This is a genomic window from Devosia nitrariae (assembly GCF_030160115.1).
Classification (GTDB): domain Bacteria; phylum Pseudomonadota; class Alphaproteobacteria; order Rhizobiales; family Devosiaceae; genus Devosia; species Devosia nitrariae.
This window is the reverse complement of sequence record NZ_BSNS01000009.1, coordinates 1-113387: the sequence shown is the minus strand read 5'-3', so window position 1 is coordinate 113387 and position 113387 is coordinate 1. Positions and strand designations below refer to the sequence as shown.

The window sequence follows — 113387 nt, the reverse complement described above, 5'->3', positions numbered from 1 at the left end:
GAAAGAAAATAGAGAATGGCCGGAATGATGGCGGCCTTGACCACCTCGATGTATTCGACGCCAAGCGTCTCGGCCATGATGAAGGCGACGGCGCCCATCACCGGCGGCATCAACTGCGCGCCCATCGACGACGTCGCCTCGACCCCGCCGGCAAAGGCGGGGCGATAGCCGAAGCGTTTCATCAAGGGAATCGTGAACTGACCGGTGGTGACGACATTGGCGACGCCCGAGCCGGAAATGGTACCCATCAGCCCTGAGGAGATCACTGCGACCTTGGCCGCCCCACCCTGGGAATGGCCGACGAGGCCGAGCGAGACATCGGTGAAGAGCTTGATCATCCCCGCGCGCTCGAGGAACGAGCCGAAGAGGATGAAGAGGAAGATGTAGGTCGAGGAAACAAGGGTCGGAATGCCGTAGATGCCTTCGGTCCCGAAGGCCATGTGGTCGATCACTTGCTCGAAGTCGTAACCGCGGTGGTTGATCGGCGAGGGCAGGTACTGTCCGAAGAGGCAGTAGAGGAGGAACACCCCGCAGATGATCGGCAGCGCCGGCCCCATGATGAGCCAGGCGGCGGCAAAGAGCGTCACCAGCGCGATGACCCCGACAACAAGATCGAGGCTCGTCGGGTCGCCGGCCCGCACGATCAGCGGCCCATATTCGACGAACTGATAGACGGCGACACCGAAACCGGCGACGGCGAAGGCCCAGGCGATGGCTTTCATCACCGGCCCGGCATCGCGGCTTGCCGCGATCAGTGGGAAGGCCAGCGCCAGCAGGAAGCCGACGTGGAAGGCCCGCACGACGATGCTGGGCAGGGCCACGAGATGCATCGCGGTGACGATCTGGAAGATCGAGAAGACCACGGCCAGCCAGAACAGCACCCTGCCCTCTCGGGTCGACGGGAAACCCCTGGCCAGGGGATCGTGAAAGGTTACGGCCTCCAGCGGCACAGCCGCTGAGCCGGTGTCGTCGCGCGTCATTCCAAGTCCTCCCAAAGCACGGCAGCGCGAAACAGCGTGGCGTCCGGGACAAGCCCGGACGCCGGACTTTCCGGCAGACTACATCAAGCCGGCTTCCTTGTAGTAGCGCTCGGCACCCGGATGCAGCGGAATGGTGAGGCCGGTCTGTGCCCCCTCGGGCGTGATTCCGGCGGCTGCACTATGGGCAGCGGTCATCGAGTCGAGGTTTTCGAAGAGGAGCTTGGTCATCTGATAAGCCGTCTCCTCGTCGACGCCGGCATGCGTCACCAGCACGTTGCCGATGGCGGCTGTGCTGACGTCCGCGTCCTGGCCGCTATAGGTGCCGGCGGGAATGACGCTCGGCACATAGGGCGCGCCGATGGATTCCACGACCGACGCGGGGATTTCGACGATGTTGATGTCGAGCGAAGCGGCCAGATCCTTGATGAAGGCCACGCCGAGGCCCGAGGACTGCAGCGTTGCGTCGAGCTGACGGTTCTTGATGAGCTCGGCGGACTCCGCATAGGGCAGATATTCGGTCTGAGCAAAGTCCTCATAGCTCATGCCGGCCGCCGCAAGGATGGCGCGCGCGTTGAGTTCGGTACCGGATTTGGGCGCGCCGACCGAGACACGCTTGCCGGCAAGGTCGGCCAGCGTCTCGATGCCCGACTCGGCCGAGGCGACGATCTGGATGTAGTTGGGATAGATGGCGGCAATGGCGCGCAGTTCCGACAGCGGCTCGCTGAACCCGGCTTCCGCGTCGCCGTCCCAGGCGAGCTTGACGGAATCGCCGAGCGCAAACGCGATCTCGCCCCGCTCATCCTGCAGCAGGTTGAGGTTCTCGACCGAGGCCTTGGTCGCTTGCACCTGCGTGCGTACGCCCTCGATGTTTTCGGCATAAATTTCCGAAAGAGCGACGCCGAGCGGATAGTAGACGCCGGATGTGCCGCCGGTCAGCACGTTGATGAACTGCTGCTGGGCCTGGGCACCGCCCGCCATCGCGCCGAGCGCCATGGTGGCGCCGACGAGCAGGCCGGCATAGGTTTTAGCGGATTTGAAGGTCATGCAATTTCCTCCCTTGCATGCAAGTTGACTGCCGGCCGCTTCCTCGGCGAGCCGGTCGCTTCTGTCCAGCAAGGCGCGTGCCAAGCGCCTGGCGGAAACAAAAGTCGCCTTTTCACAATAGGTTGCTGACGCACTCGACAAAATGTCCCGCTGTTTTCGGGCAAGAATCCGCCAAACCGGCAGCCTCCTGGCGGAATTCCGCCAGGATCACCGTCCGGTTTCGGCCATATCGCGCAGGCTATAGCGGGCGATCTTCTCGTTCAGCGTGCGGCGCGGCAGGCCGAGGATTTCGGCAGCTTCAGCGGTGGAACCGTTAGCGGTGCGCAGGGCCTCGGCGATCAGCTCGGCTTCAAAGTGCGCGACTTTCTCGGCGAGGGTCCCCTCACCACGCTCGATGCCGGAGGCGGTGCTTGCCACGTTCTCGGCAAGCCCCAGAACGGCGCGATCGGCTGCGGCCTTGAGTTCGCGCACATTGCCCGGCCAGGGTGCAGCTCGCAGGTCGGCGAGCAACGCGTGGCCGAACTCGGGCGCCTCGCGGGAGAACCGCCGGGCGGCTTCGGCGGCAAAGAGGGTAAAGAGCAGCGCAACGTCCTCCCGCCGCTCGCGCAGCGGCGGCAGATCGATCTCGACGGTGCCGAGGCGAAAGTAGAGGTCGGCGCGAAAGCGGCCGGCATCGCTTTCGGCCTTGAGGTCGAGCTTGCTCGCAGCGATGAAGCGCACGTCGAGCGGAATGGCGCGGTTGGAGCCCAGGCGCTCGATGCTGCGCTCCTGGATGGCGCGCAGCACCTTGGCCTGCAGGGCCAGTGGCATGGACTCGATCTCGTCGAGAAAGATCGTGCCGCCCAACGCGAACTCGAACTTGCCGATCCGCTCGGCACCCGCGCCGGTGAAAGCGCCGCGCTCGTGGCCGAATATCTCGCTTTCGAAGATCGTCTCGGGTATGGCGGCGCAGTTTATGGCGACGAAATTGCCCTTGGCCCGGCGACCGAGATCGTGCAGTGCACGCGCCACCACCTCCTTGCCGGTGCCGGTTTCGCCGCGGATCAACAGGTCGACATCGACGTCTGCGAGCTGGGCGATGCGGCGGCGGACATCGACGATGGCCGGCGAGATGCCGACCAACCGGTCCTCCAGCGCCGCCTCGCCGCCCAGGGCCGATTGCAGCCGGTGAACCTCGCCCCGCAAGCGTCGCCGCTCGACCGCCCGGTCGAGCACGGCCACCAGCCGCTCGGCGTCGTAGGGCTTTTCGATGAAATCGTAGGCGCCGGCCTGCATGGCCTCGACGGCCATCTGCACGTCGCCATGGCCGGTCAGGAGGATGACTGGCAGGTCGCGGTCCGCCTTCTGCATGCGTGCCAGCACATCGAGGCCACCAGCGCCCGGCATCCGCAGATCGGTCACGACGCAATCGCACTGGCGCGGATCAATGCGCCTCAGCGCCTCGCCGGAGTCGCTGAAGGTTTCGACGGCAAATCCCGAGACGCTCAGCCACTCGCTTGCGGCCTCGCAGAGTTCGGGCTCGTCATCGATGAAGGCGATCACCCCGCGGTCCGTCACGCGACCGGCTCCGCCTGCCGTTTCGACACGTGAACGGGCAGCTCGACGGTGGTCAGGGTACCGCCGCCTTCTTGCCTCGACGCAAAGGAAAGCGTTGCGCCATATTCCTCGATGATGGTGCGGGTGATCGAGAGGCCGAGGCCAAGACCTTCCCCCGTGGTCTTGGTGGTAAAGAACGGCTCGAAAATCCGCTCGCGCACGTCCTCGGGTATGCCGGCGCCGGTGTCGGCGATCTCGACCGCGACACACGTGCCCTTCGACGATGCCGCAATGCTCACGTGATCGTTTCCGGCAGCGCGTGTCGCGTCGATGGCGTTGAGCATGAGGTTGATGAACACCTGTTCGAGCCGGATCGGGTTGCCGGCGACCGCCGGAAGCCCTGCCATAGCCCCCACATCGAGCGCAATACCGGCTTCCCTCGCCTTGGGTTCGACGATATCGCAAACCGCCTCGACCACCTGGGCGATGTCGACCGGCTCGGGTCGCACCGGGTCCTGCCGCGAAGAGAATGTCTTGAGATGCGTGACGGTGCGCTTCATGCGCTTCAAGAGATCGCGGCCGGACTGCAGGTTCTTGCGCACCTCGGGCATGGCGTTGCGTTCTGCGTGAAGACCGGCGGCTGCAAGCCTGCTGTCGAGCGCGGCGAGCGGCTGGCTGACCTCGTGGACGATGGCTGTCGACATGCGTCCGAGCGCGGCAAGGCGCGCGGCGTGAATGAGGCTATCGTGGGTTTCGCGCAGCTCCGTCTCGGCGCGCTTGCGCACCTCGATCTCGTGGGCGAGTTCGCGGGTGCGCTCGGCGACCCGACGTTCGAGCACGGCGTTCTGCTCGAGCTTGATGCGCGTGAGTTGCCGGCGCTGCCAAAGGAAGAGGGCGACGGCCGAGACGAGCATGGCCGTGAGTGCCGCCAGCGTCGTGACCAGGCGTGCCTCCTCGTTGACGGGATGCAACGGCAGGGCCGAGAAGACCAGCCAGCCGTCCGGCTCGACAGCGACGGCATCGACCAACAGGTCGCCGTCCTCCATGGAAATCCCCGTGGCGCCGACGTCCGGCAAAGGCGCGGAGGCGAGCGGCGGGCGATTGACGACGTCGATGCCCTCGTAGGTGCGCTCCTCGGCGATGACGGCCCCGGCTTCAGCCGAGAGCGGATAGAGCGGCCGATAGCGCCAAGTGGGGTTGCCGGCGAGGAAAACGATACCCGAACCGTCGGCGATGCCCGTCATCTCGCCGGCCTTCGCCCAGGCCTGCTCGAGTGGGGACATATCGACCTTGACGACCACCACGCCGATCGGTTCCCCAGCGTCGTCGACCCTTTCCGAAAGGAAATAGCCGGGTATCCCCGTGGTCACGCCCACGGCGTAATAGCGCCCCTCCCCACTCGCGATGGCCTGGCTGAAATAGGGGCGGAAACTGTAGTTGTTGCCAACGAAGCTGCCTGGCTCCGACCAGTTGCTGGCGGCAAGCGTCAGCCCGTTCGTATCGAGAACATAAATCTCGTCGGCGCCCGACATTTCCCGAACGGCCTGAAGATAGCGGTTGGCCTCACCGGGAGGGTCGCTGCCACGCAAGTGCGCGCGGATACGCCCGTCCTGGCCAACGACCCCCGGCAGGTAACGGAAGCGTTCGATCTCGCTTTCCACAGCGCGCAGGCTGATCGTCAGGCGGTCCTGCAGCTCACGTTCGGCTCGGAGGGTTCCGTTGCGGATAGCAAGAAGCCAAACTGGGATGCAGAGCAAAGCGACCGCGAGCCCGATCAGGCCCACGAGCATCAGGCTGCGACTATTGCGTGCTGCCGAACCGAACAGCTGCGTACTCCTCCCTGAGCGGCCCAACGCTTTTTAGGACATGCAGACGCCGAAAGCACGGAGAGTCAATCTGCAATCGGCCTTGCGGCTGGCGGATGCTACCCGGCCAGTCCGGTGGCATGCGGGACTGAGCGCGCCGACCGGCTGCGGCGCGACAGGGCTAGAGCTCCGGCCCTGTCCAACGAACCTATCGATTAAGCGGCCAGGAGCAGGTGAGATGGATGCCGCGTCCGGCATGGGCGGCATGATGTGGGGAATGGCCTGTTCTGGTTGCTCATTCTCGCACTTGTCGCGCTCGGGATCGCCGCGTGGATAAGACACCTGCGTTGAACGCGACGCGTCCTGGAGCGCGATTATCAGCGGACGCAAAGCCAAAACGACCGAACCTCAGACAATGAACCGGTCCCAGCTCCCATAATGCTCTCGGCTGCGGGTTCCGCGCGGCAGTGACAGGCCGATCAGAATCAGGCCGGCCAGGACACCGACAACTGCCGCGATCATGCTCTCACCGGCGAGGATCCATGGGGCGACGAGTAGCCAAAGGCCGAAGGCCAGGTTGATGAAGCGTAGCGGCCGCGCGACTTCAGCCATGGCGATCACCGCGACGGTGATGACCAGCGCACCGGTCAAATGGTCGCTGTCGGCCATCGGCCCCGATGTTCCCAATGTCAGCGGGCTGAACATCAGCCAGACGCCGACCAGGCACGATGCAACCAGTGTCCAGGGCAGTGTCACACCGCGCATGGCAGAGATTGCCGCCGGACCGGCGCCATCGCCAAAACTCGCCTGGAATTCCTTGCCGCCATTGGGGTCGGCACCGCCCATCAGGAAGGTCCTGACGAACGGTTCACCGCGCCGATGGCTTTGCATCAGGAATTGTCCCATGGCGACGAGCTCGTCGAGGGCATAGGGGATCATGATCAGCATCGCGACGGCCGCCAACAGGCAGATGGTGCAATAGGTGCCGATGACGATCGGCTGGATGATGATGAAGTAGATCGAGACGACGCCGAGCGGGACGACGACGATGCCGAACAACAGCACCATCCAGGGCATGGTTCGCCAGCGCGAGCGGCCGCCCATGACGCCCATCAGGATCTCGATCATGTATGTGGTCGCCCCCAGTCCGCCATCGGCGATCGGCCAAGCCTTGGAGACGTCGGAGGTGATGATCTCTTCGGTGCCGTTGAGCCCGCCTTCCCCGCCGAAGAACGGCTCCCACACGCCATCGACATGGCCGAGCTGGTACGCCGCAAGCACCCGCGCCAGCACGAATCCGATGGCACCGAGGGCAATGATCGGCAGCCGCTGCAGATAGGTCGAGGGGGAATAGGTCCAACCCGGAGGCATGTCGCTATCGTCCATCATGCCTTCCATGGCCATGCCGGGCATCATCGGCACGAGGATGGAGAAGGCGATGACCAGCGCTCCGATCAGGGTGTCGTTGGCATAGGTCGCCGCGCTCGGCGTCCAGAAGATCAGCGGCGCGAACAGCAGCCATGTCCCGACGGCCGCCGTGCCCCACTGCGCCCATGCGAGTTTGCGCGAGAGGGAAAGTGTGGCGAAGCCGATGATCAGCAGGCCGCTGACGACATCGCTCCAGGCGTTCATGGAGCTTCGCAGCGCCGGATCCCACAGCCCGCGCTCCTCGGTCACCCGCATGACGGCATCCGAAAAGGCCGGCGGATCGAAGGTGTCGAACACGAACGGGCTGGTCGCGAGCCACAGCCCCAGGAGCATATTGAGAAAGTGCACCCAGAGCATGCCGAAGTGCATTCGCTCCATCTCGGCATCATGCTCATGCATCATGCGATGATGAGTGACCGGGTCTGCCTCCGCTTGCTCCTCTTGCCCATCATCCTGCGTCAGTGCCTGATCGGTGATGGGGGCGGAATTCAGGCCATTGGCCTTGTACCAGCCCACCGGATCGGCCTTGAGCGCCTCGATCATCACCGGCAGACGCTCGCCCACGAAATGTTTGGGCTTCCAGCCCAGCGTTTCCTTTGCGCGGGAGATGTCGAGTTCGTAGTGGTCGTCGGAGGTGTCGACCATCCACGGCTGGATGAACGTGTCTTCCTCCAGAACCTCGTTCTCGACCCAGACACCGGCGCGCGCGAGAGGCTTGGGAATCGAGAGGGTCTGCCAGCCCTCACCATAGATCAGCTGTCCGATCCGGTCCTGGAGTTGCTGGAACGTAAGGGCCCGGCTCTCCCCCAGAAGGATCGGCACTTCGGGAGGCAAGTCGGCGCGTCGCGCGATCGTGCGCAGCACCGCGTCCGTCAGGTCGTCGAGGTGGAGGAAAGGCTGCCCTGTGTCGAGATCGCCGGGGTAGACGTGGCTGATCAGCTCTTTCTCGTAAATGCGGGCAATCTGCTGCGACAGAAAGGCCGAATGGCACATGTCGTCGTAGACACCGGCCGGTCGCAACATCACCGCCGGGATGCCGCCCCGGTCTTCACCGATGGCCGCCTCGGTACGCGCCTTCGAGGCCCGATAGGGAAGCTTCGGATCAAGCGGCCAATCCTCGTTGATCGGATGGCCGGGTGTCCCGGGAGCATGGACCAGCATGGTGCTGACGAAGATGAACTGCTCGACGTCGAAACCCTGCAGCGCCTTCAGCAGCCGTCGGGTTCCCCCGACGGTCACCGCGTCATAGAGGGGGTGCTCCTTGCCGCTGAGGTCGAAATAGGCGGCAAGGTGGACGACCGAGGCGATGCGTTTCCCATAGGCGGTCCGCACTCGCGCAAAAGCGGCTTCGACGCTGTCGTCCAGCGTGAGATCGATGCACACGCATTCCGCGTTGGGTGGCGGATGCGGCGGTACATCGCGGTCGAACCCGACGACCCGGTACTTGCGCGCAAGCGCCAGAACCAGCTTGGAGCCGATATAGCCCGCGCTGCCAGTGACGATGACGGTGTCCTTGTCGCCTGCGGCCAAACTCTTCGCCTTAGTTTGCGTGTCAGCCAGACAGTGCTGTCGTTCCTGGTCCGAACGCCCGAGTCAAACAAATCGATCCCTTGGTGTAGAGGACGCCCACGCATCGCTGCGCCGATGTCGCCACCAGCGGCCATCGGACTCCGGGTTCAGCGTGGCTTGGTGTGGTTGAGGTCTCCCAGAGGCGCCCGGTCGGGATTCGGCACCTCGTCTTCGTCCAGGATCCGGCCCCGCGCGTCGCGCGCCTCATTATCGGCCGGCAGGCGATCGTCGACGCCAGCGTCCGGACGCTGGTCACCCGGTGCGAATTCCTCGCGCCAACGTCCGTCTTCGTCCTGGTAAAGGATCTGTTCGTCGCTCCCGCCCAATTGCTGGCGCTGCGCTGCGCTCTCGGCGGCCTCGTGCGCCGCCCGATGGGTGGCGAAGGTTTCAGAATAGACGTCGCCCACTCGGTAGGCGAAGCCGCCATTATGCTCGACGATCTCATAGGTGGCCTTGGCCATCTCCAGCCTCCAACACTTGCGTACACGGACGCTTTCCGTCATCGCGCCTCGCCTTGCCCGAACTCGATCGCAATCCCTGGGGTTGCTCGCGCTAATCTGAAGCAACGCGAAGTCCTGCCGGGTGCTCAATGGAGTACCGAGGGTGCTGCCCGCCTCCTCCGTGTCGGCATCCTTGACGCAGTTACGGACGTCGTCCGACATCACGTCACGGCCACGCAGGTTTGGGCAGCGGGCGGAACTGCCGACCGGAGGCGGTGTTTAAAGGCCATGCTTCGTTTTGCGTCCTACAACATCCGCCGCGGTGTCGGCACCGATCGACGCAAGGATCTCTCGCGCAACCTGGCGGTCATGCGCGAGATCGATGCGGCCGTCGTTGCCGTGCAGGAGACCGATCCTGACGTGCCCTCGCTCGCCGCGCATGAGCAAGCAATCGACGCCGCGCAGCTTTCCTATGACGCGGTTCTCTTGGGGCCGAGCCAGTACATGTGGCGCGGCAACATGGTCCTGGTGCGCGAGGACGTGACCGTCTACCAGGCAACGTGCATCTCGCTGCCTGCCCTCGAAGAGCCGCGGGGTGCGATCGTTGTGGAGCTCACCTGCGACGGCGTCGACTTTCGGGTGGTGGCCATGCATCTGGGCCTCGTCGGGCTGTGGCGGAATTGGCAGGCCGATACGGTCCTCGCGCACATCTCCGCGCTCGAGCGGCAGAAGTCCCTGGTGATGATGGGAGACCTCAACGAGTGGAACACGCGCTGGGGGTGCCTCGGTCGCTTCGAGGCCAAACACCACGTCGTTGCGCCTGGTCCGAGCTTTCATTCCAAGTGGCCGCTCCTTCCCCTCGACCGGATCATCACCAGCCCGGAGGTCACCATCATGGGAGCGGGCGTGCACAACACGGAGCTGGCGCGGCTCGCATCCGACCACCTGCCGGTATGGGCGGATGTCGAGATCCCGATCGCCTGATCTACATGCGTTTGGACACGGAAAAATCCAGTTCGAGCTGATCCGTCAGGGCATAGATGAAATCGGGCGAGGCCGTTGCGACGGCACCCTCCAAATTCATCCTGAAGCTGTCTAAGCCGAGATTGAAGCTGCCGACGGCAGCAAAGCCGGCGTCGATGATGACCAGCTTGGCGTGCATCATCGCCGGTAGATATCCGTGCACCTCGACGCCCCCCTGCGTCAGCTTTCGGGTGAAGATGCTGCTGATCCGATCGACCATCGGGTGATCGCTGTGGGCCGGAAGGAGAAGCCGGACCCGCACGCCTCTCGCAGCGGCGTCCAGGAGGCACTGCACGAAGATCTTGTCCGGCAGGAAATAGGGCGTCGTCAGCACGACGCTCGCCTGGGCCGCCCCGATCTGCTCGAGAAGCAGGCGGTAATACTCGTTGCCGGCAGGCGACTTGGGCCAACTGACCAGATAGGACCAGGCGCGGGGATCCAGTTCCCGAACCGGAATTTGCGGCAGACCCCTGCCCCCTTCGGCCGCGGACCAGGTCGCGTCGAAAGCCGCCAGCGCCTCGCGCGCCAGCAGCCCATCGACCCTCACCATCGTGTCTCGCCAGTCGACCATGCGCGGCGAGAAGCACGAGCCGCCGGTCAGCAGGCTGTCGTCGTCGCAGATCACGGCCTTGCGGTGCAGCCGGTGCATGAGCGTTCTGGGATCCCGCACGAAATCGCGCAGGCCGTGGAAGTGCACGACCTCGCCACCGGCTTTGCGCAAAGCCTTGGCCGGTGCGCTGTCGATAAGGTGCTGGCTGCCGAAGGCATCGGCAAGCACGCGAACCCGCAGGCCCTCGCGCGCCCTTGAAGCGAGCAGGTCAAGAAGGTCGTCACCCACGCCCTTGCGCGAGAAGATGTACTGCTCGATCGCGATGCTGTGCCTTGCGGACTCGCACAAGCCGAAAGCCGCCGTCCAGGCGGTCCGGTTGGAGTGAAAGAGCTCCCACGCCGGCTCTGCCCGCGGGATGGACGTAACGACTAGTCCCGCCTCGTTTTGCCTTTCCATCTCATCACCATCAGTGACCCCCGCTCAGGAACACTCCGGCGACCGAGGCAGGAAGGCCCGGGCCGAAGCCCGGGCTCGGCGCGATCAGTGCGTGCTCACCGTGCCAGAACGGGCCTGACGATCTTCCATCTGCCCAGACATCTCAACGCGCAGATTGTTCTGCACGTTCCTGACGCCGGAGACATCGTCGGCAAGATCTTCGGCTCGCCGCTTGTCCTCGCGACTGTGGACGGAGCCGTTGAGCGTCACCTCGCCGTCCCTGACATTGACCGAGATGGCGCTCGCATCCAGGCGCCAGTCGTCCGTCAGCCGGTCATTGACGCTTCGGCGATACGGTCGTCCGAGCGCCGGTAGCCGCTTGGCCCGCGACCGTAATGGCCCCCGCGGCGCCGGTCGATTTCGCGGCGACGGGCCGCCTCGTCATCGCCGAACCATGACGATACTTCGTCTCCAGCGCGGTCCATCCAGTCGCGTCCCCGCCAACCGTAGCCTTCACGCCCGTATCCTTGTCCATAGGGGCCACCCCGGTAGCGCTCTCCATAACCGAGGCCATAGGGGCCGTATCCCAGGCCGCCAGCCCAGTCCCGCCCGTACGGAGGGCCGTACCCGCCCATGCTCCCGTAGGGACGATCATCGCCGTAGCGGCGGTCGTAATCGGGGCCGTAGTCGATGTCGCCGAAGCGCCCATAGTCGCGACCTTCGTATCCGTACCCGCCTTCGCCAAAACCTCGCCCGTAGCGGCGTCGGTTGAAGTCGCTCGCCTCCCGATAGCGGTCAGAACCCTCGTCCCGGCGACGCCAGCCCTCGTCCCTCCATCGATCGTCTGCCATTTCAGTCCTCCTTCTCAGATTCACGTCACGCCGCGAGTGCGGCTGTTTTCGGAAGGTCGGAATGATCGGGAGTTCCCGGGACTTAAGAAGGTTTAGAAGCGCCGCGTCCGCTGCTCGTGTGGTTCATCCGAGTCCGCCTGGAGACGAGCCGGTCTCGGCGAGTTGCTGATGCCCTCAAGTCGCAACTGTGCCCGGATGTTGCGCGTTATCAACTGTTGCCGCGGGGTCGCCGACAACCTCAAAAAAGGAGGAGATCATGACACACCGCAACTTCATAACCTGGAGCGCCGCAGCCGGCCTTGCACTGGCGGCCGCGGTTCCCTTGGCGGCTCTCGCACAAGACGACGGCACCGCGACGATCGCCATCTCCGAAAAGGAGCCATTTGGTCAATACGTGGTCGATGGCGAGGGCATGAGCCTCTATATGCTCGAGGCTGACACCCAGGGCGGCGACGGTGCCGAGGCCGTCAGTACCTGCACCGGCGAATGCATCGAGGAGTGGCCGGTCATGACCGCTACGGGCGAGCCTATGGCCGGCGATGAGCTTGATGCCTCACTGCTGTCAACCATCGAGCGCGATGACGGCACCATGCAAGTGACCTACAACGGCTGGCCACTCCACTATTACCATGACGACCGGGCCCCTGGAGACACGGAGGGCCAAGGCGTCCACGACGAGTGGGGCGGCTGGTATCTTCTCACCCCCTCGGGCGAGCCGATCGAGGACGAGGAATAGTCGGCCCGGAGGCTGCGACTCGGCCCTAACGCGTGGTCGAGTTGAGCGCGGCATGTCGGGAATAAGTGGCGCGCCTATTGCGATATAGGTGGTCACTGTAATCATTGGGAAATTTCGCTCCCACTGTCTCGCAGCGCGCTCAGGGCTGTCGCCTTCGACCGTGCACCGTCTCCTCACGACGCTCGAAAAGCGGCAATTCGTGCAGTTCGACCAGAGACCGACGGGCTGTGGCACGTGGGCCGCAAGGCTTTTCAGGTCGGCTCGGCGTTCTCGCAGCAACGCAACTTCGTCGCCCCTTCGCTTCCGTACCTACGCCGTCTGCGCGACCAGACTCGCGAAGCGCCAATCTTGGAGTCGCAATCGACGGCCGAATGGTCTTCCTGGCGCAAGTGGAGAGCCGCGAGATCATGAGGGCGATCACGCGCGTAGGCGGCAGCACGCTCATGGTGAACTCCGGCATGGGCAAGGCTCTGCTGTCGACCTATTCACCGGCCGATATTACCGCGATCATCTCAACCTACGGAATGGGCGCGCGTGCGGAACCTCGGCACTGGGACCCCCGGCACCTCCACTCTGGTCCTGAAGACATCACCGCAATCCTCGGACGCGTCGTTGGGGTTGCGAAGGCTGGTGAAATAGAGCGTGCGCATGTCATTGCCGCCAAAGCACGGCATGGTCGGACGCTTCGGGGGAACTACCATGCTTGTGAGCAACGCTCCGTCCGGAGCAAAGCAGTTGATGCGGCGCGCCGAAACGCCCGCACTCCAATAGCGCCCTTCTATATCCGTCGCTCCTCCATCGGGACGCCCTTCGGCTTCTCCAGGAGACGCGATCCGGGTGCGGTTCGACAGGTCGCCAGTCCTCACATCGAAATCGTAGCGATCGATCCAGCACTGCTTGGAGTCCGAGTGGAACATCGTTGTGCCGTCGGCCGAAAATGCCAGGCCATTGGAAGTCCCGAGGCCGGAAACTTTGCGCTCCGACCGGCCATCCGCAGTTACCCGGTACAATGCGGCTGTGAACCCGTCGCTATGCATACTGCCCACCCAGAAGGCGCCGTCAGGACCGACCTTGCCATCGTTGAGCCGGTTCGTCGGTCGCAAGCCGGACTGTTCCGGTTCGGGATCGACAAGGAAAGTCAGCACGCCATTCGCCGGATCATACAGATGGACGCCAGACACCATAGCCACGATCAAGCGGCCGTCGTCCGCCAATCCGAACGATCCGATCCGCTCTGGAAGCTGCCACTCCTCAAGCGCGTGGGTACGGGTATCCAGTCGGTAGATGCGGCCTGCATGGATATCGCACCACAGCAGGCCCTCCGTTTCCCCATCCCAAACCAGGCTCTCCCCGACCCGGCAATGGGTGGCTGCGACCTTATCGAACGCGCGCATGGTCCCGCTTCCGGAGAGCTACCATTTCACTGACGTCCTACAATCAGGCCTGCTCACGATAGCGCAGCCGCTGCATCGTTCCGCGCTTGGTGGGATCGGCCACCGGAACAGCGGAGAGCAAGGATCGAGTGTAGTCGTGGCTCGGATTGGAGCAGACCTCTTCCGTGGGGCCGGTCTCGACGATCCGCCCCCGATACATCACTGCGATGCGGTCGCAGAAGTAGCGGATCACCGAGATATCGTGGCTGATCAGGATGAAGCTGAGATCGAGCTTCTCCTGAAGATCCAGCAACAGGTCCAAAACCTGCGTTCGCAAGCTTACGTCCAATGCCGACGTGGCTTCGTCGGCGATGATCACACGCGGGTTCGGTGCGATTGCCCTCGCAATCGAGATGCGCTGGCGCTGACCGCCGGAGAAAGCGTGCGGATATCGCGACGCGGCCGACGATGGCAGCCCGACCAGGTCGAGCAGTTCACGAACGCGCGCATCGATGTCCTTGCCGCTCATGCCGCCGGCGGTAACCAGCGGCTCGGCAATGATCTGGCCCACCGTCATGCGAGGATTGAGCGAGGCGAAGGGGTCCTGGAAGACCATGCGGATGTCGCGCCACGGCTGCTTGAGTTCGCGGTCCTTCAGGGGTGCGAGGTCGATCGATTGGCCGGTCTCGTCCTGATAAAGAATGCTGCCGGATGTGACGTTATAGATGCGCTGGAGGCAACGCCCCAAGGTGGTCTTCCCGGACCCGCTCTCGCCCACGATGCCAAAATTTTCTCCGGAGAGGAGTTCCAGGTCGGCATCGTTGACGGCAATCAGCACGTCCTTCTTGCGACCCAGGAACCCCGACGACAACGGAAACTCCTTGCGCACCTTCTGCGAGATCAGCCGCGCTTCCCCGAGCGGTTTACTTTGCCGCATCTCCAAGCGACGTGGAGACGGACGATCTAGGTCGCGCACCGACTGCAGCAGTCCTTGTGTGTAGGGGTGCTTTGGCTCGGCGAACACCTCGAAGACGTTGCCCTGCTCCACAACCTTGCCGAAGCGCATCACTGCGATCTCATCGGCAATTTCGGCGACGACACCCATATCATGAGTGATGAACAGCACCGCCATGTCGCTGGACGTCTGCAGCGACCGGATCAAGGCAAGGATCTCGGCCTGGATTGTAACGTCGAGCGCGGTCGTGGGTTCATCGGCGATGAGGATGCTGGGATTGCAGGCGAGCGCCATGGCGATCATCGCGCGCTGGCGCATGCCACCGGAAAACTCGAAAGGGTATCGGTCGACCGCTGACTCGGGGTTGGCGATTTCTACCTTCCGGAGCAATTCGACGGTTTTCTCCTTGGCCTGTTTCTTGGAGAGCCGCTCGTGAAGGCGGATGACCTCGCCCACCTGATCCCCAATCTTATGGACGGGGGATAGGGAGCTCATTGGCTCCTGGAAGATCATGGCAATGTCGCGCCCGCGTATCCCACGCATGATCTTCGATCTGGGGTCGAGCTTGGCCAGATCGATCACCCGGTCAGATCCGCGAACGGCATTGAACTCGATGGATCCTTCAACGATGCGTCCCGGCTGATCGACGATCTGCAGGATGGACCGCGCCATCACGCTCTTGCCCGACCCGCTTTCCCCAACGACGCAGAGGGTCTTGCCGCGATGGAGCGTCAGGCTGATACCATCGACGGCGCGGAAGGCGCCTCTTGACGTGGCGAACTCGGTGACGAGACCGTCGATCTCGAGGATCGGCAACGCGGCCGCTTCGGATTCGTTGGCCATGTCAGTGTCTTTCGTTCGTGTAGGGATCGGCCGCATCACGCAGGCCGTCGCCGAGAAAGTTGAAGGCCAGCACCGCAATGCAAACCGCGACGCCAGGCGCGAACAACCAGGGCGCCTGTGCAATCGAGCGGATGTTCTGAGCTTCCTTGAGGAGGACCCCCCAGGAAATGATGGGCGGCGTAAGTCCGAGGCCGATGAAGGAGAGGGCCGTCTCGGCAATGATCATGGCAGGAATCGCGAGCGTCACCGACGCAATGATGTGGCTGGCCATCGAAGGCAGCATATGTCGGAAGATCACCCGCCCCTGACTACCACCGTCAAGACGAGCGGCGATGACGAAATCCTCCATTCGCAGCGACAGGAATCGACCTCTGACGACCCTCGCCAGTTCGGTCCACCCAACCAGCGACAGGATCACAGTGATCGCGAAATAGCGCGTGAGAGGGGACCAGTCCTGCGGCAGGGCAGCGCTGAGGCCGAGCCAGATGGGGATGGTCGGCAGCGAAAGGATGAGTTCCACGACACGCTGGACGACCATGTCGATCGTTCCACCATAATAGCCTGAAACGCCGCCGAGAAAGACGCCGATCAACAGACTGAGCGTAACGCCCATCAGGCCGATGGACATGGAAATGCGGGCGCCGTGGATGGTACGGCTCAGCACGTCCCGGCCGAGGCGGTCGGTTCCAAGCAGAAAGAAAGCCTCATCAAGGTCGGCGGACGTGAGCAGATGCCGATCGGATTGGATCAGACCCCACATGGTGTAGGGCTGGCCCTGTCCGAAAAGCGAGAGGTAGATCTTCCGGTTCGGGTCGGGCTCATATGTGGCGCTCAACGAGATCGGATCGCGTTTGATCGTCATGCCCTGGACGTAGGGTCGTATTGCCCAGCTGCCATCCTCGCCCCAGTCGATGAGATGTATCCCCTGAGGCGGGTGATAGATATTGCGCGAGGACGTGGACTCCGGGTCGAACGGCGCCACGAACTCGGCGAATGCGCCGATCAGGTAGAAAAGCACCACGATGACGAGGCTTGCCAGTGCGAGCTTGTGCTTACGAAACGCTCTCCATGTCAGTTTCCATTGTGACGCCTGCGCGTCTGGATTCATTGCGATGGCGCGTGGGTCTACGAGGGTGTTCATTGGATCACCGGAACCGAATTCTTGGATCGACGAGCGCCAGCAGGATGTCGGAAATCAGCATGCCAACGATCGAGAAACAGCAGAGCAGCAGGATGAATGCGCCGGCCAGGTACATGTCCTGGGCCAGCAAGGCCTGCAGCATCAACGGACCGGCGGTTGGCAGGGAGAGCACGTAAGCTGTGATCACCGCGCCGGAAATCAATTGGGGGAACGCCCAGCCGATCGTCGAAACGAAGGGGTTGAGCGCCAGGCGCACGGGGTACTTCAGAATGAGCTTCCACTCCGAGAGTCCCTTGGCGCGCGCGGTGACCACGTAGGGTTTGCTCAGCTCGTCCAGCAGATTGGCCCGCATAATTCGGATGAGGCTGGCGGTTGTGCTGGTGCCCAGGATGATCACCGGGATCCAGAGGTGCGCGAGAAGGTTGGTGAACTTTGCCCACGACCAGGGTGCATCCCGATATTGCGGAGAAAACAGGCCAGTGACGTCAGTGCCGAAATGCACCACCGCGATGTACATGAGCACCAGCGCAATCAGGAAGTTCGGCAGGGCAAGGCCCAGGAAGCCGAGGACGGAAGCGACGTAGTCGCCCACGGAGTACTTCCGCACCGCCGAATAGACGCCAATGGGCAAGGCAACGCCCCAGGCGAAAATCAGCGTGGAGAATTCGAGGATGAAGGACAGGCCGAGCCTTTCCCAGATCAGGTCGGCAACGGGCTGGTTCCATTCGAAGGACATCCCGAAATCGCCCTGCAATACGCCGCCGATCCACATGAAGTACTGAACGATGAGGGGCTGATCGAGACCGTACCGGGCGCGAAGAGCAGCGAGGCGGGCCTGATCGACCTGATCGCCCGACTCCGCCAGGGTCTGCGCCATGGTCGTTACATAATCGCCCGGCGGCAGGGTGATCAGCGCAAAGGCGACCAAGGATGCCGCGAAAAGAAATGGTATCGCCCAGATCAAGCGGCGGATGACATAGGTTATCATTGCGTGGTCACCGGTTGTCTCGGCTTGCGCGGGCCCCGCCCGCGCAAGCCGAGATGTCAGTTCGTCTTGTAGAACCAGGTCTGCAGGAGAGTTGGGGCCGGTGTCGGCCATTCCCAACTGTTCGGCATCTCGTCGGGGACGTTGACGAGGTCCTTGTTCGCGATGCCGTAGGTGGTGATGGACTTGGCCACGCCGAGCACCTCGAAGGCATCGGCAGCGCGCTGGTTCAATTCGGCGTAGAGTGCCTCACGTTCGGCTGGTACGGCGGTCGCGCGAATCTGCTCCCACAGATCCAGGCGTTCGTTGATGTCCTCGGGAGGCTCTTCGCCCGACTCTCCCTGGGTGGTGTACCACTGCATCCATGCGATGCCCCACCGGCTGTCCTGATGCAGCGGGACGAGCTTGGTCGGGTAATTCACGAGGGCGCCGCCATTGTTCGGCCAGACCGCGGCATCGTGAGCGTTGGCGACCGTGATGCGATCGAAGAAGAAACTGCGCTCCAGGGGATTGACCTTCATTTCCACTCCGATCTCACGCCACTGCGCTTCGATCAGCCCGAGTATGTCGACATGGTCGGGCGTGTTTGTCGGGATCACGTCGATCTGGAAGCTGATCTTCCTGCCGCTCGGCAATGTGCGGATGCCGTCCGAACCACGTTCATAGCCCAGCGTGTCGAGCAATTCGTTCGCCCGATCAGGATCGTGCTCAAGGTACTGCGTGGAAAGCTGCTCGTTGTAGTAGGGTGATCCCGGAAAGTCGCCCAGCTGCCAAGGTTCGCTCTGGCCCAGCAGGACCGTGTCGATGATCTCCTGCCGGTCCATGCCCAGCGACAGTGCGATGCGGAAATCCTTCTGGTCGAAGAGCTCCCGCAGTTCGGGATCCTTGTGCGTCAGGTTGAGGTCGATGGTCATGTACTGGCCGCCACCGGGATTGGCGGCAAACATGCGGTAGTTGCCGCGCTCCTGGTTCTCGGCGAGGACGGGTCGATTGGAGATCGAGTCGATATGGCGCAGGCCGAGGTCGATATTGCCGCCGATCACAGCGAGGATCAGGCTCTCGACGTCCTGGGCCACATCGGCCGAAAGTTCATCAATATAGGGAAGCTGGTTGCCTTCAGTATCGACCTGCCAGAAATAAGGGTTGCGGACCAGCGTCACCTGGGTGGCGCCGCCGGTATAGGGGGAACTGATGATCCACGGATCCATCGTCGGCCGGTCCGGATTACCCCACCGCGCAGGAATCTCGATGTCACCGCACTGCTGCCGGAAGAGGCTCTGCCAATCGCCGACGCCCGACTGCGTCACGAGAGTCTCAACGTCGTCGTTGTATCCCGGGTGGAACTGCGAGCAATAGTGCTTCGCGTAGAGCACCGGGTGCTGGCCCAACGGCATGGCGAGGTCGTAGAGGAAACTTCCCGCCGGAGCCGGGAAGGTGAAGCGAACGGTCAGATCGTCGATCTTTTCCACCGACATCGGCTGGCCATCCGCAGTATAGCGCGGAGGCGTCGGTGCGAAATCCTGGTTGAGGAGAAGGTCGTTCACGTTGAACAGGACGTCCTCGACAGTGAAGGGTTCGCCGTCCGACCATTTCAGCCCCGAGCGCAGCCGGAAGGTGAATTCCGTCGCGTTGTCATTGACCTCGTAGCTTTCAGCCAGGTTCGGAACCACTCCGGAGAAGACCGGATCCCAGCGCACCAGCCCCTGCGGGCCGACGAGCCTGAGGATATGGTTGTGATCGGAGCTGCCGCGCAGCCCGAACCTCAGGGTGCCGCCATAGGTGCCGATCTCGCGCAGCGGAGTGACCACTTCCGGTTGATCGGGCAACCGCTCTTCTACGGGCGGCAGTTCGCCCGCGGCCACCTGCGTGTCAAATTCGGGCGCCTCGTTGAATTCCTGGGCATGCACGCCCACGACAAACATCGAGCACGCCAATGCTCCGCCCATAAGGGCAGTTGTGAATTTGTTCATTTCCTCCTCCATATTCGCTTACAGCTTTTTACTAATATTGGCGAATTGTCAACTCCATATCCTGGTCAGCGCCCTCGCCCCACCAAAAGTCGCCCAAAGATTGCCCGTTCGCGCCCGCCCGCCTTCAGCGAGTGGACAATTTTTTCCACGATACGGGACGGAAGCAGTGCCCACCGAAACGCCGGCGACGCCCGTAGTCAGCATTATTTCAGCAATCAACTTCGGGCACTTCGGCCGAACCATATCGCGCCACAAAGAACCAGCACCGTGGTTCCACCATTGCGACAGCAGACAAGGGATGGGTCACACCGAGGCGAAGCCCGCCTGCGTGGCGCAGCTCTAGCTCAGTCGCCTGTTACAGGTGACCAGGCGCTAAGCGCTGCGAACAGCGCTGAGTGGTCCTTTTCCCCCAGCCCTTGTGCAAGGGCTGCATTCATCAATTGGGCCGTCGCTGCGGTGTTCGGCAGAGCGATCTCAAGGGAGCGCGCGGCGTCGGTGGCGATATTCAGGTCCTTGCGGTGCAGCCTGAGGGTGAAAACCGGATCGAACACACCGTCGATCATCCGCTTGCCGTGGATTTCCAGAATGCGCGACGAAGCGAAGCCTCCCATGAGAGCATCTCGCACCTTGCCGAGATCGACTCCCGCCCGCCGCGCCAGGAGGAAGGCTTCCGAGACCGCCTCGATGGTGAGGCCAACAATAACTTGATTGGCCACTTTGCACACTTGACCGGCACCTACCTCACCGACGCGTGTGATGTTCTTGCCCATCTTCTGCAGTAGCGGCAGGGCGCGCTCGAACACAGCTTCTGGTCCTCCGACCATGATGGAGAGCGTGCCTTCGCGTGCTCCGATCTCGCCACCCGAGACTGGAGCATCCAGATAGGACGCGCCCACTGCCTCGACCCGCTCTGCGAACTGCCGGGTGGCGACCGGCGAGATCGAGCTCATGTCGATGACGACGCTGCCGGGCCTAAGTGCATCGATGACGCCATCCTCGCCGAAAAGCACACCCTCTACCTGCGGCGTGTCGGGGAGCATGAGCACCACGAACTCGGTATCTGGCACGGCATCGGCTGCCGTAGCGGCTTCATTGCCGCCAAGCTCGAGCAGGTATCTGGAGGCGTCCTTCACACGATGGCAGTTGACCTGCTCGCCCGAACGAAGGATGCGTTCCGCCATTGGGCGTCCCATGGTGCCCAGCCCGATGAATGCTACAGACATATATCTCTCCTACTTCGCCTCAGGCGTTGTTCCGTAATTCGCGATGCGGAACCCACTTTCCGAATCTGTGAAGCGGCCGGCTTAGCATACAGCATCAACATTACAAGTCTTGACAAATCCGGACAGCTGCGGTTCAAAGCGAAGTGTTTAGTGCTGCCTGCAGTCGATAGGGCGGTAAGGTCGGTCGAGCAAACTGCGGTAAGGAGCTTCTGATGCCACCCTATGATGAGGGCGTTCGCGCCAAGCTGATGTCGATCTCAACGGCGACGTTGACGACGGCATTGTTCAAGCGCGGCTTCCGCAACACATTCATTTGCGGCATCAGCATCATCAACGCCAATGCACCGCGGATGGTGGGTCCAGCATACACGCTTCGCTACATCCCGGCGCGCGAGGACCTTGACCACATTCGCGTCTTCGAGGATCGGGAGCATCCGCAACGCAAAGGCGTAGAGGAATGCCCACCCGGGCATGTTTTTGTCATCGACAGCCGCAAGGACCACTCGGCAGCTTCGGCCGGCGGCATTCTGGTGACCCGCCTCTTCAAGCGCGGAGCAGCAGGCATAGTCACAGATGGTGGCTTCCGCGATACGCCGGACATTGGAAAGTTGCCCTTCCCCGCGTACCACGCCGCACCGTCCGCGCCGACTAACCTCATCCGGCACCATGCGATCGACGTCAATGTCCCGATCGGATGCGGTGACGTGCCCGTGTTTCCGGGCGACATCGTCGTCGGCGATGGCGAGGGCGTGGTCGTGATACCGCTGTACCTGGCCCGTGAAATTGCCGAGGAGGCCTTCGAACAAACTGTTTTCGAGGACTTCGTTTATGATAAAGTTGTTGAAGGGTCGTCAATTTTTGGCATTTATCCTCCAGACCCGGAGGCGTTGCAGGAGTTCGACGCCTGGAGGCGAAAAGTAGGTCGTTGACGAGGAGCGAAGATGTCGACAGTTGGTGCCGAAACGACGACGCGAGATGCTATCTCAGGTCGCCTGAGCGGTGTCGTCTACGACCGCATCGTTGACATGATCGCCAGCGGCGCGTTTCCGTTGAACAGCCGCCTGCCAACGGAGATGGAGCTCTCAGAGCGCTTCGATGCCTCGCGCCCAGTGGTGCGGGAGGCCTTGCAGCGTCTGCGTGACGACGGTCTGATCGTCTCGCGGCAGGGCTCCGGGTCGTACGTGAAGCGGAGGCCTGAGGCCGATGTGCTGCAGTTGGTGCCGGTAGGATCGCTGGCCGATGTCCAGAGGTGCTTCGAGTTCCGGGCGGGCTTGGAACCGGCCACCGCGGCCTTGGCCGCTCAGCGGCGCGACGATCCCGATCTCGATCGCTTGGCCGCTGCGATGCAGGCCCTTGAGAACTGCCTTGCTGAGGGGCATCTGGGGGTGGAGGAAGACAGCAACCTTCACGACGAGATCGCACGAGCTACCCATAACCAGTACCATGTCTCGGTTCAGGCTTCTTTGCGCTCGCACGTCATCGCAGGCATGAACGTGACGCGCAGTCTGAGCCTGCGTCGCTCACAGGCTCAGTTGCGCGCTGTCCAGGACGAGCACGAAAAGATTGTCGAAGCGATCCGCTCGCAGGACGCCGACGCCGCGTATGCTGCCATGAAGGCGCATATTCTCAACGCCCGCAATCGCATGTTCGAAGGCATCTGACATTTCGGAGCATCAGGTGCCGGATCAATCGTTGAAGAAGGCGCCCGCACCCTCAGCGCCAAGAGCACGAAACCTCACCACCATACGGTGAGCATACATCTCGCCGGCGCGCACCAGCTTGGGGGCAAACGAGGGCGTGTTCGGGGTATTGGGATGCTGCTGGCTTTCAAGCGCCAGCCCGCTGTGGGCTTGATAGACTGCCCCGTCCTTGCCGGAGAGATTCGACCAGGAATTTGCGGTGAAAATCTGCAGGCCGGGCTGATCGGTCTCTAGAATTAGGGCCCGACCGCTAACGGGATCCAGCAACCAGGCAGCGGGCCGACAATGTCCTTCCTGGTGGTCTCGCAAACACAGGTTGTGCGCATAGCCTCGACCGGTGGCGGCCAGGTCGGTCCCCACGCGCTTTGGGGCTCGGAAGTCGAACGGACTGTCAGCCACATTATGCAGTTCTCCTGTCGGCAGCCCGTTGTCACCCTTGGGCGTGTAGCGATCGGCTGCCACTTTTAGCAGGTGTTCCGCCACCGAACCGCTCGCGTGACCGCCGAGGTTCCAGTACCCGTGAAACAGCATGTTGACGTAAGTGTCCTGGTCGCAAACGGCCGACATCTCGATGACCAGGTCCGCTTGATCCGTCAGAGTGTACACAACTCGCGCCCGCATCTCACCCGGCCACCCCTGGTCTCCATTCTCGCTCGTCAGTTCCAGCACCACCGAATCTGGACCGTGGACGGCGCCGCGCCACCATCGGGTGCCAAAGTGCCCAGCGCCACCATGCATTGTGTGATCGCCGTCATTCCTCGACAGCTGGTAAGTGGCGTCATGAATTCGGATCCGGCCATAGCCAATCCGGTTGCCGTAGCGTCCCAGCACCGCCCCCATCGTGCCTCCGCGTTCGACATAGTCGGAAGATCTTTCGACGCCCGGAACTACATCGGCGATGACACCGTGACGGTCCGGCACAAGACACCGTTGGAGACGCGCACCGTATTCGATCACGTCGATGGCGACCCCGGCTCGAGCAATCCTGAACACCTTCTCGTCGTGCATGGGCTTCGCTTTCAGCTCCGACGGCACGATGTCGATTCGAGCCGGATGACGCATCGATACTTTACAATTGTTGACATATTATGCGTGATGCCACACACAGGGTAGGACTGATGGTGGAGATTTTTTATGTCGGCAGAGCCCACTTACGGAATACTGAAACTGGCGATCGTGGGTGGTACAGGGCGGGTCGGCACGGCCCTCCGCAAGGAGTTGGCACCCCTTGTCCATTCAATTCTCGTCCTCGGCCGGACCCAGCCTGACGATCTTGCACCCAACGAGCGCTATCTCGAGGTGGATATGTCGGAAGTGGACAAGATGCGCGCCGCATTCGAAGGGATGGACGGCATCATCCACATGGCCGGAATCCCCAAGGAAGCGCCCCTCGAGGACATCATCCGCGTAAACGTGGTTGGGACCAGCAACGTTTACGAAGCGGCCAGACTCGCCGGCGTTCCTCGGGTCGTCCTGGGCTCGAGCAATCATGCGGTCGGCTACTATCCGCGCGACGTCGTCGTGTCGGGCACGTCTCAGATGCGACCCGACGGGCTCTATGGCTTGTCCAAATGCTGGACCGAGCTCGTTGCCGGCCTCTACTACGACAAATATGGGATCCGCAGCCTGATCATCCGCATCGGCAATGCCGGCAAACAGCCGAAGACGGTTCGTTCGCTGGAAATTTGGGTCAGCCCGAGGGATCTATGCCAGCTCACCTTGATCGGCTTGACCCATCCCGACGTCGACGCGACAACCGTGTTCGGCGTATCGGGCGGCGGGGGTACGTGGTGGGATAATTCGAGCGCCACCAAGCTCGGATACGAACCCAAGGATATCATCGCAGAACATGCCGCCCCGGAGCTGAGCACCGAAGACGAGAGCGAGGTGGCCCTCTTCTACCAGGGCGGGCGCTTCGCAGCCGTCAACCATGTCGGCAGAATTCGGAAGCGGTAGAAGCTGCGCGGCCAGGGCACTGTGCCGGGTGCCGATTAGGCCGTCGGTGAGGGAGTCTCGTGCAGTGCTGGAGACGACGCCAGAAGGGTGCGCGTGTATTCGTGCTGGGGGTTGCTGAAGATTTCTTCAGTGTCTCCAGCCTCGACGAAGACCCCCTTGTTCATCACCGCAACCTTGCTGGCAACCAGCCGAACCAGCGCCAGGTCGTGAGAGATGAAGATATAGGCGAGACCCAGACGTTCCTGCAGGGACATCAGCACGTTGATGACCTGGGCCTGCACAGATACGTCCAGTGCTGACACCGGCTCGTCCAGGATCAGGATACGTGGCTGAAGGGCAAGGGCGCGCGCAATGGCAACGCGCTGACGCTGGCCGCCGGAAAGCTGATTGGGGTAATAGTCGGCGAAATGCTGCGGCAGGTTGACCTGCTTGAGCAGTTCGAAGATCCGGGCGGGTCGCTCCGCCTTGTTGACGATTTCCGGGTGGACTTCCCAAGGCTCGCCGATGAGGGTGGCCACGGTCTTGCGAGGATGCAGCGAGGCATAGGGATCCTGAAACACCATGGCCAGATGCCGACGTTGCTGACGCATCTGGCCGCCGGTGAGCTGGAGGAGGTCCAGCCCCTCAAAAAACACCGACCCACTGTCAGGCTGAACCAGGCGCAGCAGAGTGCGAGCCAGCGTTGATTTGCCCGATCCGGATTCCCCCACGATTGCCAGGCACTCGCCCACATTGAGCGAAAAGCTTATACCGCCGACGGCCACTATCGGACCGTGCTTTCCTTTTCCCCGCGGGCCGAATGACTTAAAGAGGTCACGAACCTCAAGAAGTGCCGAAGGTGGCGCAGCAGTGTTCATATTGGTATCCAATCCATCAACCAATGGAGGCTGTCGGTGCCGGCGCGGAGACTGTCTGGTTGTCCGATGACGGCTCATCCGTGACGAATTCGTCGGGTATCGGTTCAAGATCGCGCCAGCTCTTGGCGCGGGCCGGATGCGCCAACAGCAAAGCGCGGGTGTAGGGATGCTGAGGGCGAGAGAAGATTTCTTCCGTTGCGCCTTCCTCGACGATCTGTCCGTTGTACATCACCGCCATACGCTCTGAGACCTCGCGGGCCACAGCAAGGTCGTGGGTGATGAAGATCAAACCCATGCCGGTCTCCCGTTGCAGCGTCTTGATGAGGCGCAGAATTCCGGCCTGCACCGTCACATCGAGAGCCGTGGTCGGCTCGTCTGCAATGAGCAGTTTGGGCCGCATGCCAACGGCCAGCGCGATACAGATGCGCTGCCGCATACCGCCGGAGAACTGGTGCGGGAAGTTGTTGAACCGACTCTCCGGCTCGCGAATGCCCACCTGACGCATGAGCTCGATGGCGCGCTCTTTTGCCTCGGCTCGCGAATGTCCCAGTCGGACGGTCAAGACTTCGCTGAGCTGGGACCCCACCGAATAGACGGGGTTGAGGCCATCCAGGGCATCCTGAAACACCATCGCTACGCCAACGCCGCGGATCTCCCGTAGCTCTTCTTCAGTCCGCCCCACGACCTGCCTGCCGTCGAAGAGGATGCTGCCGCGCACCACCCCAGGTTCGTCGACGAGACCCAGTACAGAACGCCCCAACACCGTCTTTCCCGAGCCGCTTGCCCCGACGAGCGCCACGGACTCCCCCTGCCCCACTGCAAGCGAGACGTTGCGAACTGCGGGCACTGTTCGGAACCGGGTCTCGAAGGTGACGTTCAGATCCGAAATCTCAAGGAGATAGCTCATGGGGCCTTGCCTCGGCTGGGCTTGGGCTTGCGTGCAAAGAGAATGTTCTGTGTGGGGTCCTCAACGGCGCGAAGCCAGTTCGAAAGTATGCTGGCCGACAGGGCAGTGAGCACGATGACCACGCCGGGGAATACGGCGACGAACCAGGCCGTCTTGAGGTAAGTCTTGCCGTCGGCAACCATCATACCCCAGTCAACGTCCGGCCGTTGCAGGCCGATGCCGAGGAACGTCAGGCTCGCCGCAGCCAGGATAACCATAGCGACCTCCAGCACGGCCAGCGTGCGGATCGTCGGAAAGACCAGCGGCGCAATTTCACGGGTCATGATGCGCCAGTGCGACGCGCCCATGGACCGGGCGACCTCCACGAAAGTACGCTCCCTGATCTCCACGGTCTGCGCACGCGCGGTGCGCAGGTAGACCGGTATACGGGTAATGCCCAATACGATGATCACATTGAAAATGCTCGGCTCGAGGATGAAGAGCACGACCAGTGCCAGCAGCATCGACGGGACAGTGTGCAGAATATCGGCGATGCGCAGCAGGGAATTGTCCACCCAACCGCCGAAATACCCGGCGACGAGACCGATGGCATAGCCGATCAGAGAGGATATCCCGACCGCAAAGAAGGCAATGATCATCGAGGTCTGGGCGCCCATGGCCAATTGCAGCAGGATGGGTCGTCCGAGGCTGTCGCCTCCCAGGATAAACTCGATCCCCTGCTCTATCTGGAAGGGCGGGAAGAAGCGCAGGCTCAGGTTCTGGAAATTGGCACGCTCGGCGACCAGGGCCGGGGCAAGAACGGCGACCAGGACAATGAAAGCGAGCCAGACAGCCGAGGCGACGACCATCGGTGAGGCGGTGAACATCTGCCAGCGCTCGCTGCGCTGGAACCAGGACAGCCGCTGCTGGCCCGAGGATTGCGGCATGACATCTTCGCCTTTCATGACAGGCGGACCCGCGGATCCACGACGACGTAGATCAGGTCGATGATGAGATTGAGCAGCACGACCGCAATGCCGACCACGACGATGCAGGCCTGCAGCACCGGAAAGTCACGCGCCAGAACCGCTCCGATAATCGCCTTGCCGATCCCTGGGAAAGCAAAGACCACGCTCACAATGATGGCGCCGTTGACCATGCCCGCGGCGATGTCGCCCGCAACGGCGATAATCGGCAATGCAGCATTGCGCAGCGCGTGCCGGTAGAGAATGCGGGTAGAGCCGAAGCCACGCGCCCGCGCATTGCGCACGAAGCCTGAACTCAAGACCTCGATCATTGCGCCACGGGTGACCTGGGTGAGTATGCCGATCGGCCCAAGGCTCACGGTCGCGACAGGCAGGATCCAGGATTGCCAGTTTCCGGCCCCCGAGGTGGGCACGAGACGAAGGATGATGGCAAAGACCAGGATACTGACCAGCGCAAACCAGAAGTGCGGGATGCTGCCGGTGGCCAGCGTCAGGATGGTGATGATGCGGTCCACAAGCCGGAAGCGGAAAGCGGCCGCAATAGTCCCCAGAACGACAGCGATGATCACCGAAACGGTCATAGCGAGGAATGTCAGCATCAGTGTTGCGGGCATTTCGCTGAGAGCAGCCTGCAGGGCAGGGCGCTGTTGCCAGATGGACATGCCAAAATCGCCCCGAGCTGCGTTGGACAAGAACACCCAGAACTGTTCGAGCAGCGGACGATCCAGGCCATGGGCTCGACTGAAGGACTCCAGTTGAGCCTGCGTGGCGCCTTCGGGAAAGAACAGGTCAATGGGGGATCCGGTGAGCCTGGCCAGGAAGAAAACGAGGACCACCACCCCGAAAATGGTCAGGAGGCCCGACAAGAGGCGACCACGAATGAAGGCAAGCACGGCTTCTACTCCTGGTTGGAAGGGTGCCCGGCATACCGGACACCCAAGAGCCGGAATCGGTCAGTCGCTGAACGTGATGTCGGCGATCCGGATCTCGATACCGGACAGCGGGTTCGGTTCGTATTCGATGCCTTCGCCCAGCATCATCAGCCGAACCTGTTCGGCGATGCCGATCATGGTGCTCTCTTCAACGTACATGATGCGCGCGGCTTCCTGATACAGGCGTGCCCGCTCTTCTCCCTGCGCGGCATCGGCCTCGAATACGAGCCGGTCGATTTCGGGGTTGCACGTCGCGGAGTTGCGGCCTTCACAGGTCGCGTAGTTGCCCGAGAAGCTGAAAGTGGCATCGCCCGAGGTGTTATCGTGCGAGATCATTATGATGCTGCCTTCCTGATCCTCGGGGAAAGGCTGACGGAGGTAAACGCGCCAGGCGGTGTTCTCCAGGCTCAAGATTCGCGGATTGAGGCCGACAGCCTGAAGGCCCTGGGCGATCGCCTGCACCACTTCGTCAGAACCCGGGAAAAGGTCGGGACGGGTTACAAGGACGAATTCCTGGTCCACGGGGGCGCCGTCTGCCTTGGCAGCGGCGATGAGTTCCTTGGCTTTCTCGGGATCATACCGAAGCGCCTCGGTTTCATCGAAGCCCGGGATGTATCCGTTCACCTGCGGACCAAGCATCTGATACCAGGGGTTTCCGCCGATCCCCATCAGTGCCGGCACGATGGTTTCGCGATCGATCGCATGTGAAACCGCCTGGCGCACGCGCGGATCCTTGAAGGGTTCCTTAAAGGAGTTGGGCCGGGCAATGACGATGCGATTGTCCTTGTAGGTCACCGTGCGTCCATCGTCGGTGGCATCCTGCGCACTGATGGCTGTCGCCAGCTGGGCTTCACCGGTCTGGATCATTCCGGCGCGCACGGAGGGCTCGGCACGATAGACGTAGGTGACATCCCTGACCTCAGGACTCTCTCCCCAGTATCCGTCAAAACGGGTCAGTTTCACGTGTTGGCCCTGGATACGCTCGACGAACTGGTAGGGACCAGTGCCGACGGGATTGGTGGTCTTCTCGGCAGTCTGCTGCGTGGCAAGATTGCCGATGTCGGCGTAGGACAGACGCAGCGGCAGAATGGGATCCACTTTGGGCGTGGTGACGCGCAGCGTCAGTTCGTCCACGGCTTCTGCTTTGACGGCCTCGGGAAATTGCGTGAGGTTCAGACAGGCAATCTCCTGACCTTCGATCATGGCACCCGGCTGGCTGCGGTTGATATTTGCCGCGGCCACTTCGGCCGTGAAGGACGACCCATCGTGGAACTTGACGTCGGGCCGCAGCTTGAACTCCCAGGTCAGATCATCGATCTGTTCCCAGGACAAGGCGAGCAAGGGTTCGACCTTGCCGTCGACGGGGCTCACATGAGTCAGGGACTCATAGATATTGCCGCGTGCGATATTGGCATTCTGGGCCGGCTGGGTATCGCATGCGTCGAGCGAATCCAACTCGACAGCAAGTGCAACCGTAATGGCCCTGTCGGTGGGCTCCGCCATCGCCGTTTGTGCAACGGCGGTACTCATCAGAGCGGCCAGTCCCAGAGCCTTGAGCCCTGCAGATATGTTCATGTCGATCTCCTCCTCAGTCGATCTCCTGCATCTGAGAAGACGGGCATGGTGCAGGAGAAACCCCGCCCGTCGATTCCACTATGGGCGCTGCGAGAATACGTCCTTGTCGGTGAGTGCGTTGAGCATGGGCTGCCCGGAGCGGTAGCGCGCGACATTCTCTATGATCATGTCGATCGACCGCTGCGTCCGGTCGGGAAGTGCGGGCGTCATATGCGGTGTGATGATGACGTTGGGTACATCCCATAAGGGCGAGTCAGCCGGCAGCGGCTCCTTGCTGAAGACGTCGAGGCCCGCGCCTGCGATCTCACCTGCATGGAGCGCGTTGATGAGCGCCGCTTCGTCAATGACCGGACCGCGCGCCATGTTGATGATGTAGGCGGAGCTGCGCATGCGGGCGAACTCACGCTGTGAGAACATGTGGTAGGTTTCATCCGTCAACTTCGTCGCCAGCATGATGACGTCCGCCTGGTCGATCAGCGTGCTGAGGGAGTCGCTCCGTTCAGAGCAAAGCAAGACATCTACGTCCGGATGCTCGGGCTGAATGCTGCGGGTGAAGGCGACCACTTTCATATGAAAGGCCTTCCCCACGCGCGCCATTTCCCGGCCGGTGTGCCCGAGACCGACAATGCCGAGAGTCTTGCCGGCCAAGCCGAGCCTGTCGCCATATCCGGGAATACCACGCCAGACGTGGGCGGCTTGGCTGGCGAACAGCGCGCGGCTGTCAAACGTCAGCGCCAGGGCGAAATAGAAACCATGCTGCGCCAGGGCCGCCGCAGAACGTCCGGCGGCACCGGTCACGATCATGCCTTTGCTGAACACTTCCGGGCGCGCAGAGCGAGTCAGCCCGGAATGATTGCAATGCACCCACGTCAGGTATGGTGCGTCGATGTAGCGATCATCGAGGTCCCCCGAGATCACCGCGACATCCACCTTGCCCAGTGCAGCCTCGATCGCCTGATTGTCGTCGGGCGCACAGAGGATGAATTCGGCGGGAGCGCAGGCCTGCCTAACCTGCTCGATGAATTCATCGTCGAATGGTAACGTGCAGAGGACGCGTTCGATGGTGCGCACATCACGATCAGCGACGGCCATCATCACTCGTCTCCCGCATTGAAGTACTTGCCGCGACGCAGGCGGGTTTGGACATAGAGTCTCCCCTCGCCGCCAATCCGATCGCGATCGTCGAGCGTTTTGGACGGGACCGAAACGTTCCCTTGGCTGGGGAAACCAGCGATGAAGGCCTCGACGATGTCACAACCCAGGCCCGGGGCATCCGGCACGGTAAGGAACCCGTCTGCCTGCTCGGGGTGGGGAACGATTGTCTGTCGACGCCCTTCCCAATCGTCCTCCATGCGCTCGAGCATCAACGCGTTTGGAATTGAGGCCATCAGATGCAGCGCCGCGTACTCAGCCACCGGCCCAAGCGAGCCGGAATGCGGCGCCACCGCAATGTGGTGCGCCTCGGCCATGGCGGCGATCTTTTTCATCTGGGTAATGCCGCCTGCGCGGCCGGCATCGGGCTGAATGATGTCGACGAGTTCCTTTTCGATGAGCTCGCGCTCACCGAATATCCCGCTCACTCGCTCGCCCGCAGCCAGAGGGACAGTGGACGCATCCCTGATGCGCTTGTAGCCATCAAGATTGTCCGGCGCGATCGGATCCTCGAGCCAGAGGATGTCGTAGGGCTCCAGGGCCCGAGCCAGCCGGGCGGCATCGATGGGAGTCAACCACGGGGGACCGTGCACATCTACGGCAATGTCCACATCCGACCCGAGAAGCTCACGCATCGTGGCAACCTTGCGGACCGGATCCTGCAGCCCGCTGCCACCGCTGCACTTGATCGCCTTGAAGCCGCGGGTCTTGGCGGAGAGCGCGAACTCCTTGTTGTTCGCATGCGTATAGATCTGCACGCGATCGCGGACCCGCCCGCCCAACAGATTCCATACCGGCGTTCCGAGCGCCTTACCCTTGATGTCCCACAGGGCGATATCAATCCCGGTGAGCGCGCCGCCTCCAACAGTCCCAAGCATGCCGTGCCCCATCATGGCAACCTGCAGCTTCTGGGCGATCCGCTCGATATGAGTTGGGTCCTCGCCGATCAGCAGAGATGAAAGATCTTCGATGGCGCGTTCGATGACTCGTGGCCAGCCGGAGCACTCGCCGATCCCAGTGATCCCGGCATCGGTTTCGACCTTAACGAAGAGCCAGTTCCTGCTGCCGGGAAGCCTTGGCTGGCTTTCATCAACGACCGGTATAATCTGCCTCGGCGGCTTTCCTGAGTTGGACGGCCCCGCCTGCATCAAGAACGTGCGAACTGCGGTTATCTTCATATCGGCTCCGGTCACTCAGTTGCCCCACTACATGGGCGCTCGTCCAGCGAGCACATGTCAAAGCACACCGAACGTGACATGACAAGTCTTTACAAGTTTGGACACAAATATGCAAGTCAGCAATCGCATCGAACGCAGACCCGCACTGCCGGTCGTGTCCGCTCCGTTGGCCACCGATCTGCCGCTGGCCGATACCGTCCGTACGTAGACCGAACGGCGGCTGGCGGACCTCGCCTCCTTCAAAAGTGGCTTCCCTGCCGCCCGACCGCATACCGATCTTAGCCGGGAAGTACCCGCATCGGCCCTGATCGTCGGCATCTGCACCTTGTTCCAGAAGGGGGTGTCGGCGACCTTGGCGGGTTGCCTGAGGACGACGTGGACGTAGCTGACCGGCAGTCGGTCAGCCTTTGGCTATGCAAGCCAGGTGCGTCGGCAGCCCCTGGCACTGCGTGGTGCCCTAGGAGCCCCTATGCGCTTGATGGACTCAGAGCGCCGGCTCTCGTTGTTTATTGTCGCAACGTTTCTTGCGAAAGCCGCATCCACCTTTCGCACGTTGCTCAAGCAGAGGATCATTCAGTCGATGATTCCCAGGGACGTGGCTTCGTCTCTACCCGTGCGACCTGATGAACCAAGGAGTTCCTGACGCCGTCAGCAGGGTCACCAGCACCCGGTTCAGCGGTGTGGGAATGCCGTGCTCGCGGCCCAACCTCACAATGACGCCGTTGCGCGCATCAACTTCCATTGGATTGCCCGCCAGTCGGTCGACATGGATCGAACCGGCGGAAGCGCCTTCAGGCATGGTACGGGCGTTCTCAATCGTCCTCTCTACCACCTGATCCGGTATGATCGCGCCCTCGGCTCTTCCCACAGCAGCGCACTCCTCGACGATGCCGCGAACGATCTCCTCGAGGTCAGCGTTCCACGTTGGGCCCGTCGCTCGCAGGGTAAGCGCTGGGATGATGGCAGCGCTGTTGCCACAAAGCTTGATCCACGCCCGGGAGAGGAAATCCTCGTGCGTTGCAGCCTCGATCTCGGTATGGGCGAACAGGTCAACCAGATCCTGACCGTTCTGCCCCTGCGGCACGGAAATGATCCCGTGCCGGTGCTGCACCATCCTGCCCGGGGCACTTCGTGCCGCTGGTAGATCGATGATGACGGGTACAAGCCTTTCTCTGGGCACGAGATTTGCAAAGAGTCGCACGTGTTCCACCCCATTCTGAATGATGGCCACTCGCGTGTGCTCGCGCATCAACCGCTCCAACCATGGCTTGGCAGCGCCGGAGTCGTAGGTCTTGGTAGCCACCAGGACCCAATCGACACCTTCGGCATCAGCTGGGTTTGTAAGGACTTTTGGGTTGGCCGTGATCACGCCCGTCGGCGTGTCCACCTGTAGATTCTCGAATCGTGTGCGCGTGCAAACGGTCAGCTCTAGCGCTGGGTTTTGGGCCAACCAGGCAGCTACCGTGCCGCCAATAGCACCGGGACCGATCAGGGCAATCGTGGTCATCTAGCACTCCATTGCGCCATCAGGCATGTGCCGGGCAAGCGGGAACCCGCAACCGGGTCGCCGTCCCGATCCCCGATACAGGCGAACTCTCATCGAAACAGAAGCGAACAGAATGGTGAACCCTTCGTGTGCACGGCGTGTGCACACTGCAACCTAATCGCTTGTCTCGATTACTCTATCCGTCCAATCCATCACTGGACGGTGCCCCGCGACACGCACCCTCGGTGCTGATTGCTTTGCAGAACAGACTACACTTCCTCTGCGGGTCGCATCCACGCCGAGCTACCACTTAACGCGAAGGAATATCCATTCTTCCAAAACCGGCTGAAAAACCGGCTGAATTTCGAAAACCAAGCCGGTGCGAAACCGCTCGGATTATCCGAAAGGCCAACAATATCAATGATGATGAGATGGAGTGGCGCGCCCGAAGAGATTCGAACTCCTGACCCCCAGATTCGTAGTCTGGTGCTCTATCCAGCTGAGCTACGGGCGCGCAAGCCGGGACTGGCCCGGCGGGGTCGCGATCGATGCGGCACAAGTACCGTGTTCGATACGGCACAAGTGCCGCATTCGCGAAGCGGGCAAACCCATACATGGCCATTTGGCGATATGCAAGCGCCCTGCGTCAAGAATTGTGCGTTGGCCGAGTGCCGCCAGTGCGGACGGGCGAGCGGGCTGGAGATGTCGCGGTTGCGAACCGCATAGTGGTGTCCAGTTTTGCTGGAAACGCTAGCGCACCAGCGCCCCTGCCGGCAGGATGATGTCGAACCGCGTGCCTTCGGGTGCGTCGGCGAGCAGGAGGCGACCGCCATGGCCTTCGGTCAATTCGCGGGCGATGGCGAGGCCCAGGCCGGTGCCGCCGGCGCGGGCCGAGCCTTCGAAGGCAACGAAGAGGTTGGCGCGCGCCCGCGGCGGGAGGCCAGGACCATTGTCCGTAACCGAAATCGTCATGCCCTCTGACATCTCTTCGGCCGCAACGGCGATCCGCGGAGAGGAAACGCGGCTGCCGGCTGCCTCCAGCGCCTCGCGGGCGTTCTTGACGAGGTTGACGAGGACGCGCGTCATCTGCGCGGCATCGACATTGGCCTGCATGTCGGGCGGCACGTCGTTGGTAAAAACGATCGAGGGATGGCCGGCAAGGCCGGCATCGAACGCGGCATCGTCGACGAGCGCGTTGAGGTCGACGGGCGCAGGCCTCGGGGGCGTGGCGCTCTCGCGGCCGTAGTCGAGCACGGACTGGGCAAAACCGATGGCCTTGTCCAGCGTGTTGACGAGGCGGGGGGCGAGACGCTGGATCTTGGGATCGTCGAGCGCAACCACCTGGTCGGAGAGCAGTTGCGCCGAGGTCAGGGTATTCCTCAAGTCGTGATTGATCTTGGCGACGGCAAGGCCGAGATCGGCCAGGTGCCGGCGCTGACGGAGCATCGAATAGATCTCGGCTTCCATGGCGGCGAGTTCACGCTCGAGGATCCCGATCTCGTCGCGCCGGCTGGATGGCGTGATGATGAGCGTGCCGTCCTCGGGCGCCTGGCGGAAGGCGAGGATGTTGCGCGTCAGCCGCTCGACCGGCTGGATGAAGAGCTGCGAGACGAAAACATAAAGGACAAAGGCGGTAATGCCGGCGATTATGAAGGAAAGGACAAGGATGTTGCGCGAGTAGGCGACCATCTCGACATAGAGCGGGCGCTCGGGCATCAGCAGTTCGACAAGGCTCTCCTCGGCATCGCCGGCGCCGACGATCCGCAGGGTCCTTCCGCCCCCGGACAAGAGCGTATCGAATGCGCCAATGATAACCGTGAAGGGATCGCGCTGGCGCATGTCGGCGGTCACCGCCTCGCGAGGCGTCGGCGCATCGGCAAGCTCGATGAGCTGGCTCTGGCCTTCGCGCCGGTAGACGATCGCGTCCGCCCCCGCCGCCGTCAGCAACCGATCGGTGAGGTTGCGTGGCAGGGACATGACGTCCGGCACAGCGTCGAGCACGCGCGCGGCCACCACCCCTACGCGCAGCCGGTCGTCGAGCCAATTGACGCGGAAAGTGGCGATCGAAGGCACGTAGATGGCGATTCCGGCCGCCAGAATCACCACGACGATGGTGGCGATCAGCTTGACCGAGAGACCGCGGAACCGGCCGGGCAGGACTTGGGGGTCAGCACGCATCGCATCCAATATAGAGGCTTGGCCGGAACTTGGCTAACCCCCTCGCATCGCGACAGTTTTACATTCTGCGCCGGGTACGCTCCGACCGCATCGGATCACGCCGCAAGCGCCTGTTGCCGCACGATCTTGTCCGAGTTCCCTTACAACTTTCTGTCAGGGCAGCAGGCGGTTGAGCGCGAGACGCCGCGCTTGCCAGGGATCGGTATCGGCGCTGCGCAAATGCTCCTGGCCCAGGCGCTGCGCGATCTCCCCGAGAGCCGGATAGGGCGCCACGAACCCTGCCAGATCACGTGCGCTCAGCCGATTGGCGAGGGCGAGAGCGAACAGCGAAATCAATTCGCCGGCCTGCGGGCCGGCAATGCCGACGCCCAGAATCCGTCCGGAGGGATCGGTGATCATACGGGCAACCCCGCGCCCCTCGCCCTGCGCCGAGGCCCGGTCGACCTCGGCCAGGGACAGGCGCGTCACCCGGTAGGCGGTGCCGCGGCGCGCGCGCACCTGCGGCTCTGTCAGGCCCACCTCGGCGAGCTCTGGATCGGTCCACACGACGCGTGGCACCAGCGATGGCTGGTAGCGCGCGGGCGGGCCGAGGAGCACACGGCGCACCAGGCTTTGGGCCTGGTAGCGGGCGGCGTGGGTGGACTGGGATCCGCCGGTCGCATCGCCTATCGCGTAGAACCGGCGGTTGCTCGTGCGCAAACCGGCAGACAGGCGCAGCCGGCTGGCATCGCGGGGGTCGATGCGGATGCCAGCCTTGGCGAGATCGAGACCATCGATATTGGCGTGGCGGTCGCTGGCGATCAGCAGGTGCGATGCCTCAAGCGTTTGCGGCTGCCCCTCGGCTCCCGCGACCCGCACGCCGATCGCTCCGCCCTCGCCGCCGACGATCTCGGTGATCCGGGTTTGCTCGCGGATGTCGACACCCTGGGTCCGCAAGGCGGTCAGGGCGACAGAGGTCAGTTCCGGATCGATCTCGGCGAGCGCCCGGCCGGCATCGATGACAACCACGGGCGCGCCCAGCCGCCTATAGGCTTGGGCAATCTCGAGGCCAGCCGACGTGCCCCCGACAATGGCAAGGCGCCTGGGCCGCTCGGTGAGATGGAAAATCGTTTCGGTGGTGAGAAACGGCACGTCGGCGAGGCCCGGTATCGCGGGAATGGTCGGGCGCGAGCCGGTGGCAATGATGAAGCGGCGGGCCCGCACCAGCTTCTCGCCAGCCCCGACAGTGCGGCGGTCGAGGAACCTGGCTTCGGCGGCAATCACCTCGACGCCGAGCGCGGCAAGACGCTCACGCGCCACCTCCGGGGCAATGCCGGCAACGACGGAGCGTACACGGGCATTGACGGCGGCGATGTCGACATGGGGCTCCCTTTCGGCAAGTCCGAAGCGCGCGGCCGTGCGCATTGTGTGGGCGGTACGTCCGGCGGCGGCGAGCGCCCGGGTCGGGACACCGCCGGCATTGAGGCCGTCGCCGCCCATCCTTGCCCTTTCGATAACGACGACGCGGGCCCCGAGCGCGCGAGCGGCTTCCGCCGCGGCCAACCCGCTCGAGCCGGCGCCAATGATGCAGAGGTCGGGCTTGAGGATGTCGGCCATATCGTTGCGGCTCTTGGGGCGGGTGACTTTTGGAGCAAATGAGACGGTTTCTTATGGGCCGACGCAGAGCCCAAGACAACGGGGCGGCGCAAATTGCAGCTGCCGGCTTTATCAAGCGGGAATCCCTGCCGCCGGCGTTGACTTCACCCCCTCGTTTGCCTATAGAGCCGCACAACTCACAGGCTGCCGGAGTGCCCGACGGCCTGACATTTTCATGCGAAAGCAGACGAACGAGAGGAACCGTGCCCGGCGCGGTCTGATGTCATGAAGCGTACATACCAGCCCAGCAAGCTCGTGCGTGCCCGTCGCCATGGTTTCCGCGCCCGCATGGCTACCAAGGACGGCCGTGCGGTGATCAACCGTCGCCGGCGTGTTGGCCGCAAGAAGCTCACCGCCTGAGTGCTTGGGGCCGGATGACGGCCGCAGAACCAGGGACAGGTGCCTTGCGCCGTCTCAAGAAACGATCCGAGTTCGTGAGGGCTGCCCGGGGCAAGCGCGTCGGGCGGCTTTCGTTTGGGCTTCAGGCGGCGCCCATCGCGACCGACGATGCCGGCGTCGGCTTCACCGTGACCAAGAAAACCGGCACGGCCACAGAGCGCAACCGCATCAAACGACGGCTGCGCGCAGCTGTGACAGCGTGCGCGCGTGACTTTGCGCCCGGTCATGATTATGTCCTGATTGGCCGGCGCGAGGCGCTGGCGGAACCTTTTGCGGACCTCGTCGGGAATTTGCGTCGCGCGCTGAAGCGCGTCGGGGACCCCGGGCCTTCACCACAACGCGACCGCGCCAGAGCGGGCGGCGATCGGAATGCTGAATAATGAACGACAATCGCAACGTCATCCTCGCCATCGTCCTGAGCATGGTCGTACTGTTCGGCTGGCAGTACTTCATCGCCGGACCGCAGCTCGAGCGCTCCATGCGCGAGGCGGAGCTTTCTCAGCAGCAGCAGCAGAGCGAGCCGGACTCCGCGCTGGCAACGCCCTCGCCGACGGCCGAAGGCCAGCCGGCAGCGGCGGCTGCGGCCGCAACGGGCGCCGAGACCTATGCCGACCGGGCGAGCGCGATTGCCGCCAGTGAGCGTATCCGCATCAACACCGACGAGCTTTCCGGCTCCATCAACCTGAGTGGCGCCCGGCTCGACGACCTGCAGCTCAAAGACTATCGCGAGACGGTCGATCCTGATTCACCGATCATCACACTGCTTTCGCCTTCAGGCGCGCCCGGCGGCTATTATGTCGAACAGGGTTTCGTGGCGGCGGGCGGTGCCGACATTGCTCTGCCGAACGGCGACACGACGTGGTCAGTCGAGGGAGAGGCAACGACACTGACCGCCGAGACCCCGGTGACGCTGGTCTGGGACAACGGCGAAGGGCTGGTTTTCCGCCGCACTTTTGCGGTCGACGAGCACTATCTCTTCACCGTCACCCAAAGCGTTGAAAACCAGGGAACCGGCGACGTCGCGCTCTTCCCCTACGCGCGCGTTCTGCGGCAGGGCACGCCCCCGGTACAGAACTTCTTCATCCAGCACGAAGGGCTCCTGGGCGTGCTCGGCTCCAACAACTGGGTCGCGCGCAAGTACCAGGACATTCGCAACGACCGACAGGTCGATTTCAACGACACCTCCGGGTGGCTCGGCATCACCGACAAGTATTGGGCGACCGCCGTGTTGCCGTCGCCGACGGCGAGCATCAATGCCCGCTTCTCCTATACCAGCGCGCAGGGCGTCGACGTCTACCAGACGAACTTCGTCGAGACACAGCCCTTGGTCGTGCCGGCCGGCGGCTCGGCGACCAATGAGAGCTATGCCTTTGCCGGCGCCAAGGAGGAGGCGGTCATCGCTTCGTACGAGCAGGAATACGGCTTCGACAGGCTGGAACTGCTCATCGACTGGGGCTGGTTCTTCTTCCTGACCCGGCCAATGCACTGGGCGCTGACGTTCCTTTACGGGATCCTCGGTAATTTCGGCCTCGCGATCCTCGCGCTGACTATCATCATCAAGGCGATCTTCTTCCCGCTCGCCAACCGCTCCTATGCCTCGATGGCCGCCATGCGGCGCGTGGCGCCGGAGATGAAGGCCATCCAGGAGCGGTTCAAGGAAGACCGGGCCGCCCAGCAGCAGGCGATGATGGAGCTCTACAAGAAAGAGAAGATCAACCCGCTTTCGGGCTGTTGGCCGATCCTCATCCAGATCCCGGTGTTCTTCTCGCTCTATACGGTCATCTTCATCAGCCTCGAAATGCGGCATGCGCCGTTCTTCGGCTGGATCCGGGACCTGGCGGCGCCGGACCCGACCAACATCTTCACCCTATTCGGGCTGATCCCCTGGGATCCGACCCTCATCCCCATCTTCGGTGCGTTCCTGCACCTCGGGATCTGGCCGGTGATCATGGGCATTACCATGTGGGTGCAGATGAAACTCAATCCGCCCCCACCCGACCCGACCCAGGCGATGATCTTCGGGCTGATGCCGATCATCTTCACCTTCATGCTCGGCACCTTCCCGGCCGGTCTCGTCATCTACTGGGCGTGGAACAACTTCCTGTCGATCGTCCAGCAATGGGTGATCATGAAGCGGCACGGGGTGGAGGTCGATCTGTTCGGCAACATCCTCGCCACCTTCCGGCGCAAGCCCAAGCCAGTCGAGCCACCCAAGGCCTGAGGCTGCCACGATCTCTTCTCCTTCCCGCTGGAAGGGGGATGGATGGCAGCTCCGGCCAGATTTTCGAGCGAACAGGGTTGAGGGCACAGCTCCGGCTCGCGGCGTGACGACAGACCGCCCCCACCCTTGATCCCTCCCCACAAGGGGGAGGGAGATGCAAGAGCCGAGATTCCGCCGATCATGTCCGATGACACCTACTCTGCCGAAATCCTGGAAGCCGGCCGGCTGCTCTTTGCGCGGCCGTTCGTTTTCATCAAAGGGTGCGTGGCGATTGCCGACCTGCCGGCGGCCGATCGGGTGGAGATCGCCTTTGCCGGGCGTTCCAACGTCGGCAAGTCCTCGCTGATCAACGCGCTCTGCGGCACCTCGGGGCTGGCGCGCACGTCCAACACGCCCGGCCGCACGCAGGAGCTCAATATCTTCGAGAGCCAGTCGGCGCCCCTGCGGATCGTCGACATGCCCGGCTACGGCTTTGCGCAGGCGCCCGAAGACAAGGTGAAGGCGTGGACGCGGCTCATCCACGCTTATCTCACCGGACGTCCGACCCTGCGGCGCGTCTATGTGCTTGTGGATGCCCGGCACGGGATCAAGGCCAATGACCAGTCAGTGATGAACGAGCTCGACCGGGCGGCGGTCAGCTATCAGGTGGTGCTAACCAAGGCCGACAAGCCCTTGGGCAAGGATCTCGACGCCGTGATCGCGGCAACCCGTGCGGCCATCGCCAAGCGCCCGGCGGCGCATCCCGAGGCGATGGTGACCTCGAGCGAGAAAGGCTCGGGGCTTGCTGAACTGCGGGCCGAGATCGCGATGCTGGTCGAGGCCTAAAAAGCGCCCTCGCCCTTGAAGAACCGCCCGATATAACCTGCCACCGCCGCGCTGTCGGACGGTGTTGCAATCGAGGCCACGGCGGCGTCGACCACCTCGTCCGGCGCCCTGCCGCGCCGCAGTTCGGCAAGGTGAACGGTATAGTCGTCGAGGAATTCCGGGTGCGGCTGGAAACTCAGCGCGACGCCGTTGCGGTAGGCGAGGCCGGCATTGGGAGTGAAGTCGGAAGACAGGATCACTTCAGCCTCGCGAGGCGCCACGATCACCTGGTCCTGGTGCGAGCAGGCGACGGCAAGCGCCTCCGGAGCCGTGTCCATGAAGGCGGGGCGGCCTTTGACCGCGTAGGTATGCCGCCCCAAGCCCCAGCCCTTTTCGGACTTCCTGACGTCACCGCCCAGCGCATCAGCCATGATCTGGTGACCGAAACAGACGCCGAGCATCGGCGTCCTTGCCGCATAGGCCGAGCGGATGAACGTGCGCAGCGGATCGAGCCAGTCATAGTCGTCGTAGACGCCGGCGGCCGAACCGGTGATGACGATGCCGTCGAGGCTTGCCGCCTCAGGAACGGGCTCGCCCTCGGTAATCCTGACGGTCTCGTATGCAAAGCCGTTGCAGGTCAGGTCGAACATGCGCTCGAACATCCTGGCATAGGGCCCGAAACGCGGCCGCAAGGGCTCGGGGACTTCGCCGGTCTGGATAATGGTCAGCTTCATGAGAAACGATCGAAATTGGGCATGCTCTAACTATCGCATATCGGCAATGGCCGCCCTGTTTCAACATGCAAAGCCGGCAGGGCCGCCATTCAGCGATGAATGGAGTGGCATCCTACCGGTGAGCCGCTAGGCTTGCCTGCCAAGAACAGCGACCGATTCCATGGCCGAAACCTTCACCATCGCGGCCGCGCAAAGCACGATCACGCCGGACATCGCCGAGAACGGCCGCCATATCCGCATGCTCATCGACCAGGCGGCGCAGGCGGGTGCGGATCTCGTTCTCTTCCCCGAAGGCGCGCTTTCCGGCTATGCCAAGTCGCAGATCAGGACGTGGTCCGGCTTCGATTGGCCGCTGTTGCGGCGCGAGCTCGATCTCATCTGCGCCCAATGCGCCGAAAGCGGGATATACGCCGTCATCGGTTCAGCCCACCCACTTGGAGAGACAAACAGGCCGCATAACAGCCTCTATATCATTTCCGACAAGGGCGTTCTCGAAACCCGCTACGACAAGCGGCGTCTCTCGCACACCGAGGTGACCGGGTGGTACACGCCGGGCTTCGAGCCTGTCACCTTCGAGATCGCGGGCTTCCGCTTCGGGTTGGCCGTCTGCATCGAGATGCAGTTTCCGGAACTCTTCATGGAATACGAGGCGCTCGGCGTCGATTGCGTCCTGTTCTCGTCCTATGGGCTCGGGTTAGCCGGCAATGTGTTGATACAAGCCCACGCCACCAGCAACTGCCTGTGGTTCGGCGTATCGGTCCCTGCCACTGAGGCCGCAGCGGGTGCTTCGGGCATCGTCGGTCCCGATGGACAGTGGATCGACCGCTGCCGGCCGGAGGACAAGGCGGGGATCGCCGCTGCCCGGCTGGATGCTTCCGATGAGCGCTTTACGATTGCACTCGAAAAGGCCCGGCCCTGGCGACGTGCGGCCAGGGAGGGGGATATCTACGAGGAGCGACGGGTCGCCTCCTCCCGCTCGGCGGATCGTCGTAGGTTCTGAAGACTCGATAGCGCCATTGGACGCGAGCAACGGGCCAGCGGCGCCTTGCCGGCTAGGGGCTAGCCAGCGTTTCCGCCCATTCCCGCATCAGGCCCGGCGGGCTGATCTTCACAATAGAGACGGAACAATGCCCGGCTCTCCTCTCGCAGCAATCCGGAGCTTACGTCGGGCGCGGGAAAGAAATTCGCGTCAGGCGCAGCCGCCAGGCCGCGCGCCACTGCTCCGTCCGACGGGGCCTCGAGCGCGAAATGGATTGCACCCAAACCAAACGATATGCCGGCGCCGAGACACATCATGCACGGCTCCAGGGTTGTATAGAGCACGGTCGTCCCCCGCCGGCCGGGGAACGGCTGCAACCGGTCAGCTTCCTCGAGCGCCAGCAGCTCGGCATGCACCAGACGACGACGTTCAGCCACCTCTTTGGTGTAGCCACCGGCGATGACGATACCGTCATTGACCACCACGGCACCGATCGGCAATTCCCCGCGCTCAAGCCCGAGCCTCGCCTGCTCAAGGGCGAGGGACATGTAGTGGGTGTGGCCATGAATCATAGGCTCTAATCTAGGCTTCCTCGAACTTGAGAGAAAGGCCGTTGATGCAGTAGCGCAGGCCAGTCGGCTCCGGACCGTCCTCGAACACGTGACCCTGGTGGCCGCCGCAGCGGGCGCAGTGGACTTCGGTGCGCACCATGAAGAGCGAGGTATCCTGTGTCGTGCCGATGGCGCCGGGCAGGTAGTCATAAAAGCTCGGCCAGCCCGTGCCGCTGTCGTATTTGGTTTCGGAGGCAAAGAGCGGCAGGTCGCAGCCGGCGCAGAGGAACGTGCCGGCGCGCTTTTCCTCGAGCAGCGGGGAGGTCCAGGGGCGCTCGGTCGCCTCGTGACGCAGCACCTGGTAGGCCTCGGGGGAGAGCCTCGCCTGCCATTCGGCATCGGTCAGGGTGAACTCGAACTCGCCCTCGGCGGCCGTTGCCGGCGCCGACATCGGGCGCAGGGCGAGGCCAACGGCGGCAACTGCGACGGCGGCAGTGCCGCCGAGAACAATGGACCTGCGGGACGTCTTCATCGCTTCCTCCTCGGCCGGACCGATCCAGCCTCCGAAACATGGTGCAATCTAGCCCGCTATCGAAGGCACGGGCATGTCAATCCTTGGTGACTGGCCTTGGTGACTGCGGCGCCGCGCATTCGCGCCGCCGGCGCGTTTGTTACATCGCAGACTTCGGGGCGAGCCCCGCATCGAGCCGATGTCGAGGCAGGCAAGATTTATCGGCAGAGGCGATTTCGCTTCGCCCGAGAATCCAGTAGACCGTCTGACTGTTTGTCCGCCGCGAAGGGATCCGCCCGTCATGTCCGACCAGACCGCCTCCAAGAACGACCGGTTTTCCCACGATGCGGGCATCCTCGCCCAAGCCCTGCCCCACATGCAGCGCTACGAGGGCAAGACCGTCGTCGTCAAATATGGCGGCCACGCCATGGGCGATGCGGCGCTCGGCCAGGCGTTTGCTCGCGACATCGCGCTCCTGAAGCAGTCCAAGGTCAACCCGATCGTCGTCCATGGCGGCGGACCGCAGATCGGCAGGATGCTGGCCAGCATGGGCATCGAGAGCAAGTTCGAGGGGGGCCTGCGCGTCACCGACCAGCGCACGGTCGAAATCGTCGAAATGGTGCTTGCCGGCTCGATCAACAAGGAAATCGTGGCGCTGATCAACGCCGAGGGCGAGTGGGCCATCGGCCTCTGCGGCAAGGACGGCAACATGGTCTTCGCCAAGAAAGCCGAGAAGAAATACAAGGACCCGACGTCCAATATCGAGCGGGTGCTTGATCTCGGGTTCGTGGGCGAGCCGGTCGAGGTCGACCGCACGCTGCTCGATCTTCTCGCCCGTTCGGAGATGATCCCGGTGATCGCGCCGGTCGCACCGGGGCGGGACGGAGCGACCTACAACATCAACGCCGATACGTTCGCCGGCGCCATTGCCGGCTCGCTCGGCGCCAAGCGCTTGCTGTTCCTCACCGACGTCCCGGGCGTTCTCGACAAGGACGGCAAGCTCATTCCCGAGCTCTCGGTGAGTGATGCCAAGCAACTCATCGCCGACGGTGTCATTTCGGGCGGCATGATCCCCAAGGTCGAAACCTGCCTCGAGGCGCTCGACCAGGGCGTCGAGGGCGTCGTCATCCTCAGTGGAAAGATGCCGCACGTGGTACTGGTCGAGCTCTTTACCGAGCACGGCGCCGGCACGCTGATCGTAAGGTAGATTGGCAGGCGCGGCTTCGTGCCGATCCGGCCATCGAGCCCGGAGCTGACGGGACGACGCGCACGCTCGGTACGGGCCGCCTGTGCCGCGATATGCCTTGCCACACCGGCGTCGTGCAGGCCTGATAGCGAGAGCACCAAGATCCGGCTCTGGAGGCGACTATGCGTGTGATCGGCATCGGAACGAGTCTGGCACTTCTTGCAGCGGCGCCGGCTGCGGCGGTGGAGCCGGAGGCTTTCCTCGAGCGGCTCGCTGCCGCCTATGCGTTCATGGGCTACGAGTTCGAATTCGGACCGGCGCGGACCGAAGGCGACGCCATCGTCGTCGAGGGCGCAACGGTCGCCATCGTGCAGCCGGAAGGGCTGCTCGGTCCCGTCGGCCTTGATATCGAGCTGCGCTTCGAGGGAGTGGCGGAGGCCAAGGACGGCACCTATACCGCCGAGACGCTGAGCGTCGAGCGCATCGCCTTCGAGCACGATACCGGCTTCGAGCTCTTCGCCTTCACCGTCGACGATGTGCGGATGGCCGGCTTCTATCTGCCGCCGGGCGAGGTGCGCGCCGTCGACAGCGTCGTCCTCTTTTCCGACCTCGAGACCGGGCCCATGCGCTTTCGCCAGGATGGCATGGAGGTGTTTTCTCTCGAGGCGGTGCGGGCGACCTCGAGCTTCAGCCCGCCGCCGGGCACAGGCGCGCTTGTGGACCTTTCCTCGCATCTCGTCGTCGAGGGCATCACGGTCCATATCGGGCCGGAAAAGGACGACGCCAAGACCAGTATGGTCATCTTCGGCGCACCACGCCTCGAAGGTCGGATGGAAGCGACAGCAACATGGGCGATGGACGGGCTCGTTTCGGTCGAGCCCCTGCGGCTGGATTTTGACGAACAAGGCGCGCTTGAGTTGGCCTTCACCCTCGATGGATTGACGCCCGACGTGATGCAGATGATCTACGAGACCGAGCGGCGCGCAGCGGAGATGAGGAGCAAGGGCAAGACGCAGACCGCCGACGAGGTCGAGATGCAGGCCGGCCTCGCAATCATCGAGAAACTGCATTTCGTCGGTGCCCGCATCCGCTACGACGACGCTGCGCTCGCCAGCCGGCTCCTCGCCCATCTCACGCGGCAGGAGGGCCAGGACGTTTCGGCCTATGCCGAAGGCTTGCTCGAGCAGCTGTCGCTGACGCTCGCGAACGCCCGCGCACCGGAACTGGCCGATCGTATCGTCGGGGAAGCGCGCCGGTTTCTCGCCGATCCCGGCAGCTTCGAGGTCGCGGTGGCGCCCGCCTCGCCGCTGCGGCTCATCACGGTCGTTTCGGCGGCGGTCAATCCGGCAGGACTCGCGAACATGCTCGGGCTGTCGGTTATCGCCAATGCAGGGGATGAAAATAACGATGACGGTACCTAGATGAAGCTTTCACCAATATCTGCCAGAATGGCATGATGAACGATCTGTCTTTGACTACCGCGCCCACCGTCCGCTCGCTCGCCCATGTCTGCGACTGGGTGTTCGACCTCGACAACACCCTCTATCCGCGCACCTGTAACCTCTTCGCCCAGATCGACCTCAACATGACGTACTACGTCATGGAGCTGACCGCGCTCGGGTTCGAAGAGGCGCGTGCGCTGCAAAAGAGCTACTACAGGGACTACGGCACGACCCTCAACGGCCTGATGACCCGGCACAGGATCGATCCCGACCATTTCCTGACGACTGTGCACGCCATCGACTATGCGTCGGTGGTGCCGCACCCGGAGCTGGTGGCGGCGATCGCCGCGCTGCCGGGGCGCAAGTTCATCCTGACCAATGGCGATCTCGGGCATGCTATGGCCGTACTTGCCCGGCTCGGGGGCGAACATCTCTTCGAGCACATCTTCGATATCCGTGACATGGCGTTCGTCCCGAAGCCGCACCGGCAGGCCTATGACGGGTTCCTTACCCGCCACGGCATAGATCCGATGCGCGCCGTGATGTTCGACGATTTGGAAAAGAACCTCTTGGTGCCGCACGAAGTGGGCATGGTCACCGTGCAGGTCGTTGCCGACGAAGATTTTGCCCACGAACAAGTCGACGCCTGGGAGCTCGGTCGTGCGAGCGGCACTCACGTCCATCACGTGACCGAGGACCTCGCGACCTTCCTCAAGGCGCTGCCGTGATCTGATCGTGCTACATGCTGTTGAGATGAAGGATGTTGCCGTCCGGGTCCTTGAACCAGACGAGCTTGGCGTTGCCCGCCATGTGGATGTCGCCATCGCGCTGCATCCACTCGTCGTCCGGATAGTGCTCGAAGACGACGCCCTTGGCCTTGAGATCGGCGACGATCGCGTCCATGTCGCCGTCGACGCCCCATACCACGGCGTTGGCCTGGTTGGTGCCGGCAAAGCGCGAGGGATAGACGATCAGTTCGCTCTCTCCCGTGCGGAAGGCCATGACGCCGCCCATGCCGTCGCCGATCAGTTCAAGGCCAAGAACGTTCTGGTAGAAGTCGCGCGCGCGGTCCGGGTCACTGACGGCGACGATGGCTTTCGATGTCTTGGTGTTGAGCATGACGAACCTCCCTGTTCCGTCGCGTCGGCAGTCGAGGACAACGCGGCTCGAAAGGCAAGGTTCAGGGGGCTTTCCCGTTCCGACAGAATCGGAGTGGGAGCCCTGGATTATTGGTTGTCGCGCTTTCGAAACGCAAAATTGGCGTCCACTTTTGCTGAAAGGGCTTGAGCCTCAGGCGGCGTTGAGCGCGGACACCTCCGGCATGTAGCGGCGGGCAAAGCGCCGGTCGTTGCCGTAGAGGGCGCGGATGTCGTCGCCGTCGAGCCACTCGTTGCCCAGGCGGAGCATGGCGCCGCGCAGGCTCACGGGTGCTGCCTGCTCCATGGCGAAGCGGATGGCGGCAAGTGCATTGGAAAAGTGCCGATGGCCCTGGGCCCTGGCGGTCATGTGGTCGGTGCCGAGATAGAGGTCGGCAGGTCTCGTCAGATCGACGGTCTTCATATCTTTGGTCATGTCTTTGGTCTCTTGGCGCCGACGGGGCGCCTCTTGCATATGCCGCGCCTTGGGCGCCGGCTCCCCCAACGGGATGACCGGCGGCACGCGTGAGGCGGCGGGCTCTGCGTGAATTGCGGAGCGGTCCGGGACACCATGTCCTCGTGGACCGATTGAAATCGGCGTCATCTGCCTCCGCGCACGATGCAGCTCCTCGACAAGGAGCAAATCACCGTCAGGATAAGGGGAGTTCGTGACAGCCGCGCAACGGATGGACCAGAGTCCTTCAACGGTGCATCGCGAGTATCTAGTGGCTGATTGCGGTGCTTTCAAGGCCCACTCGCGCGACGGGAAGGTGGGCTGGGGCTTGGCGAAGCGGCCCCGCCTGTTCTAGCATCACCCCCGTGTGAACGTTCACACGATCCCACGATCGCATCGCCTGCCGTGGCAAGCCATGCGCATCGCTCCCGCACAACCGGATGCACCGGCCGGTTCGGCGCACCGCATCCACCACCCAATCGCTCGGCGCAATGCCAGCGGCCATCGGCGCGTTGCATGGACGCGCGGCCGGCCCAATGGCGCCAGGCACAAGAAGGGAATGACAGATGGAATACCGTCGTCTCGGAAAATCCGGCCTCAAGGTCAGCGAGTTCTCGCTCGGCTCCTGGGTCACCTTCGGCAAGCAGGTCGACCAGAAGGATGCCATGGACATCATGACGCTCGCCTACGACGAGGGCATCAACTTCTTCGACAATGCCGAGGGCTATGAGAGAGGCGTGTCGGAAACCCTCATGGGCGAAGCGCTGAAGAAACTAGCCTGGGGCCGCGACACCTACGCGGTCTCCTCGAAAGTCTTCTGGGGCGGCGACAAGCCGACGCAGCGCGGCCTGTCACGCAAGCACGTCACGGATGCGTGCCACGCGGCGCTCAAGCGTCTGCAGGTCGACTATCTCGACCTCTACTTCTGCCATCGGCCGGACGTCGACACGCCGGTCGAGGAGACGGTCTGGGCCATGCACAACCTCATCACGCAAGGCAAGATCCTCTATTGGGGCACGTCGGAATGGAATGCCCAGCAGTTGACCGAAGCCTATGCGGTCGCCCGTTCGCTCGGCATCAGCCCGCCGGTGATGGAGCAGCCGCAATACAACCTCTTCGTGCGCCAGAAGGTCGAGGGCGATTATCTGCCGCTCTACGACCTGATGGGGCTCGGCACCACCATCTGGTCGCCGCTGGCCTCGGGCGTACTTACCGGCAAGTACAATGACGGCATCCCGGCCGACAGCCGGCTCAACCTGCCGGGCTATGAATGGCTGAAGAAGCAGTGGGAGAGCGAAGAGGGCAAGGCCAAACTCGAAAAGGTCAAGCAGCTCGCCGCGCTCGCCTCGGAAATCGGCCTGCCGATCCACCACCTGGCGCTGCTCTGGTGCCTCGTTACTCCCAATGTCTCGACCGTGATCCTCGGTGCCTCCAAGAAGAGCCAGCTCGAAGACAACCTCTCGGCCCTAGAGTCCAAGGACAAGCTGACCCCCGATGTCCTCGAGCGCATCGAGCAGATCATGGGCAACAAGCCCGAAGGTCCTAAGCGGTTCTGAGACTGCCTGGCATCACATCTGAGCCGTCACGGCACCTCTATCGGGCAGTGACGGCTCACACCCTTCCTCATATCATTCACACAATGAGAGATATCGGCCCCGGCGCCCGCGCGCCCGACGAACTGACCTTTAGCCAGCGCATGGCGAATCTTCGCCATCTCGGGCGGCTGTTTGCGCAGATCTGGCGCACCAGCCGGTTCCTAACGCTGGCAAGCATCGGGCTGCGCCTGGTCAAGGCGCTGCAGCCCATCGCCATGCTCTATGTCGGCAAGCTCATCATCGACGAAGTGGTGCGTCTTTCCGGCATCGCATCGCCCGGCGAGGACGTCTGGGCCTGGTGGGAAAGTGGAGCGCTCTCGACCATCACCTTCTATCTCGGCATCGAGCTCCTTCTGGTGCTCGTCAACGACCTCCTGACCCGTTCGGTCAACCTGGTCGATACAGTGCTCGGCGAGATGCACTCCAACACGGTCAGCGTCGAGCTGTTGCAGCACGCGGCGCGGCTCGACCTCATGCATTTCGAGTCGGCCGACTATCAAGACAGGCTGGAGCGCGCCCGCCGGCAGGCGGCGAGCCGGAATACGGTGCTTGCCCAGATCTTCGGCCAGGCGCAGGACATCATCACGGTCGCCACCCTGGCCGCGGGCCTCGCCGTCTACGCGCCCTGGCTCATCGTGCTGCTCTTCGTTTCGATGTTCCCGGCCGTCTGGGGCGAGCAGCGCTTCAACCTCAGGGGTTACTATCTCAACCGCGGGCGCACGCCCGAGCGGCGCCAGCTCGAGTATGTACGCTGGGTCGGGGCGCGGCCCGAGACAGCCAAGGAGGTCAAGCTCTTCGGGCTCGGCGATTTCCTCGTCGAGCGCTTCCGCACGCTCGCCACAGCCATCTTCCTCGACAACCGCAAACTCGCTATCGAGCGCACGGTGTTCGGCGGGATTCTCGCCGCAGTTTCGACCCTCACCTATTACGGTGCCTATGCCTACATCGTCTGGAAGACGATCTCGGGCGACTTTTCCATAGGTGACCTCGCGTTCCTCTCCGGCTCGTTCCTGCGCCTCAACGGGCTTTTCCACCAGATCATGATCGGCTTTACCCAGGTCGCCGGCCAATCGCTCTATCTCGACGACCTCTTTTCGTTCTTCGAGATCAAGCCGACCATTCTGGATCCTGCCAAGCCTCAATCGTTCCCCGATCCGCTCGCCAAGGGCATCCGGTTCGAGAAGGTGGGCTTTCGCTATCCCGAAAGCGAGACCTGGACGATTCGCGATCTCTCCTTCGAGATCAAGGCGGGAGAGACGGTGGCGCTGGTCGGCGAGAACGGGGCAGGCAAGACGACGATCGTCAAGCTGATGACACGGCTCTACGACCCGGTGGAAGGACGCATCACCATCGATGGCACCGACATCCGCGACATCGGGCTTGCCGACCTCGCCCGGCACATGGGAGTCATCTTCCAGGACTTCATGCGCTTCAGCTTTACGGCGGGCGAGAACATCGGCATCGGCGACGTCACGGCCGTCGACGACGAGGCGCGCATCCGCGAGGCAGCCGAGCGCAGCCTCGCCGCGGCAGTCATCGAGAAGCTGCCGGGCAGATACACGCAGGTCCTCGGGCGCATGTTCAGCAAGGGACGCGATCTTTCCGGCGGCGAATGGCAGAAGATCGCCATTGCCCGCGCCTATATGCGCGATGCACAGGTGATGATCCTCGACGAGCCGACGGCCGCGCTCGACGCGAAGGCCGAGGCCGAGGTGTTCGCCCGCTTCATCGGCCTCGCCCAGGGCAAGACGACGCTTTTGATCTCGCACCGCTTCTCGACGGTGCGCATGGCCGATCGCATTCTGGTGCTCGACAACGGCCGCATCATCGAGGATGGCAGCCATGCCGAACTCGTCGCCAGGGGCGGCCTCTATGCCGAGCTCTTCGAGCTGCAGGCCGCCGGCTACCGGTAGGCCAGGTGGCTGCCGCGAGCCGAGACACTTACGAGTGAACTCTTGCGGAGGGAACTCCGCGGGCATTTGAGAGTTGTCTGGCGGCAGTCTGACGGACCTCCAGAGACTGCAAGCGACCCAAGGCCTGAGCCCCCAAACCTGCCTTGGGTCGCCTCCTTCCCTGTTTCGTTCCTTGAGAGGCTAGAGACGCCGTTCCGATTGAAGCGGAATGGCGTCTCCCATCTCTGTGTTGTCGCGTTCTCGTAGCGCAAAAGTGGTGTCCACTTTTGCTGAAAACGTTCTATTGGACGTTCACCGTTACTTCGGCGTCGGCACCACCTTCGGCCGCCACGACCGTGCCGGGCGAATAGACGACCGTGCGGTCGGACATATTGACGATCCAGGCGCGATCCTCGGTATAGAAATACCCGAAGTCCGGACTCCCCTCGATCTGATGGATGACGACCGTATCGGGCACCACGTAGCCGACGTCTATTGTACCCCCGACAATCACGGGATCGGTGGGATGCATGCGTACATAATCGACCGTCGTCGCCTCGATGCCGGCCTCGGAGCCGATTACCGCTCCGGTAAAAGCACCGATGGCCGCGCCAATTGGTCCGAAAATCATGCCGCCGGCAACCCCCCCGGCCACTCCGCCGGCGGTGCCACCGACCGCGGCGCCGCCCTCGGCGTCAGCGTCGCCTTTGATGATCTGGGAAAAGGCCGGCGCGGTCAGCACCAGCGCCGCCACGGAGGCTAAAAGAAGCTTCTTCATCTCGATCTCCTTTCGTTGGGCGCGCGGGGTAGCGCACCTGGCCCTCGCGAGAGGCAAACGAAAGGATGGGAAGTCGGTTCCCCAATAGCTTGCAGCGGTTAAGCCGCAGGCAGCGGGAAGCGTTCGACCTCGGCCAGCAGGTCCAGCATGCCGGCGACCTGGGCCTCGGCCAGCATCCGCCCCTTCTCGGCCGTAGCGAGGGAGGCGTTGCCGGCGGCGCCAGCGGGGTTCACGTCGGAGGCGATCCAGGCATAGGAGTGGGCCGAGCCGGTGGGCCTCAAATACTTGTACTCGACCTCATCACGCGCGTGGATGGCGACGAAGTCTGCGGCCCGCTCCATATCGACGAGGTCGGGGCGGAAATGCAGCATCAGCGAGGTCTCGGCGTCTCCGCCGTGAATGCCGTGCCGCCGTTCGGTGTCGGAGAGGAGCCCCTCGGGCTGGGGGAAGCGCCAGCCGCTCCGGACCACCAGCATGCCCGCGCGCACCCTCAATTCGCGGGCCACGATGGACATGATGTCCTCATTGCCGCCGTGGGAGTTGACGATGACGAGCTTCCTGAACCCTGCGCGCGCCACTTCAAGCCCGATTTGGGTCCAGGCGTCGATGAGATTGGTGGCGACGTGACTGACGGTGCCCCGCGCCCAGATGTGCTCGTTGGACTTGCCGATCGCCGTAACCGGCAGGATGCGCACGTCCATCGCCTCGGGAATGCGCGGGGCAAGCATCTCCAGCAGTCCCTGGTTGATGTAGGTGTCGACCCCCACCGGCAGGTGCGGCCCGTGCTGCTCGACCGCGGCGATGGGCAGGATGGCGATGGCCGTTTCTGGATTGATGCTGTCGAATTCGCGCGCGGCAAACTCCGTCCACCAGATCTTGCGGGTCACGGTGCTCTCCTTGCGGTAGGGGACGTTCAAGCGGGGCCGGCCGCGATTGCCTCCACCTCGACGACGAATTCGGGGCGGGCAAAGCCCGAGACGATCATCAGCGTCGAGGCAGGATAGGGCTCGGCAAAGAGCGCGTTGCGGACGCTCATGTAGTCGGCCAGGTGCTCGCGCCCGGCGACGTACGCGTTGATGCGCACCACATCGGCGAAGGTCATGCCCGCTTCGGCGAGAATCGCTGCGATGTTGGCAAAGCAAAGCCGCGCCTGACCGGCGCAGTCGGGCGGCACGTCGCCGTCGGCGCCGATCCCCAACTGGCCCGAGCAGAAGACGATTCGCTGACCCGCCGGCACTACCATGCCGTGACTGTAGGGGGCGAAAGGCGGATGGATGCAGTCTGGTGTAAGCGGCTTGGCCATGGCTGGGACCATCGGTTGAGGCCGGGATGCTAGCGGTGGGTAAAGCGCTTGCCTAGCCTGTTTTCGCAAATTTGCATGCATAGCAGGCATAATTTTCCTGTGGTGCATTTTTGACCTTCACAACCGAAACATAAGGGGCGAAGAATTGTGCACGCCAACATGGCGCATAAGGATTCACCACGCATGGGTGCCCCTCCCTGCGCCCCGGTTCGGAGAATGATCAATGAGAGACGTCATCAGACTTACCGCATCGACGACGCTTGCCTTTGCCGCGCTTGCCGGTGCGGCAGCAGCCCAGGACAAAGTGACCTTCGCCACCAACTGGCTGGCCCAGGCCGAACATGGCGGCTACTACCAGGCCATCGCCGACGGCACCTATGCAGAACATGGTCTCGACGTCACCATCCGCCCCGGCGGGCCGCAGTCGCCCGGCCAGCAATTGCTCGCTACGGGCCAAGTCGATTTCTACATGGGCGGCATGGGCACCATCAATTCGGTCAAGGAAGGGCTTCCGACTGTTGCCGTCGCCGCCATCTTCCAGAAAGACCCGCAGATCCTGCTCGCGCATCCCGACGCGCCATTCGAGACGGTTGCCGACATGACGCAGGCGAGCAAGCTGATCATTGCCCAGTCGTCATTCTTCGGCGGCTTCTTTCTCTGGATGAAAGCCAATTACGAGGGCTTCCGCGACGAGCAGTACGAACCCTACACGTTCAACCCGGCTCCGTTCCTAGCCGACCCGATGTCGGTACAGCAGGGATACCTCACCTCCGAGCCCTATGAGATCGAGAAGCAGACCGGCTGGGCGCCGAAGGTCTTCCTGCTCGCTGATTTCGGCTACGCGCCCTATTCGACCACCATCGAAGCGCACACCGGGATGGTCGAGGAGAACCCGGACCTCGTGCAGCGATTCGTCGATGCCTCGATCATCGGCTGGTACAATTACCTTTACGGGGACAACACCGCCGCCAACGCGCTGATCAAGGCCGACAACCCGGAAATGACCGACGGCCAGCTCGCCTATTCGCTCGAGAAGATGAAGGAATACGCCATTGCCGTTTCGGGCGATGCCATCGAGCAGGGGATCGGCTGCATGACCGACGCGCGCTGGACCGGGTTCTACGAGAGCATGGTGGAGGCGGGTATGTATGAGCCCGGCATCGACATCTCCAAGGCCTATACGACCCAGTTCGTGTGCAAGGGCATGGGCGCCGACCTCGCCCAAATGTAGGCTACGTCCAGCACGCTCTCGGCACGGACAATCCCGCCCGCGCCGTTTCTAACCCTAACCCGGGTTATTCCTAGTGGCTCAATTATCCGTCGTTCCCAGCCATCCGGCACCAGCGGCCGAACACCGCCGGCTGGTGGTGTCGATGCAGAACGTGACCAAGGTCTTTTCCAACGGAACGCTGGCGTTGAAGGACATGTCGCTCGACGTGCGGCCCGGCGAGTTCATCTCGCTCCTCGGACCCTCGGGCTGCGGCAAGTCGACGGCGTTGCGCATCATCGCAGGGCTTGGCGACGCCTCGTCGGGCAGCATCGACTGGCCATCCTCCAAGATCAACGCCAAAGGGCTGCCCGAAGGCGATGTCGGCTTCGTCTTCCAGGAGCCGACGCTGATGCCTTGGTCCACGGTCTTCGGCAATGTCCATCTGCCCTTGAAGCTGCGTGGAGTGTCAAAGTCGGCCGCACGCCAGAAGGTGATGGAGGGGCTCGAAAGCGTCGGGCTCGCCGACTTCGCCGATGCCTATCCGCGCGAACTCTCGGGCGGCATGAAAATGCGGGTGTCGATCGCGCGCGCGATCGTCACCCGCCCAAAGCTGCTGCTGATGGACGAACCCTTCGCCGCGCTCGACGAGATTACCCGGCAGAAGCTCAACGACGACGTCCTGAAACTCTGGGAGCAGTTCGGGGTGACGGTCATTTTCGTCACGCACTCGGTTTACGAGTCGGCGTACCTCTCCAACCGCATTGTGGTCATGCGCGCCCGACCGGGCCAGGTCTATGCCGATCTCGAGGTCGTCCAGCCCAGGGTGCGCGACGGGGCCTACCGCACATCTGAATCCTACCGCGCCATCTGCCAAACGGTTTCCGATACGCTGCAGGGCGCTATCCACTCCGCGGAGAGCTGAACATGGCCGAGGTCACCGCAACACCAAGCGAGAAGGGAACGGACGCGGCCGTCGCGGTGCTGCGGCCGCGCGTTTCCATCAACGAAAAGATCTTGAGAATCGTGATCCCGATCCTGGCACTGGCGACGGGGATCGCGCTCTGGCAGTGGGCGATCGTTGCCAACGAGGTGCCGCGCTACATCCTGCCGAGCCCGGTCGACGCCGCCACCGCCCTCTATACCGACTGGGGCACGCTCTGGCCGGCGCTGGTGGTGACGCTGCGCATCACCTTCATGGCGCTGGCGCTTGCCCTCATCGGTGGCGTGACGCTCGCCATCATCCTCGTCCAGTCGCGCTGGATCGAGCTCACACTCTATCCATTCGCCGTCATCCTTCAGGTGACCCCGATGATTGCGGTGGCCCCGCTCCTTCTCATCTACGCGCCCGACACGCAGACGGCGCTGCTCATCTGCGCGTTCATCGTGGCGTTCTTTCCGATCCTCTCCAACATGGTGCAGGGCTTGAAGAGCGTCGACCATAACCTCTTGAACCTTTTCGAGCTTTACGGGGCCAGATCCTGGCAGGCGCTGCTTTTTCTCAAGATTCCCGCGTCCATGCCCTATTTTATGGCTGGCCTCAGGATCGGTGGCGGCCTATCGCTCATCGCCGCGGTCGTAGCCGAGTTCGCAGCGGGGTCCGCCGGCCAGGGCTCGGGACTGGCCTTCCGCCTGCTCGAGAGCCAGTACCGGCTGAATCTGCCACGGCTCTTTGCCGCCCTCATCCTCCTCTGCTGCACGGGTATCGCCATCTTTGCACTGACCTCGTTCATCTCGTGGCTGACGCTCCATCGCTGGCACGAGAGCGCCATCCGACGGGAGAACTGACTTGAAAGATCGTGTGTTTATTGCCGACAGCTACGTGCTCGCCAATGCCGGTGTCCCGCTGGCATTCATGGATCAGCCGACCGCGGGCGATATCGGACGCTTCGACATCACCGTTACCGATGGCATTATCGCCGCCATCGGCCCGACGGGCTCGGCCGACCCGTCGCTCCCCCGGCAGAATCTCGATGCTGGCCTCATCCTGCCCTGCTTTACCGACCTCCACACCCATATCGACAAGGGCCATATCTGGCCGCGCCGGGCCAATCCCGACGGCACGTGGATCGGCGCGCTTCAGGCGGTGATGGAGGACCGGCAGGCCAATTGGGCCGGCGCCGACGTCAAGAAGCGCATGGATTTCTCGCTGCGCTGCGCCTACGCCCACGGCACCGCCGCCATCCGCACCCACCTCGACAGCGCGCAGGGCCAACACGCAATCACCTGGGATATCTTCGAAGAGGCGCGCGAGAGCTGGGCCGGGCGCATCGAACTCCAAGCTGTCGCCCTCACCGGCCCCGATACGATTCTTGACAAGCCGGCACTGCGGTCGATCGCACTGCGCGTCAAGGCCGGCAAGGGAATTCTCGGCGGCTCAACCGCCGTCCATCCGGACAACCCGCACATCATGCGCAGTCTCGTCGATATGGCGGGAGAGCTCGGCCTCGACCTCGACCTCCACATAGACGAGACCGGCGACCCGGCCGCCGACGCGCTCAAATGCTTTGCCGATGCCGTCATCGAGACCGGGTTTACCGGCCGGGTCATCGCCGGCCATTGCTGCGCCCTCGCCCAGCAGGACACGGCGACGGCGATGGCGACCATCGAGCGCGTGGCCGAGGCCGGCATCGCGGTGGTCTCGCTGCCCATGTGCAACATGTATCTGCAGGACCGGTCGAATGACGCCGCTACACCTCGCTGGCGGGGCGTGACACTGCTCAATGAATTGAAGGCAGCGGGCGTCCCGGTCGCCATCGCGTCCGACAATACCCGCGACCCGTTCTATGCCTATGGCGACCTCGACGGGATGGAGGTGCTGCGCGAGGGCGCGCGCATCATCCAATTCGACCATCCGCAGGACGGGGCGTGGCCCTGGGCACGCACCATCGGCGCCGCCCCCTCGCAGATCGCCGGTTTTGCCCACACCGCAACTATCGCGCCGGGGTTGCCGGCCGACTTCATCCTGGTGCGGGCGCGCAGCTGGAGCGAACTGATGGCGCGTCCGCAATCGGACCGCGTCGTCATACGCGCGGGCAAGGCCATCGACACCACCCTGCCCGACTACCGCGAACTCGACGACCTAATGGGAGCTGCCTGATGTCCATTGCCGCCTTTCGTGCCGATCTTGGCGACGTGCCCGTCGAGGACCACCCGCGCATCGTCCAGCAGCGCAGCCGCGACCACTACTGGTACTCGCCGGTCCTGAAGGCCAAGCTCGACCACGTCTCCGCAGAAATCGTCGTCTCGCCTCGCACGCAGGACGAGGTCAAAAGGGTCTTGGCTGCGGCCTATAAGCACAAGGTGGCCGTCACGCCGCGCGGGGCAGGAACCGGCAATTACGGGCAGGCCATGCCGCTCGCCGGCGGCGCCATGCTCAACCTCATGAACCTCGACCGGGTCGTTCGGATCGAGAAAGACCGGGTGCGGGCCGAGGCGGGGACCGTGCTCGAAAAGCTCGACAACGAGACGCGCGCTGCCGTCGGCGGCGAATTGCGCTTCCACCCCTCGACCTACCGCATGGCGAGCCTTGGCGGCTTCATCGCCGGCGGCTCGGGCGGCGTCGGCTCGATCCGCTGGGGAGGCCTGAGGAACCTCGGCAGCATTCTCTCGGTCAAGATCATCACCTGCGAGGAAGGCCCGCGCGCGCTGGAACTGACCGGCGAGGATGTCCTGAAGGTCGCGCATGCGTACGGCACCAACGGCATCATCGTCGAAGCCGAGATGCCCCTGGCACCGGCCTATGACTGGGTCGACATCATGGTCGGGTTCGATGATTTCATCACCGCCTGCCGCTTTGCCGAGACCGTTGCAAGCCAGGAGTCGTTGCTCCTCAAGGAACTCTCGCCTTGCGCGGCGCCGATCGCGCAGGAGTATTTCAACCGCCACAAGTCCTATGTCCGGGACGGGCAATCGGTGGTGCTGATCATGGCGGCGCCTGTGGCGGTCGAGCCGGTGCTGATCTATCTGGCCCACTACGGCGGCGAGGTGCTCTACCGCTCGGACGAAGCGAGCGAAGAGGAGCTGCGGCGGCTTCCGCCGATCTACGAGCTCGCCTGGAACCACACGACACTGCGCGCCCTGAAGGTCGATCCAACCATCACCTATCTGCAGACCCGCTACCCGACCCTCAAGCATGTGGAAAAGATCGTCTCGCTGCTTGGGGATGAACTGCCCATGCATATCGAGATGACCCGCCAGGACGGGGAAGTGACCTTCGCGGGACTACCGCTGGTGCGCTATACCAGCGAGGAACGGCTCGAAGAGATCGTGCGCATCCACGAGGACAACGAATGTCTCGTCTTCAACCCGCACCGCTATACGCTCGAGGAGGGCGGCATGAAGCGGACCGATAAGGCCCAGCTGGCCTTCAAGAAAGAAGCGGACCCGACCGGCTTGCTCAATCCCGGCAAGATGGTCGCCTGGGACGATCCCGACTACGATTTCAACGCCGGGCGCGCCTGGCTCTTCCAGGGGCTCGAGCCTTATGCGCTCTGATGGGATCAGAGCGCCGGCTCTAGTTCTTTGTCGCAACGTTTCTTGCGAAAAGCCGGTATCCACCGTTTCGCACGTTGCTCTGGCCACAGCCGGAGCGGCCTGATGCGCGTCCACGTTGTCCACGCCCACCCGGTCGAAACCAGTTTCAACCGGTCGCTTTTCCATGCCGTCATCGACGGATTGAAGAGCGCCGGGCACGAGGTCGACCCGCTATCGCTTTATGACGAAGAGTTTCCGGCTGCGCTCTCCCGCGAGGAGCGGCTCAACTACCACGAGGTGCCGGGCAACATCACCTCAGCGGTCAAGCCCTATGTCGACCGGCTGCGGGCGGCCGAGGCGCTGGTCTTCGTACACCCGGTGTGGAACTACGGCTATCCGGCGATCCTCAAGGGCTATTTCGACCGCATCTTTCTGCCCGGCGTCAGCTTCAACCTGGTTGGCGGCAAGGACAAGCAGAGCGGCAAGCTGGTGCCGAACCTCGGGAACATCCGCAAGGCCGCGTTCGTCACCACCTATGGCGGCAATCGCTGGCGCAGTGTCCTGATGGGCGACCCGCCCCGGCGGCTCGCCAGCCGCTGGGGGTGGGTCACCTTCGGCTCGCGACCAAAATACCTGGCGCTCTACGACATGAACAACAATGGCGAGGCCGAACTCAAAGGGTTCCTCGACAGGGTCAGAGCCGAAATGACGCGATTCTGAGGGCGTCGGGACGTGCGCTCAGGTCTGCGAACCGCCCTCCACCGCGGCTTCGAGCTCAGCGTCGGGAATGTCGTCGAAGGAGGCGTAGTTGAGGTTGTAGAGCCTGGAGTAAAGCCCGCCCTCAGCCATCAATTGGTCGTGGTTGCCGGTCTCGATGAGTTGCCCGTTCTGCAGGACGATGATCCGGTCGGCACCGCGGATGGTGGCAAGCCGGTGGGCAATGACAAGGCCGGTACGGCCTTGCAGAAGCGTCACCAGAGCTTTCTGGATCAGCATTTCGGTGTAGCTGTCGATATTGGCCGTCGCCTCGTCGAGCACCAGGATCTTGGCGTCGGCGACGAGCGCGCGGGCAAAGCTCAACAGCTGGCGCTGGCCGAGCGAGAGGTTGCCGCCGCGCTCCTCGATCCCCGTCTCGTAGCCATCGGAAAGGCTCATGATGAAATCGTGAGCGCCCACGGCCTTGGCCGCCTCGATCACCTCCTCGCGGGTCGCGTCAGCCTTATGATAGCGGATGTTCTCGAACACCGAACCGGTAAAGAGGAACGGCTCCTGCAGGACCATCGCCACCTGCCGGCCAAGCGACTCCTGCGTCAGGTCCCTGACATCATAGCCGCCGACCCGCACTTCGCCCTGCTGCACATCGTAGAAGCGATGTATGAGCGCCATGGCACTCGATTTACCCGAACCGGTCGGACCGACGAGCGCCACGGTCTCGCCCGGGTTGACCCGGAATGAAACGTCTTTCAGCACCGGGTGTTTTGGATTGTAGCCGAAGCTGACACCCCGGAATTCGACGGAGCCATCCATCTGCGGCGACAGCGCGATGGCGTCGGGCTTGTCCTTGACGTCGATTTCAACGTCCAGCACCTCGATCAGCCGCTGCCCCGAGGCCATGGCCCGTTGCATGACCGAATACTGCATGGTCAGCGAGCGGATCGGATCGAAGAAACGCTGGATATAGAAGAGAAAAGCCACCATCACGCCGACATCGAGGGTGGCATTGACCACCATCGAGCCGCCGACGACGATGACGACGGCCATGGCCAGACCCGTGAGGCTGTCGACGATCGGGACCATCACCTGGGCGTATCTCGACGCCGTCAGGTGCGTGCGAAGGTTGGCGTGCGCCTTATCGTCATAAAGGGTAAAATTGACCTGCTGCCGGTCCATGGACTGGACGGCCCTGACACCATGGATGGCCTCGGCCAGTGCCCCGTTGGTTACCGAATTGGTCACGTGGGCGGCCATGAACGCCTTGCGGGCGAGTGGCAGCCAGAAGATGCGCACGATGAAGAGGACCGGCAGCACCGAGAGTGTCAGCAGCCCCAGGCGGAAATCGAGCCAGAGCATCACGCCCACGATACCGAAGAGCAGCACGATATCGCCGACGGAGAGCACAGAGGTTTCGAGGAACTCCTGCATGGAGTTCACGTCGCCCTGCAGGCGGCTCATCAGACGCCCGACCTCGGTCTTATCCATGAACGAGAGCGAGACCTTCTGCAGATGGCCGAACATGGCCCGGCGGATGTCGAAGAGCATGTTCTCGGCGACCTTGCCGACCACGCTCGCCTGCACGAAGCTCGCGCCGTAATTGATGAGGATGACGAGGGCGAATGCAGCGACTGCCCAGCCGAGCGCCGAGGGGTCAGGGCTGCCGACGACCATGCCGTTGTCGATGGCATAGCGGATGATCAGCGGGATGACGAGCTGAGTGCCGGTAAAGACCAGCACGGCTGCCACCGAGACCGCGACCTGCATCTTGTAGGGCGACACGAATGCCCAGATGCGCCGTACGACCCGCCCGTCGAAGGCCTTGCCGAACATCTCTTCTTCGATGCGGTGCGAGCCGACGACCGCGCGCGGCGGGCGCCGTCCGTCCTCGCGCACATCGTTGCGTTCGGTTTCGAGTTCCTCGCTCATTGCGCCGCTCCGAATTCTCCGAGCATCTCGTCTCCCGGACGCACCTGCAGGTCATAAAGCGCCTTATAGCGCCCGCCCCTGGCCAGAAGCTCCTCATGCGTCCCGCGTTCGACGATCTCGCCGTGCTCGAGGAACAGGATCTGGTCGGCGTGCATGAGCGAAGAAAGACGGTGGGCAACGATGATGGTCAGCCGGTCCTCGGCGTATTTTTTCATGGACGCACGGATGCGCTGCTCGGTCGCCGCGTCGATGGCCGCGGTCGAATCGTCGAAGACCATCACCGCGGGCCTCAACATCAGGGCCCTGGCGATCGACAGGCGCTGGCGCTGGCCGCCCGAGAGCGAAACCCCACGCTCGCCCACGACGGTGCCGTAGGCAGCCGGCAGGCCGAGCACGTAATTGTGGAGCTGAGCCGACTCGGCGGCGCGCTCGATGCGCCGTTCCTTTGCCCAGGGGTCGCCATAGGCGATATTGTTCTCGATGGTGGTGGTGAAAAGGAACGAATCCTGCTGCACCACCGCCACGGCCTTGCGGAGCGAGGCGAGCGTCGCCTTGCGGATGTCCTGCCCGTCGAGGGTGATGCGTCCGCCTGTCACGTCGTAAAAGCGGGGGATCAGGTGGGCAATGGTCGACTTGCCGCTGCCGGGCGGACCGACGATGCCGATGGTCTCGCCACGCCGCCCCTCGAAGGAGACGCCCCTGAGGACCGGCCGGCTCTCCTGGCTCGGATAGGCGAAATCGACGTTCTCGAAGCGCAGCGTTCCCTCGTTGATATCTAGGGGACGGGCGTCCGGCGCGTCCTTGATGGCGACGTCGAGGTCGAGGAGGCCGAAAAGGCGCGAGCCGCAGGTCGAGGCGCGTGCGAAGGAGTTGACCATCATGCCGAGCTGGCGCACGGGCATCTGCAGGATGGTCATGAAGGTGAGGAAAGAGGCAAGGGTTCCGACACTGATCTCGCCGGCCATCACCTTGTTGCCGCCGACCCAGAGCACCAGGCCCATGGCGATAAAGAACGAGAAGGTCATGGCGCTGGTATTGCGCACGCGGATGCCGACGCGCTCGTGGGCGAGTGAGAGCGCGTTCTTGGAGGCCTTGTCGAACTTCAGCATCTCGTGCGCCTGAGCGGCAAAGGCACGCACCACACGGATGCCGCCGAGATTCTCCTCCATCACCCGGGTCAGCACCGACAGGCGCTCCTGCAGGTCGAGCCACGTGGCACGCAGCCGCAACTGCGTGACCGACGAGCGCCAGGCAACGAACGGCACGAAACTCAGGGCCACGAGGCCCAGCACCACATCGGTCGAGATCAGGAGATAAGCGCCGACCCCGATGAGGATGGACAGGAGCACCACGCGCACCAGCGCCGTCGAAAAGAACATGCGCACGCCTTCCAGATCGAGCATGCCGATGGTGATGAGGTCACCGGAATGCATCTGGTCGTGGAAGGAGAAGGAGAGCCGCTGAATCTTCTCGTAGCAGGCAAGGCGCAGCTCATAGCCGATATGGTGGCCGACCGACTCCGAATAGTAGTTCTGCGACATGGTGAAGAGCCCGCGCAGGATGGCGACGGCGAGCAGCACCAGGGCCAGGGTCCACAGCGTGTCCTCGGCCGCCGCCCCCGCCGTCCCACCGGCGAAGGCGATCTGCGTCTCGTCGACGGCGCGGCCGAGCAGCTGCGGGATCGCCAGCTGCAGGCCGGCTGCAATGATCGTCGATCCGATGGCGAAGGTGACCTGCCAGGGGTGCCGGAGGGTCATGCGGGTAATCCGCAAAAGTGTGCTGAGGCCGCGACCCCAGCCGGCCGCCTCCACATGCGCGAACGAGTTTCCCCGCTTACCCGCGCTGCCTATCGCATCGCTGCTCAAGATATGTTCCAGTATAATTGCCCGGACGGGCCCAAGCGAGCCGGGGCGACTCGCCGGATAAAATAACCACTCGCAGGATAATTAAGGCGGATTCCGCCGCCTCACGCAAGAGTCGTGGCGCCCTAGTATGGCAGTTTTTTGAAGGCGGGAGGCAATCGTGATCTGCAGCTCCGGTTGCGCTGCAACTCTTTTGGAACCGCAAAAGTGGTGCCCGATTTGCTGAGAGCGCTCTTAGTGCACCTTGCTCCTGAACAGGAGCGTGCGCAGCGTCTTAGCCAGGATCAGCAGATCGAGATCGAACGACATTTCCTTGATGTAATAGAGATCGTAGGCGAGCTTTTCGATCTCCTCGCGATGATTGCTGGCATAGCCGTGAGAAACCTGCGCCCAACCCGAGAGGCCCGGGAGCACCAGCTGCCTGTGCACATATTGGGGGATGGTGGCCTCGAGCGCTTCGGCGATGGGTACAGCGACGGGACGCGGCCCGATCCAGCTCATTTCACCGCGCAATATGTTGACCAGTTGCGGCAACTCGTCGAGGCGCAGGGCCCGCAGAAACCGGCAGCCGGGCATGACGCGGTTGTCGTTGGGTTGTGTCGCCCCGCCATTGGTGCCGCGATACATGGTGCGGAACTTCAACATGGTGAAGGTGCTACCACCGTGGCCACGCCGTTCCTGCCGGAAGAGCGCCGGGCCTCCGTCAAGCGCGCGGATATAGAGCCAGACCAGGGCGCCGAGTGGAACCGCCAGTGGCAGCGCAATAAGAACCGCGGTGACGTCGACCAATCGCTTGACCTTCGAATAGTAGATCTGGCTGGGACTGAAGACGAGGTGGGCGATATCGAAGCTTTCGACATCGACACGGCCAAGCCGGGTTTCGACAAAGCTGATCCAGGGCGTCACATCGATGCCGAGCATGTAGATGCGCGTCAGGAGCTTGGACCATAGCGCACTGTGATGGGCCTCGCTGTCGATCAGGATGCGATCGAAGCCGGCAACGTTCTCCGAACGGTTGGTGATGACGACGACGTCGTCGCCCAAGAGTTCCAGTACCTTGCGGGCACCGGGGAAATCAAGGATGGCGACGCGGTCACGCACGGCGCGGCGAAAGCTCAGATTGGTGTAGACCATGCCGAGAATGGCAACGGGCGCGGCGCTCAGCAGTCCCCAATAGCTCACCGGAATACGCAGGGCCGACAGCACCGCCACGGCAAAGTTGAAGACGACCGCCGTCACCACCACGGCCACCGTAATCGGGAACTCGTGCCGGCGCAGCGCCGGCAGCAGCGCGCCGGCGACCAGTGGGACCAGACATAGCGCAAAACAGACGATGGCGAGGTTATTCCAGTCGCTGCGCGTCGCACGGAGGATGAAGCTGGCGTAGATGGCGCATTGGAGGAGCGCGGAGACGGCGACGGACGGCAGGATGATGGCCAGATCGCGCAGCCAGCGGTGGCGACGCACGTTGGCACCGCGCTCGACAATGCCGAGCAGGTCGGGAGCGCGCAGCGGAACGCTGCTTTCGGCCGCTTTCGGCGCCCGCCGGCGCGGCCGCGGCTGGGAAGGCAATTCCTCGGGCGTCGGCTGCGCGTTCGACATGCTCTCGGATTTTCCTCGACTCGCGATAGAGCGCCGGCACCGCGCTTAACGCTCAAGACCATCGCTAGTAAGCTGCTAGGCGGGCCGCCGCAAGTTCCGGCTGCGCGTCCTGGAACGAATCTCGTTGTTTGAGTACCTCGCGCCACGCACAGCGGCCAACCTTCTCTTTACACCCGGGGTTTGCCGGGCTATTGGTCTCTTATTGGTATTAAAGTGGTCTTGTTAAGGCTGGAGGGGACGGTTTGGCCCGGCTTTCGCTGCGCGGCATCAAGAAGCGGTTCAGGACCACGGACGTCCTGCACGGGATCGACCTCGAGATCGGGGACCGGGAGTTCGTGGTGTTCGTGGGACCTTCCGGTTGCGGCAAGTCCACGCTTTTGCGGCTCATCGCCGGGCTCGATCCGATCAGCGAAGGCTCGTTCTTTCTCAACGGCCAACAGATGAACGAGGTGCCGCCGTCGCGGCGCGGCATTGCCATGGTCTTCCAGTCCTACGCGCTCTACCCGCACATGGACGTCTACGAGAACATGGCCTTCGGAGCCCGGCTGATGGGGCTTTCGCGTGCGGAGGTCGAGGCGCGCATTGCCGAGGCGGCGCGGATGCTGCGGCTCGAGGAGTACCTCAAGCGCAAACCGCGCGAGCTGTCGGGCGGCCAACGCCAGCGCGTCGCCATCGCGCGCGCACTGGTCAGGAAACCCGAAGTCTTCCTTCTCGACGAGCCGCTCTCCAACCTCGATGCGGCGCTGCGCTCGGACGTGCGGCTCGAGATCGCGCGGCTTCACCGCCAGATCGGCGGTACGATGATCTACGTCACCCACGACCAGGTCGAGGCGATGACTCTCGCCGACCGCATCGTGGTGATGAATCTCGGGCGCATCGAGCAGGTCGGAACCCCGCGCGAACTCTACGAGACCCCCGCCAACACCTTCGTTGCCACCTTCATCGGCTCGCCCAAGATGGCATTGATCGATGTCACACGCGATGGCGACACGATCGGCGTTGCCGGCGGCGGCAGCCAGAAGCTTGGCCGCTTGCCGGCAGCGGATGCCGAAGCGTTCAAGGTCGGCGTGCGGCCGGATGCGCTGACGCTGAGGCGCGGCGAGGGCGAGGGGTTGGCCGCCACGGTCGTCTATACCGAATATCTGGGCGACAATGCCTTCGTTTACGCACGCCTTGCCGACGGCACCCAGGTGAGCGTGCGCACGGCCCCGGGCGAGACTTACGACCCGGACGAGAAGGTCAACCTGACGATCGCCGCCGAGACGGCGCATTTCTTTTCGGCTGCGGACGGACGACGGATGGCCGCGTGAGGCCGGAAAACTTCAAACCACAAGGAGAGGACAGGGGACAATGAGAAAGACCTTCATCCATATGGGCGCCGTGCTCGGCGCCACGATCATCGCCATGCCGGCGCTGGCACAGGAACTGACCTTCTGGAGCTGGCGGCAGGAGGACCGGGCGCAGTACGAGGGCTTCATCGACACCTTCGAAGCGGCCAATCCCGGCATCACTGTCACCCAGGAGACGTTCGAGGCGGCCAATTACAACACGATCCTGTCGACCGCGCTCGCGGGCGGCACGGGGCCGGATCTGATGATGGTGCGTGCCTATGGCGGCCTCGAAAACATCGCCTCGGCCGGCTATTTGATGCCGCTCGATACCGAAAAGGTGCCGGCGCTGGCCGATTTCGCCCCGTCCGCGGTCGCGGCCGAGACGATGCGTTCGGATGAGACCATCTACGCGGTGCCGTTCGCCAGCCAGACCATGCTGGTCATCTACAACAAGGCGATCTTCGATCAGATGGGGCTCGAGGAGCCGCAGACCTGGGATGAGTTCGTCACCGTCGCGCAGACGATCAAGGACAACGGTATCTTCCCCTTCGCCAACGGCACGGCGACGGCCTGGCAGAACGAGACGATCGTTTCGGCCCTGGGCTCCTCTATCATCGGCACCGACTTCTATGAAGACCTGATGGCGGGCGAGGCCGACTTCACGGATCCGCGCTATGTCGAGGCGCTCGAAAAGGTCAAAGAGATGAGCGCCTTCTTCCCGGACGGGTTCATCGGCCTCGACTATCCCTCCTCGCAGCAGCTCTTCGCTTCGGGCCTCGCGGCGATGTTTGCCGGCGGTTCGTTCGAATTGGCCAACTTCCGCTCGCAGAATCCCGATATCGAGCTCGGCGTCTTTGCCGCGCCGGGGATGAGTGCCGAGGACGAGAAGCTCGTCGGCCTCTACTATGATGGCGGTTATGCGGCCAACGCGACGACCGAGAATTCCGAAGCTGCGCTCAAGTTCCTCAACTTCGTCGCCAGCCAGGAATTCGGCCAGGCCTTCGCCGACGAACTCTCCAACATCTCGACGGTTCCGGGCGTGACCTTCGGCGATCCGCTGCTGCAGGAGGTTGCCGACCTCAACGCCAGTGCCATTCCCTACATCATGCTCGTCCATTTCCGCTATGGCGAGCCGTCGGGTTCGGTGCTGCTGCAGGCCGAGGTGCAAAAGCTTGTCGCCGACCAGACCACGCCCGAAGCCGCGGCCGCGGCGGTCACCGAAGGTCTGAAGGCCTGGTACGAGCCGTTCCAGGACTAGCCGCAAAAGGCTGATAAAAACGTGCACCGGCGGAGCGCTGCCGGTGCACGAACCGCCAATACAAGTACCTATTCGAGAGCGGCAAGATCCAGCCTATGCCCCAATTGCGACTGACCGGACGCGGCCTCTGGATCACGGTGCTCATCGCGCCACCGTTGGCGTTCGTTGCGCTCTTCATCGTCTATCCGATCGTTGCCGCTTTCGCCTACGCCTTCTACGACTGGCAGGGGCTGGCGCGCGGTGACTTCGTCGGGCTCGCCAATTTCCATCATGTGCTGTTCGTCGAGCCCTATGCGAGCTGGACACGCAACGCCTTCACCCACAACATCATCGTCTTTTTCGCGCTGATGGTCCTGCAGAACGGCGTCGGCTTCATCCTCGCCTACGCGCTCTGGCGCGAACTGCCGGGGGCGCGGTTCCATCGCGTCGCGGTGTTCCTGCCGGTCGTGCTCTCGACCATCATCGTCGGCTATCTCTGGAAGCTCTTCCTCCATCCGATCTTCGGTGTTGTGAATCAGTCCCTGAAAGCCGTGGGCCTACCGTTCCTCGCCCAGCCGTGGCTCGGTCAGGATTCGACGGCGCTCTGGGCCCTGATCTTTGCCAATGCCTGGCACATGGTGGGCTTTCCGACCCTGGTGTTCCTGGCCGGCATGCAGCGCATCCCGACCGAGATCCTCGATGCGGTGCGCATGGAGACCGAGAGCGAATGGGTCAAGATCACCAAGGTGGTCTGGCCCTTGGTGGCGCCGAGCGCTACCGTCGTCTTCGTCCTGTTGTTCGTCGGGGCCTTCAACTGGTTCGAGCTGCCCTACATCATGGCCGGGCTCGACGGTTCGCCCTACGGTTCGACGGACGTGCTCGGGCTCTATTTCTACCGTACCGCCTTCGGCAACGTCTCAGCCGGCCAGCAGGACTTCGGGCTCGGCAGTGCGCTCGCCGTCCTCATCTTCGTCTTCATCGCGGCGGTTGCGAGCGTGATCACCGTGCGGCTGCGCGCCAGGGAAATCCAGATATGACGGCGGCCAGCGAAACCTATTACGAGAAGCGCGGGTTGATCGGCACGCTCGGGCGCGACGGGCTGATCCAGATCATCCTCGTCGCCAACACCTTCATCATGCTGGCGCCGATCGTCATCATGGTGTTCTCGGCGTTCAAGACCAACATGGAGATCTTCCAGTCTCCGTTCAGCCTGCCGGACTTTTCCAACGTCACCAACTTCGTCAAGATCTGGACGCAGACCAATTTCCTGCGCTACCTCCTCAACTCCTTCATCGTCACCGGCGCGTCGATGGCGTGCATCCTGACGCTCGGCACCATGGCCGCCTATGCCATTGCACGCTACGAGTTCTTCGGGGCAAGCTTCATCCTGATGTTCTTCCTTGCGGGCCTGACCCTGCCCTTGAAGCTCGCCATCATCCCCCTCTTCATGCTGATGCGCGACCTCGGCATCCTCAACAACCAGCTCTCGCTGATCGCGGTCTATACCGCCATGGGCCTGCCGACGACGGTCTTCATCATGACCGGTTTCATCCGCACGCTGCCCAACGAACTCGAAGATGCCGCGCGCATGGATGGGGCCAGCGAAGCGCGCATCATGTGGTCGATCATGTTGCCGCTGGTGCGCCCGGCCATGGTCATTGCCGGCATCCAAAACGTGGTGCCGATCTGGAACGACTTCTTCTTCCCGCTGGTCTTCATCCAGAACGACCGCCTCAAGACCCTGCCGCAGGGGCTGACGACCTTCATGGGCGAATACACGACCGATTGGGGCGTGCTGTTCTCGGGTCTTACCCTTTCAGCAGCGCCGATCATCATCATCTACATCGTGCTGTCGCGCCAGTTCATCAGCGGCATGACCTCGGGGGCGATCAAATGAGCCTCAAGCTCGAGAAGGGTGTGCTCATCGTCTCCTGCCAGGCACGGCACGATAACCCGCTCCACGGCCCGGTGTTCATGGGTGCCATGGCGCTGGCCGCGCGCGACGGCGGCGCCAGGGCGATCCGTGCCAACGGTCCCGAGGACGTCAAGGCCGTCAAGGTGGCAGGCCTGCCTGTCATCGGCATTCACAAGGTGTTCTCTGACGGTCTCCCGGTCTACATAACGCCAGACTTCGCCGCCGCCGAAGCGCTGGCGAAAGCCGGGGCGGATATCATCGCGCTCGACTGCACGCCCCGCCCGCGCAAGGGTGACGATCCTGCACTGCTCATACGCCGCATTCGCGAGGAGCTGGGCCTCGAGGTCTTCGCCGATATCTCGACTCTCGATGAAGGCCTTGCCGCCGAAGAGATGGGTGCGACCTATATCTCGACGACGCTCTCGGGCTATACCGAATACACCCAGCCCAAGCCCGAGGAACCCGATCTTGCTCTCGTCGACGCGCTGGCCAAGCGCGTTTCGGTCCCGGTTGTCGCCGAGGGCCGCTACAATACGCCCGAGCTTGCCCGCGCCGCGCTCGATGCCGGCGCCTATGCGGTCGTCGTCGGCACCATGATCACCAATCCGCGCGAGATCACCCGGGCCTTCGCGCGCAGGGTCGCCGCGCCGTGACGCAGCGGTTCATCGGCGTCGACATCGGTGGCACGGCCTCGCGCTGGGTGATCGCCGACGCCGATGGAACCACGATCGCGCGCGGCGCGGCGCCCGGCGCTACTGGACACCTGTTCAACCCGGCCGAACGCAATCGCTTCGCCGCCACCATCGGAGCGATCTCCGCCGAAACCCATGCGCATCTACCGGTCGCTGCCGCATTTCTCGGCGTCACCGGGCTTGGTGAACGTGCTTTTGACGAGGCCCGAGCCATTGCCGGCGCGGCGCTCGGGCTCGATCCCGCCCGGATCGGCACCAGCGATGACATGGAACTCGCCTTCCGCGCCGCCTTCGCCCCGGGCGCCGGGCATCTCGTCTCGGCCGGCACCGGCTCGGTGGGGCTCCATGTGGCGGCCGATGGCACGCTGGTGCGGGTCGGCGGCAGGGGCCTTCTCATCGACGACGGCGGCTCGGGCACGTGGATCGCGCTCACCGCACTCGACAATCTCTATCGGATCATCGACGAGACCGGCGGTACGGGAGAAGCCGGGATACTGGCTGAAGAACTCTTTGCCGCCATGGGCGGTGACGACTGGAGTGCGACCCGCGCTTATGTCTATGGCAGCGACCGCGGCCGCATCGGCGCGTTGGCGCAGGCGGTGGCTCGTGCCGCCGATCGGGGCGATGCCATTGCGCTTGCGAACCTCGAGCGAGCCGCCGAAGAACTGGCGCGGCTCGGCCGCGCCCTGGTCAAACGTGCCGGCAACCTGCCGATCGGCTATGTCGGCGGCGTCATCGGCCTCCATCAAAGCATCAAGTCGGCCCTGATTGCGGCGCTTCCCGGGTGCCACGTCGTGTTCCCGCAGATCGATGCCGCGCGTCACGCCGCCGTCATGGCCCGTCAGTTCGCCTAGAGCGCCCGATTTGACTAAATCAAATCAGGCGCTCTAACTTTTTGTTGTCGCGAGATTTTTAGCGAAAAACCGGTTTCCACTTTTTCGCATCCCGCTCTAGCCGCCGGAAGAGAAGATGACCACCACCGAATCCGCCTCCGCCCGCTACGCCTCCATCGAAGACTGGTCGAGCGCCGAACTGGTTGCCGGCATCCTTGAGGGCCAGTTCGCCGCCATCGGCGCGGTGCAGGGGGCGAGCGAGGCGATCGCCCGCACCATCGATGCGGCGACCGAACGGCTGTCGGCGGGGGGACGGCTGATTTATCTCGGCGCCGGCACGTCCGGGCGCATCGCGACACAGGATGCGGCCGAGCTGCCGCCGACCTACAACTGGCCCTATGAGCGCGCGCTGACGCTGATGGCGGGCGGCGAGACCGCTCTCAACAAGGCGGCCGAAGGCGCCGAGGACAGCGAGGAAGAGGCCGTTCGGCGGCTCGAGGTGGCCGGCGTCGGCGCCAACGACGTGGTCATCGGGCTGGCAGCCAGTGGGCGCACGCCCTTCGTCATTGCCGGCCTCACCTTTGCGCGAGAGCGCGGGGCGCTGGCAATCGGCATCTACAACAATCGCGGCGGCAAGGTCGGAGAGGCGTGCGACATCGCGGTGTTGCTCGACACTGGTCCGGAACTGGTCGCGGGCTCGACCCGCATGAAGGCCGGCACCGCGCAGAAAGCCGCGCTCAACTGCATCTCGACCGGCGTCATGATCAGGCTCGGCTTCGTCTATCGCGGGCTGATGGTCGAGATGCGCCCGACCAACGTCAAGCTCAATGAGCGCGCTGCGCAGATGGTGGCGGACCTGACCGGTGCCGACATCGAAACCGCCAGGGCAACCCTTGCCGAAGCCGATGGCGTCATCAAGCTCGCCACCGTTATGCTGACTAGATCGCTCGACCGGAACGAGGCGCAGGCCGCGCTCGACGGGGCAGGCGGAAACCTGCGCCGAGCGTTGACTTCGGGCAGGCAATGACCCTCACCCTCGAGCTCACCGTCGAACCCGATCCCGATGAGCTCGCCGTCATCGGCGACAGCCTCGCTGCGTTCAACGCGGGCGACGTCGGACCCGCTGAGAGGCGGGCGCTCGCCATCCTGGTGCGCGACGAGCAAGACGCGATCCAGGGCGGGCTTTCCGGCTATACCGCCTGGGGCTGGCTCTATGTGCAGTGGCTGTGGATCGGCGAAGCGCATCGGGGCAAGGGCCTTGCCGGGCGCCTCCTCGCCATGGCCGAAGCCGAGGCGGTCGACCGCGGCTGCCATGGCGCCTATATCGACACCTTCAACCCGCAAGCGTTGAGCGCCTACCAGCGCGCCGGCTACGCCGTCTTCGGGGGACTTGCCGATTTCCCGCGCGGACGCACCCGCTGGTTCCTGCAAAAGCCGCTCAACCAGCCATGAAGCGCGACGAGGCCATCACCGGTATCCTGCTGGGCGCCGGGGGTATTGCCACGCTCTGCGCCATGGATGCCGTAGCCAAGAGCCTCGGGGCACACATCTCCACCTTCCAGATCGCATTCGTGCGCTATGCGGGCGCCGCCCTTTGGCTGGCAGGCTTCATGCTGATTGCGCGCGCCGCCTGGCCGAGGCGCGAGAACTACGGCCGCCACGCGCTTCGCGGCGCACTGATGGTCCTCACCGCCTGCCTCTTCTTCTACGGTGTCACCAATCTGCCTCTAGCAGTTGCGGCAGCACTCGCCATGAGCGCACCCATCTACATTTCGCTGCTCGGCGTCGTCATCCTCAAGGAACCGGTGTCGCCGACACTGCTCGTCGCTATCGCGCTCGGCATCGCCGGATCGCTTGTCATCGTCTTTGGCGGAGAATCCATCCCGACCGGCGGCTCCTCGAGCCTACTCGCCTGGGGTGCGGGCATCCTGGCACCGGTCAGCTACGCGGCGGCACTCGTTCTGATGAAGCATCATTCGACCGACGAGGGGCCGATGGCGATGACTCTGGCACAATCGAGCGTCGCGGCTGCCATTGCCGTTCCGCTCGCGCTGCCGGGCCTTGCCGCGCCACCTGTCGAGATCTGGTGGCAGATCGCTCTCATCGGGCTGCTTGGTGCCGTCGGCTTCATCCTCATCTTCGGGGGGTTGAAACGACTGCCGGCTTCGATCTTCTCCGTGGTCGACTACACCGGGCTGCTCTGGGCGGCCGTCTTGGGCTATCTTTTCTTTGCCGAAATACCGCAGGTGCAGCTCTGGATCGGTGGCGCGCTCATCATCGCGGCTTGCGCTCTCGGCATGCGAGCGGCAGGCAGGCAGCGTGACGCGCCGGCCACGCCCGATCCCTCAACCGCTATCCCGCCAGCCGTCCCCCCGTCATCGGCGCCGGAACCCCGGTCGTCGTCGGAAAGCTGATCGGCAGTCCGCGCAACACCCGCACGGCCAGCAGCGCAAAGCATTCGGCTTCGATCGCATCACCGCGCCAGCCGAACGCCTCGGCCTCGACGGCCTCGACGCGGGTGCGCTCGGCGAGCATTCTCATGATTGCCGGATTGCGCCGCCCGCCACCGCATACGATCAGCCGGTCCGGCCGCCGCGGCAGCAGGTCGAGCCCCTTGCCGACAGCCGAGGCGGTAAAGGCGGTCAAAAGCGCCGTGCCGTCCTCCGTGCCGAACCCCTCGGCCATATCGGCGGCAAAATCGAAGCGGTCGAGCGATTTGGGGTAAGGCGCCGAAAGGTATGGGTGCTCCAAAAGCCTTGCCAAACGTGCCTCGTCGACGGCGCCGGCGAGCGCCAGGCCCCCGTCGCGATCCATGTCGCCGAAGCCCCTGGCCTTGACGAAGTCGTTGATCGGAGCGTTGGCCGGGCCGGTATCGAAGGCAATGAGTTCGTCGGCACCGTCCGTCCAGGTGATGTTGGCGACCCCGCCGAGGTTGAGCACCGCCGTCTCGCCTTTGGCATCGAGACCCCTGAGCAGCGCTTTGTGGTAGATAGCCGAGAGCGGAGCGCCCTGCCCGCCCGCAGCGACATCGGCCGAGCGGAAGTCGTAGGCGACGCGAGTGCCGAGGATCCTTGCCATCAGCTCGCCATCGCCGAGCTGGCGGGTGGCGCCGATGCCGCCGGGCTGGGGCGCGCGGTGGAGGACGCTCTGGCCGTGGAAGCCGACAATACCGATGTCGGCCATCGCTAGGCCCTGGTCCTTGACGAACGCCAGAACCGCTTCCGACTGCGCGCGCGTCAGCGCCGCCTCGGCCTTTGCAAAAATCGCTGGGTCCGGCCCGGAGAAGTTCCATTTGCGAGCGGTATCGAGGGTCTCGACCAGGAGGTCCCGCAGCTCCTGCCCGTAGGGCGCCAGCCGATAGGCGCCAAATTCCGAAACGGTCTCGCCGTCGGTGCGCAACAGTGCGATGTCGATATTGCCGTCGAGCACGGTGCCGGTCATCAGACCGATGGCCCAGATGGGGGTCATGAGAATTGTCCTGTTTCGGCCACGAATATTTTGCTGGTGGAGAGACCCCTCACCCGCCGCTGCGCGGCGGCCTCTCCCCGGAGGGGCGAGGCGAATGGCTCCGCTTTTACCGAAGTTTCTGCGCTTTCACCCGCAGCTCCCACAGCGTCCCCTCGCCCCTCCGGGGATGGGGTCAGGGTGAGGGGCTGCACGGCGCCCTCAATCACCGACGTCACCATAGGGCGGTGTTGATTCCGTCCGCGACCGCCCGGCGCAGACCCACGATGCCGCTCTCGAAATGGCGGGTGGGGTGGATGCGGTTGGTCAAGAGCGTCCAGGCAAAGCCATGCTGGAAATCGATCCATAGACCCGTGCCGGTAAAGCCGGTGTGGCCGATGGTTGCCGGGCTCGCGTGGTCGCCGCCGGACCACCCCTCGTATGGATGCTCCCAGCCATGAGTGCGGCGGGAAGACAGCGGAGTGCGCATCAGCTCAATGATCTTACCCGAGGGACCGGTGCCGTCGAGCAAGCCACGAGCGAAATCAAGGACGGAGCCCACCGTACCGAAAAGGCCGGCATGGCCGGCGCCCTCGAACGCCGCGCAGTTGTCATCGTGGACCTCGCCGCAAAGGACGCGGTGGCGCCAGGTGCAGTCTTCGGTCGCGGCGGCCGTTTCCGGGTCGGCTGACCAGGCGAAACCCGGCCCCGGGTCCATGTCGCGGATACCCCTGCCCTCGAGGCGCTCGAGGCCCAAGCCCATCAGGATGTAGTTGATGTCGGAATAGACAGGCGGGCCGGGCCGCCACTCACGCTGCAGGACAAAGGTGCGCAGGAGTTGCGGATCGCGGCCATAGGTATAGATCGGCTCGACGGCCGGGAACGGCGTCTGATGGCCGAGGCACTGGCGGAAGGTCACCCGCCTTTCCCACGCGTTGAGATCGTATTGGCGCAAGTCGGGCAACAGTGTGGTCAGCGGCGCGTCAAGGTCGATGACGCCGGTATCGGCGAGGGCGAGGATGCGCGGGGTGGTGAAGATGACCTTGGTCAGGGATGCGAGGTCGAACCAGGTGTCCTCACGCATCGCCCGGCGGTGCGGCACCGTCTGCGCCGCTCCCGCCGCGCGGACGGCCCTCCTGCCCTCGCCATCGACGATGCCGAGAACACCGCCGGGGATGTGGCCGGTCTCGATGGCGGCGGCGAGTGGGGCAAAACCAGCGTCCAGTCTGGAATAGAGCGTCATCAGGCAGCCTCGTAGAGATGGCAGGCAACCTCGCTTTCGCTTCCCGGCTCGACATTGGCGGGGCGGGCAAGGAGCGGGCGTTGCCGGTGGCAGATATCCATCACTTTGGGGCAACGGGTATGGAAGGCGCAACCGGCGGGCGGGTTGGCGGGATCCGGCAATTCGCCCTCGAGGACGATCCGACCACCACGCGCAGCGCCCGGTCGTGGAATGGCCGACAGCAGTGCCTGGGTATAGGGGTGCTTGGGTGCGGTCATGATTTCTTCGGCTGGACCGATCTCGACGATGCGCCCCAGATACATCACCGCGATGCGATCGCTGACATGGCGGATGACCGAAAGGTCGTGGCTGATGAACATGATCGACAGGTTGAGGCGCTTCTGCAGGTCCGCGATCAGGTTGATGATCTGGCTCTGGATGGAAACGTCGAGCGCCGAAACCGCCTCGTCAGCGACAAGGAGCTTGGGCTCCAGTGCCAGCGCCCGGGCGATGGCGATGCGCTGGCGCTGACCGCCGGAGAACTCGTGCGGATAGCGGTTCGCCGCATCCTCGGGCAGGCCGACGAGCTTCAAGAGCTCGGTGACCCGCGCCCGCCGTTCGGCGCGGGTGCCGACGCGATGCACTTCCAGCGGCTCGCCGATGATGCCGCCCACCGTATGGCGCGGGTTGAGCGACCCGAACGGGTCCTGGAAGATGATCTGCAGGTCGCGGCGCACGGACTTCATGTCCCGCTTGCCGAGGCCGACGAGATCGCGGCCCTCGAAGAGAACCTCGCCGGCCGTCGGTTCGATCAGGCGCAGGAGCGAGCGCCCCAGGGTCGACTTGCCGCACCCCGATTCTCCGACCACGCCCAACACTTCCCCGGGCGCGATGGTCAAGGAGACGTCCGAGACCGCCTGCACCACGGCGCCGTTGGCGCCGGGATAGGTTTTCGACAGGTGGCGCAGTTCGAGAAGGCTCATGCGGCGGGGTTCCAGCAGCGGATGCGGTGCGGCGGCTCGGTCAGCTCCGGAAGGACTGTGGTGCATGTCTCGACCATGGCATGGCAGCGCGGGTGGAAAGCGCAACCGGCAGGCCGCCTTCCGGGCGGCGGCACCGTGCCGGGGATAGCGGGCAGGTCGACGCCCGGCAGGTTGGAGGCGGGAATGGTGCGCAACAGCGCTTCGGTATAGCGGTGGCGCGGATGGGCGAAGAGTTCAGCGCTCGGCGCCTCCTCGACCACGCGCCCGCCATACATCACCGCCACCCGGTCGCAATATTGGGAGACAACGCCAAGGTCATGGGTGATGAGCAGCACCGCCATGCCGGTCTCACGCCGCAGGCCATCGATGAGCTCGAGGATCTGAGCTTGCACTGTCACGTCGAGCGCCGTCGTCGGTTCGTCGGCAACGAGGAGCTTGGGGTCGCAGGCCAGGGCCATCGCGATCATCACCCGCTGGCGCTGCCCGCCGGAGAGCTGGTGCGGATAGCGCCCCATGGCCGCCTCCGGAGCTGGAATCCCCACACGCTTCAACAGCTCGACCGCCCGCGCCTCGGCCGCGTCGCGCCCGACCTTGCGGTGCAGGAGTACCACCTCGGCGATCTGGTTGCCGATGGTGAAGACCGGGTTGAGCGAGGTCATCGGTTCCTGGAAGATCATGGCGATGCGGTCGCCGCGCAGGGCCTCGAGCTCGTGCTCGGGGAGCGAAAGGATGTCGGTTTGCCCGAAGCGGATGGCGCCCTTGACGACCCGCATCGGCGGCTCGGCCAGCAGGCGCATGATCGAAAGGGCCGTCACCGACTTTCCGCACCCGGATTCGCCGACGAGCCCCAGCATCTCTCCTGGGCGGATCGTTAGCGACACCCCCTCGATGACCGGCCGGCTGCCGACGGCGATATGGAGATCCTCGATGGTCAGCAGGGCCTCTTCGGACACAGGCACTCCAGGCTTTTCTTGACGGCGCGGGCGCTGCCAGGCCACCCGCAGGGTAGCGCCCGGCAAACGGGCTTGCACAGCAATTGATAGTACCATAGCGTTACCACTGTCCAGACTGGTCTTAAACTGGACCTATCGCGCTTTCACGCCGGCACCCTGACCCGATCGCCCTATTCGGGACGGATGACGGCAAACTGATCTGGAGGGAACATGACACTCAGGACACTCGCGGCCGCACTCGGCGCGACCACCATGCTGGCAGGAGGCGCGTTCGCCGCAACGCTCGATATCGCCATCGATTCTTCGCCCGCCGGGCTCGATCCGCACCTCATTACCGCCTTCAACTCGGTGGTGATCGTGCAGGACAACATCTATGAGGGGCTGACGGGCGTCGACAAGGACCTCGCCATCGTGCCGCGCCTTGCCGAATCCTGGGAGGTCTCGCAAGACGGGCTGACCTATACCTTCAAGCTGCGCGAAGGCGTCACCTTCCATGACGGTTCGGCCATGGACGCCGAGGACGTCGCCGCATCGATAAGGCGCGTGCAATCGGAGGCCATCGCCTCCCCGCTTGCCAGCCGCGTCACCCCGATCACCGGCATCGAGGTCGTCGATCCGACGACCGTGGTCTTCACTCTCGATGCTCCCTTCGCACCGATCCTGTCGTCGCTGTCGAGCATCGCCATAGTGCCGGCCGAATTCGAGACCGACGCCGAGGCGCTGCAGCAGGCGCCGGTCGGCACCGGCCCCTTCAAGTTCGCCGAATGGCAGCCCAACGGCTTCATCAGCCTCGACAAGAACGAGGACTATCATGTCGAAGGCCAGCCGGCGCTCGACGAGGTCGTCTTCAACTTCGTGCCGGAAGCGGCAACCCGCCAGGTCGGCATCACCAGCGGCGAGTACGGGCTCCTGCCCGGCATCGACCCGGCCACAGCGCTGCAGCTCCAGGGCCAGCCGGGAGTGACGGTGCAGGAGACGCGCGACATCTCCTATACGCTCGTTGGCATGAACGCTTCGCGCGAGCCGTTCGACGACCCGCGCGTTCGCACGGCGATCAACATGCTGCTCAACCGCCAGGAGATCATCGATGGCGCGCTGTTCGGCATGGGCGTGCCCGCCGGGCCGCTCTCGCCGGCGCTGGTCAACTGGGCACTGGAGCCCAGCGAATACGCCTGCTACACGACCGATGTCGAGGGCGCCAAGGCGCTGCTGGAAGAGGCCGGGGTCGAAACGCCGCTTCAGGTCACCATGAACGTGCTGCCGCGCCAGGATACGCGCGACATCGCCCAGGTCGTCCAGCAGCAGTTGGCCGCGGGCGGCATCGAGGTCGAGCTCCTGAACCAGGAGATCGGCCAGTTCGTGCAGGACTGGCGCAATTCCAATTTCGACCTCTTCGTTTCGGCCAATGGCGGCAGCCCCGATCCGGACGAATACTTCTACCGCACCTTCTACGGCGGCGGATCGACCAACGTGTTCAAATATGACGACGACGAGATCGACGCCTGGCTCGACGAGGGCCGCACGACGACCGATCAGGCCGAGCGTAAAGAGATCTACGACAACGTGCAGAGAAAGCTCGCCTGCGAAGGGCCGGTCGCCCATATCGCCTATGGCTCGCTCAATACCGCAGTCAACGAAAAGGTCGAGGGCTTCGATATCTACCCCAACGGGCGGCTCACCAGTCTCGTCAACGTCACCGTCGCCGAGTAAGCGTGCGAATGGCTGTGGCTGATCGGCCGGCGCACTACCCCCTCCCAACCTCCCCCATCAAGGGGGAGGTGCAGGTCCGGTGGGCTTGGCAGCATGATGCCACGGGCACGGCGCCGCACCTCCCCCCTTGTGGGGGAGGATGGGAGGGGGGTGTCTTCGGTAAGGGGCAGGACAACGTGCTCCCCGCCCACCTTCCCGCCACCCGTTAACCTGCCACGGACCAGTCCATGCCGTTGCGTTTTCTCGCCAGCCGCATCGTCGATCTGCTGATCGTCCTTTTCGGGGTCTCGATCATCGTATTCCTGATGATCCGCCTCATCCCGGGCGATGCAGTGGCCATCATGCTCGGCGCCAACACCGAGATCACGCCGGAGCGCATCGCCGAGCTCGAGGCGCGGGTCGGGCTCGATAAGCCCGTCCTCGTCCAGTACGGCCACTGGATCTGGGGCGTGCTGCAGGGCAATCTCGGCACCTCGATCTGGACGGGTCGACCTGTGGCCGCCGAGATCGGCGCGCAGATCTGGCCGACCATCGAACTGACACTCCTCTCCATCCTTTTCGGGGCAGGCCTTGCCATACCGCTCGGCGCCTTCATGGCCGAAGCGCGCGGCAAGGGCGCCGAGGTTGCGGTGCGGATCGGGGCCATCGCGGGCCTGACCATCCCGTCCTTCTGGCTCGGGATCGTCACCATCTTTCTCGTCTCCAAGCTCATGCCCGGCGTCCAGGCGCTGGGCTACGTGCCCTTTACCCAGGATCCGCTCGGCAATCTTTCGCGCATGATCCTGCCGGTCATCGCGCTGTCGCTGCCGATGCTCGCCAACCTCTCGCGGCTGGTGCGCTCGGCCATGCTCGATGCCTTGAGCCAGGACTATATCCGCACAGCCAGAGCCAAGGGCGCCGGACGTCGGCGCATCATCTATAAGCACGCCCTGCGTAACGCACTGATCCCGTTCATCACCAGCGTCGGCGTCTCGGCCGGGTACCTGCTGGGCGGCGCCATCGTCATCGAGCAGGTCTTTGCCATTCCCGGTCTCGGACGGCTGGTGCTCGGGGCCATCGCCGAGCGCAACTATCCGCTGGTGCAGGCCACCATCCTCGTCATGACTTTCGCTTTCGTCGTCGTCAATTTCCTCGTCGACCTCCTCTATGCCGTCATCGATCCGAGGGTATCGCGATGACCGCATTTCTATCTCGCAACAAGCTCCTCGCCTTTGCCGCCGCGTTCGTCGCCCTTCAGGTGCTGCTCGCAGTCTTCGCGCCCATTGTCGGGCTCCAGGACCCTTATGCGCAGGTGATGGTGCAGCGGATGAAGGGGCCGAACCTCGTCAACCTGCTCGGCACCGATCAGCTCGGCCGGGACGTGCTGGCGCGCATCCTTTACGGCTACCGCACGTCGCTGACGACCTGCGTCATCGCCGTTGCCCTCGCCCTTGCTGCCGGCGGTACGCTCGGCATGCTCGCTGCTTATTACCGCGGCTGGTTCGACCGGGTGACGATGCGGATCATGGACGTGCTCTTCGCCTTTCCGATCCTGCTCCTGGCCATCGGGGTGATCGCCGTACTCGGCCCCTCGATCTGGAGTGCGGCGATCGCCATCGCCATCGTCTATACGCCGATCTTCGCCCGGCTCCTGCGCGGCCCGGCGCTGGTCATCTGCGAGAGCGAGTACGTCAACGGCGCCAGGGCCATCGGCGCCTCGGACGCACGGATCATTTTCCTGCACCTGCTGCCGAACCTGGCTTCCGTGGTGCTGGTGCAGACGAGCCTGCTGCTGTCGGCCGCGATCCTCGTCGAGGCCTCGCTTTCCTTTCTCGGGCTCGGAGCGCAGCCGCCGATCCCGTCTCTCGGGCTGATGCTCTCGGAGGGCCGCAACTTCCTGCTGCTCTCGCCCTGGCCGGCGATGTTTGCGGGTTTTGCCATCCTCTTCCTCTCCTTCGGCTTCAACCTTCTCGGCGATGCGTTGCGTGACACGCTCGATCCTCGGCTTCGGACGCAGGAGTAGGGGGATGGATGCCTGCTTGCCAAGCCGGAGAACCCCTCACCCGGACCTTCGGTCCGACCTCTCCCCAGAGGGGCGAGGTGAACTCGGTGCTCGTACTTGTATCATGCACACCCACAGGGTCCCCTCGCCCCTCTGGGGAGAGGGACAGGGTGAGGGGTTGCAACCAACACGTGGGTGGAAACCATGACCACACCCACCCCTCAATCCGAACCCGAGGCCTCAGCGGTCGTCACACGCATCCTGGCCAACTTGCCGAGGGGCGGCGCGAGCGAGGATCCGCTCTACCTGCAGCTTGCCGGTGCCATGCGCCAGTTGATCGAGCGCGGGGAGTTGCGCGGCGGTGAGGCGCTGCCCTCCGAGCGCGTGCTGATGAAGGCAACGGGCCTGTCGCGGGTAACGGTGCGCAGCGCCATCGACGACCTCTTCCGCGACGGGCTGATCGCGCGGCGGCGCGGGGCCGGTTCCTATGTCTCACCCCATGTCGACCAGCCGCTCTCGGTGCTGATCGGCTTTACCGCCGACATGCAGCGGCGCGGCGCCACTGCCCGCTCCATCGTCCTTTCAAGGACGAGCGGACTGCCGGATCCGGAGGAGATGGTCAAGCTCGGACTCTCGCCTAACGAGCAGGTGCTGCGCCTGTCGCGCGTGCGCCTGTCCGATAATGACCCGCTGGCGGTCGAGCACGCGGTGGTGCCCCTCTTTGCCGTTGGCGGAGGCGAGGTCGGCGAGTCGCTCTACGAGACCTTGAAGCAGAACGGCTACATGCCGGTGCGCGCGCTGCAGCGCCTGCGCTCGGCCATCGCCGACAAGCAGGAGGCCTCGCTTCTCGGCATCGTCGACGGCAGCCCCATCCTCCATATCGAGCGGCACTCGTTCCTCGCCAACGGCCGAGCCATCGAAGTCACCAAATCCTCCTATCGTGGCGACCGCTACGATTTCATCGCCGAGCTGAAGCTCGAGCCATGAGCGGCGTCGTGCTCGCGGCCGCTATCGAGCGTTTCGGTATCGCGGGCACCTTCGCCATCTCGCGCGGCAGCAAGCACGAGGCGGTGGTGGTGCATGTGACACTGACCTGTGACGGTATCGCTGGCCACGGCGAGTGTGTGCCCTATGCCCGCTATGGCGAGACGCCGGAGGGCGTCCTGGACACGATCCTCGGTCTTGCGCCGGCCATAGAAGCCGGCCTCGACCGGCAGGGGCTGCAGGCAGCCCTGCCACCCGGCGCCGCCCGCAACGGGATCGACTGCGCCTTCTGGGACCTCGAAGCACGGCTTGCTGGCACCAGCGTCGCGGCCCTCACCGGCCTTGCCGTGCCGCCGAAAGTCATCTCCGCCTATACGATCAGCCTCGACACACCTGAGGCAATGGCGGAATCCGCCCGCAGGGTCTCGGATTACCCGCTGTTGAAGCTCAAGCTCGACGGCGCCGGCGACCATGAGCGGATCGCAGCCGTGCGCGCCGCCGTGCCGAACGCACGTCTCATTGTCGATGCCAATGAAGCCTGGGCGGTCCAGGATCTTGCCGCCAATATCGAAGCGTGCCGGAAGCTCGGTGTCGAGCTGGTCGAACAACCTTTGCCGGCTGATGCCGATACCACCTTGAGTACCGTTCCGCATCCGGTGCCGATCTGCGCCGATGAAAGCATCCACGGCCTTTCCAGCCTCGCTATGCTCAACAGCCGCTATGAGGCGATCAACATCAAGCTCGACAAGACCGGCGGGCTCACCGAAGCCATTGCATTGGCCCACGCCGCCCGGGCGCGCGGTCTCAGGCTCATGGTCGGCTGCATGGTCGGCACCTCGCTCTCCATGGCTCCGGCCCTGCTGCTTTGCGGCCTGGCGGACTGGGTCGACCTCGATGGCCCGCTGCTCCTGCAACAAGACCGACCGGGAGGTCTCTCCTATGCCGCTGGTCGGATCATTGGCGCGGGTGCCGAAATGTGGGGCGGCTAAGGAAAAGGCGGAGCAGCAGCTCCGCCTTCCCATGAGCCTACCGGTAAAGGTTAGAGCCCGTCGGTCACCACCGTAGTGAAGGCGCCTTCCGGTTCTTTGGTGATGGCCGGGTTATCGGGCGACACCGCCGAGAGGAGCGTATCGACCGTCTGCTGGTAGTCGGCCGGGTCGAGCGCGCCTGTGGAGCCGTCGACGAGCTTGTTGATCTCGCCGACCTGGTAGACCTGGTCCTCGAGCATCATGGCGCCGGTCATGTCGTTGTCGAGGACGATCTGAGCGGCTTCCTCGGGGTTCTCGGCGGTATAGGCCCAGCCCTTCATCGAGGCGCGCACGAACCGGGTCATCTTGTCGACGAAGGCCGGATCGTCGAGGTTTTCTTCGAGCACATAAAGGCCGTCCTCGAGCATGCCGACGCCCTCGTCGCGATAGTTGAAGACGGTCAGCTCATCCTCGGAGAGCCCGGCGCGCAGCACCTGGCCGTATTCGTTGTAGGTCATGGTGGAGATGCAGGCCGCCTGCCCCTGGATCAGCGGATCGACATTGAAGGCCTGTTTCAACACCTCGACGCCGTCGGCGCCGCCTTCGGTCGAATAGCCGAGCTTGGCCATCCAGGCGTAGAACGGATATTCGTTGCCGAAGAACCAGACGCCGAGCGTCTTGCCGGGGAAGTCCTCGGTCGTTTCGACGCCCATATCCTTGCGGCAGGTCAGAAGCAGCCCCGAGTTCTTGAACGGCTGGGCGATATTGACCAGCGGCACGCCGCGCTCGCGGGCGGCAAGGCCGGCTGCCATCCAGGTGGTGATGACGTCGGCGCCGCCGCCGGCGATCACCTGCTCGGGGGCAATGTCGGGCCCGCCGGGCTTGATCTCGACGTTAAGCCCCTCCTCCTCATAAAAGCCCTTGGCCTGGGCGACGTAGTAGCCGGCGAACTGCCCCTGGGCCACCCATTTCAGCTGCAGTACGACGCTGTCCTGTGCCGTGACGCCCTCAGCGCCGGCCAGCGACAGAGCGCCGGCGAGCGCTGCGATTGCGAGTTTCTTCATCCCTGTTGTCCCTTCCTTGTTACGGCTCCGTCAGGCGCTGCGCACCGACGGATGCCAGAAGGTGGTCGCCCGTTCGACGAGCACCACCACCCCGTAAAAAGCCGATCCCGCGAGCGCCGCCACCGCGATCTCGGCCCAGACCATGTCGACATTCATCCGGCCGACTTCGGTTGAGATCCGGAAGCCCATTCCCACTATGGGCGTTCCGAAGAATTCCGCCACGATGGCGCCGATCAAGGCCAATGTCGAATTGATCTTGAGGGCGTTGAAGATGAAGGGCGCCGCGGCGGGTAGGCGCAACTTCAATAGGGTCTGCCAGTAGCCGGCGGCGTAGGTGCGCATCAGGTCGCGCTCCATGGCGCCTGCGGCATTGAGGCCCGCGACCGTGTTCACCAGCATTGGAAAGAAGGTCATGATGACGACGACGGCCGCCTTGCTCGGCCAGTCGAAACCGAACCACATGACCATGATCGGGGCGACCCCGATGATCGGCAGCGCGGAGACGAAGTTGCCGAGCGGCAGCAGCCCGCGCTTCAAGAAGGGTGAGCGGTCGATGAGGATGGCAACGGCAAAGCCCAGCCCGCAACCGAGCGCGTATCCGATCAGCACGGCCTTCAGGAACGTCTGCTGGAAATCGGCCCAGAGCGTCGACGTGCTGCCGGCGATGCGCGCCCAGATGGCCGAGGGCGGCGGCAGGATGACGGAAGGCACGTTCGCCCCGCGCGTCACCGCTTCCCAGATGACCAGCACCATCACGCCGAAGATCAGCGGCACGAGGAAACCGAAGATCCCAGGCTCGACCAGGCCGGAGGCCATCGCCCGTGTCAACCGCTCGACGAAGAGCCAGGCGAAGGCCCAGGCGGCGAGCAGCGCCAGCCAGTAATAGCCCGGCACCGGCGAGAGATCGGGGAGGCTCACCAGCACGGCAACAACGCCGGCCCCGGCGATGATGCCGTCGAGCCACAGGCTGAACCACCCGGCGATACGCACCAGGCTCGCCGTACCCAGCAGCAGGAAGACGAAGAGCCAGGCCGGTGGCAGCGCGTCGGCCGAAACCCACCCCATGACGAGCGCTGCAGCCGAAAGGCCCCAGGCGACAATGGCGAGGTAGTGCTGCAGCTGGCTCATGCCGGTCGCGCCCCCATGCGCACGTAGACCAGCCGCTCGACGAGTCCCACGGCAACGACCAGCACGGCGGCAAGAATCGACGCCATGATCAAGGCCGACCAGATCTGCGTCGTCTGGCCGTAATAGGAGCCGTTGAGGAGCCGTGCGCCGAGACCGGAGACCGCACCGGTCGGCATCTCGCCGACGATAGCGCCAACGAGGCTGGCCGCCACCCCGACCTTCATCGAGGTGAAGAGAAAGGGCAGCGCGCTCGGCCATCGGAGCTTCCAGAAGACCTGCGCGGCCGAGGCGTTGTAGGTGCGCATCAGGTCGAGCTGAATGTCTTCCGGGCTCCTAAGGCCCTTGACCATGCCGACGGTCACCGGAAAGAACGAGAGATACGCCGAGATGATGGCCTTGGAGATGAAGCGCGCCGGGTCGGTGGGGACGCCGAAGGTGCCGGTAAACACATTGAAACCGATAACGACGATGAGCGGAGCGAGTGCCAGGATGGGGATCGTCTGGCTGGCGACGATCCACGGCATCAGCGAGCGGTTCATCGCCTCGCTATGGACGATCATCACGGCGAGCAGGATACCGAGGCCCGATCCCAGCACGAAGCCGGCGAGTGTTGCCGAGAGCGTCACCCACGCGTGGAAAAGGAGCGAGCGCGGAACGGTCGGCGCGACGAGAGCGGTGGTGTTCCACAACTCCGCGAACACCTGATGCGGCGTCGGCAGCACCGGACGCTGCTGGTTCCACGTGTCGGCGACGAACTGGGTGAATGGCACGCCGACTACGTCGGCGCGGCGGTACATGTCGTTCTGCACCGGCCCATTGAGCCCGATGGCGCCGAGATACCAGAGGACGAGAAGTCCCGCGAGCACGGTCAGGATGGGCAGCAGGTCGCTCCGGCCTCTCATGCGGGGACCTTCCCAGACCATCGCAGCAGGATGTCGGGCAGGCCTTCCTCGTTCTCACCGGTGGTGCGACGCTCCTCGACAAATCCCTGGCGACGGTAGAAGCGTTGCGCGTCCTCATTGGCGACGAACGTCCACAGGGACAGGCCGTCGGGGCGGATTTGCTTGGCCCTATCGATGAGGAGTGTTCCCAGGCCCAACCCCCGGGAGCGTCCGTCTGCATAAAGAGCGGTAACAAAATTTTGGTCCGACAGTGCGAGGAAGGCGCCCACCGCGCCGTGGCGTTCGGCAACGAACACCTGGCACTGAGAGTAGACCGTCTCCCGGTAGTGCCGGACAACGTCGTCATGGTCGTGGACACGCGGCATCCACTCGGTCTCGTCGACCCATCGGTTGAAGATGGCGGCGCAGACCGGCATATCGCTCAACGAGGCAACCCGGATCACCGCCCCGTCACTCCTCATAGCTGTGGCCGGCCCGCAGGCCCTCGCGCACACGCGCGGCAATGGCGAGGAACTCCGGCGTTTCTCGGATATCGAGCGGGCGCTCGGCGGGGAGGCTCGATTCGATGATGTCGGTCACCCGCCCGGGTCGCGGACTCATCACCACGATCTTGGTCGACAGGTACACCGCCTCGGGAATCGAATGGGTGACGAAACAAATGGTCTTCTGCGTCTCTTTCCAAAGCTTCAACAGCTCGGAGTTGAGGTGATCGCGCACGATCTCGTCAAGCGCCCCGAACGGCTCGTCCATCAGTAGGAGGTCCGCATCGAACGCCAAGGCACGGGCGATCGAAGCCCGCTGCTGCATGCCGCCGGAAAGCTGCCAGGGATACTTCTTTTCAAAACCCTCGAGGTTGACCAGCGCAAGCGTGCGCGCAATCCGCTCGGCCTTCAGGGCTTTGGAATACCCCATGATCTCGAGCGGCAGCGCCACGTTCTTTTCGATCGTGCGCCAGGGGTAGAGGGCCGCAGCCTGAAAGACATAGCCATAGGCGCGATCTTTGCGCGCATTCCCGGGCGTCTGCCCGTTCACCTCAATGCTGCCCGAGGTCGGCCTTTCCAGATCGGCGATGGCTCTGAGAAACGTCGTCTTTCCGCACCCGGATGGTCCGATGAACGAAACGAACTCGCCTTTCTTGATGTCGAGCGTGACATCGGAAAGGGCCGTCACGGGGCCGTCACTGGTGTGAAAAGTGAGGCTGAGATCGGTCGCGGATACAACGGCAGGGATCGTCAAGAACACGGCTCCAGTTCGTCCCAGAGTTCGCCGGCGGCGGTATAGACGCGCACGCGACCATCGGCGTCGGGGGGCGTGATGACGTAATCTTCAGCGCCCAAAAACTCCTCGCCCTCATAGCTGCATATGCCCTGGGCGAGCTGGTTGCCAGCGCCATCGGCGTGGACGGCGACGAACCGGCAGCCCGAACCATAGCTCGCCACTTCCTCACTGGTGAGGTAGCGCAAGGCGTCGCCGGTGAGGTCACCGGTAGCCAAGTATGTGCAGCCGTCGGCGTTCCCATAGGTGCCCGGCAGCACCAGGCTGTCGGCCGTGGCGGCCAGACAGCCCACAAGCAGCCAGACTGTTAAGGCGATCGCGTGCGATGGACGTTCCAATCACACCCCCGTCGCCGGAATGCCCGAGCGCTCGACCTTGCGCGGGGCGGAAATCTCTTTCCACTGGGAGAGGGCCCGGTTGACTGGATTCCTTGGCTCGCGGGCAACGAACTTACCGTGGCCGACCTCGGTCCTGACCTCGTTCTCGACAATCGACACCTTGCCCCGCGAGAGCACGAAGCGCGGCAGCCCGGTGACCTCAATCCCCTCGAAAACGTTGTAGTCGATGACCGACTGCTGGCTGTCGGCCTTGATGGTCTTGCTGCGCTTGGGATCCCAGACGACGATGTCGGCGTCGGCGCCGAGGACGATGGCGCCCTTGCGTGGATAGAGGTTGAGGATCTTGGCGATGTTGGTGGAGGTCACGGCCACGAACTCGTTCATGGTCAGGCGGCCAGTGTTGACGCCTTTCGTCCATAGCACCGGCAGGCGGTCCTCAAGCCCGCCGGTACCGTTGGGAATCTTGGCGAAGTTATCGACCCCGAACCGCTTCTGCTGCGTGGTGAAGGCACAGTGGTCGGTGGCGACGACCTGGAGCGAGCCCGACTGCAGTCCGGCCCACAGCGAATCCTGGTGCTGCTTGTTGCGGAAGGGCGGGGACATCACCCGGCGGGCGGCGTAGTCCCAGTCCGTATTAAAGTACTCGGTCTCATCGAGCACCAAGTGCTGGATCAGCGGTTCGCCGTAGACGCGCATGCCCTTGGCCCGGGCCCGGCGGATCGCCTCATGCGCCTGCTCGCAACTGGTGTGCACCACGTAAAGCGGTACGCCCGCCATATCGGCGATCATGATGGCGCGGTTGGTGGCTTCCCCCTCGACCTCGGGCGGACGGGAATAGGCGTGCGCCTCAGGACCGTTGTTGCCGGCATCGAGCAGCTTTTGCGTCATCTGCGCGACGACGTCGCCATTCTCGGCATGAACAAGCGGGAGCGCTCCCAGCTCGGCACAGCGCTGGAAGGACGAGAACATCTCGTCATCGTCGACCATCAGCGCGCCCTTATAGGCCATGAAGTGCTTGAACGAGGTGATGCCGCGATCGACGACCTCGGCCATTTCCTTCCAGACTTGCTCGCCCCACCAGGTGACAGCCATGTGAAAGGAGAAGTCGCAGCTCGCCTTGCCGGTCTTGTTGTCCCACATGGCAAGCGCCTCGAGGAGGCTCTGATTGGGGCTCGGCAGGCAGAAATCGACGACCATGGTCGTGCCGCCCGCAAGCGCGGCGCGCGTACCGCTCTCGAAATCGTCGGACGAATAGGTGCCCATGAACGGCATCTCGAGATGCGTGTGCGGGTCGATGCCGCCGGGCATGACATAGCATCCCGTCGCATCCAGCACCTCCTCGCCCTCGAGGTGCCTGCCGATCTCGACGATCTTGCCGTGGGCGATCTTGACGTCACCCTCATAGGTCATGTCGGCGGTCACGATCGTGCCGTTCTTGATGACTGTGGTCATGGTTCCATTCCCTCAGTTGCGCCCTCATCCCTCCCTTTGGGGAAGAGATCGGTCTTCGCAAAGCGAAGCTCGGGTGAGGGGGCCTTCTCAAGATGATCCCTGATGACGTACAGAACGCCGTCGATATTGGTCAGAACTTCCGTGTTCCAAAACCGTATGACCGCATAGCCGTATTGTTCCAGGATCGCTGTACGCCGCGCATCGGCAACAGCATTTTCGTCGTGCTGACCGCCATCAAGCTCAATGATGAGATCGCGCTCGCGGCAGGCGAAATCAGCGATGAACCGGCCGACGGGCAACTGGCGAACGAATTTGCACCCGGCTAGCTGTCGGTTGCGCAGCTTCGACCAAAGCTTGCGCTCGGCGTCGGACGAGTTGGTTCTGAGCGTCTTGGCGTTTCGGGCAGCAAATTTGGTCTTGAGCGTGGTCATAAGGCCCCCTCACCCGCCGGCTTCGCCGTCGACCTCTCCCCCCAGGGAGAGGTGAAGAGGGCCCTGCGCCGGCACCGGGTATACCTCTCCCTCTGGGGGAGAGGTCGCCGCGCAGCGGCGGGTGAGGGGACCTTTGCAGCGCTCACGTTCACTCCACAATCTCCGCCGTCTCGATCACGGCGTGGAACAGCACATCCGCCCCCGCCGCCGCCCATTCCCTGGAGATCTCCTCGGCCTCGTTGTGGGAGAGGCCGTCGACGCAGGGGCACATGACCATGGTGGCCGGCGCGACTTTTGCGGCCCAGCAGGCGTCGTGGCCGGCGCCCGAGACGATATCCATGTGAGTGTAGCCCAAGTCCTCGGCGGCCTTGCGCACGCGCTCGACCAGCGTCGGATCGAAGGTGACCGGATCAAAATGGCCGACCGCCTCGACGGCGCAGTCGACGCCGAGCGCGCCGGCGATGGTCTTGGCCTCGGCCTCGATACGAACGCGCATGGCGTCGAGCTTTGCCCGGTCGGGTGAACGCAGGTCGACGGTGAAGACCACAGTGCCGGGCAGGACATTGCGCGAATTGGGGGAGAACTTGACCTGGCCGACGCCGGCGACGGCGCCCGGTTGATTGTCCATGGCGACTGTCTGCACCATCTCGAAGACGCGGGCCATGGCGAGCCCGGCATTGACGCGCATGGCCATCGGCGTCGAGCCGGTATGGGCTTCCTTGCCGGTGAGGGTAAACTCCAGCCACCAGAGCCCTTGGCCGTGGGTGACGACGCCGATCTGCTTGTTCTCGGCCTCGAGGATGGGGCCCTGCTCGATATGGTACTCGAAATAGGCGTGCATCGGGCGCGCGCCGACCTCCTCGTCACCGACCCAGCCGATGCGCTCGAGTTCCTCACCGAACGTCTTGCCGTCAAAGTCCTTGCGGGCATAGGCATAGTCCAGGGTATGGACACCGGCAAAAACGCCAGAAGCGAGCATCGCCGGAGCGAAGCGCGCGCCTTCCTCATTGGTCCAGTTGGTGACGACGATCGGGTGCCTGGTCTTGATTCCAAGGTCGTTCATCGAGCGGACGATCTCGAGCCCGGAGAGCACGCCCAGGACCCCGTCATACTTGCCGCCGGTCGGCTGCGTGTCGAGGTGGCTGCCGACATAGACCGGCAGCGCATCGAGATCGGTACCGGGCCGTGTCATGAACATCGTGCCCATCTTGTCGACGCCCATGGAGAGGCCCGCGTCGTCGCACCAGCGCTGGAACAGCGCACGTCCCTCTTTGTCGGCATCGGTCAGCGTCTGCCGGTTGTTGCCGCCGGCAATGCCCGGGCCGATACGGGCCATTTCCATGATGCTGTCCCAGAGGCGGTCGCCGTTGATGCGAAGGTTTTCTCCCGGGGCGGTCATGGACTCACTCGTCGCTTGCAGGTTGAGATTGGTTGGCTTGGCGGATCTGCTCCAGAACGAATGCCGTGTTCTGGAGGATATCGGTATTCCAGAAACGCAGGACGCTATATCCGGCGGCCCTGATGGCCGCGTCGCGCCGCAAGTCGTATGCGGAGTCGGAATGCTGCCCACCATCGGCTTCGATGATCAACATCGCTTCTCGGCAGGCGAAGTCGGCGTAGTAGTAGCCGGCCACAGGCAGCTGGCGCACGAACTTCAGGCCGTCCAATCGGCGATCGCGCAGGTGGTACCAGAGGCGGTTCTCGGCATCCGTCTTCACTGAACGCAGGGCGCGCGCCCGAGAAACCTGAGCGGGTTGCGCCTTCCGGCCCCTCACCCGCCGCTTCGCGTCGGCCTCTCCCCGGAGGGGCGAGGCGATTGGCTCCGCTGGCCCTGGAGTTTCAGTGGGTCCACTGGCGCTTCCCCCAGCGTCCCCTCGCCCCTCTGGGGAGAGGGTTAGGGTGAGGGGACCGGCGCCGATTCGAGCACTGAGCATCGGACTACTTCAAGCTCGGGAAGGTGAACTGAGCGCCTTCCTTGATGCCGGCCGGCCAGCGCGTCGTCACGGTCTTCAACCGAGTGTAAAAGTGCACGCCCTCGGGCCCGTAGATCGAGTGGTCGCCAAAGAGCGAGCGCTTCCAGCCGCCGAAGGAGTGGTAGGCAACCGGCACCGGGATCGGCACATTGATGCCGACCATGCCGACTTCGATCTTGTCGGCGAATTCTCGCGCCGCGTCGCCGTCGCGGGTGAAGATCGCCGTGCCGTTGGCGTATTCGTGGCCGTGGATGAGGTCGACGGCATCGGCATAATCGCGGGCGCGGACGACCGAAAGCACAGGCCCGAAGATCTCGTCCCTGTAGATCGCCATGTCGCGGGTGACGCGATCGAAAAGCGTGCCGCCGACGAAGAAGCCGTCCTCGTAGCCCTGGAGGGAGAAGCCGCGTCCGTCGACGACGAGCTCGGCGCCTGCCTCGACACCCTTGTCGATATAGGAGAGGATCTTGTCGCGGTGCTGACGGGTGACGACCGGCCCCATCTCGGCGTCCTTGTCGGTCGCCGGGCCGATCTTCAGTTTTTCGACACGCGGTTTCAGCTTGTCGATCAGCGCATCGGCCGTCGCTTCGCCGACGGGGACGGCGACCGAAATGGCCATGCAGCGCTCGCCGGCCGAACCGTAACCGGCGCCCATCAGCGCGTCGGCCGCCTGATCGAGGTCGGCGTCGGGCAGGATCACCATGTGGTTCTTGGCCCCGCCCAGCGCCTGCACGCGTTTGCCGGCCCTGGTGCCGCGCTGATAGACATATTCGGCGATCGGCGTCGAGCCGACGAAGGAGACCGCCTTGATGTCGGGATGGTCGAGTATGGCGTCGACCATTTCCTTGTCGCCATGGACGACGTTGAAGACACCTTCGGGGAGTCCGGCTTCCATGAAGAGGTTCCAGGCGAGCAGGGAGGCCGACGGGTCGCGCTCGGAGGGCTTCAATATGAAGGTGTTCCCGCAGGCGATGGCCAGCGGATACATCCACATGGGCACCATGGCCGGGAAGTTGAACGGCGTGATGCCGGCGACGACCCCGAGCGGTTGGCGATCCGAATAGGAATCGATGTTCGGTCCGACATTGCGGGAGAACTCGCCCTTGAGGAGTTGCGGGACTCCGCAGGCGAAATCGACGCAGTCGATGCCGCGGGCGACCTCGCCCAAGGCATCGTCATGCACCTTGCCGTGCTCGGAGGAGATAATGCGCGCCAGATCGTCCGCGTGCGCGTCGAGCAGTTGCTTGAAGCGGAACATGATCCGCGACCGCTTCATCGGCGGCATGTTGGCCCAGGCCGGCAGGGCATTCTTGGCCGCGTCAACGGCTGCGTTCAGCTCGTCGGTCGTCGAGAGCGGAAGTTCGGCGGTCTGTTCGCCGGTCGCTGGATTGAAGACCGGGCTGCGGCGCGGCGAGGACGAGACATAGCGCTTGCCGGCAACGGCGTTTTCGATGGTTTGCATCAATCGACCTCCCTCAGGACCTGCCTTATGCCGTCGACGAGTTCGTCGATATGGTGCTTCTCGACGATCAGCGGCGGCGAGAGGGCGATGATATCGCCGGTCGTGCGGATGAGGTACCCCGCCTCGTAGGCTTTGACGAACGCCGAGAAGGCGCGCTTGGTCGGCTGCCCGGCAATGGGCTCGAGCTCGATGGCTCCCACCAACCCGATATTCCTGACGTCAATGACGTGCGGTTCGCCCTTCAACGAATGCAGCGCGTCGCCCCAGTAAGGCCCGAGCTCGGTTCCGCGTTGGAGAAGCCCTTCTTCCTTGTAGGTCTCAAGTGTCGCAATACCGGCGGCCGAAGCGATCGGGTTGCCCGAATAGGTGTAGCCGTGGAAGAATTCGATGAGGTGTTCGGGGCCGGTCATGAAGGCGTCGTGGACATCGGCCGAGACCAGCACGGCGCCCATAGGGATGACGCCGTTGGTCAAGCCCTTGGCGGTCACCATGATGTCCGGCGTGATGCCGAAGTAGTCGGCGGCAAAGGGCGTGCCGAGGCGTCCGAAGCCGGTGATCACCTCATCGAAGATCAGCAAGATCCCGTGCTTCCTGGTGATGTCGCGCAGCTTTTGCAGATAGCCCTTGGGTGGAACGAGAACGCCGGTCGATCCCGCGACCGGCTCGACGATCACCGCCGCGATGGTCGAGGGATCATGGAGCGTTACGATCCGTTCGAGCTCGTCGGCAAGTTCGGCCCCGTGCTCGGGTTCACCGCGGGTAAAGGCGTTCCTGGCAAGATCATGCGTGTGCGGCAGGTGATCGACGCCGGTCAGAAGCGTCCCGAACATCTTGCGGTTGGAGACGATCCCGCCGACGGAGATGCCGCCGAAATTGACCCCGTGATAGCCGCGCTCGCGCCCGATGAGGCGAAAGCGGCTGCCGTCGCCCTTTATCCGGTGATAGGCAAGCGCGACCTTGAGGGCGGTCTCGACCGACTCGGAGCCCGAATTGGTAAACAGCACGTGGTCGAGCCCGTCGGGCGCGAGTTCGACCAGGCGGTTGGCGAGCTCGAAGGCCTTGGGATGCCCCATCTGGAAGGCGGGCGCGTAGTCGAGCTCGGCAGCCTGGCGCTGGATCGCCTCGGTGATCTTGGGACGGCAGTGGCCGGCATTGACGCACCAGAGCCCCGCCGTGCCGTCGAGCACCTGCCGCCCGTCGGCGGTCGTATAGTGCATGTCCTTGGCTGCCACGAACATGCGGGGATTTTTCTTGAACTGGCGGTTGGCCGTGAACGGCATCCAGAATGCGGACAGGTTATTAGGAACCGCATATGCATCCATGTATCGACGCCCCTTAAAACTTATTTTCTGACTTCTTGGTTCAAGTTTATTAGCTCTTGACGCGGGAGCGTGTTACCAAGAATTTTGACCAGTTGGAAAAAGGTTAGCACTCCCATTGTTTCTCGCAAGGCGAAAATGCCGCCGATCAAGATGAAAAATGGCAAGGCGGCGACGCTGCCCAAGCACGCCGCGGCGGAGGGGGCGAAGCCCGCCAGCAAGCCTGCAAAAGGGAGGACCGCAAAGCCGCGGCCCCTCACCCGCATCCAGCGCGAGAAGCAGGACATCATCCTCGAGGCGGCGCTGGACGTCTTCTCGGTCTACGGCTTTCGCGGCTCGACCATCGACCAGATCGCCGAGGTCGCCGGCATGAGCAAGCCGAACCTCCTCTATTATTTCCCGAGGAAAGAAGATATCCACCGGCGGCTGATCACCGAGCTCCTCACCACCTGGCTCGAGCCCTTGCGAGCGCTAGACGCGGACGGCGACCCGATCCCCGAGATCCGCTCCTATATCCGGCGCAAGATCGAGATGGCGCGGGACTACCCGCGCGAGAGCCGGCTATTTGCCAACGAGATGCTGCAGGGCGCTCCGCACATCATCGATATGATCGAGGTGGATCTCAAAAACCTCGTCGACGAGAAGGCCAAGGTCCTGGAAGGCTGGATGGATGCCGGCAAGATCGCCCGCACCGATCCCTATCACCTGATCTTCTCGATCTGGGCCACCACCCAGCACTATGCCGATTTCGACGTGCAGGTCCGCGCCGTGCTCGGCAAGGACCGGAACGGCGAGGGGCGCTTCGAAGACGCGGCGCGTTACCTCGAGCAGCTGTTCATGGCAGGCGTGCTGAGCCCGAGAAAGAAAGGGGCGTGAAGCCTGCCGTGGCAGGCTCCGGCCGCCTCACAGCGAGACGGCCACGGCGAGGAATCCGCCGACCAGGGCGGTATTGCTGATGAAGGCGTTGATGTGCTCGACCCGCTCGCGCCCTTGGTAGGTCCAGAATTTGTGGAAGAGCAGCGTGGCGGCAATCAGGAAGACGATAAGCCCGGCAGCCGCGTAAGCCGGCCAAAGGCCAAGGGCCAATGCGGCGCCGCACACCAGCTTCAATGCGATTCCGATGGCCAAGGCGACAGGCGGAAACGGCGCGCCGAGTGTCGTCATGACCGGCACGAGCTTGGGAAAGGATTGCGTACTGCGCACTCCGGCGACGAAGAAGGCGCCGCCCATGAGAATACGGGCGACGACGAGGATGTTGGCGGCGAGATCGGCAGGCATGACCGGCTCCGTTGATCGTGGTTCTCCTGCCTATGACGAGCGAACCGCGACGATTTCGACAGCGCCGGCTCAGGCCGCCGTCGCATGCTCGATCGGGTGCAGCGAACGCGAGCTCACCACCAGCCTGTTCCACACATTGATGGTGGCGACGGCTACCGAGATACGGGTGATCTCGGCCTCGTCGAAGAACCGCCTCATGGCGTCGAAATCCTTGTCGGGTGCGCGCGACTGGGCAATGAAGGTCAGGGCGTCGGTCCAGGCGAGCACCGCGCGTTCCTTCTCGGAAAAGAGCGGCGACTCGTCCCAGACAGCGATCATGTTGACCCACTGCTGGGTGTGTCCATCCTTCAGCGCGTCACGCCCGTGCATGTCGACGCAGTAGGCGCAGCCGTTGAGATAGGAGGCGCGCAGCTTGATGAGGTGGAGCAGATCCTTGTCCACACCACTCTGGCGCACATAGCTCTCCAGAGCAAAAACTGCCTGATAGGCATCAGGGGCGGCGGTGCGGAAATCGATGCGTGGCTGCATGGGCGTAGCTCCTTGGTGGGAAAGTCAGGTCGCTTCCTGGCGGCGTTCGTACAGACTGCGGAACGCGCAGGCGCGGTTGTTGATGGCCTGGCCGAGGGGGGTATCGGCGTCGAAGATTTCGGCTATGCGCGTCTTGCGCAGCTCGGCACGGTAAGCCTGCTCGGCCCGCAGCATTGCTGCGTTGATGGCGCAGGGGGCGCGGAACGCCTCCTGTGGCAGCGGATTGGGGCCGCGCTGGCGGATTTCGGCACAACGGAAGGCCGGCTCGGGTCCGTCTACGGCAAGGACGATGTCGAGCAAAGTGATCCTGTCGGCGCTCCGGCCCAGCCGGTAGCCACCCTTGGGACCCGGCACGGACTCGATAATCCGTGCCCGGGCGAGGGCCTGCAGGTGCTTCAGAAGATAGCTCGTCGAGACGCCATGATATTCGGCGAGCGCTTGGGCCGGCAACACACCGTCAGGCTTCAGCCCCGACAGCATCAGCACGCAATGAATGGCCTGTTCGACGCCGTCGCTGAGTTTCATGGTCAATCCATATCCTGGATATTAATTATCCAGGATTTTGGCTTTGGTCAACAGATGGCCGCACATCATCAGCGGAGGCGATAGGCGAAGTCGAGCATTGAGGAGATCCCGTCGCGGGCTTCGGTATCACTGAGGCCAAGCGTGCGGAAAAAGGCGATCAGGCGATTTATGCCGGCGGTATCGCCAGAGCCGGCGGGCGGCATCTGGCCAGCAAGCTTGGCGCAGATCATCCAGCTCATGGTGCGCCTTTCGCGTACGCGATTGGCGTGGAATGCCCGATTGCTTGCGGCCTTTTCAAACAGGCCTCCCCACGCTCGGTTGGCGAGCGAGGAGACGGCCTCGATGCGAATGAAGCTTGATCCCAGCGGCGAGCGCGCACGATTCAACAGGTGATCGATGTCGTAACCGGCGAGATCGGCGGGGCCGCGGTCGATGCCGTAGGCCGTGTGGATGAAGGCAAGGTAGGCCTTCTGGTAGCTCGAATAGCCCGACGCTACCCAGACTGACCAGGAACGGTCCTTGTCGGGGCCACCTTCGACGATGGCAGTGTTGGTCATTGCTCGCCGGCCGACTTGGCCAACGCTGCCGCTCTGACCGGTTTCGTCGTTGATGAACACCAGCCGCGGCAAGACCATGGGCGATTCCACCTGGACTTGCACCAGCGGGTTGGCGACCCAGCTTTGGATCAGGGCGAGGCGACGGCGGTCGATGATAGCGGCCAGCATCCCGGATCCTCCGGCCCAGCGTTCTTCCGCCTCACGATAGCTTTTTCCGCAGCGCCTGTAATCCACCGAAACGCTCGGTTCGCCCTGCCGGCAGAGGGCGGGAGCTTCGCTCCACATACTCCGTCAGAGAACCGAGGAGTACCCCACTCTGTTTGCGTGGATCGCCGCTTACGCGTCCAGTTCCGGGTAGTGGCGGAAGATGCCGTATTCGTTGAACGGAATGCGCCGGTCGCTGGCCAGATAAGCGGCGATGCGCGGGCGGCCGCGCACCGCTTCCCACACGGCCATCACATGGGGCAGATCATTGCGCTTGGCGTGCATCAGGCGCGGAAAAGCATAGGTGAGGCCGTCGACGAGCTGGAAGAGCGAGAGGTCGACATAGGTGAGCCCGTCGCCGACAAGGTGTTCGCTGCTTTGTGGGTTGCCTGCGAGTATCCGCTCGAACCAGTCGAGGAATCTCGGCACCCGATCTGCGCGGAACTCCCTGGCTCGACGCCTGGCCTCCGGCTTCTGGTTCTCGTAATAGCTGCCGACCCCGATGGGGTGGTGAACGTCGTGGATCTCGGCGACGAAATCGGTGACGGTCAGTTGAATTTGATGCGTCCAGAGTCTGAGATGCTCGTCGTTCGGTACCAGCCCCAGTGGTGCGCCGAGATAGTGAAGGATCAACGCCGTCTGTCCGATGATGACCTCGCCGTCGCGCAGGATCGGCGGGGCGAAGGATGGCGTGCGCGCGTCCTTCAAAACCTGGAAGATCACCCGGTCGCCGGCCTCGCGCGCCATGTCGACGTAGTCGGCGCCCGCTTCCTCGAACGCGAGGCGGACGAATTCGCCGCGCCCCTGGATGCCGGTCCAATAGAATAGTTCGTAGGCCATAGCGGGAGAATGCCCGCCGGTGGCAAGGAGTTCCGGCTGCTCAGGCCGTAGCGATCACCAGCAAGAGCCCGGCCGCCAGCGTGATGTTGACGAGGGTCAAGTAGAGGTGTGGGTCGCGCTCCTTGCCCTCGAAGAGGAAGAGGTTGTGGTAGAGGGCCGTCGCCAGCACCAGGAAGGCGATGAGCGCGAGTGCGCCCGCTACCGTCCAGAACCCCAGCACCAGCGAAAGCCCGCCGATCACCTGCACGGCAAAGCCGATGGCCACGAGCGGCAGAGGCAGGTCCCAGCCGTAATTGGTGGCATAGCCGCGCTTCTCGGCGAGGCCTTTGAAGTTGCGCGCGCCGGCGATGAGGAAAAAGAGGCCGAAGACGATGCGGCCGACGAGAATCAGTGTCGCTGACATGAAATGCCCTCCCCGCCAGGGCCAATAGCGCATCGCGATGACCGGTGCCAGCGGAGCGGCATGACGGAATCGTACCCCGATTTCTTTTTTGCACCCGGGCCGGGCGAGCTAGGCCGCGCTCCTGGCTCCAGCCGAACGTTCGGCTCGTTCGGCGAAGACAAACGCCGGACCGGGCAGCGCTTTGGCGCGATAGAGCGCCGCGTCCGCCTGCGATAGCAGCGCCTCGGCGGTCTCTGCGTGCGGCAGGGCAACCCCGATACTCACCCCGACCGACAGCTCGCTGTCCCCGAGCGCGTGCGGCCGGCAAAGCTCGATGATCGTGTCCCGGGCAAACGCCGCCAGTCGCTCCGGCTCCAGTTCCACTCGCCGGATAACGGCGAACTCGTCCCCGCCGAGGCGCGCGACGAGATCTCCCGGCGCCGCCAGCTGCGTCAGACGCATCCCGATGGAGACCAACAGCTTATCCCCGGCGGCATGGCCGAGCGTATCGTTGACGAGCTTGAATCCGTCGAGATCGAGATAGAAGAGGGCGAATGCCGCACCGTTCGAGATGTCCCGCCGCAGCGCTTCTTCGAAGGACAGGCGGTTGGCAAGTCCTGTCAGCGCATCGCGGCTCGCCAGCTCGCGCGCCATGAGCCGGTGTCGGTCGAGCTCGCTGGTGATGCGGTGGAGCCAATAGAGTATGGCGCCGATGATGACGAGAACCAGCGCCGCCAGGATGATCCGGCGTGGCGCCAGCGTCAGGAAAGTCTCGCGCCCCAACCGGTGTGGTGTCCACACGAGATGCCGTTGCGCAGCGCTCACGGCCGTCGCCGGCAGCGGCACCGACGCCTGCTCCTCGGTTGCAGCCGGCTGCGCACTCAGCCGCGCTCCCGCCAACAGGAAATCCTCTGATATCCGATTGACGTCGTCGGCACTTACCGTTCCGTCATCCGCCAGAATCTCCAAGGCCCGCTCGGCGCGTCGCGTCTCTTCGACAAGTGCTGCCCTATCGATCTGGCCCGACGCATCGAACGCTGCAACAACAAGCCCGCCCGCCAGCAGCAGAACGGCAGCCGCACCCACGGCGATCAGCCGGCGCGGGGGCCGGGGTGCATCGCCGTCGTCTGCCTGCCCGGCCCATAACTCGCCTTTGAAACTGTGCGCCATCGACCGCCCCCGCATGCGGACTACCTTAGGCGCCACCGGTTCCGCATTGGTTATCGTGGGCCGAGCAGCTCGGCCAATGGTTGATGCGAAGTAAACGTCGGGGACTCGCCCCGCCGCTCCTGCAAACAAAGGCAACCCTACTCCGCCGGCTCGGCGACCTTGGCCATCGGGTTGTTCGGGTGGGTCGTCCAATTGGCATATTCGCCGGGGACCACCTGACCGGTGCGCTGATCGACGAGACCGGGCGCGACCTCAACCATGGTGATGCAGTCGTCCACCGGACAGACGTTGACGCAAAGGTTGCAGCCGACGCATTCGTCGTCCATCACCTCGAAATGGCGCTTGCCGTCCTTGTCCTTGGTGATCGCCTGATGAGAGGTGTCCTCGCAGGCGATGTGGCAACGACCGCACTTGATGCAGAGGTCCTGGTCGATACGGGCCTTGGTCACGTAGTTGAGGTTGAGGTACTGCCAGTCGGTGACGTTGCGCACTGCCCGTCCGACGAACTCATCGACCGAGGCATAGCCCTTCTCGTCCATCCAGTTGGAGAGGCCGGTGATCATCTCCTCGACGATCTTGAAACCATAGGTCATGGCGGCGGTGCAGACCTGCACGGTGCCCGAGCCCAGGGCCATGAACTCGGCCGCATCGCGCCAGGTGGAGATGCCGCCGATGCCAGAGATCGGCAGGCCATAGGTCTCCGGATCGCGGGCGATCTCGGAGACCATCGAGAGAGCGATGGGCTTGACCGCCGGGCCGCAATAGCCGCCATGGGTGCCCTTGCCGTCGATCGAAGGCTCGGGCGAGAAGGTGTCGAGGTTGACCGCGGTGATCGAGTTGATGGTGTTGATGAGAGACACGGCATCGGTGCCGCCGGCCTTGGCGGCGCGGGCGGGTTTCCTGACGTCGGTGATATTGGGGGTCAGCTTGGTGATGACGGGCATGCGCGTATATTGCTTGCACCAGCGCACGACCATCTCGACATATTCAGGCACCTGGCCAACGGCCGAGCCCATACCGCGTTCGCTCATGCCGTGAGGGCAGCCGAAGTTGAGCTCGATTCCGTCGGCGCCGGTCTCTTCGACCAAGGGCAGGATCGCCTTCCAGCTTTCCTCCTCGCACGGCACCATGATGGACACGACGACGGCCCGGTCGGGCCACTTCATCTTGATTTCCTTGATCTCCCGCAGGTTCTGCTGCAGGGCACGATCTGTGATGAGCTCGATATTGTTGAGGCCGAGGAGCCGGCGGTCGGCGCCCCAGATGGCGCCGTAGCGTGGGCCGTTGACGTTGACGACCGGTGGCCCCTCTTCGCCGAGCGTCTTCCACACCACGCCGCCCCAACCCGCCTTGAGGGCGCGCTCGACGTTGTAGGCCTTGTCGGTCGGCGGCGCGGAGGCCAGCCAGAACGGGTTCGGTGATTTGATCCCGGCGAAGTGCGTAGTCAGGTCAGCCATGGGTCCCTCCCATCAGGCTTGTGTGAATACTCTCGGCCGCATCGCGTCCTTGAGCCACGGCCGTGACCGTCAGATCGTCACCCCCGACCACGCAGTCGCCGCCAGCCCAGATGCCTTGCCGCGAGGTGCGACCTTCGGCGTCGGTGTCGATGCGGCCACCGACGAGGGCCAGCCCCTCAGCCCAGCGCGGCTCGAAGCTCTGGCCGATGGCCTTGAACACCTGATCACAGGCGATGGTCATGGTGTGACCGAGGCCGACAAGTCTGCCGTCGACCAGTTGGGTGTACTCCAGTTCGATGCCGGCTACCTTGCCGTCCCGGGTCAGGACGCGCTTCGGCGCCAGCCAGTGGCGGATGGTAACGCCCTTGGAAGCGGCAAGATCCTGCTCGAACCCGGAGGCGTTCATCTCCTGCTTGCCACGCCGGTAGCAGATGGTCACCTCCTCGGCGCCAAGGAGCTTGGCCTGCACGGCCGCGTCGATCGCCGTCATGCCGCCGCCGATCACCACCACACGGCGGCCCACGGCGAGCGTCGAGAGATCCTCGGCCTGGCGGAGTTCGGCGATGAAGTCGACGGCATCGCGCACGCCATCGGCGTCCTCGCCCTCGGCCTTCAACGCGTTGACGCCGCCGAGCCCGATCCCAAGGAAGACCGCATCGTAGCGGGACTTGAGGTCGTCGAGCGAGACGTTCGCGCCCAGCCGCTGGCCGAGCTCGATGGTGATGCCACCGATGGCGGTGACGTATTCGACCTCGGCCTGGGCGAAGCCGTCGACGGTCTTATAGCTGGCAATGCCGTATTCGTTGAGGCCGCCGGCCTTGGGACGGGCATCGAGCACGGTGACATCATGCCCCTTGACCGCAAGGCGATGGGCGCAGGCGAGGCCGGCCGGGCCGGCACCGACCACGGCGATCCTCTTTCCCGTGGGCGCGGCGCGGGTGAAGAACTGCCTGCTCTCCTGCATTGCGATATCGGTGGCATAGCGCTGGAGCTGGCCGATCTTGACGGGCTTGCCCTCGGCCTCCTCGCGCACGCACGCTTCCTCACACAGCTGCTCGGTTGGGCACACCCGTGCGCACATGCCCCCGAGGATGTTCTGGGAGAAGATCGTTTCGGCCGCGCCCATTGGATTGTCGGTGGCGATCTGCCGGATGAACATGGCGATGTCGATCGACGTCGGACATGCGTTCATGCACGGTGCGTCATAGCAGAAATAGCAGCGATCAGCCTCGACATGGGCCTCGTGCCGATCGAGCGGCGGATGAAGGTCGGCGAAATTGGCCGCGTAATCACCCGGCTCGAGCCGTCCCGGCGCGATCCCCTCCTTCAACGCACTTCCTGCCATCGTGCCTTCCCTGCTGCTATGTTCCCCTATAAGTCAGGCTAGCGCACCATCGATTTTTTATCAATTGGTCAAATTATGGCAATGACAAGCCTGCCTTCTCGCCGCCACAATCGCGCCGCCGTGCCAGCACTCTTTTCCGTGCAACCCATGTCGGTTGCAGAAAGCCAGCCCTTAATCCCTTTCATGTTGCCCTCAGACAACAGGCGGAATGAGATTTTCCTGGTTACCGAATCCTCAAGCGATTTCGCGGAAGAATCGGCTGAAGCATAGAACGATTTCCTTCAATTGTGTCAGTACATCGCGCGCATTGCGACAAACATGATCGCAATCGTCGTGGCATAGAGGCAACAGTCAACCCTTGCGGGCTATGGCAGCATTGCTGCCCATATTCTTAACACTTGCCTTCTTTACCGAGCGCTCATCGTTAACAAGAGATGAGCAGATCCAATTTTGACCAGACGTCTTTTCGTTGCCGCCGCCGCTGCTGCGGCGGTTTTCGTGTCCGGCACGATCGCGGCGCACGCCCAATGCGGCGGCGCTTCCTGGTACGGCCCGGGGTTCAACGGCAAACGCGCCGCCTCGGGCGAAATCTTCAACGAGGACGCCATGACGGCGGCTCACAAATCCCTGCCCTTCGGCACCAAGTTGCGCGTCGTCGATCAGCGCACAGGCAATGCCATCGTCGTTACCATCAACGATCGCGGCCCGTTCGTTCGCGGGCGGATCATCGACCTTTCCAAGGCCGCTGCCACCCAGCTTGGATTTCGTAATCGCGGCACGACGCCGGTTTGCATCGAGCCGGCGTGATAAAAGCACCCTTCGAGGTGACAAATGGAAAGGCCGGGCATCATGTGCCCGGCCTTTTCTCGTCCCGGCCGAGAGCCGGTCCGATCTGCTAGAGCATTTCAGTTTCGATTGGATCGGAACGTGAGCTCTAAATCGTTGAATTGTCGCGTCTTCGAACCGCAAAAGTGGTGTCCACTTTTGCTGAAAACGCTCTAGTAATCGAACCGTTTGGCGAGGGAGAGCTTGAAGGTGCGGCCCTTGCCCGGGTCGTTCTGCAGGTATTCCTTGTACTGGGTGTCGAAGACGTTATCGATGCCGAAGTTGACGGTGGTACCCTCGAGAGGCCCCGTCTCCGGCTTCCAGGTCAGGAACACGTCGTGGACGTTGAAGGCGGCCGATACGCGGCCGCTCGTTGCGGTCTCGTCGACATCGGCCGAATCCTGCGGATCGGCAACGAACCGGGCCCGCCATCCGACGGAGAGACCGTTCTCAGGGAGCTTGCCGCCGAGCGTCAACGCCAGTTCGTCGGGCGCGACTGTATCGAGATAGTCCCCTGTCGACGTGTTCTCGCCGATGATGTGGGTGTAGCCGGCGGTGGCAAAGACATAGTCGCTGTCGTAGGCGAGTTCCATCTCGATCCCGTAGATCTGGGCCTCGTCGATGTTGACGTACTGCGAGGTGAAACCACCCGCCGCACAGGCCGCGGCGCTCGAGCACTGGCGGTCGATGAGGTTGGAGATGTCGTTATAAAAGCCTGTGGTCTTCACCTGCAGGCTGTCGCCCCCTTGCAGCAGGTCATAGCCTGAAACGGTAAAGCCCGCCTCGTAGTTCGTCGCCTGCTCTTTTTCGAGGCCGTAGCTCGGGTAAGGGGTCGAATAGATCTCGTCGAGCGTCGGCAGGCGTTCGGTATAGGCGATGGAACCGAAGACGCCGAAGGCGTCGGTGAGTTTATAGAGCGCGGCGAACTTGGGCGAGATGGCGACGTCATCCATGTCCTGCATGAGGCCCGTGCTGTCATCGGGATTGAGCCAACGCCAGTCGAAACGGATGCCGGGAATGAGCGTGAGCTTCTCATCCCAGACGAACTCGTTCTGGACGAAAGCGCCGATCTTGGTATCCGTGCCTTGGGGATGATGGGCTAAGCCGAGCGTGTTGCCCAAGACGTCGGTATACTCGGCAGAGCGGGTCTGACGCGCGAACTGTACGCCGTAGGTCAGATAGTTATCCCAGCTTTCGCCGTGCCACTCGCCGGTGTTCTCGCCGCCAATTTGCCAAGTTTGGTAGCCGTAATCGGCGTCGCAGAACGTCGTACCGCCCGGAGTGGCACAGCTGAGACCAAACATCGGGTTGCCGCTAGCGTCGGTCTGCTCGACGCTCGTATCCGAGAAGGAGGCGGATAACCTGAAGTCCAGCCAGTCATTGTCCGAGAACGGGTTCTCGTAGGAGATGATCGCCGTGCGGTCGACAACATGCCGGTCGACGGTGCCGAAGATCGATGAAGTGCCGACACGGGCGTAGTCCTGATCGTCGGCGTCCGAATCCCATTGCTGGTAGGAGAGGCGCACCACGCCCCCGTCGTCGAGCCGGGCGGTGACCTTGGCGAGGCCCGACCAGGCATCGAAATCCGAGCTCGACACGGTGTCACCGTCGCCGGTGACATAGTCGTCCGAGCGCCGATAATTGCCGGCGAGCAGTACGTCGAGGTCTCCGGTCAGGCGATGGGCGAGGATGACCGAGCCCAGGAGGCCGTCGCCATTGGAATTGTAGCCGCCCTTGACCCTCAGCGCCCCCGTCATGCCCTCGGCGATGAAATCGGACGCATCCTTGGTGACGAAATTGATCACGCCGCCGATGGCGCCTGATCCGTAGAGGGTCGAGGAGGCTGGTCCGCGCAGGAGTTCCACCTGCTTATAGAGCTCTGGGTCCGAGAAGAACCCGCCCATGCGGTACTGCTCGTAATATTTGGTCGCCCCATCGACGTTGACGATGATGCGCCCTTCCTCGTTGGCCGATTCCGGCGCGCCGATGCCGCGGATGTTGAAGGTCTGTCCGAAAACGCGCTCCGAGCCGGAAACGGAAACGCCCGGGATTGCTTCGAGCACCTCGCCCACAGTCGTTGCCTGCTCGGCGTCGATATCGTCCTGGTCGACAACCGTCACCGCCTGCGGAGTATCGATGGCCACCTTTGGCGCCCCCGCGCCAATCACCAGCCGCTCCAAAAGCGTCACATTGCCCGCATTGATATCGCTCGATTGCGCCGCGGCCCCCTGCAGCCCGACGATCGTGAGTGCCACGCTGCCCAATAGCCGCGCGGCACGCCTGCCCACCAGCCCCATTTTCCAAAGCTCCTGAATTTTCAAAGTGTCGTTGGCGCTGGCTGGCGGTGGGCTGGCTTGCGTGGATCCGGGATCAATAAACATGACATCCGAAATCACCTATTGCGCCTTCTAATTAAGATGATTATGAAAGTCAACAAATGACGTGCGCTCGTCCTTCGGGACGCCGTCATCGACAACCCTATGATGAGACAGACATTTTTGACCGACGACCAGGGTGCCGGGGACAGCCGCGGTGCTGAGACAATGAATGCGATAGAACACGCTTGCGCGGACGAACCGCGCGAAATCGACAGTGCCGGCCTGTTTGCCGGCCGCAACGAGGTGATCATCGTCCACAAGGGCGGTCGCTACCGCCTCAGGATCACCCGCCAGGACAAACTTATCCTCAACAAGTAGGGCTGCTGCCGTGACCGAGACCTTGCGAAAATCACCCGATGACATCCGCGCACTGCGCGAAAAACACAAGCAAATGCGCGAGCGCGACTTCGCCCGCATCCATGGCATTTCCGAAGCCGAGCTCGCCAGCGCCCATATCGGGCACGGCGTCATTCGCCTCAACGCCGATGTCGAGGTGCTGCTCAACGGCCTGACCGCCCTCGGGGAAATCATGGCATTGACCCGCAACGAAAGCGCCGTGCACGAGAAGATCGGTCCGGTCGAGAAGGTCGTCGTCGGCCCGAATGCCTCCATGGTGCTCGGCAGCCAGATCGACCTGCGCATCTTCCCCGGCAAGTGGGCCTTCGGCTTTGCCGTCGAGAAGGCGGGCGAGAACGGTGAAGTGCGCCGTTCGCTGCAGTTCTTCGACCGGCAGGGCAACGCCGTATTCAAGATCCATGCCCGGCCCGCTACCGACCTCGAGGCCTGGGCGGTCCTCACCGTCAACCTGACGGCGAAGGACCAGTCGCCGGCCCTCGACATCCGTCCGGCCCTACCCATCGAGCGCCGCACGCCCGCCTCGGCGGCGGAACTGCGCGAGCGCTGGAGCGCGCTGACCGATACGCACCAGTTCTTCGGCATGCTTAGGGATCTCAACCTCGACCGGCTCGACGCGCTCAAAATGGCCGGCGAGGACTACGCCTGGCCGCTGGAGGAGGCAGCCGTGCCCGCACTCTTTACGGCCGCGGCCAAGGCGCAACTGCCGATCATGGTGTTCGTCGGCAATGGCGGCTGCATTCAGATCCATTCGGGCCCAGTCGAGACCATCACTCCGATGGGTCCTTGGCTCAACGTGATGGATCCGACCTTCCACCTGCACCTGCGGCTCGATCAGATTGCCGAAGTCTGGGCAGTGAGGAAGCCGACCAAGGACGGCCACGTCTCCTCGGTCGAGGTTTATGGCGCGGACGGAAACCTCATCATCCAGTTCTTCGGCAAGCGCAAGGAAGGCGTCGACGAGCGCGCCGAGTGGCGCGTGATCGTCGAAACGCTGCCCACCGCCCAACGCAATCGTGCCGCCTGAGGAGCCGCCATGCACGCGACCGTTTCAACTCTCAGGGCAGCGCTTGTTGCCGCTGCTCTCTCGGCAGCGGGCGCGGCGAACGCCGTGGCGCTCGAGCCGTTCGTGGACACCTCGCGCGTCGTTTCCATAGGCGGGTCGCTGACCGAGATCATCTATGCGCTCGGCGAAGAGGATCGGCTGGTCGCGCGCGACCAGACCGCTGTCTATCCGCCAGAGGTGCAAGAGCTGCCCGACGTCGGCTATATGCGGGCGCTCGCACCGGAAGGCGTGCTCTCGGTCAGCCCGACGGCGCTCCTCGTCATCGAAGGCAGCGGACCGCCCGAGGCGCTCGACGTCCTCTCGCAGGCCGGCGTCGACTACCGGACCGTGCCGGAAAGCTATTCGCACGAGGGAATCCTTGCCAAGGTGCGGGCCGTCGGCGAGGCGCTCGATGTCGAAGACAAGGCCGAGACGCTTATTGTCCAGCTCGACGCGGCGCTGACCGCCGCCGAAGAGCGGACCGCCAGGATCGCCGAGCCTAAGCGCGTGCTCTTCATCCTCTCGATGCAGGGCGGCAAGATCAACGCCTCAGGCACCGGCACGGCGGCCAACGGCATCCTCGAACTGGCCGGCGCCGTCAACGCGATCGAGGACTACGCGGGCTATAAGGCCCTGACCGAAGAGGCGATCATCGAAGCAGCGCCGGACGTCATCCTGATGATGGATCGCGGGGGCGACCATGACGCGACCGCCGATGAGCTCTTCGCCCATCCCGCCATAGCCCTGACCCCCGCCGGCAAAAATCATGCGGTGATCAAGATGGACGGGGCGTATCTCCTCGGCTTCGGGCCGCGCACGGCCGAAGCGGTGACCGACCTCGCCGAAGCGCTCTATCCGGACCTCTAGAGATGGCACAGGCGAGCCTGATCACACAGGGCATTCTCGAACGCGGCCGTCCCGAAGGCGACCGCACGGGTCTCGGGCAGCTCGCTGTTTTCCTGCTAGCGCTGCTGCTGGCTATCGTCATGGTCGTTTCGATGACGACCGGCGCCTCGGGCGCCTCGGCCTGGCGCGTGCTTGCGCACGCTTTCGGGTTCGTTCCGCTCGAAGGAACCGAGGCGGTGCGCGACCAGGTGGTCGTCCTCAACATCCGCCTGCCGCGCATGATCCTCGGCGTGCTTATCGGAGCGGGGCTTGCCGTCTCGGGTCTCGTCATGCAAGGGCTCTTCCGCAACCCGCTGGCCGACCCCGGGCTCGTCGGCGTCTCCTCGGGCGCTGGGCTCGGCGCGGTCGGCATCATCGTCCTCGGCACCACGATGCTGGCGCCGCTGACCGCCCTTCTCGGCATCTACGCCCTGCAGATCGCATCGTTCATCGGCGGGCTGATCACAACGTTCATCCTGTATCGGGTGGCGACGCGCAGCGGCCAGACGGCGATCGCCACGATGCTGCTGGCCGGCATCGCCATCGGCGCGCTCGCCGGCGCCGTCACCGGTGTCCTCGTCTATATGGCCGACGACAACCAATTGCGGGACCTGACCTTCTGGGGGCTGGGCTCGCTCTCGGGGTCCAATTGGACCAAAGTCATGTCCTCGGGCCCGATCATCCTTGCCGCGCTCATCGGCGCGGGGTTCCTGGCCAAGGGCCTCAACGCCATGACGCTGGGCGAGGCGACCGCGGCGCATCTCGGCCTTTCGGTGCAGCCGTTCAAGCGCTGGGCGATCGTGATCGTTGCGGCAGCGACGGGCGCCTCGGTTGCGGTCAGCGGCGGCATCGGGTTCGTCGGCATCGTCGTGCCTCACCTCCTGCGTCTCGTCATCGGGCCGGACCACCGCTACCTGCTGCCGGCATCGGCCTTGCTCGGTGCGTCGTTCCTGCTGCTCGCCGATGCCGTCAGCCGCACCATCGTTGCGCCGGCGGAGCTGCCTATCGGCATCGTCACCGCGTTCGTTGGCGGCCCGTTCTTCCTCTGGATCCTGCTGCGCCGCCGCAGCCAGCTTGCCTGGTGAAGCCATGATCGAAGCAACGAACATCACCGTTTCCATCGGCGGCCGCCCAATCCTCGACGCGGTCGACTTTCGCGCCCGACACGCGGAGATCACCGCCATCGTCGGCCCCAACGGCTCGGGCAAGACAACGCTGCTCAAGACCCTTTGCGGCGACTATCCCTATGCCGGCAAAGCTGTCCTCGACGGGCACGACGTCCGGCGCCTGCCGCCACCAAAGTCCGCGGCCCTGCGCGCCGTGCTGCCGCAATCGACGACGCTCTCCTTTCCGTTCACCGTGCGCGAGGTGGTGGCACTCGGGCTGACCGCCGGCCGCCCGGGTGTGCCGATCGGCCAGTTGAGGCGCCTGCCCGAAGACGCGCTGGCGCGGGTGGACCTCTCAGGCTTTGCCGGCCGTTTCTATAATGAGCTCTCGGGCGGCGAGCAGCAGCGGGTACAGCTTGCGCGCGTCCTCTGCCAGGTCTGGCTGCCCGTTCTCGAGGGCGTGCCGCGCTTTCTCTTCCTCGACGAACCGGTCTCGAGCCTCGATATCCAGCACCAGCTCCTGATCATGGATGTCGCGCGGCAGTTTGCCGAAGCGGGCGGCGGGGTCGTCGCCATCCTCCACGACCTCAACCTTGCCGCCATGTATGCCGACAGCCTTCTCGCGCTCAAGACCGGACGCGTTGCCGCCTCCGGTCCGCCGGCGTCAGTGCTCACCGACACGCTCATCGAAACGGTGTTCGACTGCCCGATCAGGGTGGGCGTTGCGCCGCAAACGCCGTTCGTGCTGCCGCAGTCGCGCGAGAAAGCGGCCGGACGCACCACCATGACAAAGGTTGCCTGATGACGTCCCGACTGTTTCCCGCCGCGTTGGCCCTGTTTCTTGTCCTGCCCGCCGCGGCACAGGAGGCCGCGCCGGCCGCAGGCCTCGCGCTCGAGCTCAATGCTCTCCAGCAGGGTGAGAGTGGCTGCCGGGTGACCTTCCTTGCCACCAACAGACTGGGTGCGCTGCTCGAGCGCGCCGGTGTCGAGGTCGCGCTGTTCGACACCTCCGGCGCGATCGAGCGCATCGTCAATCTCGACTTCAAGGCGTTGAGCGAGAACAAGACCAAAGTGCTGCAGTTCGAACTCGCCGGGCTTGACTGCGGCGATCTCGGCCGGGTGCTCGTCAACGACATCCCCGCCTGCGAGGGGCCGGGACTCGATGCCGGCGCCTGTCTTGCCGGGCTTTCGACCTCCGCACGTCCCGACATCGAATTCGGTACTTAGGTGATCAGCATGTTCGATCGCGTTCCTTTATCGACCGTCGGTTTGGCACGAGACCGAACCACCCACCGGGTCATCCCCGCGAACGCGGGGACCTCTGTTTTAATTGAAGTTCTGCCAACAGAGGTTCCCGCTTTCGCGGGAATGACCCGGTGTGAATGGGACACGCGAGGACCCTCTCACGGTTCGCAACCGAGTTTAGGAGGCACCGATGGAAATGGCTGCTGCCGCGCATGAACTCTCGCTCGTCGGCCTCTTCCTTCAGGCCGACTGGGTGGTCAAGAGCGTGATGATCGGGCTCGTTCTCGCTTCGGTCTGGTGCTGGGCGATCATCGCCAACCGGGTCGCCGCCTTCGCGCGCACGCGCCGGGCCATGGCCGCCTTCGACAACGCCTTCGCCTCGGGCCGGCCGCTTGCCGAGCTGCGGCGCGACTACCAGGGAAAGCAAGCGAGCGCGCTCGCAGCCGTGTTCATCGCCGGCATGGACGAGTGGGACAAAAGCCATGCGGCGGACGCCGCCCGGGCCGGCGGATTGCAGAGCCGGCTGGAGATCGTGCTCGACCTCGCGGTTGCCGAGGAGAGCGCCGAGCTCGAAAAGCGGCTCGGGTTCCTGGCCACCATCGGCAGCGCCGGGCCGTTTGTCGGTCTTTTCGGCACGGTCTGGGGGATCATGAACGCGTTCACCGCCATCGCGGCGGCCGAAAACACGAGCCTTGCGGTTGTCGCGCCAGGGATTGCCGAGGCGCTGTTCGCCACCGCTCTCGGGCTGCTTGCCGCCATTCCCGCGGTCATTGCCTACAACCAGCTCTCGGCCGACGCCGGCAAGCTGACGGCCCGTCTCGAAGGCTTTGCCGACCGGCTGACGGCGCTGTTGTCGCGCCAGCTCGACGCCGGCAGGGCGCTCTGATGGGCATAGCCGTTTCCGGTAGCGGGCGGCGCGGGCGCAAAAGCCAGCCGATCGCCGAGATCAACGTCACCCCGATGGTCGACGTGATGCTGGTGCTGCTCATCATCTTCATGGTGGCAGCGCCGCTGATGACTGTCGGTGTGCCCATCGACCTGCCGGAAACGCAGGCCCGGGCGCTCGAACCGCAAGCCCGGCCCGTGACGGTCACCGTCGAGGCGGATGGCGCCATCTCGATCGACGGGGAACCTGTCTCCTATGAGGCGATGGTGGCGACCGTCGAGGCGCTGGTTGCCGATGGCGCCGACGACCGGCTCTATATCCGCGCCGATGCGGCCGCCGGCTACGGCACCGTCATGCGGGTGATGGGTGCGCTCTCAGGTGCGGGCTTCGACAAGATCGGGCTGATCACCGTTGCCCAGGGAATCCCCTGAGATGCACCGGGCGCTCTCCGGCTCGCTTCTCGCACATGCTGCCATTGTCGGTGTTGCCTTCGCCGGTTTCCGATGGCCGGAGGCGGAGGATGCGCCGGTGCCCGGATCGGTCGACGTCGAGCTCGTTTCGCTTGCGAGCGTTTCCAGCAACACGACGAGCACCATCGAAAGCAGCGCGGCACAATCCCTGGTTTCGGCAGGCGCCGCCGAAAGCCAGCCGCTCACGGCCGAAACGCTCGAGCCGGTCGAGCCGACCGAGCAGCCGGTCCTGCCACCGCCTGTCGAAACGTTCGAAGCTGAGGCGCTGGAGGCGCGACCGCCGCAGGAGATCCGCGCGACACAAACCACACACGTGGCCGAACCGGTCGAAGCCGAAACCATCGAACCAACAGTAAGCCCCGACACCCCGCTGGTTGCGACGGCACGGCACGCGCCGGTCGAAGTGCTCGTCCCGGCAGTCGCGCCGCAAGAGCCCGTGCCGGAAACGATCGAGCCTGTCTCCGAGGAGGACGTCGTGATTGCGCCCGTGCCGCAGACGCTGACCATTGCCCGGCGGAGCGATCCGACCTACCCGCCACCACAACCGCGCCGCGAGGCCACATCACCGCAGCAAGAGCCGCGCCGGGATCCACCCACGCAGGCGGGCAATGGCGGGCAAAGCAATGCCGATGTCATTGCCAGCCGCGCGAATGCCGGCCAGCAGGGCGATTCCGGCGCTGGAGGAAACGCCGAAGTCGCCAGGTATCCGAGCCAGATTTTGAGCAAACTGCGCCAGGCTTTGCGCTATCCGGCAGGAGCCGGAGGCGCCGCGGGCGAAGTACACGTGACTTTCACGGTCGCGGCCAGCGGCGCAGCGGGTGGCATCGGCATCGCCCGCTCCTCGGGCAACGCCGCCATCGACCAGGCGGGAATGGCGACCGTCGCGCGCGCCGCGCCGTTTCCGGCTATCCCGCCCGGAGCCGGACGCCAGTCCTGGACGTTCACCGTTCCGTTGGCGTTCGTGCGCTAGAGCCTTTCCCGTTCCGCAAAAGTGGTAGCCATCCCGGATCGTGTCCGGGACAGGCTTTTTTGCTGAAAACGCTCTAGGTCGTAGTGACAATTTAGTCTTCTAGGGATTCCCCTTGGTTGGCAAATCAGATTCAACGCTGGCTTTTGGAGGCTGGCGATGG

The 113387-nt window shown here is 63.8% G+C and carries 109 protein-coding genes, 1 tRNA gene and 2 pseudogenes (1 of these 112 running past the window's edge); 48 read left to right on the top strand and 64 right to left on the bottom strand.

Going from position 1 to position 113387, the window contains the following annotated elements; translation table 11 throughout:
• The 6 genes from QQK18_RS10050 to QQK18_RS10025 form a co-directional block, all read right to left on the bottom strand.
• Positions 1-980, bottom strand: the 5' portion of a protein-coding gene (locus tag QQK18_RS10050; protein ID WP_284340199.1) for a TRAP transporter permease. It extends 1135 nt beyond the left edge of the window; only the first 980 of its 2115 coding nucleotides appear in the window; the start codon lies at positions 978-980; its stop codon lies beyond the left edge, outside the window.
• A gap of 78 nt (positions 981-1058) precedes the next feature.
• Entirely contained in the window at positions 1059-2024 is a 966-nt protein-coding gene (locus QQK18_RS10045) for a TAXI family TRAP transporter solute-binding subunit (protein ID WP_284340198.1), read from the bottom strand.
• A 207-nt stretch (positions 2025-2231) separates the two neighbouring features.
• Complete coding sequence (locus tag QQK18_RS10040; RefSeq protein WP_284340197.1) at positions 2232-3581, bottom strand: sigma-54-dependent transcriptional regulator; 1350 nt, start codon at positions 3579-3581, stop codon at positions 2232-2234.
• Positions 3578-5350 (bottom strand): ATP-binding protein, encoded by a 1773-nt coding sequence (locus QQK18_RS10035; protein WP_284340196.1) that lies wholly within the window; start codon positions 5348-5350, stop codon positions 3578-3580. Before QQK18_RS10035 ends, QQK18_RS10040 begins: the two co-directional genes overlap by 4 nt.
• Before the next feature lie 423 nt (positions 5351-5773).
• The gene (locus tag QQK18_RS10030) at positions 5774-8323 is read right to left on the bottom strand and encodes an NAD-dependent epimerase/dehydratase family protein (protein ID WP_284340195.1); all 2550 of its coding nucleotides are present in this window, start codon (positions 8321-8323) and stop codon (positions 5774-5776) included.
• A gap of 146 nt (positions 8324-8469) precedes the next feature.
• The gene (locus QQK18_RS10025) at positions 8470-8823 is read right to left on the bottom strand and encodes a DUF2188 domain-containing protein (RefSeq protein ID WP_379993705.1); all 354 of its coding nucleotides are present in this window, start codon (positions 8821-8823) and stop codon (positions 8470-8472) included.
• 267 nt (positions 8824-9090) lie between these two features.
• Here QQK18_RS10025 and QQK18_RS10020 point away from each other — a divergent pair, with 267 nt between their 5' ends.
• Complete coding sequence (locus QQK18_RS10020; protein ID WP_284340194.1) at positions 9091-9786, top strand: endonuclease/exonuclease/phosphatase family protein; 696 nt, start codon at positions 9091-9093, stop codon at positions 9784-9786.
• A gap of 1 nt (position 9787) precedes the next feature.
• Here the strand turns inward: QQK18_RS10020 and QQK18_RS10015 are convergent, their stop codons facing one another.
• The 3 genes from QQK18_RS10015 to QQK18_RS10010 all read right to left on the bottom strand — a co-directional run bounded on the left by QQK18_RS10015 (position 9788) and on the right by QQK18_RS10010 (position 11661).
• Complete coding sequence (locus QQK18_RS10015) at positions 9788-10831, bottom strand: phospholipase D-like domain-containing protein (RefSeq protein ID WP_284340193.1); 1044 nt, start codon at positions 10829-10831, stop codon at positions 9788-9790.
• Between the two features lie 84 nt (positions 10832-10915).
• Complete coding sequence (locus tag QQK18_RS27525) at positions 10916-11107, bottom strand: BON domain-containing protein (protein WP_379993746.1); 192 nt, start codon at positions 11105-11107, stop codon at positions 10916-10918.
• Between the two features lie 29 nt (positions 11108-11136).
• Positions 11137-11661, bottom strand: coding sequence for an SWFGD domain-containing protein (locus QQK18_RS10010; RefSeq protein WP_379993702.1), 525 nt, complete (start codon positions 11659-11661; stop codon positions 11137-11139).
• Between the two features lie 256 nt (positions 11662-11917).
• On the opposite strand from QQK18_RS10010, the gene QQK18_RS10005 reads away from it, so the two are divergent.
• From QQK18_RS10005 to QQK18_RS27515, 3 genes and pseudogenes are all read left to right on the top strand, one after another.
• Complete coding sequence (locus tag QQK18_RS10005) at positions 11918-12397, top strand: COG4315 family predicted lipoprotein (protein ID WP_284340192.1); 480 nt, start codon at positions 11918-11920, stop codon at positions 12395-12397.
• 88 nt (positions 12398-12485) lie between these two features.
• A pseudogene (locus tag QQK18_RS27520) lies at positions 12486-12569 on the top strand (hypothetical protein); the annotation flags it as partial.
• 199 nt (positions 12570-12768) lie between these two features.
• A pseudogene (locus QQK18_RS27515) lies at positions 12769-12870 on the top strand (IclR family transcriptional regulator); the annotation flags it as partial.
• Between the two features lie 39 nt (positions 12871-12909).
• On the opposite strand, the gene QQK18_RS09995 reads toward QQK18_RS27515, so the two are convergent.
• The 6 genes from QQK18_RS09995 to QQK18_RS09970 all read right to left on the bottom strand — a co-directional run bounded on the left by QQK18_RS09995 (position 12910) and on the right by QQK18_RS09970 (position 20887).
• The gene (locus QQK18_RS09995; RefSeq protein WP_284340191.1) at positions 12910-13791 is read right to left on the bottom strand and encodes an SMP-30/gluconolactonase/LRE family protein; all 882 of its coding nucleotides are present in this window, start codon (positions 13789-13791) and stop codon (positions 12910-12912) included.
• A 43-nt stretch (positions 13792-13834) separates the two neighbouring features.
• Positions 13835-15568: a dipeptide ABC transporter ATP-binding protein gene (locus tag QQK18_RS09990; RefSeq protein WP_284340190.1), complete on the bottom strand. Its 1734-nt coding sequence runs from the start codon at positions 15566-15568 to the stop codon at positions 13835-13837.
• A 1-nt stretch (position 15569) separates the two neighbouring features.
• On the bottom strand, positions 15570-16709 hold the full coding sequence (locus tag QQK18_RS09985; RefSeq protein WP_284340189.1) for an ABC transporter permease: 1140 nt from the start codon (positions 16707-16709) through the stop codon (positions 15570-15572).
• Positions 16710-16713: 4 nt separating this feature from the next.
• Positions 16714-17697: an ABC transporter permease gene (locus tag QQK18_RS09980; RefSeq protein WP_284340188.1), complete on the bottom strand. Its 984-nt coding sequence runs from the start codon at positions 17695-17697 to the stop codon at positions 16714-16716.
• 56 nt (positions 17698-17753) lie between these two features.
• Complete coding sequence (locus QQK18_RS09975; RefSeq protein ID WP_284340187.1) at positions 17754-19664, bottom strand: ABC transporter substrate-binding protein; 1911 nt, start codon at positions 19662-19664, stop codon at positions 17754-17756.
• Positions 19665-20008: 344 nt separating this feature from the next.
• The gene (locus tag QQK18_RS09970; protein WP_284340186.1) at positions 20009-20887 is read right to left on the bottom strand and encodes a 2-hydroxy-3-oxopropionate reductase; all 879 of its coding nucleotides are present in this window, start codon (positions 20885-20887) and stop codon (positions 20009-20011) included.
• A 212-nt stretch (positions 20888-21099) separates the two neighbouring features.
• Here QQK18_RS09970 and QQK18_RS09965 point away from each other — a divergent pair, with 212 nt between their 5' ends.
• Together QQK18_RS09965 and QQK18_RS09960 are read left to right on the top strand one after the other, a co-directional pair.
• Entirely contained in the window at positions 21100-21816 is a 717-nt protein-coding gene (locus QQK18_RS09965; RefSeq protein ID WP_284340185.1) for a ribonuclease activity regulator RraA, read from the top strand.
• Between the two features lie 12 nt (positions 21817-21828).
• Positions 21829-22548 carry a FadR/GntR family transcriptional regulator gene (locus tag QQK18_RS09960; RefSeq protein ID WP_284340184.1) on the top strand — a complete coding sequence of 240 codons (720 nt, stop codon included), beginning with the start codon at positions 21829-21831 and terminating at the stop codon, positions 22546-22548.
• A 24-nt stretch (positions 22549-22572) separates the two neighbouring features.
• Here the strand turns inward: QQK18_RS09960 and QQK18_RS09955 are convergent, their stop codons facing one another.
• Positions 22573-23595 carry an aldose epimerase family protein gene (locus QQK18_RS09955; protein ID WP_284340183.1) on the bottom strand — a complete coding sequence of 341 codons (1023 nt, stop codon included), beginning with the start codon at positions 23593-23595 and terminating at the stop codon, positions 22573-22575.
• Positions 23596-23721: 126 nt separating this feature from the next.
• On the opposite strand from QQK18_RS09955, the gene QQK18_RS09950 reads away from it, so the two are divergent.
• The gene (locus QQK18_RS09950; protein WP_379993695.1) at positions 23722-24543 is read left to right on the top strand and encodes an NAD-dependent epimerase/dehydratase family protein; all 822 of its coding nucleotides are present in this window, start codon (positions 23722-23724) and stop codon (positions 24541-24543) included.
• 35 nt (positions 24544-24578) lie between these two features.
• Here QQK18_RS09950 and QQK18_RS09945 read toward each other — a convergent pair whose 3' ends face one another.
• The 11 genes from QQK18_RS09945 to QQK18_RS09895 all read right to left on the bottom strand — a co-directional run bounded on the left by QQK18_RS09945 (position 24579) and on the right by QQK18_RS09895 (position 37369).
• Positions 24579-25400 (bottom strand): ATP-binding cassette domain-containing protein, encoded by an 822-nt coding sequence (locus tag QQK18_RS09945; RefSeq protein WP_284340182.1) that lies wholly within the window; start codon positions 25398-25400, stop codon positions 24579-24581.
• 16 nt (positions 25401-25416) lie between these two features.
• Entirely contained in the window at positions 25417-26307 is an 891-nt protein-coding gene (locus QQK18_RS09940) for an ABC transporter ATP-binding protein (RefSeq protein WP_284340181.1), read from the bottom strand.
• The gene (locus QQK18_RS09935) at positions 26304-27251 is read right to left on the bottom strand and encodes an ABC transporter permease (protein ID WP_284340180.1); all 948 of its coding nucleotides are present in this window, start codon (positions 27249-27251) and stop codon (positions 26304-26306) included. Before QQK18_RS09935 ends, QQK18_RS09940 begins: the two co-directional genes overlap by 4 nt.
• Positions 27248-28165 carry an ABC transporter permease gene (locus tag QQK18_RS09930; protein ID WP_284340179.1) on the bottom strand — a complete coding sequence of 306 codons (918 nt, stop codon included), beginning with the start codon at positions 28163-28165 and terminating at the stop codon, positions 27248-27250. The genes QQK18_RS09935 and QQK18_RS09930 overlap by 4 nt, the downstream gene beginning before the upstream one ends.
• A gap of 60 nt (positions 28166-28225) precedes the next feature.
• On the bottom strand, positions 28226-29734 hold the full coding sequence (locus tag QQK18_RS09925; RefSeq protein WP_284340178.1) for an ABC transporter substrate-binding protein: 1509 nt from the start codon (positions 29732-29734) through the stop codon (positions 28226-28228).
• 123 nt (positions 29735-29857) lie between these two features.
• A complete protein-coding gene (locus tag QQK18_RS09920) occupies positions 29858-30874 on the bottom strand; it encodes a D-2-hydroxyacid dehydrogenase (RefSeq protein ID WP_284340177.1) in 1017 nt (338 codons plus the stop codon).
• Positions 30874-32109 (bottom strand): mandelate racemase/muconate lactonizing enzyme family protein, encoded by a 1236-nt coding sequence (locus QQK18_RS09915; protein WP_284340176.1) that lies wholly within the window; start codon positions 32107-32109, stop codon positions 30874-30876. Before QQK18_RS09915 ends, QQK18_RS09920 begins: the two co-directional genes overlap by 1 nt.
• Before the next feature lie 607 nt (positions 32110-32716).
• Entirely contained in the window at positions 32717-33616 is a 900-nt protein-coding gene (locus QQK18_RS09910) for a 2-dehydropantoate 2-reductase (protein WP_284340175.1), read from the bottom strand.
• 416 nt (positions 33617-34032) lie between these two features.
• Positions 34033-34109: transfer RNA gene (locus QQK18_RS09905), tRNA-Arg, on the bottom strand.
• A gap of 236 nt (positions 34110-34345) precedes the next feature.
• On the bottom strand, positions 34346-35773 hold the full coding sequence (locus tag QQK18_RS09900; RefSeq protein WP_284340174.1) for a sensor histidine kinase: 1428 nt from the start codon (positions 35771-35773) through the stop codon (positions 34346-34348).
• Positions 35774-35926: 153 nt separating this feature from the next.
• Positions 35927-37369, bottom strand: a complete 1443-nt coding sequence (locus QQK18_RS09895; RefSeq protein ID WP_284340173.1) for a dihydrolipoyl dehydrogenase family protein — start codon at positions 37367-37369, stop codon at positions 35927-35929.
• A 264-nt stretch (positions 37370-37633) separates the two neighbouring features.
• Between QQK18_RS09895 and rpmH the strand changes: the two genes are divergently transcribed.
• The 4 genes from rpmH (at position 37634) to yihA (ending at position 40853) form a co-directional block, all read left to right on the top strand.
• The gene (gene rpmH / locus QQK18_RS09890) at positions 37634-37768 is read left to right on the top strand and encodes a 50S ribosomal protein L34 (protein ID WP_046110480.1); all 135 of its coding nucleotides are present in this window, start codon (positions 37634-37636) and stop codon (positions 37766-37768) included.
• Positions 37769-37812: 44 nt separating this feature from the next.
• Positions 37813-38187, top strand: coding sequence for a ribonuclease P protein component (rnpA, locus tag QQK18_RS09885; protein WP_284340172.1), 375 nt, complete (start codon positions 37813-37815; stop codon positions 38185-38187).
• Positions 38187-40028 carry a membrane protein insertase YidC gene (yidC, locus tag QQK18_RS09880; RefSeq protein WP_284340171.1) on the top strand — a complete coding sequence of 614 codons (1842 nt, stop codon included), beginning with the start codon at positions 38187-38189 and terminating at the stop codon, positions 40026-40028. Before rnpA ends, yidC begins: the two co-directional genes overlap by 1 nt.
• Before the next feature lie 180 nt (positions 40029-40208).
• Positions 40209-40853 carry a ribosome biogenesis GTP-binding protein YihA/YsxC gene (yihA, locus tag QQK18_RS09875; protein WP_284340170.1) on the top strand — a complete coding sequence of 215 codons (645 nt, stop codon included), beginning with the start codon at positions 40209-40211 and terminating at the stop codon, positions 40851-40853.
• On the opposite strand, the gene QQK18_RS09870 is transcribed toward yihA, so the two are convergent.
• Positions 40850-41566, bottom strand: coding sequence for a glutamine amidotransferase-related protein (locus QQK18_RS09870; RefSeq protein WP_284340169.1), 717 nt, complete (start codon positions 41564-41566; stop codon positions 40850-40852). The genes yihA and QQK18_RS09870 overlap by 4 nt on opposite strands.
• Before the next feature lie 160 nt (positions 41567-41726).
• Here QQK18_RS09870 and QQK18_RS09865 point away from each other — a divergent pair, with 160 nt between their 5' ends.
• Positions 41727-42566 carry a carbon-nitrogen hydrolase family protein gene (locus tag QQK18_RS09865; RefSeq protein WP_284340168.1) on the top strand — a complete coding sequence of 280 codons (840 nt, stop codon included), beginning with the start codon at positions 41727-41729 and terminating at the stop codon, positions 42564-42566.
• 59 nt (positions 42567-42625) lie between these two features.
• On the opposite strand, the gene QQK18_RS09860 is transcribed toward QQK18_RS09865, so the two are convergent.
• Positions 42626-43117 carry a nucleoside deaminase gene (locus tag QQK18_RS09860; protein ID WP_284340167.1) on the bottom strand — a complete coding sequence of 164 codons (492 nt, stop codon included), beginning with the start codon at positions 43115-43117 and terminating at the stop codon, positions 42626-42628.
• Between the two features lie 10 nt (positions 43118-43127).
• Positions 43128-43628 (bottom strand): peptide-methionine (R)-S-oxide reductase MsrB, encoded by a 501-nt coding sequence (gene msrB, locus QQK18_RS09855; protein ID WP_284340166.1) that lies wholly within the window; start codon positions 43626-43628, stop codon positions 43128-43130.
• 280 nt (positions 43629-43908) lie between these two features.
• On the opposite strand from msrB, the gene argB reads away from it, so the two are divergent.
• From argB to QQK18_RS09840, 3 genes are all read left to right on the top strand, one after another.
• Positions 43909-44814 carry an acetylglutamate kinase gene (argB, locus tag QQK18_RS09850; protein WP_284340165.1) on the top strand — a complete coding sequence of 302 codons (906 nt, stop codon included), beginning with the start codon at positions 43909-43911 and terminating at the stop codon, positions 44812-44814.
• 161 nt (positions 44815-44975) lie between these two features.
• A complete protein-coding gene (locus QQK18_RS09845) occupies positions 44976-46214 on the top strand; it encodes a hypothetical protein (RefSeq protein ID WP_284340164.1) in 1239 nt (412 codons plus the stop codon).
• Positions 46215-46249: 35 nt separating this feature from the next.
• Positions 46250-46963, top strand: coding sequence for a pyrimidine 5'-nucleotidase (locus QQK18_RS09840; RefSeq protein WP_284340163.1), 714 nt, complete (start codon positions 46250-46252; stop codon positions 46961-46963).
• A gap of 10 nt (positions 46964-46973) precedes the next feature.
• On the opposite strand, the gene QQK18_RS09835 is transcribed toward QQK18_RS09840, so the two are convergent.
• Both QQK18_RS09835 and QQK18_RS09830 read right to left on the bottom strand, forming a co-directional pair.
• Positions 46974-47354, bottom strand: coding sequence for a VOC family protein (locus tag QQK18_RS09835; RefSeq protein WP_284340162.1), 381 nt, complete (start codon positions 47352-47354; stop codon positions 46974-46976).
• 171 nt (positions 47355-47525) lie between these two features.
• On the bottom strand, positions 47526-47807 hold the full coding sequence (locus tag QQK18_RS09830; protein ID WP_284340161.1) for a hypothetical protein: 282 nt from the start codon (positions 47805-47807) through the stop codon (positions 47526-47528).
• Between the two features lie 584 nt (positions 47808-48391).
• Here QQK18_RS09830 and QQK18_RS09825 point away from each other — a divergent pair.
• Positions 48392-49381 carry a potassium channel beta subunit family protein gene (locus QQK18_RS09825; RefSeq protein ID WP_284340160.1) on the top strand — a complete coding sequence of 330 codons (990 nt, stop codon included), beginning with the start codon at positions 48392-48394 and terminating at the stop codon, positions 49379-49381.
• 83 nt (positions 49382-49464) lie between these two features.
• The gene (locus QQK18_RS09820) at positions 49465-51333 is read left to right on the top strand and encodes an ABC transporter ATP-binding protein (protein ID WP_284340159.1); all 1869 of its coding nucleotides are present in this window, start codon (positions 49465-49467) and stop codon (positions 51331-51333) included.
• A 280-nt stretch (positions 51334-51613) separates the two neighbouring features.
• Here QQK18_RS09820 and QQK18_RS09815 read toward each other — a convergent pair whose 3' ends face one another.
• The 3 genes from QQK18_RS09815 to QQK18_RS09805 form a co-directional block, all read right to left on the bottom strand.
• Entirely contained in the window at positions 51614-52090 is a 477-nt protein-coding gene (locus tag QQK18_RS09815) for a DUF1236 domain-containing protein (protein WP_284340158.1), read from the bottom strand.
• A 98-nt stretch (positions 52091-52188) separates the two neighbouring features.
• Positions 52189-52977: a creatininase family protein gene (locus QQK18_RS09810; RefSeq protein WP_284340157.1), complete on the bottom strand. Its 789-nt coding sequence runs from the start codon at positions 52975-52977 to the stop codon at positions 52189-52191.
• A 26-nt stretch (positions 52978-53003) separates the two neighbouring features.
• Positions 53004-53393 (bottom strand): RidA family protein, encoded by a 390-nt coding sequence (locus QQK18_RS09805; protein ID WP_284340156.1) that lies wholly within the window; start codon positions 53391-53393, stop codon positions 53004-53006.
• A gap of 223 nt (positions 53394-53616) precedes the next feature.
• Here QQK18_RS09805 and QQK18_RS09800 point away from each other — a divergent pair, with 223 nt between their 5' ends.
• The 6 genes from QQK18_RS09800 to QQK18_RS09775 all read left to right on the top strand — a co-directional run bounded on the left by QQK18_RS09800 (position 53617) and on the right by QQK18_RS09775 (position 59796).
• The gene (locus QQK18_RS09800; protein ID WP_284340155.1) at positions 53617-54624 is read left to right on the top strand and encodes an ABC transporter substrate-binding protein; all 1008 of its coding nucleotides are present in this window, start codon (positions 53617-53619) and stop codon (positions 54622-54624) included.
• A gap of 142 nt (positions 54625-54766) precedes the next feature.
• The gene (locus QQK18_RS09795) at positions 54767-55525 is read left to right on the top strand and encodes an ABC transporter ATP-binding protein (protein ID WP_284340296.1); all 759 of its coding nucleotides are present in this window, start codon (positions 54767-54769) and stop codon (positions 55523-55525) included.
• A gap of 2 nt (positions 55526-55527) precedes the next feature.
• Positions 55528-56388, top strand: coding sequence for an ABC transporter permease (locus tag QQK18_RS09790; RefSeq protein ID WP_284340154.1), 861 nt, complete (start codon positions 55528-55530; stop codon positions 56386-56388).
• A gap of 1 nt (position 56389) precedes the next feature.
• Positions 56390-57700, top strand: a complete 1311-nt coding sequence (locus tag QQK18_RS09785; RefSeq protein ID WP_284340153.1) for a cytosine deaminase — start codon at positions 56390-56392, stop codon at positions 57698-57700.
• The gene (locus QQK18_RS09780) at positions 57697-59097 is read left to right on the top strand and encodes an FAD-binding oxidoreductase (RefSeq protein ID WP_379993744.1); all 1401 of its coding nucleotides are present in this window, start codon (positions 57697-57699) and stop codon (positions 59095-59097) included. The genes QQK18_RS09785 and QQK18_RS09780 overlap by 4 nt, the downstream gene beginning before the upstream one ends.
• 102 nt (positions 59098-59199) lie before the next feature.
• The gene (locus QQK18_RS09775; RefSeq protein WP_284340151.1) at positions 59200-59796 is read left to right on the top strand and encodes an NAD(P)H-dependent oxidoreductase; all 597 of its coding nucleotides are present in this window, start codon (positions 59200-59202) and stop codon (positions 59794-59796) included.
• 18 nt (positions 59797-59814) lie between these two features.
• Here the strand turns inward: QQK18_RS09775 and QQK18_RS09770 are convergent, their stop codons facing one another.
• The 3 genes from QQK18_RS09770 to QQK18_RS09760 form a co-directional block, all read right to left on the bottom strand.
• Positions 59815-61716 (bottom strand): ABC transporter ATP-binding protein, encoded by a 1902-nt coding sequence (locus QQK18_RS09770; protein WP_284340150.1) that lies wholly within the window; start codon positions 61714-61716, stop codon positions 59815-59817.
• Positions 61713-63581: an ABC transporter ATP-binding protein gene (locus QQK18_RS09765; protein WP_284340149.1), complete on the bottom strand. Its 1869-nt coding sequence runs from the start codon at positions 63579-63581 to the stop codon at positions 61713-61715. The genes QQK18_RS09770 and QQK18_RS09765 overlap by 4 nt, the downstream gene beginning before the upstream one ends.
• Before the next feature lie 231 nt (positions 63582-63812).
• On the bottom strand, positions 63813-65180 hold the full coding sequence (locus tag QQK18_RS09760; RefSeq protein ID WP_284340148.1) for a sugar transferase: 1368 nt from the start codon (positions 65178-65180) through the stop codon (positions 63813-63815).
• 242 nt (positions 65181-65422) lie between these two features.
• Between QQK18_RS09760 and QQK18_RS09755 the strand changes: the two genes are divergently transcribed.
• The 9 genes from QQK18_RS09755 to QQK18_RS09715 all read left to right on the top strand — a co-directional run bounded on the left by QQK18_RS09755 (position 65423) and on the right by QQK18_RS09715 (position 73602).
• Positions 65423-66490, top strand: coding sequence for an ABC transporter ATP-binding protein (locus tag QQK18_RS09755; RefSeq protein ID WP_284340147.1), 1068 nt, complete (start codon positions 65423-65425; stop codon positions 66488-66490).
• A 40-nt stretch (positions 66491-66530) separates the two neighbouring features.
• Complete coding sequence (locus QQK18_RS09750; protein WP_284340146.1) at positions 66531-67769, top strand: extracellular solute-binding protein; 1239 nt, start codon at positions 66531-66533, stop codon at positions 67767-67769.
• A 95-nt stretch (positions 67770-67864) separates the two neighbouring features.
• On the top strand, positions 67865-68785 hold the full coding sequence (locus QQK18_RS09745) for a carbohydrate ABC transporter permease (protein ID WP_284340145.1): 921 nt from the start codon (positions 67865-67867) through the stop codon (positions 68783-68785).
• Positions 68782-69645 (top strand): carbohydrate ABC transporter permease, encoded by an 864-nt coding sequence (locus tag QQK18_RS09740; protein WP_284340144.1) that lies wholly within the window; start codon positions 68782-68784, stop codon positions 69643-69645. Before QQK18_RS09745 ends, QQK18_RS09740 begins: the two co-directional genes overlap by 4 nt.
• A complete protein-coding gene (locus QQK18_RS09735; RefSeq protein ID WP_284340143.1) occupies positions 69642-70316 on the top strand; it encodes an N-acetylmannosamine-6-phosphate 2-epimerase in 675 nt (224 codons plus the stop codon). The genes QQK18_RS09740 and QQK18_RS09735 overlap by 4 nt, the downstream gene beginning before the upstream one ends.
• The gene (locus QQK18_RS09730; RefSeq protein ID WP_284340142.1) at positions 70313-71209 is read left to right on the top strand and encodes an N-acetylglucosamine kinase; all 897 of its coding nucleotides are present in this window, start codon (positions 70313-70315) and stop codon (positions 71207-71209) included. The genes QQK18_RS09735 and QQK18_RS09730 overlap by 4 nt, the downstream gene beginning before the upstream one ends.
• A 115-nt stretch (positions 71210-71324) precedes the next feature.
• Entirely contained in the window at positions 71325-72215 is an 891-nt protein-coding gene (locus tag QQK18_RS09725) for an N-acetylmuramic acid 6-phosphate etherase (protein ID WP_284340141.1), read from the top strand.
• Entirely contained in the window at positions 72212-72640 is a 429-nt protein-coding gene (locus QQK18_RS09720) for a GNAT family N-acetyltransferase (protein ID WP_284340140.1), read from the top strand. The genes QQK18_RS09725 and QQK18_RS09720 overlap by 4 nt, the downstream gene beginning before the upstream one ends.
• Positions 72637-73602, top strand: coding sequence for a DMT family transporter (locus QQK18_RS09715; RefSeq protein WP_284340139.1), 966 nt, complete (start codon positions 72637-72639; stop codon positions 73600-73602). Before QQK18_RS09720 ends, QQK18_RS09715 begins: the two co-directional genes overlap by 4 nt.
• Here the strand turns inward: QQK18_RS09715 and QQK18_RS09710 are convergent.
• From QQK18_RS09710 to QQK18_RS09695, 4 genes are all read right to left on the bottom strand, one after another.
• Positions 73541-74656 (bottom strand): anhydro-N-acetylmuramic acid kinase, encoded by a 1116-nt coding sequence (locus QQK18_RS09710; protein WP_284340138.1) that lies wholly within the window; start codon positions 74654-74656, stop codon positions 73541-73543. The genes QQK18_RS09715 and QQK18_RS09710 overlap by 62 nt on opposite strands.
• Before the next feature lie 211 nt (positions 74657-74867).
• The gene (locus QQK18_RS09705; protein ID WP_284340137.1) at positions 74868-75875 is read right to left on the bottom strand and encodes a serine hydrolase domain-containing protein; all 1008 of its coding nucleotides are present in this window, start codon (positions 75873-75875) and stop codon (positions 74868-74870) included.
• Positions 75875-76837, bottom strand: a complete 963-nt coding sequence (locus QQK18_RS09700; protein WP_284340136.1) for an ABC transporter ATP-binding protein — start codon at positions 76835-76837, stop codon at positions 75875-75877. The genes QQK18_RS09705 and QQK18_RS09700 overlap by 1 nt, the downstream gene beginning before the upstream one ends.
• Positions 76834-77790: an ABC transporter ATP-binding protein gene (locus QQK18_RS09695; RefSeq protein ID WP_284340135.1), complete on the bottom strand. Its 957-nt coding sequence runs from the start codon at positions 77788-77790 to the stop codon at positions 76834-76836. Before QQK18_RS09695 ends, QQK18_RS09700 begins: the two co-directional genes overlap by 4 nt.
• A gap of 210 nt (positions 77791-78000) precedes the next feature.
• Between QQK18_RS09695 and QQK18_RS09690 the strand changes: the two genes are divergently transcribed.
• From QQK18_RS09690 to dgcA, 5 genes are all read left to right on the top strand, one after another.
• Positions 78001-79500 carry an ABC transporter substrate-binding protein gene (locus QQK18_RS09690; RefSeq protein ID WP_284340134.1) on the top strand — a complete coding sequence of 500 codons (1500 nt, stop codon included), beginning with the start codon at positions 78001-78003 and terminating at the stop codon, positions 79498-79500.
• A 227-nt stretch (positions 79501-79727) separates the two neighbouring features.
• Positions 79728-80678 carry an ABC transporter permease gene (locus QQK18_RS09685; RefSeq protein ID WP_284340133.1) on the top strand — a complete coding sequence of 317 codons (951 nt, stop codon included), beginning with the start codon at positions 79728-79730 and terminating at the stop codon, positions 80676-80678.
• The gene (locus QQK18_RS09680) at positions 80675-81502 is read left to right on the top strand and encodes an ABC transporter permease (protein WP_284340132.1); all 828 of its coding nucleotides are present in this window, start codon (positions 80675-80677) and stop codon (positions 81500-81502) included. Before QQK18_RS09685 ends, QQK18_RS09680 begins: the two co-directional genes overlap by 4 nt.
• Before the next feature lie 183 nt (positions 81503-81685).
• Positions 81686-82468, top strand: coding sequence for a GntR family transcriptional regulator (locus QQK18_RS09675; protein ID WP_284340131.1), 783 nt, complete (start codon positions 81686-81688; stop codon positions 82466-82468).
• Positions 82465-83454: an N-acetyl-D-Glu racemase DgcA gene (dgcA, locus tag QQK18_RS09670; RefSeq protein ID WP_284340130.1), complete on the top strand. Its 990-nt coding sequence runs from the start codon at positions 82465-82467 to the stop codon at positions 83452-83454. Before QQK18_RS09675 ends, dgcA begins: the two co-directional genes overlap by 4 nt.
• A gap of 50 nt (positions 83455-83504) precedes the next feature.
• Here dgcA and QQK18_RS09665 read toward each other — a convergent pair whose 3' ends face one another.
• From QQK18_RS09665 to aptA, 12 genes are all read right to left on the bottom strand, one after another.
• Positions 83505-84497: an ABC transporter substrate-binding protein gene (locus QQK18_RS09665; RefSeq protein WP_284340129.1), complete on the bottom strand. Its 993-nt coding sequence runs from the start codon at positions 84495-84497 to the stop codon at positions 83505-83507.
• Positions 84498-84527: 30 nt separating this feature from the next.
• Positions 84528-85625 (bottom strand): ABC transporter permease, encoded by a 1098-nt coding sequence (locus QQK18_RS09660; RefSeq protein ID WP_284340128.1) that lies wholly within the window; start codon positions 85623-85625, stop codon positions 84528-84530.
• Positions 85622-86527, bottom strand: a complete 906-nt coding sequence (locus QQK18_RS09655) for an ABC transporter permease (protein ID WP_284340127.1) — start codon at positions 86525-86527, stop codon at positions 85622-85624. The genes QQK18_RS09660 and QQK18_RS09655 overlap by 4 nt, the downstream gene beginning before the upstream one ends.
• Entirely contained in the window at positions 86524-86970 is a 447-nt protein-coding gene (locus tag QQK18_RS09650) for a GNAT family N-acetyltransferase (RefSeq protein ID WP_284340126.1), read from the bottom strand. Before QQK18_RS09650 ends, QQK18_RS09655 begins: the two co-directional genes overlap by 4 nt.
• Positions 86971-86977: 7 nt before the next feature.
• Entirely contained in the window at positions 86978-87769 is a 792-nt protein-coding gene (locus tag QQK18_RS09645; protein WP_284340125.1) for an ABC transporter ATP-binding protein, read from the bottom strand.
• The gene (locus QQK18_RS09640) at positions 87760-88140 is read right to left on the bottom strand and encodes a hypothetical protein (RefSeq protein WP_284340124.1); all 381 of its coding nucleotides are present in this window, start codon (positions 88138-88140) and stop codon (positions 87760-87762) included. Before QQK18_RS09640 ends, QQK18_RS09645 begins: the two co-directional genes overlap by 10 nt.
• Positions 88141-89592, bottom strand: a complete 1452-nt coding sequence (gene hydA, locus QQK18_RS09635) for a dihydropyrimidinase (protein ID WP_284340123.1) — start codon at positions 89590-89592, stop codon at positions 88141-88143.
• Positions 89589-90023 carry an endonuclease domain-containing protein gene (locus QQK18_RS09630; RefSeq protein ID WP_284340122.1) on the bottom strand — a complete coding sequence of 145 codons (435 nt, stop codon included), beginning with the start codon at positions 90021-90023 and terminating at the stop codon, positions 89589-89591. The genes hydA and QQK18_RS09630 overlap by 4 nt, the downstream gene beginning before the upstream one ends.
• 148 nt (positions 90024-90171) lie before the next feature.
• Complete coding sequence (locus QQK18_RS09625; protein ID WP_284340121.1) at positions 90172-91422, bottom strand: Zn-dependent hydrolase; 1251 nt, start codon at positions 91420-91422, stop codon at positions 90172-90174.
• Positions 91423-91426: 4 nt separating this feature from the next.
• Entirely contained in the window at positions 91427-91957 is a 531-nt protein-coding gene (locus QQK18_RS09620; RefSeq protein ID WP_284340120.1) for an endonuclease domain-containing protein, read from the bottom strand.
• A gap of 4 nt (positions 91958-91961) precedes the next feature.
• Positions 91962-93458, bottom strand: a complete 1497-nt coding sequence (locus tag QQK18_RS09615) for a CoA-acylating methylmalonate-semialdehyde dehydrogenase (protein ID WP_284340119.1) — start codon at positions 93456-93458, stop codon at positions 91962-91964.
• On the bottom strand, positions 93458-94780 hold the full coding sequence (gene aptA, locus QQK18_RS09610) for an omega-aminotransferase AptA (RefSeq protein ID WP_284340118.1): 1323 nt from the start codon (positions 94778-94780) through the stop codon (positions 93458-93460). Before aptA ends, QQK18_RS09615 begins: the two co-directional genes overlap by 1 nt.
• Before the next feature lie 135 nt (positions 94781-94915).
• Between aptA and QQK18_RS09605 the strand changes: the two genes are divergently transcribed.
• On the top strand, positions 94916-95653 hold the full coding sequence (locus QQK18_RS09605; protein ID WP_284340117.1) for a TetR family transcriptional regulator C-terminal domain-containing protein: 738 nt from the start codon (positions 94916-94918) through the stop codon (positions 95651-95653).
• Between the two features lie 27 nt (positions 95654-95680).
• Here QQK18_RS09605 and QQK18_RS09600 read toward each other — a convergent pair whose 3' ends face one another.
• The 9 genes from QQK18_RS09600 to QQK18_RS09560 form a co-directional block, all read right to left on the bottom strand.
• On the bottom strand, positions 95681-96055 hold the full coding sequence (locus QQK18_RS09600) for a DoxX family protein (RefSeq protein WP_284340116.1): 375 nt from the start codon (positions 96053-96055) through the stop codon (positions 95681-95683).
• Between the two features lie 69 nt (positions 96056-96124).
• Positions 96125-96583, bottom strand: a complete 459-nt coding sequence (locus tag QQK18_RS09595; RefSeq protein WP_284340115.1) for a carboxymuconolactone decarboxylase family protein — start codon at positions 96581-96583, stop codon at positions 96125-96127.
• Positions 96584-96607: 24 nt separating this feature from the next.
• On the bottom strand, positions 96608-97108 hold the full coding sequence (locus tag QQK18_RS09590; protein ID WP_284340114.1) for an RrF2 family transcriptional regulator: 501 nt from the start codon (positions 97106-97108) through the stop codon (positions 96608-96610).
• Between the two features lie 68 nt (positions 97109-97176).
• Entirely contained in the window at positions 97177-97833 is a 657-nt protein-coding gene (locus tag QQK18_RS09585; protein WP_284340113.1) for a hypothetical protein, read from the bottom strand.
• A gap of 168 nt (positions 97834-98001) precedes the next feature.
• On the bottom strand, positions 98002-98709 hold the full coding sequence (locus tag QQK18_RS09580; protein ID WP_284340112.1) for a glutathione S-transferase: 708 nt from the start codon (positions 98707-98709) through the stop codon (positions 98002-98004).
• Positions 98710-98749: 40 nt separating this feature from the next.
• Positions 98750-99112, bottom strand: a complete 363-nt coding sequence (locus tag QQK18_RS09575; RefSeq protein WP_284340111.1) for a DoxX family protein — start codon at positions 99110-99112, stop codon at positions 98750-98752.
• A 108-nt stretch (positions 99113-99220) separates the two neighbouring features.
• Entirely contained in the window at positions 99221-100261 is a 1041-nt protein-coding gene (locus tag QQK18_RS09570; protein WP_284340110.1) for a GGDEF domain-containing protein, read from the bottom strand.
• A 137-nt stretch (positions 100262-100398) separates the two neighbouring features.
• On the bottom strand, positions 100399-101718 hold the full coding sequence (gene preA / locus QQK18_RS09565) for an NAD-dependent dihydropyrimidine dehydrogenase subunit PreA (protein WP_284340109.1): 1320 nt from the start codon (positions 101716-101718) through the stop codon (positions 100399-100401).
• The gene (locus QQK18_RS09560; RefSeq protein ID WP_284340108.1) at positions 101711-103063 is read right to left on the bottom strand and encodes an NAD(P)-dependent oxidoreductase; all 1353 of its coding nucleotides are present in this window, start codon (positions 103061-103063) and stop codon (positions 101711-101713) included. Before QQK18_RS09560 ends, preA begins: the two co-directional genes overlap by 8 nt.
• 450 nt (positions 103064-103513) lie before the next feature.
• Here QQK18_RS09560 and QQK18_RS09555 point away from each other — a divergent pair, with 450 nt between their 5' ends.
• Positions 103514-103870 (top strand): septal ring lytic transglycosylase RlpA family protein, encoded by a 357-nt coding sequence (locus tag QQK18_RS09555; RefSeq protein ID WP_284340107.1) that lies wholly within the window; start codon positions 103514-103516, stop codon positions 103868-103870.
• Between the two features lie 191 nt (positions 103871-104061).
• Here QQK18_RS09555 and QQK18_RS09550 read toward each other — a convergent pair whose 3' ends face one another.
• Complete coding sequence (locus QQK18_RS09550) at positions 104062-106185, bottom strand: TonB-dependent hemoglobin/transferrin/lactoferrin family receptor (protein WP_284340106.1); 2124 nt, start codon at positions 106183-106185, stop codon at positions 104062-104064.
• A gap of 246 nt (positions 106186-106431) precedes the next feature.
• Here QQK18_RS09550 and hemP point away from each other — a divergent pair, with 246 nt between their 5' ends.
• From hemP to QQK18_RS09505, 9 genes are all read left to right on the top strand, one after another.
• A complete protein-coding gene (gene hemP / locus QQK18_RS09545) occupies positions 106432-106584 on the top strand; it encodes a hemin uptake protein HemP (protein ID WP_284340105.1) in 153 nt (50 codons plus the stop codon).
• Between the two features lie 10 nt (positions 106585-106594).
• A complete protein-coding gene (locus QQK18_RS09540) occupies positions 106595-107647 on the top strand; it encodes a hemin-degrading factor (RefSeq protein WP_284340104.1) in 1053 nt (350 codons plus the stop codon).
• Between the two features lie 9 nt (positions 107648-107656).
• Positions 107657-108532: a heme/hemin ABC transporter substrate-binding protein gene (locus tag QQK18_RS09535; protein ID WP_284340103.1), complete on the top strand. Its 876-nt coding sequence runs from the start codon at positions 107657-107659 to the stop codon at positions 108530-108532.
• 2 nt (positions 108533-108534) lie between these two features.
• Positions 108535-109635, top strand: coding sequence for a FecCD family ABC transporter permease (locus QQK18_RS09530; protein WP_284340102.1), 1101 nt, complete (start codon positions 108535-108537; stop codon positions 109633-109635).
• Positions 109636-109639: 4 nt separating this feature from the next.
• Positions 109640-110458 carry a heme ABC transporter ATP-binding protein gene (locus QQK18_RS09525; RefSeq protein WP_284340101.1) on the top strand — a complete coding sequence of 273 codons (819 nt, stop codon included), beginning with the start codon at positions 109640-109642 and terminating at the stop codon, positions 110456-110458.
• Positions 110458-110883: a hypothetical protein gene (locus QQK18_RS09520; protein WP_284340100.1), complete on the top strand. Its 426-nt coding sequence runs from the start codon at positions 110458-110460 to the stop codon at positions 110881-110883. The genes QQK18_RS09525 and QQK18_RS09520 overlap by 1 nt, the downstream gene beginning before the upstream one ends.
• A 208-nt stretch (positions 110884-111091) precedes the next feature.
• A complete protein-coding gene (gene tolQ / locus QQK18_RS09515) occupies positions 111092-111787 on the top strand; it encodes a protein TolQ (protein WP_284340099.1) in 696 nt (231 codons plus the stop codon).
• On the top strand, positions 111787-112218 hold the full coding sequence (locus tag QQK18_RS09510) for an ExbD/TolR family protein (protein WP_284340098.1): 432 nt from the start codon (positions 111787-111789) through the stop codon (positions 112216-112218). Before tolQ ends, QQK18_RS09510 begins: the two co-directional genes overlap by 1 nt.
• A 1-nt stretch (position 112219) precedes the next feature.
• Positions 112220-113227, top strand: coding sequence for an energy transducer TonB family protein (locus tag QQK18_RS09505; protein ID WP_284340097.1), 1008 nt, complete (start codon positions 112220-112222; stop codon positions 113225-113227).
• The last annotated feature ends 160 nt before the right edge of the window (positions 113228-113387 follow it).

Excerpts from the sequence above, each read along its gene's own strand:
- QQK18_RS10045 (WP_284340198.1), bottom strand. The coding sequence starts at position 2,024 with ATGACCTTCAAATCCGCTAAAACCTATGCCGGCCTGCTCGTCGGCGCC.
- QQK18_RS10035 (WP_284340196.1), bottom strand. The coding sequence starts at position 5,350 with ATGCTCGTGGGCCTGATCGGGCTCGCGGTCGCTTTGCTCTGCATCCCA.
- QQK18_RS10025 (WP_379993705.1), bottom strand. The coding sequence starts at position 8,823 with ATGGCCAAGGCCACCTATGAGATCGTCGAGCATAATGGCGGCTTCGCC.
- QQK18_RS10020 (WP_284340194.1), top strand. The coding sequence starts at position 9,091 with ATGCTTCGTTTTGCGTCCTACAACATCCGCCGCGGTGTCGGCACCGAT.
- QQK18_RS10015 (WP_284340193.1), bottom strand. The coding sequence starts at position 10,831 with ATGGAAAGGCAAAACGAGGCGGGACTAGTCGTTACGTCCATCCCGCGG.
- QQK18_RS10010 (WP_379993702.1), bottom strand. The coding sequence starts at position 11,661 with ATGGCAGACGATCGATGGAGGGACGAGGGCTGGCGTCGCCGGGACGAG.
- QQK18_RS10005 (WP_284340192.1), top strand. The coding sequence starts at position 11,918 with ATGACACACCGCAACTTCATAACCTGGAGCGCCGCAGCCGGCCTTGCA.
- QQK18_RS09995 (WP_284340191.1), bottom strand. The coding sequence starts at position 13,791 with ATGCGCGCGTTCGATAAGGTCGCAGCCACCCATTGCCGGGTCGGGGAG.
- QQK18_RS09990 (WP_284340190.1), bottom strand. The coding sequence starts at position 15,568 with ATGGCCAACGAATCCGAAGCGGCCGCGTTGCCGATCCTCGAGATCGAC.
- QQK18_RS09985 (WP_284340189.1), bottom strand. The coding sequence starts at position 16,709 with ATGAACACCCTCGTAGACCCACGCGCCATCGCAATGAATCCAGACGCG.
- QQK18_RS09980 (WP_284340188.1), bottom strand. The coding sequence starts at position 17,697 with ATGATAACCTATGTCATCCGCCGCTTGATCTGGGCGATACCATTTCTT.
- QQK18_RS09975 (WP_284340187.1), bottom strand. The coding sequence starts at position 19,664 with ATGAACAAATTCACAACTGCCCTTATGGGCGGAGCATTGGCGTGCTCG.
- QQK18_RS09970 (WP_284340186.1), bottom strand. The coding sequence starts at position 20,887 with ATGTCTGTAGCATTCATCGGGCTGGGCACCATGGGACGCCCAATGGCG.
- QQK18_RS09965 (WP_284340185.1), top strand. The coding sequence starts at position 21,100 with ATGCCACCCTATGATGAGGGCGTTCGCGCCAAGCTGATGTCGATCTCA.
- QQK18_RS09960 (WP_284340184.1), top strand. The coding sequence starts at position 21,829 with ATGTCGACAGTTGGTGCCGAAACGACGACGCGAGATGCTATCTCAGGT.
- QQK18_RS09955 (WP_284340183.1), bottom strand. The coding sequence starts at position 23,595 with ATGCACGACGAGAAGGTGTTCAGGATTGCTCGAGCCGGGGTCGCCATC.
- QQK18_RS09950 (WP_379993695.1), top strand. The coding sequence starts at position 23,722 with ATGTCGGCAGAGCCCACTTACGGAATACTGAAACTGGCGATCGTGGGT.
- QQK18_RS09945 (WP_284340182.1), bottom strand. The coding sequence starts at position 25,400 with ATGAACACTGCTGCGCCACCTTCGGCACTTCTTGAGGTTCGTGACCTC.
- QQK18_RS09940 (WP_284340181.1), bottom strand. The coding sequence starts at position 26,307 with ATGAGCTATCTCCTTGAGATTTCGGATCTGAACGTCACCTTCGAGACC.
- QQK18_RS09935 (WP_284340180.1), bottom strand. The coding sequence starts at position 27,251 with ATGAAAGGCGAAGATGTCATGCCGCAATCCTCGGGCCAGCAGCGGCTG.
- QQK18_RS09925 (WP_284340178.1), bottom strand. The coding sequence starts at position 29,734 with ATGAGTACCGCCGTTGCACAAACGGCGATGGCGGAGCCCACCGACAGG.
- QQK18_RS09920 (WP_284340177.1), bottom strand. The coding sequence starts at position 30,874 with ATGATGGCCGTCGCTGATCGTGATGTGCGCACCATCGAACGCGTCCTC.
- QQK18_RS09915 (WP_284340176.1), bottom strand. The coding sequence starts at position 32,109 with ATGAAGATAACCGCAGTTCGCACGTTCTTGATGCAGGCGGGGCCGTCC.
- QQK18_RS09910 (WP_284340175.1), bottom strand. The coding sequence starts at position 33,616 with ATGACCACGATTGCCCTGATCGGTCCCGGTGCTATTGGCGGCACGGTA.
- QQK18_RS09900 (WP_284340174.1), bottom strand. The coding sequence starts at position 35,773 with ATGCGTGCTGACCCCCAAGTCCTGCCCGGCCGGTTCCGCGGTCTCTCG.
- QQK18_RS09895 (WP_284340173.1), bottom strand. The coding sequence starts at position 37,369 with ATGGCCGACATCCTCAAGCCCGACCTCTGCATCATTGGCGCCGGCTCG.
- rpmH (WP_046110480.1), top strand. The coding sequence starts at position 37,634 with ATGAAGCGTACATACCAGCCCAGCAAGCTCGTGCGTGCCCGTCGCCAT.
- yidC (WP_284340171.1), top strand. The coding sequence starts at position 38,187 with ATGAACGACAATCGCAACGTCATCCTCGCCATCGTCCTGAGCATGGTC.
- yihA (WP_284340170.1), top strand. The coding sequence starts at position 40,209 with ATGTCCGATGACACCTACTCTGCCGAAATCCTGGAAGCCGGCCGGCTG.
- QQK18_RS09870 (WP_284340169.1), bottom strand. The coding sequence starts at position 41,566 with ATGAAGCTGACCATTATCCAGACCGGCGAAGTCCCCGAGCCCTTGCGG.
- QQK18_RS09865 (WP_284340168.1), top strand. The coding sequence starts at position 41,727 with ATGGCCGAAACCTTCACCATCGCGGCCGCGCAAAGCACGATCACGCCG.
- QQK18_RS09860 (WP_284340167.1), bottom strand. The coding sequence starts at position 43,117 with ATGATTCATGGCCACACCCACTACATGTCCCTCGCCCTTGAGCAGGCG.
- msrB (WP_284340166.1), bottom strand. The coding sequence starts at position 43,628 with ATGAAGACGTCCCGCAGGTCCATTGTTCTCGGCGGCACTGCCGCCGTC.
- argB (WP_284340165.1), top strand. The coding sequence starts at position 43,909 with ATGTCCGACCAGACCGCCTCCAAGAACGACCGGTTTTCCCACGATGCG.
- QQK18_RS09845 (WP_284340164.1), top strand. The coding sequence starts at position 44,976 with ATGCGTGTGATCGGCATCGGAACGAGTCTGGCACTTCTTGCAGCGGCG.
- QQK18_RS09840 (WP_284340163.1), top strand. The coding sequence starts at position 46,250 with ATGAACGATCTGTCTTTGACTACCGCGCCCACCGTCCGCTCGCTCGCC.
- QQK18_RS09835 (WP_284340162.1), bottom strand. The coding sequence starts at position 47,354 with ATGCTCAACACCAAGACATCGAAAGCCATCGTCGCCGTCAGTGACCCG.
- QQK18_RS09830 (WP_284340161.1), bottom strand. The coding sequence starts at position 47,807 with ATGACCAAAGATATGAAGACCGTCGATCTGACGAGACCTGCCGACCTC.
- QQK18_RS09825 (WP_284340160.1), top strand. The coding sequence starts at position 48,392 with ATGGAATACCGTCGTCTCGGAAAATCCGGCCTCAAGGTCAGCGAGTTC.
- QQK18_RS09820 (WP_284340159.1), top strand. The coding sequence starts at position 49,465 with ATGAGAGATATCGGCCCCGGCGCCCGCGCGCCCGACGAACTGACCTTT.
- QQK18_RS09815 (WP_284340158.1), bottom strand. The coding sequence starts at position 52,090 with ATGAAGAAGCTTCTTTTAGCCTCCGTGGCGGCGCTGGTGCTGACCGCG.
- QQK18_RS09805 (WP_284340156.1), bottom strand. The coding sequence starts at position 53,393 with ATGGCCAAGCCGCTTACACCAGACTGCATCCATCCGCCTTTCGCCCCC.
- QQK18_RS09800 (WP_284340155.1), top strand. The coding sequence starts at position 53,617 with ATGAGAGACGTCATCAGACTTACCGCATCGACGACGCTTGCCTTTGCC.
- QQK18_RS09795 (WP_284340296.1), top strand. The coding sequence starts at position 54,767 with ATGCAGAACGTGACCAAGGTCTTTTCCAACGGAACGCTGGCGTTGAAG.
- QQK18_RS09790 (WP_284340154.1), top strand. The coding sequence starts at position 55,528 with ATGGCCGAGGTCACCGCAACACCAAGCGAGAAGGGAACGGACGCGGCC.
- QQK18_RS09775 (WP_284340151.1), top strand. The coding sequence starts at position 59,200 with ATGCGCGTCCACGTTGTCCACGCCCACCCGGTCGAAACCAGTTTCAAC.
- QQK18_RS09770 (WP_284340150.1), bottom strand. The coding sequence starts at position 61,716 with ATGAGCGAGGAACTCGAAACCGAACGCAACGATGTGCGCGAGGACGGA.
- QQK18_RS09760 (WP_284340148.1), bottom strand. The coding sequence starts at position 65,180 with ATGTCGAACGCGCAGCCGACGCCCGAGGAATTGCCTTCCCAGCCGCGG.
- QQK18_RS09750 (WP_284340146.1), top strand. The coding sequence starts at position 66,531 with ATGAGAAAGACCTTCATCCATATGGGCGCCGTGCTCGGCGCCACGATC.
- QQK18_RS09745 (WP_284340145.1), top strand. The coding sequence starts at position 67,865 with ATGCCCCAATTGCGACTGACCGGACGCGGCCTCTGGATCACGGTGCTC.
- QQK18_RS09740 (WP_284340144.1), top strand. The coding sequence starts at position 68,782 with ATGACGGCGGCCAGCGAAACCTATTACGAGAAGCGCGGGTTGATCGGC.
- QQK18_RS09735 (WP_284340143.1), top strand. The coding sequence starts at position 69,642 with ATGAGCCTCAAGCTCGAGAAGGGTGTGCTCATCGTCTCCTGCCAGGCA.
- QQK18_RS09725 (WP_284340141.1), top strand. The coding sequence starts at position 71,325 with ATGACCACCACCGAATCCGCCTCCGCCCGCTACGCCTCCATCGAAGAC.
- QQK18_RS09720 (WP_284340140.1), top strand. The coding sequence starts at position 72,212 with ATGACCCTCACCCTCGAGCTCACCGTCGAACCCGATCCCGATGAGCTC.
- QQK18_RS09715 (WP_284340139.1), top strand. The coding sequence starts at position 72,637 with ATGAAGCGCGACGAGGCCATCACCGGTATCCTGCTGGGCGCCGGGGGT.
- QQK18_RS09710 (WP_284340138.1), bottom strand. The coding sequence starts at position 74,656 with ATGACCCCCATCTGGGCCATCGGTCTGATGACCGGCACCGTGCTCGAC.
- QQK18_RS09705 (WP_284340137.1), bottom strand. The coding sequence starts at position 75,875 with ATGACGCTCTATTCCAGACTGGACGCTGGTTTTGCCCCACTCGCCGCC.
- QQK18_RS09700 (WP_284340136.1), bottom strand. The coding sequence starts at position 76,837 with ATGAGCCTTCTCGAACTGCGCCACCTGTCGAAAACCTATCCCGGCGCC.
- QQK18_RS09690 (WP_284340134.1), top strand. The coding sequence starts at position 78,001 with ATGACACTCAGGACACTCGCGGCCGCACTCGGCGCGACCACCATGCTG.
- QQK18_RS09685 (WP_284340133.1), top strand. The coding sequence starts at position 79,728 with ATGCCGTTGCGTTTTCTCGCCAGCCGCATCGTCGATCTGCTGATCGTC.
- QQK18_RS09680 (WP_284340132.1), top strand. The coding sequence starts at position 80,675 with ATGACCGCATTTCTATCTCGCAACAAGCTCCTCGCCTTTGCCGCCGCG.
- QQK18_RS09675 (WP_284340131.1), top strand. The coding sequence starts at position 81,686 with ATGACCACACCCACCCCTCAATCCGAACCCGAGGCCTCAGCGGTCGTC.
- dgcA (WP_284340130.1), top strand. The coding sequence starts at position 82,465 with ATGAGCGGCGTCGTGCTCGCGGCCGCTATCGAGCGTTTCGGTATCGCG.
- QQK18_RS09665 (WP_284340129.1), bottom strand. The coding sequence starts at position 84,497 with ATGAAGAAACTCGCAATCGCAGCGCTCGCCGGCGCTCTGTCGCTGGCC.
- QQK18_RS09660 (WP_284340128.1), bottom strand. The coding sequence starts at position 85,625 with ATGAGCCAGCTGCAGCACTACCTCGCCATTGTCGCCTGGGGCCTTTCG.
- QQK18_RS09655 (WP_284340127.1), bottom strand. The coding sequence starts at position 86,527 with ATGAGAGGCCGGAGCGACCTGCTGCCCATCCTGACCGTGCTCGCGGGA.
- hydA (WP_284340123.1), bottom strand. The coding sequence starts at position 89,592 with ATGACCACAGTCATCAAGAACGGCACGATCGTGACCGCCGACATGACC.
- QQK18_RS09630 (WP_284340122.1), bottom strand. The coding sequence starts at position 90,023 with ATGACCACGCTCAAGACCAAATTTGCTGCCCGAAACGCCAAGACGCTC.
- QQK18_RS09625 (WP_284340121.1), bottom strand. The coding sequence starts at position 91,422 with ATGACCGCCCCGGGAGAAAACCTTCGCATCAACGGCGACCGCCTCTGG.
- QQK18_RS09620 (WP_284340120.1), bottom strand. The coding sequence starts at position 91,957 with ATGCTCAGTGCTCGAATCGGCGCCGGTCCCCTCACCCTAACCCTCTCC.
- QQK18_RS09615 (WP_284340119.1), bottom strand. The coding sequence starts at position 93,458 with ATGCAAACCATCGAAAACGCCGTTGCCGGCAAGCGCTATGTCTCGTCC.
- aptA (WP_284340118.1), bottom strand. The coding sequence starts at position 94,780 with ATGGATGCATATGCGGTTCCTAATAACCTGTCCGCATTCTGGATGCCG.
- QQK18_RS09605 (WP_284340117.1), top strand. The coding sequence starts at position 94,916 with ATGCCGCCGATCAAGATGAAAAATGGCAAGGCGGCGACGCTGCCCAAG.
- QQK18_RS09600 (WP_284340116.1), bottom strand. The coding sequence starts at position 96,055 with ATGCCTGCCGATCTCGCCGCCAACATCCTCGTCGTCGCCCGTATTCTC.
- QQK18_RS09595 (WP_284340115.1), bottom strand. The coding sequence starts at position 96,583 with ATGCAGCCACGCATCGATTTCCGCACCGCCGCCCCTGATGCCTATCAG.
- QQK18_RS09590 (WP_284340114.1), bottom strand. The coding sequence starts at position 97,108 with ATGAAACTCAGCGACGGCGTCGAACAGGCCATTCATTGCGTGCTGATG.
- QQK18_RS09585 (WP_284340113.1), bottom strand. The coding sequence starts at position 97,833 with ATGCTGGCCGCTATCATCGACCGCCGTCGCCTCGCCCTGATCCAAAGC.
- QQK18_RS09580 (WP_284340112.1), bottom strand. The coding sequence starts at position 98,709 with ATGGCCTACGAACTATTCTATTGGACCGGCATCCAGGGGCGCGGCGAA.
- QQK18_RS09575 (WP_284340111.1), bottom strand. The coding sequence starts at position 99,112 with ATGTCAGCGACACTGATTCTCGTCGGCCGCATCGTCTTCGGCCTCTTT.
- QQK18_RS09570 (WP_284340110.1), bottom strand. The coding sequence starts at position 100,261 with ATGGCGCACAGTTTCAAAGGCGAGTTATGGGCCGGGCAGGCAGACGAC.
- preA (WP_284340109.1), bottom strand. The coding sequence starts at position 101,718 with ATGGCTGACCTGACTACGCACTTCGCCGGGATCAAATCACCGAACCCG.
- QQK18_RS09560 (WP_284340108.1), bottom strand. The coding sequence starts at position 103,063 with ATGGCAGGAAGTGCGTTGAAGGAGGGGATCGCGCCGGGACGGCTCGAG.
- QQK18_RS09550 (WP_284340106.1), bottom strand. The coding sequence starts at position 106,185 with ATGGGGCTGGTGGGCAGGCGTGCCGCGCGGCTATTGGGCAGCGTGGCA.
- hemP (WP_284340105.1), top strand. The coding sequence starts at position 106,432 with ATGAATGCGATAGAACACGCTTGCGCGGACGAACCGCGCGAAATCGAC.
- QQK18_RS09535 (WP_284340103.1), top strand. The coding sequence starts at position 107,657 with ATGCACGCGACCGTTTCAACTCTCAGGGCAGCGCTTGTTGCCGCTGCT.
- QQK18_RS09530 (WP_284340102.1), top strand. The coding sequence starts at position 108,535 with ATGGCACAGGCGAGCCTGATCACACAGGGCATTCTCGAACGCGGCCGT.
- QQK18_RS09525 (WP_284340101.1), top strand. The coding sequence starts at position 109,640 with ATGATCGAAGCAACGAACATCACCGTTTCCATCGGCGGCCGCCCAATC.
- QQK18_RS09520 (WP_284340100.1), top strand. The coding sequence starts at position 110,458 with ATGACGTCCCGACTGTTTCCCGCCGCGTTGGCCCTGTTTCTTGTCCTG.
- tolQ (WP_284340099.1), top strand. The coding sequence starts at position 111,092 with ATGGAAATGGCTGCTGCCGCGCATGAACTCTCGCTCGTCGGCCTCTTC.
- QQK18_RS09510 (WP_284340098.1), top strand. The coding sequence starts at position 111,787 with ATGGGCATAGCCGTTTCCGGTAGCGGGCGGCGCGGGCGCAAAAGCCAG.
- QQK18_RS09505 (WP_284340097.1), top strand. The coding sequence starts at position 112,220 with ATGCACCGGGCGCTCTCCGGCTCGCTTCTCGCACATGCTGCCATTGTC.